This window comes from Chryseobacterium sp. G0162 (assembly GCF_003815715.1).
Classification (GTDB): Bacteria; Bacteroidota; Bacteroidia; order Flavobacteriales; family Weeksellaceae; genus Chryseobacterium.
This window is the reverse complement of sequence record NZ_CP033922.1, coordinates 1,947,672-2,063,014: the sequence shown is the minus strand read 5'-3', so window position 1 is coordinate 2,063,014 and position 115,343 is coordinate 1,947,672. Positions and strand designations below refer to the sequence as shown.

The following is a 115,343-nucleotide window of genomic DNA, read 5'->3' as shown; positions in this document are numbered from 1 at the left end:
GTTTGATTTAATAACATGCACTATATAATGAAGTATTTATATAAGGATTTACAGCTGATTAAGCCGGAGATTTTTCTTAATAAGAGTAAAGAGGAAATCGTCTCAATGTTAGGACATGGTTTTAACTATTGGCATTCAGAGATTTGGAGCTATGCTGTGCCTCAAAAGATGTTTGAAAGCCGCAGATGCCTTCTCCTTGTCTTTGAAGATGATGTTGTAAAGCAGTCATACATAAAAAGATATTATTTTTGGGACTGAATGAAATAAAGAATATCAGGTAGAACGTCCAGTTATAATTGTGATTTTTTCATCTTGCTAATTTCCATATTTTGATGATGAATCTTAATTCTGCCTGATTTTTTAATTTATCAATATGTAATTTTTAAATAATGGTATTTGATTTTAAAAACATTCATATAGGAGCGTGTATTAAGGAAAGATATGAGAGCTTGGGAATTTCAATGATTCGGGTTTGCAACTTTCTTAATATTACAGATGATGAAGTGTACGAAATGTTTATGCAAAAAAGTCTGGATACGGAAGTTCTGTTGAGATGGAGTAAGCTTTTAGAATATGATTTCTTTAGAATCTATACCCAGCATATCATCATATTTGCACCGCAAGCCAATATGGGATATAATACAGTTAGTCCCAAAAAGGGTTCTTCTCTTCCGCAGTTTCGGAAGAATGTATATACTAAAGAAGTAATAGATTTTGTTTTGGAGCTTATCAGTACCGGACAGAAAACAAAACAACAGGTAATAGAGGAATACAAGATTCCTAAAACTACACTTTATAAATGGGCTAGTAAGTATGATAAATCTTAAATAGGTTTTTCATTTTGATAGTTAGAAAATAAATGGTTGGCTCATGCACTGAAATATTAAATTAAAAACATTGAATATATGATAGAACAAGGTCCTGATTATATAAGAATTTATACCGATATCATTGCCATGAAGCATCCTCAAAAGCTTGAAATATGTGCGCCTATTTTACAAAAAAAAAGATTGACGGCATTGGATGTTCTTAAGCTTAATGAAATTGTCTTCGGATTAGAAGGAATTGAAACAGAAAAATTTAATCAAAGACATAAGTCTTATGATAAGTCTGCTATTATAAAAATTTTAAATTTTCAAAAAGACCATGGATATAATAATACTCAAATGGCGAATCAATTTAAAATGAGTAGAAATACTTTAGCAAAGTGGAAAAAAAGTTTTGAATGTAATCAATAATTTTACATTTAAAACGGTTTTTAGAGATTTTAATTTAATGGTGCTTAGGCACCATTTTTTTGATATTATGAGATGGTTTTATCATTAAATACAATTTAATGATATTTATCATATTTATTAAAATGATAATTTATTTAAGGTCTTATAGTGGTGGGTATTAATAAAATATTATAATAAATTTTGAAAAATTATCATGAAAATTTTATAAGTCTACTTGTTTTGTAGACTAAAAGTTTATAGATTTGCAACCATATTTCGATCGGCTTATAAAGAAAGATGGAGGGAACTGACCCTACGAAGTCTTGACAACCTGCGTTATGTAAGGTGTTACATTCAGCCTTTAAAGGAAAAATAAGCATTTGGTTTATCGTATTTATCGATGCCCTTTGCTGTTTTTTCAGTAAAGGGCAAAATTTTAATATATGGTAAATAAAATTGATTATGATTAATAAAAATCTATTTAATTCTAAAATTTGGATTCCACCCGTTGCTGTATTTTTCTTAGGAATTGTAAGTGTAAGCGGGCAAAATTCCAAACCGAAAAAGGATACTCTTAAAGAAAAGGAAATTGATGAAGTGGTTGTGGTGGCTTACGGAAAAGCAAAAAGAAATAGCTACACCGGTTCCGTAGCAACAATTTCCAGTGATAAAATCAATAACAGACCTGTGACCAACATTACCAAAGCATTGGAAGGACAGGTTCCCGGAATTCAGGTTACCGGTGCATCAGGACAGCCTGGAGCTACTTCTACGATCAGGATCAGAGGGGTAGGTTCGGTTAGTGCTTCCAGTGAGCCTTTATACGTTGTGGATGGGATTCCTTTTGACGGAAACATCAATGCGATCAGTCCTAATGATATAGAATCCATCAGTGTTTTAAAAGATGCTACGGCAAGTGCTTTGTATGGTTCAAGAGGAGCGAACGGAATTATTATCATTACCACAAAATCCGGTAAAAAAGGAGAAGCCAGGGTAAACCTTAACATCAGCCAGGGGTTTTCAGGCAGAGCGGTAAAAGATTATGAGCAGGTCACTACGGATCAATATTTCCAATTGTATTGGGAGGCAATGAGAAACGGATACCAATCCGGTCAGATTTCTGCACAACAGGCAGCACAGATGGCAACAGACAATATTGTATCTGGTACCGGATTATCAATTAATCCTTATGGAGCTAATTATCCAAAACCAGTGGGAACAGACGGGAAATTATTACCGGGGGCGAGAGCTTTATGGAATGATGACTGGAGAGATGTTCTTCAAAGAGTTGCTTCCAGAAATCAGGTTGATCTAGACATCAGCGGGGGAAATGAAAAAAGTAATTATTTCTTTTCATTAGGTTATCTAGATGATAAAGGAATGGCTATTGAATCTGGGTTTAAAAGATACAGTACGAGATTAAAAATAAATTCTGAAGTTAAAAAATGGTTGAATGTTGGAGCGAACTTAAGTTACACGAACAGTATTCAGCAGGCTCCAAGTTCTTCAGATTCTAAGGCGAGTAATATTATTCAGGCGGCAAGGGCAATTCCGTCTTTTTATCCTTATTATGAAAGAAATCCGGATGGATCTTATGTAGTGGATGCGGAAGGGAACAAGATTTATGATTTTGGAAGATACAGACCTACTGCGGCACTTCAGAATCAAAATTTAGCGGCAAGTTTACCATTGGATAAAAATGAAAATAAGATCGATAATTTTTCAGGGAAAGGATTTATGGAGTTTACATTTCTTCCGGAGCTGAAGTTTAGAACGAGTTTTTCTGTTGATCTTGTTAGCTTTAATGAGCATTTTTATACCAATCCGCTTCTTGGACAAGGAAAGGAGACCGGAGGATCTGTAAGAAAAGCGAATAGCAGAACACTTTCCTATACGACCAGTAATATTCTGACTTATGATAAGAGGTTTGGAAAACATCATATTAATGTATTGGGAGGTCATGAATTTTATAAATATGATTACCAAATTATTTCCGGTAGCAGACAGGGTTTCTCATTACCTAACTACTATGAGCCTGATGCAGCCTCTCTGTTAGTGGATTTTGGAGGGAATAGTGATAAATTAAGCTTGTTGAGTTTCCTTGGAAAGGTGGAGTATGATTTTGATAATAAATATTTCTTATCTGCATCTACAAGAGCTGATAGTTCTTCAAGATTTTCAAAAGATAACAGATGGGGGACATTCTGGTCTGTAGGAGGTTCATGGAAACTTTCAAATGAAGAATTTATTAAAAATCTAAATTTCTTCAATCAGTTGACATTACGTGCAAGTTATGGAGGACAGGGGAATGATAAATTATTAAGGCCCAATGGACAGAGCCTTTATTATGCTTATCAGGAATTATACAGGGACTCACCTCTAGCTGGTGAGCCTGGAAAAACGTTGGAGAAAGTAGGAACTCCTAATCTGAAATGGGAAACCAATCTTAATTTGAATGTAGGACTTGAGTTTGCCATTCTTAATAACAGAATTAAAGGAAACGTAGAATATTTTGAAAGAAAAAGTAAAGACCTCCTCTTTAATGTACCGGTTGCTCCGTCTTTAGGGATCACTGATTATCCGGCCAATATTGGAACAATAAAGAATACAGGTTTTGAATTTTCATTATTCACAACGCCTATTAAAAATACGGACTTCCAATGGAACGTGGATATTAATCTGAGCACCTTAAACAATACGGTAACTAAATTGCCTAAAGGTCCTCTTGTGGTAGGAACAACAAAACAATTGAATGAAGGGGGATCTGTATATGATTTCTTTATTCCGGAATGGGTAGGAGTAGACCCAAGTAATGGAAAACCATTGTGGAAAACCATTACAAAGGATGCTAATGGAAATCCGGTGGAAGGAACAACTTCAGAATATGCCAAGGCTACAAAAATGCTGCAAGGTTCTGCTCTGCCTAAGTTAACCGGAGGAGTCAGCACGAGCATTAATTATAAGAGTTTTGATTTTTCTGCATTACTGACATTCAAGATTGGAGGGAAGATTCTGGACACAGATTATACTTCAATCTTACACAGTGGAAACTTAGGTGGACGCGCATGGGGGACGGAAATGCTAAACAGATGGACTCCTGACAATCCTTATACAGATGTCCCGGCTTTAAGTACAAAAACGAATAACTGGACTTCGGTTTCTACAAGGTTTCTTTATTCAGGAACGTATGCAAGGCTTAAGAATGTAAGCTTAGGATATACATTACCATCGGATTATTTTGAAACAATTGGATTGAAGAAGTTCAGAATTTATGTTCAGGCAGAGAATCTTCTGACTTTCTATAAACATAAAGGAATGGATCCTGAACAGGCACTGGACGGGACCACATATTACAGATATCCGGCTATGAGAACGATTACTTTTGGTCTTCAGGCAACGTTTTAACCCTTAACATTTGAAACAATGAAACAATTAAAATATTTATCTTTTGCATTAATAGGATTATGGTCACTCACAAGTTGTGAAAGTGAGATGGATACTGCTCCTACGGATCAGGCGAATAGTGTAGAAGTTTTTAAAACAGCTGAAAGTGCAGAAACAGTAATTAACGGAACCTGGGCGAAATTCAATAATGACGGAACTACTTTTGCTAATATCGGGTATTCAACTGTATTAAGAGCAAGTGATGCTATGGGAAGCGATGTAGCTGTGTTAACCAATAAGTATGGCTTTTCATCGACCTATGATTTTACAGAAATGGTGAATAATACAGCGGCTCGTCCTTTATTTATCTGGACAATGTTATATTCCACCATCAATAATATGAATAATGTTATTGCCAAAATTGATGCAGCAGAGGGAAGCCAGGCAAAGAAAGATCAGGTAAAAGGTCAGGCAAAAGCATTGCGTGCGTTCTGTTATCTGAATATTGCCAGCTTTTATCAGTTCAGCTACCTAAAAGATAAATCGGCTTTAACGGCTCCAATCTATACAGAGCCTTCATCAACAAGTAGTGTTGCAAAGAAAAAATCCAGCCTGGAAGATATTTATACTTTGATTAAAAGTGATCTTACGGATGCTGATAACTTATTGAAGAATTATACAAGAAATAAAAAGGATAAGATCAACCGTAACGTTGTCAACGGGATTTTAGCAAGAGTTTATTTGAATACCGGAGAATGGACTAAAGCTGCTGCTGCTGCAAAAACAGCAAGAGAAGGTTTTGCATTGATGACTCCGGAAAAATATAAGGAAGGGTTCAATGATATTAATAATGGAGAATGGATCTGGGGGCATGCACAGACGCAAGAGATGTCGGATGCAAGTTATGCCTTCCATTATCTGGATGTGTCTTCATCAGGGAGTTATTATTACAGTTTCATGGCCGATCCTTATTTTAAAAAACTGTTTGATAGCAATGATATCAGATCTGAGTTATTTTCATGGGATGGACTTCCAGCAAGGGAAGGATTGTTGAGATATGCTAAATTCAAGTTTAAGTCAACACTTATTGCAGATATTGTTTATATGAGAGCGGCTGAAATGTACCTGATTGAAGCTGAGTCAGAAGCAAGAAATGGAAATCCAGCTCAGGCAGTAGCTGTTTTAAATCAATTAAGAGCAGCAAGAAATGCTAATGCTTATACAGGTTCATTAGCACAAAATGATGTGATAAATGAAGTTTTGATTGAAAGAAGAAAAGAATTATTTGGAGAAGGCTTCTCACTTTCAGATATTATCAGAACGCAGGGAACAGTGGAAAGAAAGCCATTTGTAGATGCAGGAGGAAAACCTATTAAAGTCCAGGTGACCACTTCTAACGGAATAATAAAAACAGTGGATGGTAAAGGGCATAGCGTATTTGATCTTCCGAATAAGACTCCGTTTGTTCCGAATAGTCCGTATTATTTATTCAGTATTCCGTTGAAGGAAATTGAAAATAATCCCAATTTATAATCTATAGTCCATATTAGATTTGATTTTTTAGCCACTGCTTTTGCGGTGGTTTTTTATATAAAATGGCTGTCTTAAAATAAGGCAGCCATTTATCATTGTATCAATAAAAAAGTTCTGTTTGTAATTAATTTTTATATACTTTGACAAAAGATAATACAAACATTATTTTCGCCAAAGAACCCTACTCTCCGAGGTCTCCAGCTTTGGAGAATGTTTATAAATTACTTTTATTTATTTACTCAAAGCCTTGAGACTTTGCGCAGCGGGGGAATCAGGAAGCTTTTTTATAAATTCTTTGATTTTAATGTCCTGTAGCCCATCATGTTGCATGTAATGTTCAATTTTTAATGTTTTACTATAATCTTTATGAGATATTTTATACCTTAATATATCAAAAGAAAATTTTGATAGCTCTATTCTTAATTTTTCCATTTCCAATGGATGAACCTCAGTGTCTTTTTCAAGCATCTCTGCAAAATCTAATAATTTTTTGCATATGTAATAAATTTCATCCTTAAGAAAGATAGGAGGAAATCCTAGTAAAAAATTTATTCGGGAAAGTATGATGTTTTTAAAACCATACTCTTTTATTCCGTAATAATATTCTAATTTATTAACATTTATATCAGCATTTAATATTAAAAAATTTACTACTTCTTTAGGGTTTACCTGATTTGAATAAAAATTTTTCAATTCTCTGATACTTGTCCATCCTGCTCTGTGTAATGATAAGTCTGCTTGATTTAAATAAGCAAATAAAAATACACAGAGGTTATATTCTAATTTTATTTTTTTCATATTTTCATTAAAAAGGCTACCACCAACGTTTAACATATTTTGGGTTCAAACTTCTTATATCCAATTGCATACGACCTTCTATCAGAATTCTGCCAGAATTTCCTGTACCACCAATATGAGGAGTAGGGGTTACCCCCGATTTAGGGACTGTAAATTCTATATATCCACCACCACGATTACCACCTGCTGCCTGTCCCAAGTGTACTTTCGATGGACTTATAAAAGGTTCCATTTCAACATCAACTCCATATGGTTTAGGTGATGAAACATTTATAGACTCCTGCTCTCCGAAGTCTCCCGACTTTGGAGAACGTTTGTAAAATTACTATTATTTATTGGTTCAAAGTCTGGAGACTTTGTGTAGCGGGCGCTTTGACGGAGATTGTTGATTTTTATATTTTCGTGATGAATACATTAAGAAGTATGGCATTTATTTTGAAAATAAATAACAATTGAGTGATAAATATGGTTTTTTAAAAAACGGTAAAGATTATTTTTTTTTAATTTTTGTCATATATTTAAAATCCTATAGATTACCTGTTTTATAAAAAATCTTTACCTTTGTAACAATGAACCTGTTAAGATGGATACTGGCAATTTATTTCATGGCGTTATCATTGATGCCATGTGAAGACTTGTCTCATCCATTAAATTCAGGAAACAAAAGTATTTCTTTAAGTATTTCTGAGACTCATTCTACAGACCAAGGAGATATTTGCTCACCATTGTGTGCTTGCAGCTGTTGCCAGATGACAGTTTCTGCATTTAAAATGGATCCTTTATTAGAACTCCCTGAGCAGATTCCTGCTTATTTTTCAAAGAAAATCTTATTTCACAAAAACGACTTCGCTTACCAGATATACGATCCTATCTGGCAGCCTCCTAAAATTTAATTTTATTGATTGTTAGAAAGTTATGCTTTCTAAGCCTACTTGAAACTTTGCAATACCATTGCAGAGGTTTTCATGATATTTTTGCTGCAGTATTCTATACTGTATGCCTATATTTTCAATAAAATTAAATAAAAATCGTGTTAGATAAAATCATAAAATTCAGTATCAAGAACAAGGCTGTCATTGGGATAATGACCTTGGTATGGGTTATTTGGGGAACATGGAGTGCTACCAAGTTACCCATTGATGCCGTACCGGATATTACCAATAATCAGGTTCAAATTATTACGGCTTGTCCTACATTGGCAGGACAGGAGGTGGAACAATTGGTAACGTTTCCCATTGAGCAGAGTATTGCTAATGTTCCGGATATTCAGGAAACAAGAAGTATTTCAAGATTTGGACTCTCTGTTATTACAGTAGTTTTCAAGGAAAATGTTGATGTTTACTTTGCCAGACAGCTCATCAATGAACAATTAAAAAATGCCGTTGAGGAAATTCCCAAAGGAGTAGGAACTCCTGAATTGGCTCCTGTAAGTACAGGGCTTGGGGAAATATATCAATATATTCTTCACCCTAAAAAAGGAAGCGAAAAGAAATACAATGCCAAGGAACTTAGAACCATGCAGGATTGGATTGTTCGAAGACAGCTTAACGGAACACCCGGAGTGGCTGAAATCAATAGCTTTGGAGGAGAATTAAAACAATACGAAGTAGCCATTGACCCCAACCGGCTGAAGGCGATGGGAACAAGTATTACCGAAATATTTACCGCGTTAGAAAAAAATAACCAAAATACCGGAGGGGCTTATATTGATAAAAAGCCTAATGCTTACTTTATCAGAGGGATAGGGTTGGTGTCTTCTTTAGAGGATATTAAAAATATAGCCGTAAAAAATGAAACAGGTAGTGTTCCTATCTTTGTGAAAGACGTGGCAGATGTTCGTCTAGGAAGTGCTGTTCGATACGGAGCTTTGACGTATAACGGAAAAGTAGATGCTGTAGGAGGAGTAGTGATGATGCTGAAAGGTGCCAACAGTAACGAGGTGGTAGAGAATGTTAAAGCAAAGATTCCTACCATTCAGAAATCTCTTCCAGATGATGTGGTCATTGAACCATTTTTGGATAGGACAGATTTGGTAGACAGAGCTATCAGTACTGTTGAGAAAAATCTGATGGAAGGAGCCCTAATTGTAATTTTTGTTCTTGTAGTCTTCCTGGGGAACCTAAGAGCAGGACTTATTGTAGCCTCAGCCATTCCGCTTTCCTTGTTATTTGCATTGGGAATGATGAATGTCTTTGGGGTAAGTGCCAATCTGATGAGTTTAGGAGCAATAGACTTTGGACTTATTGTGGATGGAGCTGTTATTATCGTTGAAGCAACCTTGCATTTGCTTCACAATAAAAATAAAGGGATGCTGACCCAGGTTCAAATGGATCAGGAAGTGGGGACTGCAGCCTCTAAAATGATGAACAGTGCCATTTTCGGACAGATTATCATTCTGATTGTTTATGTTCCGATTCTTACACTGGCAGGAGTAGAAGGAAAAATGTTTACTCCAATGGCTAAAACGGTAGGTTTTGCAATCATTGGAGCTACGATATTATCCATTACCTATATTCCGATGATGAGTGCATTATTTTTATCTAAAAAAATCTCACATAAAGAGACGCTTTCAGATAAAATGATGAATGCAATACAGAAGGTTTATCAACCATTGTTACAAAAAGCAATTAGAGCTAAATACATTATTGTTTCAGCAACAGTAGCCGTTTTTGTGATTGCAGCATTTATCTTTAAAAATATGGGGGGAGAATTTATTCCACAGCTACAGGAAGGAGACTTTGCATTCCATTGTATCCTGCCACAAGGAAGTTCACTTAGCCAGAGTATAGAAACTTCAATGCAGGCTTCAAGAATTATCAAACAATTTGATGAGGTGAAAATGGTAGTCGGAAAAACCGGATCTGCTGAAGTTCCTACGGACCCAATGCCGCCAGAAGCTACCGACATGATTGTTGTTTTAAAGCCACAAAGCGAATGGAAGACCAAAAAATCCTACAATGAGCTGGCAGATGAGATCAGTGAAAAACTGGAAACCATTCCCGGAGTGTTTTTTGAGAAAAACCAGCCTATTCAGATGCGTTTTAATGAATTGATGACAGGGATCAGACAGGATGTTGCGGTGAAAATATTTGGTGAAAACTTAGATTCGTTAGCAGTGTATGCTGATAAGGTTGGAAAGATTATTCAGACGGTGGATGGAGCTACTGCACCTCAGATTGAAAGAGTAAGTGGTCTGCCGCAGATCAATGTACAATATGACAGAACCAGAATTGCCAATTACGGATTGAATATAGAAGATGTCAACAATGCAGTAAGTACTGCCTTTGCTGGGAAAGCGGCCGGACAGGTTTTTGAAAATGAAAGACGTTTTGATTTGGTAGTCCGCCTTGACAGTCTTCACAGAACCGATATTTCGGATGTGAATAACCTGATGATAACCTCAGCTACTGGAGCTCAGATTCCGTTGTCGCAGGTTGCAAATGTAAATTATAAACTTGGCCCGGCACAGATTAGCCGTGAGCAGGGAAAACGTAGAATTGTAATAGGTTTTAACGTTAAAGGACGAGATGTGGAAAGTGTGGTAAAAGATATTCAGACCAAACTGGATAAAGTGAAATTACCATCCGGATATTACTTTACCTATGGCGGACAGTTTGAAAACCTTCAGGAGGCCAGTAAGCGTCTGATGATTGCAGTTCCTGTATCATTACTGCTTATTTTTATGTTGTTGTATTTTACATTTAAATCATTCAAGCAAGCTGCTTTGATCTTTACAGCTATTCCAATGAGTGCGATTGGAGGTGTTTTTGCACTTTTAGTAAGAGATATGCCATTCAGTATCAGTGCCGGAATTGGATTCATTGCATTGTTTGGAGTTGCAGTACTTAATGGAATTGTACTGATCGGAACCTTTAATCAACTTGAAAAAGATGGTGAAACCGATATTTTAAAGCGCGTTTTTGAAGGAACGAAAACAAGGCTAAGACCTGTTCTGATGACTGCAACAGTAGCTTCACTTGGATTTTTACCGATGGCTATTTCAACAGGAGCAGGAGCAGAAGTACAAAAACCATTGGCAACCGTAGTTATTGGTGGTTTGGTAACGGCTACCTTCCTTACTTTATTTGTTCTGCCAATGCTGTACATTATTTTTAACACAAAGGTCTTGAAGAGAAAGAATAAGAATATGCAATCATTTACCATCATTCTAGTATTGGGACTAATGATGCTGGGGCAGACGTTTAAAGCGCAGTCCAGACCAATCTCTGCGGAAGAAGCAGTCCAGATGGCGATCAACAATAATTTAACCTTACAATCAAAGGATTTAAGCATTAAATCAGCAGAAGCTTTGCGCCCAACGGCTAAAGAACTTCCCAAATTAAGCTTTGATGCGCAGCTAGGGCAGTACAACAGTCCGAAGTTTGACCAGTCTTTTGCCATTTCACAGAGTATCCCTTTTCCAACGTTATTTAAAGCCAGAAAAGAGCTCATCAATGAAAATATTAAGAGCAGACAGATTGATAAAGAAGTTACCATCAACGAACTGATTAAAGATGTTCGTACTTATTATTATCAGATTGAGTATTTTCAGTACAATAAAGAAAAACTGACCAATCTTGCCGGTTTTTATGATGAATTTATCAGAATTGCAACCGTAAGATTCAAAGCAGGGGATATCAAGAAGATCGAAATCAATACGGCAGAAACCCAAAAAGGAGAAATCGATTTGTTATTAAGACAGAATGAAGTGTACCTAAATAATGCATATAAAAATTTAAAAACCCTTCTGAATACTTCTGAAAATTTGGAAGTTCCGTTCAATACCAACTATGAACCTCTGAAAGCTGAAAATGTTTTGGATAGTAGCGTAGTTGCGAATAATCCTACAGTAAAAGCTTTCTATCAGGAAATGGAAATTGCGGAGAAGAATAAAAAGGTTGAGAAAGCAACAGGGCTGCCTGATTTTAGTTTGGGATATACCAACCAGTCACTGATAGGTTTTCATACCATCAATGGACAGGAGAATTTTTATGATTCAGGAAAACGTTTTCAGTCGGCAACGGTAGGAGTGGCAATTCCACTGACATTTGGAGCTACAAAAGCAAGAATGCAGGCACTGGAATATGATAAGCAGGTAGCGGAAACCAATGCAAGAATGCAAAAGAAGCAGCTTACTGCCCGGTTGGAAAATGCTTTTAATCAATACCAGCAAGATATACAGCAATATGATTACTATACCAATCAGGCGCTGCCCAATGCTGAAAAAATTGTAAAAGCAGCTCAGTTAGGATATAAAACGGGAGAAATTTCCTATGTAGAATACCTTTTTGCCTTGCAAACAGCAACCAATATTCAGTTAAAATATCTGGAATCCATTCAGCAGGTAAATCAGGCTGTAGTGACTATTAACTCAATCATTAATAAATAATATGAAGTCGATTGCATACGACCTTAGCATAAATAAAAATTCAAATATGAAACTCAAATATAATATCATAGCCTTTGTACTCATCTCTCTGTTGGCGGTAAGCTGCGGAAAAAAAGAAGCTGCAGAAGAAAAAGCTCCTGAAAAAACAGAACAGAAAGCACCTGCGCATGAAGAAGAACCGCAAACCATTGCTTCTTTAACGGAGGAGCAAATGAAATCTGTGGGTGTTGTTTTAGGATCAGTAGAAATGAAAGAACTCACCTCTACGATTAAGGCCAATGGTCTCCTGAGTGTACCCAACAGTAATAAAGCAACCATCACTTCCCTGTATGGAGGTATTATTAAAACAATAAACATTCAGGTAGGAAGCATTGTGAAAAAAGGACAGGTGATTGCAACAATCGCCAATCCTGAGTATATTCAACTGCAGGAAGATTATTTAACCACCAATAGCAGAATTACTTATGCTGAGCAGGAGTTCAGAAGACAAAGAGAGCTTTTTGATAATGATGCCGGAGCTAAGAAAAATCTTCAAAATGCCGATGCAGAACTGAAAACCCTAAGAACCAAAAGAGCGTCCCTTTTGAAACAACTTCAAATGATGGGAATCAATCCGGGAAATGTAAACAATGGTAACATGAGGTCCGGTTTGGTAATTACCGCCCCAATCAGTGGTACAATTAGTGGGATAACGGCACAGATAGGAAGCTATGTAGATATTTCATCTCCTGTGGCTACAGTAATTGATAACGGTTCTATTCACCTGGATCTTCAGGTGTTTGAGAAAGATCTTCCAAAGATGAGAGTAGGACAGATTGTGCATTTCAAACTGACCAATAATCCCGAAACAGAATACGATGCAAAAATTTATAGCATTGGCTCTTCTTTTGAAAATGAGAGCAAAACCATTTCAATGCACTGCGAAGTGATCGGAAATAAAGCCGGATTGATCGATGGAATGAATATTACCGGGATTGTAAGCCTTGATAAGAGCACAACACCTGCTGTTCCTACCGAAGCCATCGTAGAGGCAGACGGGAAATTCTATGTCTTTATTCAGACTGATAAAAAAATGGAGGAAGAACATGACGAAAAAGGAAAACCACATTCTAAAACTTTAAACTTTGAAAAAATAGAAGTAGTGAAAGGAACTTCGGATATGGGATATACTGCTATTACTCCAGTTGGGAATATTCCGGATAACGCTAAAATAGTAGTGAAATCTGCCTTTTTTGTGAATGCCAAATTAGTGAATTCAGGAGAGCACGAACATTAATAATAAAATAGAATTAAAAAAATGGCCTTAAAAGAAGAACTTGAAAAACAAGGGAACTGGTTATTTAAATACCGGAGTTTCCTTCCGATAGGAATTTTATTTGTAGGATTAATTGTTTTTATTCAAACCAATTTGCAGGAGAAAACATCGGACTGTATCATCTATTATGAATTTCTGTTCCTACTCGTGAGCCTTGTAGGTTTAGCAATCAGAATATATACTGTGGGGTATACTCCCAAAAATACCTCAGGAAGAAATACTGCTGAAGGGCAGGTTGCCGATACCCTTAATACTACCGGAATCTACAGTATGGTAAGAAACCCTCTGTATTTAGGTAATTTTTTTATGTGGCTGGGACCTGCACTTATGACAGAAAATATTTGGTTTATCATATCCTTTATCCTTTTCTATTGGATCTATTACGAAAGAATCATTTATGCCGAAGAGCAGTTTCTTGAAAGAAAATTTGGAAATAATTATAGAGCCTGGGCAGATAAAGTACCGGTTTTTATTCCTAAATTAGGGAGGTTTACTAGCAATAGGTTATCATTCAGTATCAAAAAGGTAATTAAGAAAGAAAAAAATGGACTTTTTGCTGTTTTTTTAATTTTTATGGTCTTTGACTTAATTGGCGAGTGGATTAAAGAGCACGATCATTATAATATGATTTTTATGATTGGCTGTATTGTCACCATGCTCATCTATATCGTCCTTAAAATAATTAAAACAAGAACATTCTATCTGGAAAATACAAGGTAAAATCAATTAAAAAATTGAATTATGTTATTAAACAAAAAAATATCAGTCTGGTATTTCATTCGTGAAATAAAATCACAAATTCTGTTCATCGGAATATTTGCGATAGCGATCGGACTTCTGGATATGTTGCCGTGGTTTCGGAAGATTTCACTTCCTCTGAATATTCCTGCTCTTTTGGGGACGGCGGTGTCTTTACTGTTGGCTTTCAGAACCTCTCAGTCTTATGAAAGATGGTGGGAAGCCAGAACGGTATGGGGAGCCATTGTGAATGATTCCAGAACATTTGTTAGACAGATTATTCAGTTTTTGCCGGCGGAAGATCATAAAACGGTCAGAGATTTTGCAGAAAGGCAGATCATCTGGACGTATGCGTTAGGAGAATCATTGAGAAAACAGCCTTTTTCAGATAAAGTTCAGAATTATTTGAAAGAAAACCAGATCAATGCTGTTAATATTCCCAATGCCCTTCTGGATGGTCATTCCAGACAGCTTAAGGAAATAGGAAATTCAAAATTGACGGATTTCCAACAGATGCAGTTGAATGATATGGTGACAAGACTTTGCGACAGCATGGGAAAATGTGAAAGATTAAAGAATACCGTTTTTCCAAGATCATATAGTGTTTTAGTTCATACTTTGATCTATGTATTTGCGATAATCCTTCCATTTGGGTTAGATGACTCACAGCTGATTGTAGAAATTCTTGTTACTTTCCTGGTTCCGATTGTATTTATTACCATAGAAAAAACGTCTATTATGATGCAGGACCCATTTGAAAACAGACCGGTGGACACCCCAATGACTTCTCTGGCACAAACCATAGAAATCAATATCAGACAAATGATTGGTGAACAAAACGTTCCTTTGAAAAAAGAAAATACATCCTATTATGAAATGTAATTAAGTCATTAGCTATGGAAAATACCAAAACACAAATACAAACTCCCTCCGCAGCAAGCAGACATAAAAAAAATCTGTTGATTGTACTATGTCTTAGCGGAACTTATCTTATTGCTGAGGTCATAGGCGGAATTGTTACCAATAGTCTTGCATTACTAGCGGATGCCGCCCACATGCTCACCGATGTTGTAGGACTATTGCTTGCATTTATTGCCATAAAAATTGGCGAAAAAAAAGCAGATCCCTCCAGAACTTATGGATATTACCGTACCGAAATATTAGCTGCGGTTATTAATGCTGTTGTTTTGCTGGGAATTTCAATATATGTATTATTTGAGGCCTATAGAAGGTTTCAGAATCCACCGGAAGTACAAAGTAAATCCATGCTGATTGTAGCAGGAATAGGATTATTGGTAAATATTGTCGGAATGATGATCCTTAGAAAAGATTCAGAAGGAAGTCTGAACATGAAAGGAGCGTATTTTGAAGTACTCTCGGATATGCTCACTTCTGTTGGAGTAATGATTGCAGGAATTATTATGCTGACAACAGGATGGTATTATGCGGATCCATTGATTTCTGCAGCCATCGGATTATTGATATTTCCAAGAACATGGAGGCTGTTGAAAGAAGCTATCAATGTACTGTTGGAAGGAACACCAACGGACGTAGATATTCATGAATTACGAAAATCATTGGAACAGGTTCAGGGAGTGAAGAATGTTCACGATCTGCATGTATGGTCGCTCACTTCAAGTGTGAATGCAATGAGTGCTCACGTTGTTAAAGATAAGGGAGTCTCTCCGAACCAATTATTAAAAACATTGACGGATACCACTGTTGAAAATTTTAAAATAAGCCATACGACTTTTCAGATCGAGGAGGAAGGGTACGAAGAAAATGAAGTACATCTGTAATATTTTAAAAGATTAAAAATGAAAAAAGATATAGAAAACAAACTCATTGATAAAAATACCAAGCCAACCAGTATGAGGATTTTGGTATATGATTTTTTAAGCTCGCAGGACGCTGCCCTGTCTTTGTCTGAAATAGAAAATCACTTTGAGAATGCAGACCGAATTACCATCTACAGAACATTAAAAACCTTTGAAGAAAAAGGAATTGTTCACAGCATCCAGGAAAATACGACTACAAAATACAAATTGTGTGATGATGATTGTGATGAAAAAACACATAAAGACTGGCATCTCCATTTCTATTGTAAAATATGTAAGCAGACAACCTGTAAAGAAGATATTTCCTTTCCGGAAAACATACAAACCAATTTCCGGATTGATGAAATAAGGCTCTTTGCCAAAGGAATCTGTGAAAATTGTCTTGAAAGTTTGCAATAGCATTGCATCAGTCTCACCCCTAAATTTGTATAAAAATATCAGTTATGGAAAAATGCTGTAGTACAACCCCGGAAAAAAAAGATCCAAAAGGACATACTCATAATCATTCAGAAGGAGATGGACATAATCATGACCACGACGGACATGGTCACTCCCATGACACCGGAGATCAGAGCATCTTTCAGATGTTTCTTCCGGCGATTATATCTTTTGTAATTTTATTATTAGGAATCGCTTTTGACAACTATATAAAACCTGCCTGGTTTACAGGATGGGTGCGCTTAGTATGGTTCCTGGCAGCTTATCTCCCTGTAGGATTTCCAGTATTAAAAGATGCTTTTAAAAGTATTATTAAAGGAGATGTGTTTTCAGAATTCTTTCTGATGAGTATCGCTACTATTGGTGCTTTCGCCATTGGAGAATATCCTGAAGGTGTTGCGGTAATGCTTTTTTACGCAGTAGGAGAGGTTTTCCAGTCGATGGCGGTAACCCGAGCCAAAGGAAATATCAAGGCTTTATTGGATCAACGACCAGATGAGGTTACGATCATGGAAAATAATCAGCCTAAAACCATTAAAGCTAAAGAAACAAAAATTGGTGATGTTATTCAACTGAAACCAGGTGAAAAGCTTGCACTCGACGGAGAACTGCTTTCTGATTCAGCATCATTCAATACAGCTGCTTTAACAGGTGAAAGTAAGCCGGATACCAAAAATAAAGGTGAAGTAGTATTGGCAGGAATGATTAACATGAACAGTATTGCTCTTGTAAAGGTAACTACTGCTTATGAAGATAGTAAATTAAGTAAAATATTAGAGTTGGTTCAGAATGCAACCGCTCAAAAAGCACCTACAGAATTATTCATCAGAAAATTTGCAAAAGTTTATACCCCAATTGTTGTAATTCTGGCCATAGGAATCACTTTCTTACCTTATTTCTTTGTTGGTGATTATCAATTTAGAGATTGGTTGTACAGAGCGTTGATCTTCCTTGTAATTTCATGTCCTTGTGCCCTGGTAATTTCTATTCCATTAGGTTATTTTGGTGGAATCGGAGCAGCCAGCCGAAATGGGATTCTGCTTAAAGGAAGTAATTTCCTGGATGCTATCGCAGAAATTCAGAATGTGGTGATGGATAAAACCGGAACCATGACAGAAGGTGTTTTCAAAGTTCAGGAAGTAAGTATGAATGCTGCATTCAATAAAGACGAAATCATGCAGCTGGTTAACCTGTTGGAAAGTAAAAGTACACACCCTGTAGCCACAGCCATTCACAATTATGTAGGAGATATCAATTATTCCATTCCCATGGAAAATGTAGAAGAAATTGCCGGGCATGGATTAAAAGCGACCGTCAATGGGAAAGAACTTCTGGTAGGGAATTTTAAATTAATGGATAAGTTCAATATCAGCTATGATATTAACCATGCTAATATTGTATACACACTTATTGCGGTAGCGTATGATAAAAAGTTTGCAGGTTATATTACCATTGCAGACAGCATTAAAGCAGATGCTAAAGAAACCGTGGATAATCTTCATAAAATGGGAGTAAAAGCCACCATGTTGAGTGGTGATAAAGGGACTGTTGTGAAATATGTAGCCGATCAGCTGGGAATTGATAATGCATTCGGAGATCTTCTTCCAGAGGATAAAGTGAATAAAGTGAAAGAGATTAAAGCCAAAAATCAGACTGTAGCCTTCGTAGGAGATGGAGTGAATGATGCTCCGGTAGTGGCTTTAAGCGATGTAGGAATTGCGATGGGAGGTTTAGGAAGTGATGCTACTATTGAAACGGCAGATGTTGTTATTCAGGATGATAAGCCAAGTAAAATTCCGATGGCCATCAATATCGGTAAACAAACGAAAAAGATCGTTTGGCAGAATATTATCCTTGCCTTTGCTGTGAAAGCGGTAGTTCTTGTGCTTGGTGCAGGAGGTTTAGCAACAATGTGGGAAGCTGTATTTGCTGATGTAGGAGTTGCTTTACTGGCTATTTTAAATGCAGTAAGAATTCAGAGAATGAAGTTTTAAAGACCAAAAAACATACAACTATATTATATTAATGAAGGCTCTGCTGACTACAGCAGGGTCTTTTTTTATGAATATTAATAAAATGTTTGTTGGAATACGCAAACGCAAAGGTTTCTACCTAAATATACATATTTAAGGCGCAAGAAAATCAAAGATTTTCAGTAAGAGGAACTTCCTAATTTGCCACTAATGCAAGAATAAAATGATTTTGTTTTCAAAAAGTCTTTTCTATGTATCTATGAGTTTTAATTTTTTTTAACCACATGGATGCATAGGCTTTGTGCGTAAGTAAGATTATTTATGTATCCTTGGCATCAAAATATGCAGTTTTCAATTTTATCGCAGATAAAATCCTAGCGCCTTAAAACACAATCTTTTAAAAACTCTTCGCGTCCTTGCGTACTCCAACAAAAATAGCAACAAAGAAAAAGCCCTGTCGAAAAAAACAACAGAGCTTAACAAGATTAAACTTTTATAAAGAACTAAATTTTTTGTTTTGATAAGGCAAAGAAATTGAAATCCTCTTTCCCTATACTGAACTGATGCTCGCCAATTCTGGAATAGCCGTTTTTATCATAAAAATGTAATGCTCTCTCGTTAGAATCCAGAACGGATAACCAGATATATTGCTGTTCAGACCTTTCAAAAGAATCCATCAGTTCATCCATCAATGCCTTTCCTGCTTTTTTATCCAAAAACTCTTTCAGTACATAAATTTTCTGTAACTGAGAAACAGCGGTAGAATCAATAAACGCTGTTGGAGAATTAACTTTTAGTTTGGCATATCCAATCGGAAGTTCGTTCCAGAACGCAACCCAGAATTTATTATTAGGATTCTGAATACTATTCCTGATTTTAGCTACACTGAAGGTTCGTTCAAAATAATCAAATAGATCCTTTGGATCACGGAAATAGTCCGAAAATGTTTCTGTGAAGGTTATTCTTCCCAGTAGTGCAATATGTTGTGCATCTTCTATGGTAGCAGTTCTGATTTGGATCATGAGATAGATTCTGAAGCCTAATAACCAAAGGTCGTTATAATATCACAATGAGAACAGATACAGTTTTATGGATTTATTAGGTAACAGTTTTTTAAACGCGTAGATCCATAGACTTATGCAAGTAAATAATTTGTGTATTGGTGGCGATTAAATAGACAGGATTCAATTTTATTGCAGATATAATTCGCATAATCTTTAAAAACTCTTTGGAAAGACTCATTAATGACATTCATCATAAATGAGAGATAAAACAGTTTTGAAGTAGTATATTTGTAACTACAGAACAGAAGAATTGAGATTATTTATTTCCATATTTATCATTTTTACGGTTGCAGTACGTCCTGTTCTGCCTTTGGTAAACTATGCCGTGAATTATGATTATATTGTGAAAAACCTTTGTGAAAACAGAGGAGTCCCTCAGTCTACCTGTAAAGGAAAGTGTTATGTGGAGAAAGAACTGGCAAAAACAGAAAAGCAGTCCAATACTTCACAAACGGTAAAGATTGCAGGATTGGATGTTTTTATCTCTAATGAAATCCTTTCTTTCCCGAATAAAAAAGATCCTGAACCGTTAGGTAAAGCTCCGGCTTCAGATTACTTTGATTCCTATTCTACAGAATATTTTTCAAGGATATTCCACCCTCCTTTAGTTTAATATTTATATTGAACTAATATTTTAGTTTAAAGCTAAAATGGTTGTAAACAATTCATTATAGATTTACCTGAAAGCCCTTTTTAATTGGTTTTATGCGATTTCAACGAATCGTATGGTTGTTTTAATGTATTGTTTAGTTCCGTAATTTTACTCAATAGTATTAATTTTAATTAATCATTAAAATGAAATTTCCAATTATTTTGACGGCTTTGCTGTCAATAGTCCTGTTGTCGTGTACAAAAGAACCTCAGGTCAAACATAAAATGAATATGAGCACTTCAGGGGAAAATATAAAGAATGTCCAGGTAGTGAATGAAGAAGATCCTATTTGTCACATGAAAACGGCAGGCTCTTTAAAAGATACTGCAGTATATAAAGCTAAGGTATATGGCTTTTGTAGTTCGTATTGTAAAGATGAATTCAAAAAAAATCCTGAAAGCTATGCCAAAAAATAATAAGACTAAGGTTATTATTCCGATTGCCATTTTTGCTTTACTTTTCTTAGGGATAGGAGTGGGAATGAGTTACTTTAAAAAGAATCTTTATACGGTGATGAAGGTTCCTGATTTTGAACTGACAGATCAGAATGGTAAAAAAATAACCAATAAAGATATGCTGGGAAAGGTGTATCTGGTAGAGTTTTTCTTCAGTAAATGTCCTACGATATGCCCGGTGATGAATACGAATATGAAGGCCGTTCAAAACCAGATCAATAATCCTGACTTCGGTATTATTTCTATCAGTATCGATCCGGAAAATGATACTCCTGAAGCTTTGAAAGAACATGCTCAAAGGATTGGGGCTACATCTCCTAACTGGCATTTTTTGACTGGTGAAAGAACATATATCGGTAAATTAGCAGATCAGTTCAATATCTATGTCGGAGACAAAGAAGATGATGCGGAAAGTCTTAATCATAGTGGAATGATTGCCCTGGTAGATGAAAAAGGGAACATTCGTTGCAGGTATAATAAAGAAAATATGCCGATTCTTTATTATTCAGGATTGAATTATGAGGATCCGGAAGGAAAAAATCCGAAGCTAAATGGAAAATATCATCCGGATAGAGAAATCCTGATTGAGGATATTAAGAAGTTATTAAATTAGAGGGAAGAAAGGTAGCTGGAAGTATTGATCGTTAAGCAATTCTTTAATTGTTTTTAAAATTTCAAGTACTTCTATCTTCCGGCCTCAAGCTTCCATTCTAAAGTAAAATATTGTTTAACCATATAACAAAACATTATGAAGATTATGAAAATTGCTGCTTTAGGAGCAGTATTAGCAGCTCAGTTTACACTGGCTCAGTTTAAGCAAACTCCTTTACCGTATGCTTATAATGCATTAGAAGGATCAATAGATGCGCAGACAATGGAAATTCATTATTCAAAGCATGGTGCTGCATATGCTGCCAACTTGAATAAAGCCATTGCCGGAACTCCACAGGAAAAAGAATCTTTACTTAAGATTCTTTCTGAAACTTCCAAGCTAAGTCCTGCGGTAAGAAATAATGCGGGAGGACATTATAACCACGAGCTTTTCTGGACTATCCTTACTCCGGAGAAAAATACTCAACCTTCTGCAAAATTAGCAAAGGCTATTAACGAAACTTTCGGAAGTCTGGATGCTTTCAAAGAAAAGATGAGTAAAGCTGGTGCAGACCGTTTTGGATCAGGATGGGCATGGCTTGCCGTGGATAAAAACGGAAAACTTTTCGTTTCCTCTACCCCTAATCAGGACAATCCATTGATGGATATTGTAGAAGAAAAAGGAACTCCTATTCTGGGAATAGATGTATGGGAACACGCTTATTACCTGAAATATCAAAACAAGAGAGCAGATTATCTTTCTGCAATCTGGAATGTGCTGAACTGGAAAGAAGTCAGCAAAAGATATGATGAAGCTTTAAGCAAAAAATAATTAATGAAAATAATTTACAGCATACTCTTTATTGGCTATATGGTGTTCAGACCTCTGATCCCTTTGGTTGAGTATGCTGTAAATTATAATTATATTGTCAACACGCTTTGTGTCAATAAAAGCAAACCGGAAGTTCACTGTAACGGAAAATGCTACTTAAGCAAAGAGCTGGCAAAAACCAATGCTGATACGGAATCTACTCCTTTCAACAAAGCAAAGAATTCAGGACAGAAAATTCTTGATATGTACACGCTGCCTGAGATTGTAGAAGTTGCTATCACCGGAAAAATTATTGTTTCCAATTTCAATTTTCTCTACGAAACAGATTATTCTTTTCTGTTTCTGAAACACATTTTCAAACCACCTATTTTTTAGGATTCAACTATTCACTTATAGAAATTAACCACAGAAGTCACCAAAGTTTATTTAGCAGATTGTAAATAGGCTTGGAATCTTATGCTTATACAGTTCATAAAACTTGAAAATATTTGATTTTCATAAAGCCAAAGTGTATTTCTCAACAATTCATTTATACCTCTTAAATAACTTAAGTGTTATATAATCTTTGTGTCTTTTGTGGTAAAAGAGGATGTTTTAACATTCAAAGTATTTCTATTGTATTATCAACTAAAAAAATCAACAATGAAAATGTATCAACTTTTTGTAATGAGTGCACTGTTGATGGTTGTTTCCTGCACCCTCGACAAAACAGATTACGAAAATGAAACCAATACAGCTGTTCCGGAACTCTATGAATTTAAAGAAGCAACAGCTGTAAATAAAGATCATTATAAAATAAGTATTGAAACTTTAAACGGAACATTTTATAAAGGATATAATGAAATCAGAGTAAAGGTCATCAATACTCAGACGAATGAAAATATCAATGCTTCGGAAGTTACTTTTTTACCCATCATGACGAAAGGTGATGGAAGCAAAACTTCATGTCCCTATCAATACATGCTGAACTATAAGCCAGATGGTAAGTACTATTTGGGGTATTCCGTATTTACGGATAAAAGCAATGCCCTGGCAAATTGGAAGCTTTATTTGAGTTTCACGGTCAACCAGAAGACATATGCCATCAATAAAGATATCGCGGTGAATGAACAGGGGAATAAGAATCTTAATATGACCTCTTTTACGGGAAATGACGGTGAACAATATTGTATTGCACTTATTGCACCTCAAAAACCGAAAGTTGCAGAAAACAGCTTGATAGCAGGAATCTATAAATACAATAAGCCTGCTGTATCTACAGGGAATTTTCCCGATCCTATACAGTTTTCCTATTCGGAAGTGAAGGACTATACTCTGCAATTGGATCCAAGAATGCCGGAACCTTCCATGGGAAATCATTCATCTCCCAATAATCGGGATTTAATACAAGGGAATGACGGATTGTATCACGGTATTGTCAATTATACCATGACAGGAAACTGGACCTTAAATTTTATCATGCTGAACCAAAATGGCAAAATCATCAAAGGAACTAAGGTTTCTACTGATTTTACACCAGGTGTTCCGGGCGGTAAAAGTGAACTTTTTATTGATACTTTATTCTAATTTCATGAAGCAGTTTGGAATTATATTAATCTTTTTGGGAGTTATTATCAATGCCCAAAACAGAAAAGTACGAAAAGATAGTATTGCTCATTTAGCTGAGGTAAAAGTAAAAAGCAATAAAAAGAAGATTGAAACGGATATAAAAATGGCCGTTTCAGTAGATGAATTTCTAGCATCTTCTGACAAAATAAGCTTTATAAAACGCGGAGCATATGCTTGGGAGCCCTTACTCAATAATATGAGTACGGAAAGATCTGTCATTACTCTTGATGGGATGCGCATTTTTGGGGCATGCACCGATAAAATGGACCCGGTTACTTCCTATTTGGAAAGCAATACGCTTTCAGCGATAGATATAAAATCAGGTCAGGAAGGGAGTTCTCATGGGGCAACAGTAGCCGGAAGTATTGACCTGAAAAGAAAAAGTACACCTTTTGGTCTTGAAAAGAAGTGGAGTGGAGCTTATCAGACAGGCTTTGAGTTCAACAATAAACAGGTTTTCAATCTTGGAAATATATCTTATTCCGGGAAAAAGCTTGTGGTGGATGGAAATATTTCCTTTCGGAAAGCAGGTAATTATTATGACGGGAATGATGCTGAAGTGAATCACTCTCAATATAATAAGTTCAATACCGGAATTGGAATCGCTTACAAGACAAGTCCCTTATCTTCAGTGAGAGTGGATGCCATTTTCGATATGGCAAAAAATGTTGGATTCCCTGCATTAACAATGGATTTATGGCTTTCCAGAGCGATGATTACATCAGCTTCCTATAAGCAATTGTTTAAAGAAGGGTTGATTAAATCCTGGGATACAAAAATCTATTTCAATACCATAGAGCATTATATGGATGATACAAAACGTCCTGAAAATTTTGTTCACATGGATATGCCGGGATGGAGTACTACGTATGGATTGGTTTCTTCGGTGAATCTTAAAAAAGAACGGTATACCTCAGACATAGAGCTTAATGCATACAATAATGTATCCATTGCAGAAATGCGCATGTATCCGCAGGATCGTAAGAACAGAACAATGTTTGCCTATAGCTGGCCTTGGGTTACCACCCGTTTTGCCAGTTTCTCGATGAATAATAAATGGGATATATCTGATAAAAGCCTTTTGAGTTTCGGCGGATCCTTAGGACTGAACTATAATGAGTCCAAATATGCAGAATTCAACTGGATTTTTCATCCGGGAGCATCTCAACAAAAAACAAGAGTTCTTCCTAGCTTACATGCAGGGTATCAATTTACAGAGAATCACTTTAGCTTTTCTGTAGGTACAGGCTATGGGCATAGAGCACCTTCCGTTTCAGAAGGATATGGTTATTATATCTACAATAGCTTTGATCGCTATGATTACATTGGAAATCCTGATCTGAAAAATGAAATTTCTTATGAAACCAATGCCAGTGCAGGTTTTAAAAATGAAAAATTGAGTATTGAAGCTAAGGTAAATTACTTCTATATTCAGAATTACATCATTGGGAAAATTTTAAGTCTGGGAAGCCCTATGAATTATCAATCGGTAGGAGTGAAGGCCTATACTTCCCTGGATCATGCAACACTTTTTAATATGTCTCTGAATGCAAGCTATAGCATTATCCCTGATCTACATTGGAAAGGAACACTGACGTATGCAAGAGGAAGAGATGATAAAGGAAAAAACTTACCTTTCATCCGCCCTTTGAGCTATCTGACCTCTTTACATTATACCCATCGTAATTTTGGAATTCAGACTTCTGTACATGGAGATTGTATCCAGCTTAATTACAGCCCGGAATATGGAGAAGATCAAACACCAGCTTACGCTGTCTGGAATTTTTCCATGGATTATACTTTCAAAATTAAAAAACTTAAAACGGTTTTTCAGGTAGGAGCCGAAAACCTGCTGAACAAATATTACAGCACCTATGCAGATTGGGGAAATATCCCAAGAATGGGGCGTAACATCTTCACATCTTTAAAATTCAATTTTTAAGGATCATAAAAACTTTAATTAAAACAACAACTTAAAATTTTTAAAATGCAAAGCTTAAAACAATATCTACTATTATCAGCTTTTTCATTAGGAGTCATTTCATGTCAGAATAGTGATGATAACCCTGTTGCCAATAATGTAACACTTGAATTCAATAATACCTTTAAAAACAGAACCATTGTTCTTGGTGATGCTACTTCCGTAACAGCTACTACCAATACTTCAGCAGAAGGACAGGTTCACCATTTTTCAGAATTGAAGTATGTGATAAGCAATATTCGTCTGGTAAAAGCAGATGGCAATGAAATTCCTTATAAAGTTAACGATCTGGATCAGGGAGCTACGGTAATTGACCAGTCAAAACCGGAAACCCTTCGTTATTTACTGAGTAATATACCCGCGGGAGAATATAAAAGGATCAAATTCGGATTAGGAGTAAAAAGAGAATTGAATGTACTGGATCAGGTGAAATTTCCAAAGTTCTATGCAACAGCAGGAGCCAATGATACCCAAATGATGTGGGAATGGGGAGCAGGGTATCGGTTCACCAAAATTGAAGGCTTTTATGGAACAGATAATAAACAGATGTCTATTCATACCGGAAGCACTATAAAAGGGTCAGAAGGCAATTTTACCCAGGGAGTAGATGCTTACAGAGAAGTTACTTTAAATCTTCCCAACAATGCCATTGTGGACAACAAAGCTCCTAAAATTACTATTCAAGCTGATTTTGATAAGCTGTTGACAGGAAAAATTAATACGATTGTATTAGTTACAGGAACAGGATCAGGATCAGATGGTAATGCAACCCCGAATATTCATACCGCTAATCAAATGATAAAATTTGTTGATAACCTGGGAGGAAACGGTTCGAGTGATATTTCTGGAATGTTTTCAGTGAGTGGTGTTGAAAACTAGGCTGTTCTCTGTAGTAATGAAAAAATTATTAAGCATTTTAGCCATTATCATTCTGTTAATCTCTTGTAATAATGATTATTATGAGCCTATTGCTTATGATAATCCACAAATTCCATTCAATATTCCGCCTGGATTCCCAGAACTAAATGGTTCGGCCAATTCTAATAAGCCTACCCAATATGGAGTAGAGCTGGGTGAAAAATTATTTCATGAGAAAAGGTTCAGTGCAGATAATACAATTTCCTGTTCGAGTTGTCATATTCAGGGGAATGCCTTTGCAGACAATAATGCCCAGGGAGTAGGGATTAAGAATAGAGTAGGACTACGAAATGTTCCTGCCATTCAGAATATGCTGTTTATGAAATTTTACAATTGGGATGGTAATATTCTTGAATTGGAAAAGCAGCCGCTGGTTCCTATTATAACCCATGAAGAGATGGGGTCTTCTATTCTGGAAGTGATAGGAAAGATAAAAGATGATCTGGCATATAAAGATTTATTCCGAAAAACATTTGGAGACGAAACTATTACTGCAGAAAGAATTTATAAAAGTATAGCACAGTATGAATATACCTTAATTTCTGCCAATAGTAAGTATGATAAGGTAAAAAGGAAAGAAGATAATTTTACAGCAAATGAAGCGCAAGGGTACCAAACTTTTCAGGAGAAATGTGCAAGTTGCCATAGTACAGAGCTTTTTACTGATCAGAGCTTTAGAAATATCGGGTTTCCTGTAAATCCGGATACCAATGAAGCTGGACGTGGAAGAGTGACTGGTATTCCGACAGATTATATGAGTTTCCGGGTCCCTTCTTTACGAAATGTAGAGTATACTGCGCCTTATGGAAGTTTTGGACAGTTCCCGACTTTAAGAGCAGTGCTTGATTATTTTGATAAAGGAGTTTTGGGTGCTGATAATCTTGACCCTGCCTTTAAAAATAATGGAAACAGAATTCCTCTCACAGAACAGGAGAAAATCAATCTTATCTTATTTATGAAAACATTGAGCGATCGTGAATTTGTGAACAATACCCATTAAGTAGAATAGAGAGATTCAACATGGATTAATTGTTTAAATTGATTATAAATCCCGTTAAAACCTAACGGGATTTTTCATGTTTATGCATTGATAATCATTTTATTCTGCATGCCATCGTATCTGGAGAGAATTTTATATCTTTGCCGGAATTTGGTGAGCCATAATAAGCTCTTAAAAGGGAATCCTGTGAAAATCCGGAACAGACCCGCTGCTGTAAGCTCCACACCAAAGTTTTTGAAAAATAGATCCACTGTTTTTAGGAATGGGAAGGATTTCAAAAACGGAGTAAGTCAGAAGACCTGCCAGAAATAATAAACGTTTGACGCTTTCGTGGAATAAAGCTTAGGACAACAATGATTCTGTGCAGTGACAGCTGTGCTTTGTCGTTGCTTTTCTTATATCCATTAGCGTCATCATGATCCATGAATGAGCTAATGATAGCAAAACTAACTACATTTCAATTCCATAAAATTGTTTTCACGGCATTCGTGTTAACCTCACAATTCCTGTTTTCTCAGACTCATAAAAAAGACAGTATTAAAGGAGAAGCTATAAAGACTGTCAATATTTACAAAAAGAATTTTAAAGAAATCCTTCCTGCTCAGGTCTTACAAGGCGAAGAGCTTGAACGGCTCAACAGTCATTCTGTTGCTGATGCACTGAGATATTTTGCCGGAGTTCAGATTAAAGATTATGGCGGAATGGGTGGTTTGAAGACGGTCAATATCCGAAGTATGGGAAGTCAGCATGTAGGTGTTTTCTATGATGGAATCCAGCTTGGCAATGCTCAAAACGGATTGGTAGACTTAGGAAGGTATTCTTTGGATGATCTTGAAGAAATCTCATTGTACAACGGTCAGAAAAGTGAAATTTTCCAACCTGCCAAAGATTTCGGGTCATCGGGATCCATTTATTTACAACCCAAAACACCAACATTCACCGGCGGTAAGAAAACCAATCTTCTGATCAGAGCAAAAAGTGCTTCTATTGATTTATTTAACCCTTCCTTCCGTTTAGAACAAAAAATTTCAAAAAGAATTTCAGCAAGCGTCAGTGCAGAATTTCTCCAAAGTGATGGCCTTTACAAATTTTACTATGGTAGGAAATTCCCAAACGGTACTACAGCAGCTGATACCATTTCCAAAAGATATGATTCTGATATTAAGGCAAAGCGCTTTGAAACCGCTATTAATGGAACTTTAAATAACGGAAGCTGGAATATCCGTGGATACGGTTATATTTCAAACCGTGGTATTCCGGCACCTATTGTAAAGAAGCGTTTTAAAGCAAGAGGTGCAAGAATGCTTGATGAAAACTATTTTGTACAGGCCAATTTCAGAAAAAAGCTGTTTCCTAAGCTTGAAACTCAGCTGAAGGCGAAGTTTGCTTATGATTATACTTATTTTAATGATACAGTATTATCTCAGGCAGTTTATCCCGCAAAAAATACTTATATCCAACGAGAGGTTTATCTTTCATCTTCCAATATTTATACAATCAATTCAAATTGGGATGTGAGTTTAAGTGGGGACTTTCAGTATAATAATCTTGATGCTGATTTACGTGACTTTTCTTATCCTACGCGTTATACAACTCTTGTTGCATTGGCTACAACCTATCAGTGGAACAGATTTAAATTCTTAGGAAGCCTTTTAGGGACATTTACCTTTGAGGAGGTAAGAATGAACAAGCGACCTGATGACAGAAGAGAATTTACACCAGCCTTCTTTATGAGCTACCAGCCGACTTCAATACCGGAACTTACGCTTAGGGCATTCTATAAAAATATCTTCAGATTACCAACCTTTAATGATCTGTATTATACCAGCGTAGGAAATACTTATCTGCAACCCGAGTTTACCCATCAGTATGATGTAGGGTTTACGTATCAGAAAAGATACGATCATTCTTTATTTAAAGGACTTTATATAAAAGTTGATGGTTATTATAACAAGGTAACAGATAAAATTGTTGCTGTCCCTACTACCAATATGTTTAGATGGATGATGCTGAACCTTGGAAAGGTCGAAATCATCGGAACAGACGTGAACATTCAGACCGAATTAATGTTTGGAGATGTAAAAGTTAAACCATTATTAGCATATACCTACCAGAGAGCGAAAGATAAAACGATTAGTGAAGGGAAGACAGAAACCTATTATGGACAACAAATCCCTTATACACCCAGGCATAGTGGATCTTTTACCTTAATGGCCGACTATAAAGACTGGAGCTTCAACTACAGTACAATTTATGTAGGAGAAAGGTATGATGGACAGCTGGATAATATTCAGTACAATTTTATTCAGCCCTGGTATACCCACGATCTTTCTGTTCAGAGAAAATTGAGACTGGCAGGGCATCCTTTTAAAATCAACCTTGAAATGAACAATGTTTTTAACCAATATTATGATGTGGTAAAAAACTATCCTATGCCGGGAAGAAATTTCAGACTCACTTTAAACTTCACCTTATGAGAAAGCTAAATATTTATTTCTTGTTTTTTGCATTGGTAACGCTTGTTTCCTGTCGTACCGATGAGATTCTTATTCCTATGGAAGTTGTGGAAGGGCTTAACCCTGTTGAAAACACGGGAATAAAAGGATTCTATGTATTGAATGAAGGAAATATGGGAAGCAATAAATGCACCCTTGATTTTTTTGATTATACTAAAGGCACCTATTATCGGAATATTTATTCCGAGATCAATCCGAATGTTTTAAAAGAACTGGGAGACGTAGGAAATGATATTAAAATCTATGGAAGTAAGCTATATATTGTGGTCAATGTTTCCAATACCATCGAAGTTCTTGATGCTAAGACTGCCAAGCATATCAAATCAATTTATTTACAGAATTGCAGATACATGACCTTCAAGGATGGAAAAGCGTATGCCAGCAGCTATGCCGGTCCTGTAGATATCAATCCGCTGGCTCCCAAAGGTAAAGTTGCAGAAATAGATACTGTATCCCTTTCCATCCAGCGTACAGCAACAGTAGGATACCAGCCCGAAGAAATGGAAATTGTGGGAAATCAATTATTTGTTGCCAATTCCGGAGGATACATGGTTCCGAATTATGATAGAACTGTTTCTGTAATTGATCTGAACACTTTTACAGAAAAGAAAAAAATTGATGTTGCCATTAACCTTCACCGTCTTAAAAAAGACAATTACGGAGATCTGTATGTGAGTTCAAGAGGAGATTATTATAATGTTCCTTCCAATTTATACCTGGTAGATGCAGCAACCGGAGTGATAAAGAAAGACTTTCATATTGCCGTTAGTGAAATGACCATCGTGAATGATAAGTTGTATTACTACGGAAATGAATTCAATTATAATACCCATGCTTATGTAAAAACATTTGGAATCATAGACGTAAAGACTGAGCAGGTTATTTCCAATAGGATTATTGATAAAGAATACGAATCCATCATTAAAACACCTTACGGAATCGCAGTCAATCCAATTACAGAAGATATTTATATGACAGATGCCCGAAACTACGTATCAATGGGATTTGTATACTGTTTTGATAAAAACGGACATTTTAAATGGAAAACCGAAGGTGGAAATATCCCTGCCCATTTTGCCTTTTTATATAATTAAATGAAACTGATCAACATGAATAAAAAAACTATTAATTATTTAACAGCTGGGTTTTTATCCCTTCTATTTGCAGGAATGATTGCGTCCTGTCAGCATGATGATGAGGTTGCAGCACCGGTTCCTACTGATCCGGAAGTAATACCTCCCACATTTAAAGGATTAGATACTGCTTATACCATTGAACGTTTCAGGGTATTGAGTATTCCTACCAATATTTCAGGAAACATTACCTGGAGCATTAATGACTCTATCATCTCCCAGAATTCCGAACTGGAATTTATCAGCACAAAGACCGCTACTTATCCTTTAACATTAAAAGTAGGAAGCGATAAAGTTTTTCATTCTAAAATCAGAGTCACTAAAGAAGCTGGAACATTAAGTAAATACATTTCCAAAGTTTTTGACTTCCGTCCGGCAGTAGGACAGTTTATGAATGAAATTCCAGAATATGATTTGGGCAATACAGCAGCAGATATGATTAAAAAAGCCAATGACTATCTGGTAGGTTCTAATTCTTCCATGATAAGCCTTGGAGGTTTCGGAGGACAGGTAGTGTTTGGTTTCGATCATACCATTCCTAATATGGAGGGAAGAGATTTTAAAATATTAGGCAATGCATTTTTTGGAAACTCTGCTAATGATCCTCGATCCGGAAGTTGTGAACCAGGAATTATTATGGTAGCCTATGATAAAAATAAAAATGGAAAACCTGATGATGATGAGTGGTACGAAATTGCAGGCAGTGAGTACTTTAAAAATACGACGACCAAAAATTATAATATTACTTACTTCAAACCTAATGAAAATAAAGCTCCCGTTCCGGGAAATGACGGCTGGCAGACAGATATAGAATATATCAAATGGCAGGATAATCTTGGGAACACAGGATTTAAAACAAAAAATGCATTCCATTCACAGAGTTACTATCCTTTATGGCTTTCAGATGCTTCTTACAGTTTTACAGGGACCAGGCTTAAAGATAATTTTTATGACCAGAGTGGAGTAGGAAACTATTGGGTAGGAAAATCTTATGAATTTGGATATGCGGATAATGCCCCCAATAATGATGAGGCTTCCAATATCGATATTTCATGGGCGGTTGACAAAAACGGAAAATATGTGAAGCTTCCGGGAATAGATTTCGTAAAAGTATACACCGGAATCAATCAGGAAGCTGGATGGCTGGGAGAGGTTTCTACAGAAGTGGCAGGAGCCTACGATTTACATCTAAAAAAATAACGAACGTAAAATATATTTAAATCAATAAAAATGAAAAAGTTCTACCTTTTTACCATACTTTTTCTGTTTGCATTTTTCACGAATGCCCAGATAAAAGTACAGGGAGTTCCAAGGAATGATATTCCGGGGAATACTCCGTTAACTACCACTAATATTACAACCAACATCACTTTTTCTGATATTCAGTATTGGGTGGGAACAGGTTCTAACCAGGCTGCATTCGTAGTACAATGGAATGATAGTAAAAATCCGGATGCTTTAGTATGGGGATTCAGATGGGATGGAAATGCAACAGGTGAAGATATGCTTAAAGCAATTGCAAAGGCAGACAAAAGATTTTTTACATTGCTGTATCAGGGGACTCAGTTTGGATCAGCAATAGGAGGACTGGGGTTTGATTTGAACGGACAGGATTCTAATGCCCTTATTAAAAGTGGTAATACTACCTATCCTCTGTATCCTGTGGATGGTATTGTAAATACAACAGCTTATGATTTTGATGATTATGTAGCAAAAGATGTTAACGATCATTGGAAATCAGGATGGTATAGTGGTTTTTGGTCTTATTGGGTGAAAAATCCAACTGATGCTGACTTCGGATTTTCCGGTGTTGGAGCTTCTTCCCGTGCTTTACAAAATGGATCATGGGATGTTTGGAATTACAGCCCGGATTTTCAAACACCTCCAATGTCATCTACTCTTACACCGGTTTCTCCTTATGTAAGTTCCACCAATTTTACCAATGGGTTCTTTATGGTGAATGAAGAATGGTTTGGACATACAAACGGTTCTGTAAACTTTATAGATAATAACGGACAAATCAATTACCGTGTTTACAGCAATGCGAACAATAACCATGCTTTCGGAGCAACTACGCAATTTGGAACAATCTATGGAGATAAATTCTATTTTGTATCTAAACAGGCAGCAGATGGAGGAGATACTCAGTATACTCCTGGTGGTAGATTGGTAATTGCCAATGCACAGACGATGCAGAAAATTGCAACATTTAATACGATTGGGGGTGGAGATGGAAGATCATTCTTAGGAGTAAATGAGAACAAAGGATATATTGGAGCATCCAATGGTATTTTCTTATTTGATATTGCAAACCTACAGGTAGGCAATATAATTGCGACGACTGGTGGTGGAAGCCAGTATGCCGGGCAGATCGGAAATATGATCCGTACTTCAAAATATGTTTTTGCAGTAAAGCAGAGTGTAGGAATTTTAGTAATTGATCCAATTACAGATACTGTTGTAAATACTATTGCCGGAGCTTTTATTTCTGTTGCTCAGGCAAAAGACGGAAGTATCTGGGCGATTCAGAATCAGAAACTGGCAAATATTAACCCTGCAACTCTTACCGTACAGTACTATGATATCCCAACTACAAAATATTCTGACTCATGGGGCGCCTGGAATGCAGGAAGTTTTACTGCAAGTAATACTGAAAACACATTATATTGGATCAAAGCCGGCTCTGGATTTAATCCAGGAAACCAGATTGTAAAATTTGATGTTACTACCAAGGTATTTAATGAAAGCTTTATTACATTACCAGGGCAAACAGGAGCTTACAAACAAATTCCTTATGGTGCGGCGCTTCGTGTAAACCCTACTACCGGTAATCTTATCCTGAATACTACAGAAAGTGGGTTTGGCGCACATTATCAGAAGAACTGGATTCATACATTTGATAACAATGGTAATCTGATTGACACTAAAACATTGGCTGATTATTACTGGTTCCCTTCATTAGCTGTATTCCCGGATAATACAGCACCAGTTGTAAACAATACATTTCCGTCGCAGGTTACTGCAACAGGTACTACAACTATAGATTTGAAAACAATGGTTTCGGATGAAGATAGTTTTGGATCATCTATTATAAAAACAATCAAATCAAATACTAATCCATCAGTAGTTGCTGCGGAAATTAATACCAATGAAGAATTAGTGCTTACTCCAATAGGTTCAGGAACTGCAGATATTACTATTAGTTTCAATTCTAATGGTAAGGTCGTTGAAAAAATACTTAAAGTTAACAGTACTACTTCTACATTAGCAACCGCTGAAGTGAAAAAACTTGAATTTGGTATTTATCCAAACCCTGTTACGGATATCCTTTATATCAAAACACAGGAAAAAGTGGTAAACGTTTCTATTTATGATGCTTCAGGTAAGCTTATCAATGCTCAGTTCAATAATGGGCAAGTAAATGTAAGCATGTTACCAAAAGGAATGTATATTCTAAAAGTTACCACGGATAAAGCTGTATATCAGCAAAAGCTAATTAAAAATTAATTTTAGCATAGCTAATTTTTGTTTCACTCTGACCCGGCCATAAATTGGCCGGTTTTTTTGATAAAACACGATTTGTTTTATTCAAGGTGATTAATAAACGCTGAAAAATGTATAGTCTTACTTTAAAGTTCATTACTACAATAAAAAGAAATGATTTTTTTTGAAAGAGAATTAAATGTAAATATGTAGTACCTGTGTGGTGTGTATGTGGGGTATTTGACTAGTACGAATAGGTGATTGTAGTATCTATGACATGTTCGCATTTTTGGAATGTGAAGGCTGGAAAATATATTTTTGCCCCAAAATTCAAACACAAATGAGAAGAAATTTTTTTTTACTATCGATGATGTTCATCGTGAATGTCTTGTTTTCGCAAGTGGGGATTGGAACGGCAAACCCAAGAGGAGCTTTGGATATTAACAAAGAAACTACCAATACTATGGGATTGGTTCTTCCTACCAATGCAGACCCGCTGAACCTTATTAACCCAATGGGAGGGAATATAGCAATAGGAACTATTATGTATGATTCCACCCAAAGTTGTGTAAGAGTATTCAAGCCTACCGGATGGTCCAATTGTCTATGTGACCAATGCAACCCAGCACCCAGTTTTGCTGTTGATTGTTCTAACGGGGCTCTTAACGGAACCTTCACAGCAGGTACAGCTGCCAATGGTACAAAGGTAATTAATTACGCTAATGCTACAGGTCAATCCTATGCTGCAATTGCAGTAGCGTCTACAGGAGTTTCAGGTCTTACTGCTTCTGCTTCGGGAGGAACACTGACTAATGGGAGTGGAAGCATTTCCCTTTCTATTTCTGGTACACCATCTTCCTCAGGAACGGCTTCTTTTACAATAAATTTGGCAGGCCAATCTTGTAGTTTCTCAGTCAATGTGAGTGCAGGGGTTATTCCTATAAGGAAAGTCCTATCTCTTGGTGGAGGAGCGTATACTCCAAGCCCCGGAAATGTTACAGCTCCAACTACTATTTTAGTATCACCTGGTAACTTTGGGCCTACAGGAACTGTACCATCACAAGGGTTTGATATTGTAAACGTAGGAACTGCACAAGGAAATCTTGCCAACAATATTGCAACACACAATCCATATATGATTATATTTTCTTGGGATTATACTTCTACTTCGGCAGATGCTATTGCTCTTAAGAATTATCTTGATAAAGGAGGTAGGGCAATGATTTTCTTGCAGCAGGCACAACCCAATGAGCTTCTAACTAAAATATTTGGGGCTACCACTACTTTTAATGCAGCTGTAGGGACAAACTTTGTTAAGCCCATAGTGAATATGAATCACCCTATTCTTAATGGCCCATTTGGGGATGCGAGAGGAAAACTCGTAGGAGATGACAACGATGACTCTAGCTCTTATACCAATGCTAATATTAACAGTTCTAATGTAGATATTTTATCTACAAACAATGGCCAGGTAGTTGGTTTTGTTCATAAAACATACAAGCTGTTCTTCTGGGGTGATGGTGGATTTCCTCTTGGCTTAGCCGATAATACTTCTACAGTATCATATCCGGCTGGGGTAGATGCGTCCGGTAAACCCATCCCCAAAAATAATTTTGGTACTGGAACTTCTGCTTCGTCTATAGTTTATAACAGTATTTTGTATGCCAATGCAGTGGCCTGGATGATGCAGTAAATAGAAAATCAAAGACTTCTATTCTTGTTCATATGGGGTTTTTATTCATCAAAATTTAATTGATAATTTTAAGAATAGGTATAAAATAAAACGGCAGGCTTGGAAAAGCCTGCCGTTTTTTGGCAATGTTTAATTGTTTATTTAAGTAAAACCTTACTTGAATGCGTTTTCCCATCCTTAGTCTGAAGTTTTATAATATAAAGTCCCTCAGGTTGGTTGGTTTCAAATGTATTTGAATTTAATTTAGTACGGAATACCTCTTTTCCGGAAGTGTTGATAAGAGTAACCTCGGAACCATCTACTTTTAAATTTTTATCCAAAGTTACCTGTCCGTTTTCACCATGAGCCATAAAGCTGATGAAAGGATCTCTATACTGGTATCCATAATATACCCTAAGCTCTCCTCCTAAACTCAGTAATCCTCCATTTACATTGATCTTGATACGATCATAAGGCTTGTTCATCGTAAGTTCAATTTCCCCTTTGCTTGGATCTGTTCCCCCAAGTATTAAAATGTCATTGTTTAGGTTTTGATAATCATTGTTGGAAACATCTCCATTGAATGTCTCAATAGATACCCCTCCCAATACCTGTGCACTTAGAGGAGTTCCGTTAGAACCAATACCAATAACCAATTTATTCGTATAAGTACTGTTAGGGAAAATCAATGTTTGTTCGGTGCGTGCCAGCAAACCGATGGATACCTGTAGAACAGAATAATCATTTTCATTAGGACCAATGGCATTCAGAGGGTTTAGGACTCCACAGCCTATACATACTCCATATACCTGATTGTTTTGAGCATTTGCATAATATTTTACAATTTGAGCAAATGACAGGTTGCTTGCCAGAAACAATAAAGAAGCAAAAACGACAGTCTTAATACTGCGTGGACTCAATAATAAATTAGTTTTCATATATTAAAAATTTTGATTTTTTAGTTTTGTGTAAATTTATAAATAAAATGATTATGTTAATTATTTTATTTCATTTTTTTGTGATGTAGTTATAAATCACTTTTTATAATCTATTTTTTTTAATTATAAAATAATAACATTTAATTTTCTTGATCCATAAAAAAACGACAGCCCTTTTAAAGACTGCCGTTTGTGGTTCATCATTTATTTAATAATGATTTTCTTAGAATATGTTTTTCCTTCTTGAGTTTGAAGAGTCATAATGTAAACTCCTCCGGGCTGATTAGAGTCAAATGTATTGCCTTTAAGCTTTGAGCGGTAAACTTCTTTTCCTGAAGTATTGGTTAATGCAACTTCAGAACCTTCTACAGTAACATTACCACTTAAGGTAACCTGCCCGCTTTGGCTATGGGCCATTAGTTGTATTAATGGATCCTGGTAAGCATAGTAAATTCTAAAGCCTCCACCAAGACTGAGTACCCCTCCCGTTAAACCAATTCTGATTCCGTCATAAGGTTTTGCCGGTTTAAATTCTATCGTACCTCTGTTAGGCGTAGCTCCCAGTTTTAGAAGGCTTATGTCAATGGTTCTGCGGTCTTCATTAGAAGTTCCCCCATTCATAGTTTCAAGGGTTACACCGCTTAATAGCTGTACGGATAAAGGAATATTATCTGTTCCGATTCCTACAACAAGTCTTGTGTCGGCTCTAAGATCCGGGAAGATTAATGTTTGCTGGATTCCTCCTAGCAATGCAGTTCCTAATATCATTGTGGAATAATCATCTTCATTGCCTCCTACAGCATTCATTGGATTATCTACACGGCATCCTAAGCATGCTACACCAAATACACCAGAACTTTGTGCGTGAGCATAAATTCTATTCTGAGCAAATGAAAATTGAGCTGAGAATAAACATAACACCATTAAGGCACCTTGAAAAGAGAATTTATTTCTCAAAAGTAAATTAAATTTCATATTATTAATTTTTAGATGAATAGTTTTAGTCAAATTTAAGGATTAAAAGAAGAAGCAAAAAATAATATTTCCTTTTTTGGTGATATTTTTAATAAAATTTAATATAGCTCAGTATAATTAAGCTTGAGAGCTGTATCTTATAAGGAGGGTATTAAAGATTTTGAGATAATAAATAGATCCTAATAGAGAGGAGGAGGGGAGAGTTGTATTGAAACAAAAAAGAAGGACTTTCGAAAAAGTCCTTCTTTGGTAGCCCGTAGGGGAATCGAACCCCTCTTACCAGAATGAAAATCTGAGGTCCTAACCGATAGACGAACGGGCCCTCTATCTTCCACTACCGAAATAGTGTGTTAGTTTTTGTTTTTATAAGTATCAACTCTTAATTTGTAGCCCGTAGGGGAATCGAACCCCTCTTACCAGAATGAAAATCTGAGGTCCTAACCGATAGACGAACGGGCCGGTTAGATTGTTTAAGTAATAGCTTTCTACTTTGTTTTAAAAACCACTGTAAAAACTCAGTGGTTTTTAAAAATTAAGTAGCCCGTAGGGGAATCGAACCCCTCTTACCAGAATGAAAATCTGAGGTCCTAACCGATAGACGAACGGGCCGCTATACTTTTACGCTAATTTATTAACGTGCTTTGTTAATTTGCTTTTTAAGTTAGCTGCTTTGTTTTTGTGGATAATATTTTTCTTAGCTAATTTATCCAATAAAGCGATAACTTTTGGCAGTTGCTCTGTTGCAGTAGCTTTGTTTTCCTCATTTCTTAAGGCTTTCAATGCTGTTCTAGCAGTCTTGTGATAATATCTATTACGAAGTCTTCTAGTTTCGTTCTGTCTGATTCTCTTTAATGCTGATTTATGATTTGCCATATCGTTCAAATGTGAGTGCAAAACTATAAACTTTTTTTTAAACTACCAAATTAAATTTGAAAAATTTTAATTTTCTTCTGAAAGGTACTTTCTAAGCTTATCTATTGCCTGTTCTATTTTTAAATTTTCTTGTTCTTTTTCTATTTTTTTGATCGTATTCCCTAGCATGATCAGTGCGTTATTCCATTCTCCAGTGGTATTGGTGAAAGTGAGTGCATCTATTGTTACTTCAAAAGCAACCCTTTCTCCAGTCCTGTAAAGTCTGAAACTGATTTTATCATCTCTGCCTGTAATCCCGTCTTCATTGATTTGTAAATCGTAACTTTTTGGGTTAGAGTGGATTTTCTTAAAAAGCAACTTTGCTTCTTGTATTTTTAAATCCGGCATGATATAAAATTTGATAGTCTGTAGAAAACTACAGACAGGGGGTTATCAATAATAATTTTCATCAGTGTCACCATATTTGTCTGACAATTATGGTTAAATTTATTAAAAAATTTTTGCAAATATAAGGCTTTTGTGAGATATAATGTAAATATCATGCTTTTTTAAAAGAAAATCACTGATATTTTTATCTGGATAATAATAAAGTTCAGTGTACCAGCATCCTATAAAACCATTTTTTATTTCTGTTGTAAAATGAATGGATAAATTCCAACAGGAATTGAAAAAAATATATTGTATTTATAGTGAATTTACCAACAGAAGAATATTTTCTTTAATCTGCGAAGTAGGATTAAAAATAAAATCAATCGGTTCGTTTTTACTGAGAAATTTGGAAATGTTAAACGCTGAGAATGGAATTAATATCTAACCGGTTAAAATAAAAAAGGAGAAATGATACGTATCATTTCTCCTTTTTTGTAGCCTATAGGGGAATCGAACCCCTGTTGCAAGAATGAAAATCTTGAGTCCTGACCACTAGACGAATAGGCCAAATTTTGAGGTTGCAAAAGTAGAAAAACCTTTTTTAACTTCAAAATTATTTTTTAGTTATTTATAAACTTTTTGAATCACGGTATTTTTAATTCCTTTGGCCTCAACCTCTTTCTGTAATTTTACAGCATCCTCCAAAGTATAAACCTTTCCATAAGTATAATAGAAAACACCACTGTCTTTCTCTCTTTCCACATCTTTAAGGTTCTGAAGGATATATGAATTTCCGTTCAGTTTCTCACCTGTGTACACTTCCAGCGTGTAATATCCCATACTTATTCTCTGATTAGGCATGAATCCTACTGCAAAAGCATTTCTGAATCCGGCATCTTTAGCTGTTTTAAGATTAATGTCCTTCACTGAAGCCATATTGGTTACCGCATAATAGTATTTGTATTGTCCGTTTTCTTTGAGCGTAAGAGTATAGTTCAGTCCTTTCAATGCAGGGTCATTCTCGTTGTATTTAGTAGGAGAACTCATCAATAATATTCTGAAATCATTTTTCAACGGAACTTCTGCCGGTTTTTCAGGTTCTTGCTTTTTCGTAGTAAAAGATCCGCCGGTTTTCCTGTCAATCGCTTTTTTATAATCAATGATGGCGTTATAGATACTTTCTGCAATTTCCTCCTGACCCTTTTCTGAAGCAATATAATGGCTTTCTTCAGGATGGTTGATGAAACCTGTTTCAATCAGAACAGAAGGCATGGCATTCATACGGAGAACGTGAAGGTTCTTCTGAAAAACTCCTCTTGAAGATCTTTTATCTTTATTCACAAAGTTATCTTCTACCAATCCGCCTAAAAGGAGACTGGACTCAAGATATTTACTTTGTTGCAGTTTTAATGCAATTAAAGATTCCGGAGAATCAGGATTATAAGATCCGAAGGTCTGCTTATCTTTTTCATCCAGAAAGATTACATCATTCTCTCTTTTAGCAACCTCCAGGTTTTCATTGTTCTGGTTAGGTCCCTGTACATAAGTCTCTGTACCATAAGCGGTAGGTCTTGCAGAAGAATTACAGTGGATGGATACAAATAAATCTGCCTTACTTCTGTTAGCAAGATTGGTTCTGTCAGATAGAGAAGGGTATTCATCAATCTTTCTGGTATAGATTACTTTGAAATCCCTGTTTTTTTCAAGCATGGCCCCCACTTTTAAGGTGATAGCAAGAGTAATGTCTTTTTCTGCAATTCTTCCAATGTCTGAATAGGTCCTATTGGCTCCATGATCACTTCCTCCGTGTCCCGCATCTAGAACTAGTGTAAACTTCTTTTGAGAGAAAACAAAGTTGCTGATTAAGAGAAGGAGAAATGATAAAATTATTTTAAAATTTTGTTTGTGCATCTTACAGTTATAAAAATTATATTAATTTTGGGCCTTAATTATATAGAATAAAATTGGCCAAAACCGTCCTCAAAAATATATTACAAATTTTAATTATCCTAATTTTTAACAATTTTTTAGCACAGAAAACCCCTGAAAAATTGCCTAAAAATGTGGTTAATGATACTATTTCCAAAAAGGATACCATTGTTGCGAAAAAAGAAGCTTTAGATGATGTACTTCACACAAAAGCAGATGATCAGCGAAGAGATATTCCTAAAAAAATGACATTCCTTAATAAGAATGCCCAGGTAAAATATCAGGATATGCAGATTGATGCAGATTATATTTCCATTGATGATAATAAAAACCTGATTTATGCCAGAGGAAAACTGGATTCTTTAGGAAAGATCATAGAGCCCGTAGTTACTACACAAGCCGGAAAGAAATACGAAACCAACGAGTTTAGCTATAATACAAAGACTAAACAGGCTATCGCTTTCAATGCTAGAACAGAGGAAAGTGAAGGCGTAATTATAGCTCAGAAAACAAAAAAATATAACGATTCGGTATTTGCCATGAGAAGAGCAGATTATACTACCGATGAATATTTTGTAAAGAAAAAAGATACGGCGGCAGATTATTTCATGAGAGCTTCGAATATCAAGCTGATAAAATCAAAAAATAAATCTCAGATTGTTACGGGACCTATTCAAATGTATATAGAACAGGTTCCTACACCATTGATTATGCCTTTTGCCATTTTGCCATTTTCGGATAAAAGAGCAGCCGGTATTTTGATCCCAAGTTTTGGAGAAAGGGAAGATGTAGGATTTTTCCTGAACGGAATTGGATATTATCAGCCGATTGGTGAACATTTTGATCTTAAAGTGCTTGCTGATATCTATACCAAAGGAAGCTGGAACTTGCGTCCACAAATGAATTATCAGAAAAAATACCGCTATTCGGGGTCTTTCAATGCAGACATAGGAACTGTCATAAGAGGGATCAAAGGGTTGGATGATTATACTAAAAACAGTACGTACAGGATCAGCTGGTCGCATTCTCAGGATTCCAAGGCTAATCCTTTCCTTACCTTCAGTGCGCAAGTGGATATGGTAAGTACAAAGTTCTATAATAATCCGCTAAACAACAATTATATATTCAATCAAAATGTATTGAATACCAGCCAGAATTCAACGGTAACTCTTACCAAAAGATTTCTGAAGCTTCCGGTAACCATTACAGGAACGGCATCTTATTCACAGAATTTTGCTACAGGATTTTCAGATCTTCGTCTTCCGCAGATGAACGTAGCGGTCAATCAATTTTATCTGTTTAAATCAAAATCCGGAGTAAGACAGGGGCTTATTGAAAATATTACGGTAAATACAGGTTTTAACCTGACAAATTTTGTCAACACTCAGGAAAATGAGTTGTTCAAAAAAGAAATGTGGGATAAAATGCAGACAGGGCTTAAGAATAATATTGCATTAGCCACCAATACTACTTTGGCTAAATATTTTACATTCAGTTTAAGTGCTAATATTGATAATGCTTTAACCACAAAAACTTTAAACAGATATTATGATCCTATAAAGAATGTGACCGTAGATGAAATCAATAAAAATTTTGCGGGATATTCTTCATTCTCTACTACTGCCAGTCTTCAGACAACATTGTATGGGATGATGAAGTTTAAAAAAGGATCTATTGTAGAAGCAGTGAGACACATGGTAATTCCGAGTATTGGCTTTACTTACTCTCCGGATTTTTCAAGTCCTGGTTTTGGATATTACAAGAACTATTACAATGCAACCGGAGCACTTACGCCTTATTCCATCTTTGAAAAAGGAATTATTGGAAGCCCGTCAAATAGTCTGGTGGGTGCATTAGGTTTCAGTATAGGAAATAATATTGAAATGAAGGTGAAATCTAAGAGTGATTCTACCGGGGTAAAGAAAGTGAAGATTTTTGAATCTTTAAACCTTACAGGAAGCTATAACTTTGCCGCAAAAGATCACCCTTGGTCTATTTTCAGTATCAATGGGCAGTCTTCTTTCTTTAATAATAAACTTACCGTTAATACCAGTCTTTCTCTTGATCCTTATAAAATTGAATTCATTCCGGGACAGGATCAGGGGATCAGAACAGAAAAGTTTGGAGCTTTCGGGGTACAAGGATTCAATGTTCAGGTATCTTATCCTTTAAGCAGTGAAATCTTTGGAGAAAAGACAGATTATGCGAAAAAATATGCTTCAAAAGGTGAAGTCCGAAATGAAAACTATTATTTTGATGATGACAATTACTCGCGTTTTGATCAAAGCTGGACATTGAACGTTAATGCAAACTATGCCTATTCAAGAGGAACCAGCAGAATTGGTAGTAAAATTGCTTCTGTAGGTCTTGATGGAAGTATTAAGCTTACTCCTTATTGGAATGTTACCGGAAGTACACACTATGACTTGGTGACTAAAGAATTGGCCTATACAAGAATTGGTTTTTCAAGAGATCAGCGAAGTTTTACCATTAATTTTAACTGGGTGCCATTCGGACAGTATAAAGTGTATGACTTCTTTATCGGGATCAAGGCCAATATCTTAAGCGATGCATTGAAGTATAAAGACAGAAGTTTTACACAGCCAAATTCACCTTTCTAACATCAGATTGGCATTTGCCAATATAAATTTTATATTTGCAACCAAATAAATCTAACGAAATGATCATGAAATTGCTTAACTTATCGTTGGCAATGAAAGATGATTTTATAAAAAAATAAATATCCGTATATGAAACAAATAATCAACACAGTTAATGCGCCTGCAGCTATCGGCCCATATTCGCAAGCAAATATGGCAAACGGAGTGTTATACATCTCCGGTCAGATCCCTGTAGATCCTGCAACTGGTAAATTGGTAGAAGGAATTGAAAAGGAAACTCATCAGGTTATGAAAAATCTTGAGGCGATCCTTACTGAAGCTGGGATGACTTTTAAAAATGTTGTAAAAGCAACAATCTTCCTTAAGAGCATGGATGATTTTGCAGTAATGAATGATATTTATGCTTCTTACTTAGATGCAGAAAGCTATCCGGCACGTGAAACAGTACAGGTTTCTTGTTTGCCTAAAAATGTGGATATTGAAATTTCTATGATCGCACATCAGGATTAATGAACTTTATAAGAAATACATTTGCGGTATTGATCGGTCTTGGCATAGCAGGGCTTATTATTACTCTTGGTATAAGGGTTTTCCCGCAATGGGTTACTTTCGAAGCTTTTGCTCCGTTTGAGCATTGGCAGAGATTTCTTTTCAGTATGAAAGACGATAAAGCCTTTTTTGGCTTTCTTTTGTTTATTTCCGGACTGGGAACTACCATTGGTGGAGTAGCAACGGCAATCATCGTTAAATACGCTAAAGTAGCTTATGCTATTCTAATCGGTTTTATCATGCTTTTCATAGCGATGCTGGATGTAATTATATTTCCTTATCATCCTACCTTTTATAAGATCTCCATCTTTCTTACCTTTTTCCCGTTTTCATGGATTGGGGGTAAGATTGTAGAAGTGATTTACGAGAGGAACAAGAAGAAAAGAATCGCTGAGAAAATGAATAAATCCAAATAAATAAAAAACGCTGCAAAATCTTTGCAGCGTTTTTCTTTTGATATGAAAATAACTATTGTTCAGTTATTGATTAAGGCATTTTAAATCCTTTCGTGTACATTCTTCCATAGTCATCTACAAATTTCACCTGTACATTCCCCTGGTATTTATTCAGTATGCTTTCGATGTCTTTTTGTGAATTCACCGGCTTACCATTGATCTCGATGATAATGTAATTGTCTACGATTCCGATCTTAGCCATTTCCCCACCTTCAGATACATTTTTAGTAACTACACCGCTATTCAGCCCATATTCAGTTTTGAATCTTTCAGTAAGAGGATCAAACTCAGCACCGATTTTTTCAGTTACGCTAAGATCCGCTTTCGTTCTGGTAGAAGTACCTCCTTTCTGGTCTCTTAAAGTTACATTTGTTGTCGCTTCTTTACCATTTCTAGAATAGGTTACCTGAACTTTATCACCAGGACGCTTACTTCCGATTGACATCGATAGATCAGCAAAGTCGGAGATGTCATAACTGTCTATTTTGGTAATGATATCACCTTTTTTCAGACCTGCATCTTCTGCACCGCTATTATCACCAAACCCTGTTACATATACTCCAGAACCAGACTTAATGTTTGTTTTGAATTGTTTATTATAAGCAGCAACTTGTTGGTCATTTGAAAGATCTAATGATGAAACTCCTAAGAACCCTCTTTGTACGATACCGAATTTCTTGATATCCTCAACAATTTTTCTTGCTAAGTTAGCTGGAACGGCAAATCCGTATCCCTGATAATATCCTGTTGTAGACTGAATCGCAGAGTTAATTCCAATAAGTTCACCATTGGTATTTACCAAGGCACCTCCAGAATTTCCCGGGTTGATGGCAGCATCCGTCTGAATAAAACTTTCAATCGGGTTACTTGCTTTCCCTTGGCTTCCTAAAATACCGATTCCTCTTCCTTTAGCAGAAACAATACCTGCTGTTACAGTGGAATTTAACCCCAGCGGATTTCCTACTGCAAGTACCCATTGCCCAACGTCAATATTGTCTGAGTTAGCAAAGTTTAGGTAAGGAAGGCCTTTTTCTTCAATCTTTAATAAAGAGATATCCGTGTTAGGGTCAGTTCCCACTAAAGTAGCTATATATGATTTTTTGTTGCTCAGTACAACTTCCAGTTTATTAGCACCTGCTACAACGTGGTTGTTTGAGATGATATAACCGTCAGGAGAAATAATTACTCCGGAACCCATCCCTGAAGGCATGTTGTCCGGAACCTGCTGTTGCTTTTGCCTTTGTTGGCCTCTTCCTCCGAATGGATCACCAAAGAAATAATCGAACAGATCCTGTTCCGTAGCTCTGCTTGCTGTTCTGCTTTGATAATTTTTAATAGTAACTACAGCCGGAACAGTTGTTTTCGCTGCTTTTACAAAGTCATCGCCTACAGCACCCGTATTCATTCCTGCGAATGATGTGTTAGGTGCGGATGTAGTGAAAAATGATTGATCTCCGTTATTGGAACCGTGTCCGAAATATTGTATAGCTCCAACGGTAGTAGCTCCGGAAATAACTCCAACTACTGCAAATGGTAATAGTTTTTTTAAAGTACTCTTCATTGTATATCTTTCTTGTTTATTAATTAATTTCCTTTTTTGTTTTTGAGTAAACAAATTTAATGTTAAATAAGTAAGCAATTAGTATGCTATGTTTCAATTTTAACTAAAATTTAACGGCTATTATATCATTTTATGCATTATGTCATAATTGTTAAGGCCAGAGTTAACAAAAATTAAAAAAATATTAAACAAAATGTGACAGAATGTTGCATAAAATACCAATGTAAAAAGTTACTTTCATTACTCATTATCATCATTCATGATAGGTAGCTGTCAATTATCATTGAGTCTAGGAAAAGTAGTTAATTTGAAAATGCCTATCTTTGCAAAAATATTTTTCTCACTTAAAACGTTTATAGCATGCAACTGTATAACACCTTAAGCGCAGAAGAAAGAGCTAGACTTATTGATGAAGCTGGTAAGGAACGTCTTACTTTATCTTTCTATGCGTACGCTAAAATTGAAGATCCCAAAAAATTTCGTGACGACTTATTCATAGCCTGGAATGCCCTTGATGCGCTTGGCCGTATTTATGTTGCCCATGAAGGAATTAATGCTCAGATGAGTATTCCTGCAGAACAATTTGAGGCTTTCCGCAATACATTAGAAGTGTACGACTTTATGAAAGGAATCCGTTTGAATGTAGCGGTAGAACAAGACAATCATTCCTTTTTAAAACTGACCATTAAAGTAAGACATAAAATTGTTGCTGATGGTCTGAATGATGAAACTTTTGATGTAACCAATAAAGGAGTTCATTTAAAGGCCCAGGAATTTAATAATATGCTTGATGATCCAAACACCATTGTAGTGGATTTTAGAAATCACTATGAAAGTGAAGTAGGACATTTTGAAGGAGCTATTACTCCTGATGTGGAAAACTTCAGAGAAAGTTTGCCGATCATCAATGAACAACTACAGGATTTTAAAGAAGATAAAAATCTGTTGATGTATTGTACCGGTGGTATCCGTTGTGAAAAAGCGAGTGCCTACTTCAAACATCAGGGGTTTAAAAATGTGTTCCAGCTGGAAGGAGGAATCATTGAATATACGCGCCAGATCAAAGAAGAGGGAATAGAAAGTAAATTCATTGGTAAAAATTTTGTATTCGACCACCGTTTAGGGGAAAGAATTACCGATGACATTATTTCTCAGTGTCACCAATGTGGAAAACCTTGTGACAATCATACCAATTGTGCCAATGATGCCTGTCACCTGTTATTTATCCAGTGTGATGAATGTAAAGACGCAATGGAAAACTGCTGTTCAACAGAATGTCTGGATACCATCCATTTGCCTTGGGAAGAACAATTGAAGCTAAGAAAAGGATTGCAGGTTGGAAATAAAGTATTCAGAAAAGGAAAATCTGATGCCCTGAAGTTTAAAAATTCAGGAGATCTGCCTAAAGCACCTTTAGCGAAGGCGGAAACCAAGAATATCCGCCAGAAAATATCTGTTAAAAAAGTTTTGGTTGGAAAAGCAGAACATTATTTCTCAAAATCAAAAATCGGGCAGTTTTTAATTGAAAACAAAGAACTTTCAGTAGGAGATAGAGTGTTGGTTTCCGGACCTACAACAGGTGAACAGGAACTCACAATTACTCAGATTTATGCTAATGGAGGTCCTTGCGAAACAGCAAAACAGGGAGATCAGATCACTTTTGAAATTCCGTTTAGAGTTCGTTTATCAGACAAACTGTATAAAATTCTTGAACCTTCTGAAAACGCATAAAGTATAAAGAAGCTGTTCAGTAAAAATAATGTAACTGGTATGTTGAAAGCTGAGCTTAGAAAACAATATATGCAAAAAAGAAAAGCCTTGTCTCGTGATGAGGCTTTCTTGTTATCTGAAAACATTTTTCAGAATTTCATTACTTACTTTAAACCTCAGTCTGGGGAAAAGGTCCATATTTTTGTTCCGATTGAGAAGTTTAATGAGATTGATACTCAAATCTTCATTGATTATTTTTTAGCGCAAAATATCCGTGTTTATGTACCTAAAATTGTAGACGATCAACTGATTGCTATTGAAATTTTCAAGGATACTGTATTTGAAACAAACCATTGGGGAATTTCAGAACCAATTTCCAATGAGGATTCCGGAGAGAAAGATTTTCACTATGTGATTACTCCGCTTTTATATTGCGACCGGAAAGGGAATAGGATAGGATATGGAAAAGGTTTCTATGACAGACTTTTCCAAAATATCTCTGCTGAGACCAAAAAAATCGGAGTCAATTACTTTGACCCCGATGAATGTATCGATGATGTCTGGGAAAATGATATTCCTCTTGACTATTTGGTTACGGCTACAGAGGTACTGTCTTTTTTAAGCGGTTTGGAATAAAAATCTAAAAAGTAAAATTTAAACTCTTTTTTCAGCTTTGAAGTTGATAATAAGATATACTGTGCATTCTTTTCAAAACTTCCTAAAGATTTATTCTTGTCATCAAAATATTCCACATTGAATTTGGCGTAATCCAGCGTGTCTTTTTTATAAAATTCTTTATAAACATTGAGTGAGTTTACTTTTGCTGCTTTTACTTTCATGCTATCCAGCTCCTTAAACATTCTTTTGAAAGTCAGAGAATCAGGTTTGTGGAAATAGCTTTCCATTTGGGAATAAATAAAACTGTCTACTTCGGTATTTCTATTGCCACTGACATACAGGGTAGATAGATCAAGAAGCTCCTGAACCTTCTGCTTTGTTATAGAATTGATAGCCTGCATGCTATCCATTTGTACAGCCGGATAGCTTTTTGTGTTGTTACTGTTTCGTAGTTTATCCAGGTCACTGGCTTCTGTTTTTTTATTACAGGCAACAAATAAAGTCAGAAGTATAATGAGGAGTAAAAAATTATTAATTCTTTTCATCTGTAGTCGCAATTTTGAATTTAATGGATACGATCTTACCGTTGTCTTTTTTCATTTCTATTACATTCAGGTTTTTTAGAGATGTAGTAGGGGTTGTAACGAGGGTGATATACTTTTGTTTGTCTAATCTTTCGATACCATAGGTGTTATTATCATATACCTGATAGATCACAGCATTATTACTGATAAGGTTTTCCAGCTGGTTTCTTTTCTGTTTAATAAGGGCTACCTGTTCTTCAGAATTTCCTGTAATATCTTTTCTTGAGAAATAATAAGCTGCCATTTTGTAATCATCCGGTTTAAGCTCAATTTTTTCTTCTTCGGGAGCATTTTCAAGATTTCTGTTTACATCAAGCGGCTCATAAAAAGCAGCGCTGATCTTCATTTTCAGAATTTTATCTTTGGTTGAATAAGAAAAACATTCTCCAGGTTTTATTTTATACATCAAAGGAGATTCATTTTCCTTGATAACCATTATATCTAAGGTGTTGATAACAGAAACTCCTCTGTCTTTATCAATAAAGCAATACGTATATGTTTTTGAAAAAAGAACATCTTTGAATCCTAGTAAACCGGTTATTGCAATTAAAACGGAAGTAATAAGAGCCCAGGCATTCTTTTTTAAGAAATTTTTCTTGACAGGAGCTGTTAAAATTTCAACTTCGTTTTGATGCGAGTCTTTTTTGTTAACTTGTTGGTTTTCAGTATTTGTTTTTTGTAAATCAGTATTTTCATGAGGCTGTAACTCAGTTTTTTTAGGTTGAATTTCAGTTTTTGGAAGGTCTGGGACTGTAGAAACTGTTTCTTCCAGTTCATTGATCTCATCTTCCTCAAGATTTTCGTTTTCCTGAAGTAATTCCCCGGCAAAAAGATGCTGTTTTTTGAATTCATACCATGAGTCGTAACCTGCATAAATACTCAATAAATTAAGCATGTCTATCCTTGGTAATTTAGTGACTGGTGAATTTTTGAAATAGGTATAAAATGACTTTTCACTGATGTTACCTTTGGCTTTTTTGCGCAGGTCTTCCTGAAAATATATGATATCTATACCCTTCCACTTGGATATGTCATCCTGTGAAGGGGTGTATTCTTTTAAATATTGACCTTGGACATCCTTTTTTAGCTGTTCAAAGTGTAATAGATCTAAATCTGTCAATTTTTTTAAAAATGATTAAATTGTTGATTATCAGTTATCTTTTTTTGTAAAACTATTTTACAAAGGTATTACAATTATTTTTCATAAACAAACTTTCTAACTGCTATACCTTTGTCTTGTTCAAATAACAGAACAGAAGAAAATTTTATAAAACAATATTAACAAAATTAAATTTAATTTATTATGAAAAAGTCATTATTCGTAGCTGCTATCGCTGCAATCTCTCTAGTTGCTTGTAAAAAAACTGACGCTACAGCTACTGAAGGTACTACTGATTCTGCTGCTGCTACTGTTGCTGATTCTGCTGCTACTGTAACTGATTCTGCTGCTAAAGTTGTTGATTCTGCTGCAACTACTGCTGTAGAAGCTACTAAAGATGCTGCTGCTGCTACTACTGCTGCTGGAGCTGAAGTTGCTAAAGATGCTGCTAAAGGTGCTGCTGACGCTGCTAAAGGTGCTGCTGATGCTGCTAAAGGAGCTGCTGATGCTGCTAAAGATGCTGCTAAGAAATAATTTTAGCTTAAGCTTAAAAATAAAAGAACCGTTTCCCAGTGAAACGGTTTTTTTATGCTTATATAGGGTCTCTTCCCTTAGCCTGTCATCCTGAACTGAAGATGAAGCAATCTCATTATAGGATAATATAACAATATTGATCTGTTTGACAATCGCCAAACTTTACCCCAATCGTATCTTATCCTTTCTTTTGTTTTAAAGATTCATAGCAAGTTATGGCTACAGCATTGCTCAGATTCAAAGAATCAATACTGCCAGCCATCGGAATCAATGTATTCTTTCCTTTTCCGATCCAGAAATCACTTAACCCCGAGTGCTCAGTCCCGAATAATACGGCAGAACGCTGTGTGAAATCTCTTTTATAAAGATCTTCAGCCGTTTCGTCCATTAATGTTGTGTAAATATTGAAACTGTTTTTCTGAAGAAATTCTAGTGTTTCTTCGTTTTCAGCCTGATAAACTTCCATTCCGAAAAGACAGCCCACACTAGATCTGATCACATTTGGATTATAAAAATCGGTTTTTCCATCAGCAACAATAAGGGCATCAATACCGAAAGCTTCACAACTTCTCAGGATAGCTCCTAAATTACCCGGTTTTTCTACCCCTTCAACGATGATAATAGTAGAATTATCCTTCGGAACATAAGAGGAAAGTGGGGTTTCCTTTGAGTTGTATATCCCAATGATTCCTTCTGAACTTCCTCTGTACGCTATTTTTTCATACACTTTATCACTTACATAATGAATTTTCCCCTCAGGAGGCGTTCCTTTGAATATATTTTCACTTATAAAGAATTCCACAGGCTCAAAATCGTATTGTATCGCTCTTTCATTTTCCTGTTGCCCTTCTACTACAAAAACTTTTGATTTTTTTCGAAATCTGTTATCACTAAGAAGTTTAGTGATATTTTTTATTTTATCGTTTTGAAAACTTTCTATCAACATTCCGCAAAATTATGCAAAATTTATGATTGAACTTCTTTAGATTTTATAAAAAGGTTTTTCCATGTCACCTGAAATGGTTGGTGGCTTCTTCTTTTGTGAACAATTGTAAGTACTACAACCAGTACAATAGAAATAATTTTATAAAGGTTGCCATATACATTTCCGGAAACATTTTCTGATACATTAAAGAGTTCCCAATACAGATTCATGAAAAAATGAAGGAATATGACCACCCAAAGATTGAATGTATGTTCAAAATAAACCCATGAAAAGAAAACAGAACCAAGAAATGTAATGGCAAAAATTTCCATTAGTTCTACTGTATCACGGCTCTGATATAAGTGTACCTGTGCAAACAATAACGATCCCAGGAGTATGGAAGATAAAAATCCCAGTTTTGTAAATCTGAATAAAATTCCAATAAGAAATGCCCTGAAAATAATTTCCTCGAAGAATGCTGAAGATATTGTATTAATAAATAGGGACTGGTAATCTAAGGTCTTGATAACGTCAAAATGCAGGCTGTATCCTATAAGCATGGGCAGTGTTCCCATAAAAGAGAAGATAAAACCCTTGCTAATAGATTGGTCCAAAGAAAATACATAGGGAATATTTTTTTCAGGAAATAAGATCTTTGCCGTGATCATTAATGGAATTAATGTGATTGTATAGGCAATAACATGGGCTATAGCTTTATTATGAAACAGATCTTTCGAATAAGACTGAATCGATTTAAAACAAATAAGATCCAAAAAATAGTAGGCTGTGAAGCCCAGAATAAAGATTAAAATAAAGCGGATGTTTTTACTCATATTGAATATTTTTAAGCAAAAATGAAGCTTTTCGGAAAGTGAATCAATGTAAAGTGATGAATGACAAGAAATAGTGACCAATGACAAACTTAGCCTTTCTATCGTTGCAATTGTGGGATAATTTGTGGAATGAAACTTCTGGAAACCGGAATTTCGAAATCTATTTCTGAGATGATAAGTTTATATCCCTGTGCATTTCCTCTAAGGCTTTCTACTTTATCTAAATTAACAATATATGAACGATGACATTTTTGGATTGTGTTTGTTTCACTTTGTTTTAAAAGTCCTGATAAACTTATTCTGAGCAACACTTTTTTTACCGAACCATTTTCAGAAAAATATAAAGTACAATAATTTTCCATAGACTGTGCACAAATAAGATCATGTTCAGAAAGTGTTAGCGTTATATTATTTGTTGAAATAGTAAGAAGTTTGCTAGGAATATGCTCTGTTTTATGGGATAGATGCTGTGAAATATTCTTGGCTGTATTTTCATGGATTGTTTTTAAATAAATATACCTTGACAGAATATAAATAGCAGAAATGGGTATTCCTATTGCCATGGAATAGAGGAACATATAAACATAGTTTTCAAAACTTAGCGATACATGGCTTATGAATAGTGAATTATAAAAATAAGAAAGGACAGAACCCAGTAAGAGGACTGCAAAAATTTTTAATAGCTCTGATACAATATTCCAATGATTGAACCGGAAGGTACAAAGGCTTGAAATGAAAAATACAGTTCCAAAAATGATAGTATAAGGAAAAAGAAGAAGGTATTTGTAAGGATGATGAAAGTTTTCTGTTCCAAATGGCTGAAAAATGATCAGAAAAAGATATACTGTGACCCCGGCTCCTATAGAAGATAGAAGAATTTCTGTGAAGGATTCAGACTTCGGATATGGATATGATTTTAATGAAGTTAGGGATTTCATCTTACAGTACTTGAGTATTTTATATCATCCTGGTAAAGTTATATAAAATTAGTATTTGATTATTATGAATCAACAGAAGATAATTTGCTGTCAGTAGGCAAAAGCTGAGTTATGTATTCACTTGGAGTGATGCCCTCGAATTGTTTAAATACTCTGTTGAAGGTTGCTTGACTTGTAAAACCGGCACCTGTATAAATGTACATCAGGGTAACCTTGGTTAAATCCGATTTTTCAATGAGGTTTTTTACGTAATTGATTCTTAATGAATTAAGGTATTGGTTGAAGTTCTTATAACCCTTATAATCAATAGCTCTTGACAGGTAGTTTATATTTGTTTTTAATTCTGAGCATAATCCGGATAGTTTAATAGAAGGATTGGTAAAGTAATTATTGTATCGCATGTACTTATCCAATTCCAAGAATAAATTTTCCAGTTTGTGATGATCTATTGTTACATCACTTTTATGCTTAGAGGATAATTCTATAATATAATGGGGTTCTTTTGAAAGTTTTTTCGCTTTGTGTATATGTTTTTCCTTCATCTTGCTTTTAATCCTGTATCCAAAAGCCTTAAATTCTAAATGGCTTATTTTGATTTTGTAATAGATAAATAAACAGATGAGAGAAAAGTTAGCCAACACCGTTGCTGCATTAGTGGGACGGAGATATTTTTTGTCGTATTCATAAAAATGATGGTCAAAGTATTTAGCAAACAGCATAATGAGCAGCATCAATATTATTGTGTAAAACATGTAATAGATAACCATCTTTCTTTTTAAAAAAACATAGGCACACACTGGCATCGGGATTAACCAGATAAATCCTACAAGGGAATCATCAATAAAGTTTAAGATGATGACAGAAATATATAGAGAACTGAAATGAAGATAAGCATTAACAATCCTGGATATATTAAAATTTCTCCTGATAAGTATATATGAATAAACATAAAATACTAATGCACCTGCAAAGTAATAAAGAGGAAAAGTATTTTTTAACCAGAACAGATAGATATAAATAGAAACAATATGGAAGACAGCTAGAATGACTAAATAAGTTTCAATAAGCTGCTTTTTTAAAGAATGTATTCTGTTATTGTAATATTGAGTAATTCTCATTGCAGCAGGCCTTCAGCTTTTATTCATGATTTAGAAGCGGCAAATATAGTCTCTAAATTTTTTTATACAAAGCAAACATTCAAATTAAATTTTTATTACAGACTGTTTTGATAATCTTCAAAAAAAACATAATTAATCATATTCATAAAATGATTGGGTTAAAAAATTAATATTCAGGAATGTATACATGTTTCAATCATTTTTTCAATATGATTTTACTATCGCTTTTATGATTTTGTATAAGATTTAATTTTGCAAAAACATAATGATAGAGAAGGTTTCAGAATAATAACTCGTATAACTCGACTGATTTTAGGGAAGAGAATATTACATTATTATCTGAACTCAATAAAAACTAAATGATGAAAAAAGAATTAAAAACTAATAGCCTTTTATTATACAAACAACCTTTAAAAAAGAATTTATGAAGAAATTTTTCTATGTTTTAATGATTAACCTGCTATGTGGGATTTCACTATCCAAAGCACAAACAGTAACTGTGAGTAATAGCGGAGCGGGGCAATCATCTGTTTATACTTTTGAGTATACAACATCTGTGGCTATTGGTAAAGGAACTCTAACGCCTAATGTTTTTTATCTTTTATTGCCTACAGAATTTCCAGCAATTTCTCCTGCTGTAACAGGCGCAAACAACTTAGATCCTTATGTTAGTTTTAAAGTAAATGGAGTAGCTTATCCATGTTCTACTTCATTTGGAGTAGGAGGAAGCTGGAATTCTGGTGTACAGCTATCTGTAGGAGGGTCAACAACCGGTGTTGCTATTCCGGCTGGTGCAAAGATTAAGATTGTAATATCAGGGATGATTAAAAATCCAACAAAGGCTGGAGCGTATACAATAGAATGGAGAACTGCAGCTGGAAGTGGACAGAGTACACAGGATTTCAGTAGCACGATTAATGTTTCAGGAGGTACATTAGCAACACAGGAAGTGAAAATCAAACAAACCGAACTTTCTGTATATCCTAATCCTGCGGTTGATGTTATACAGGTTTCAGGAGTAGGTAAACTTCAAAAATACACTGTGTATAATGCAGTAGGAAGCCACATTGCTGAAGGAAATATTTCCGATAATGGAAAAATTAATATTCATCATTTTGTTTCAGGTGTCTATTTTCTGAAACTTGAAAACGGAAAATCCGTTCAGTTTATCAGGAAATAAAATAGATGAGACAGTCTGAAATAAAGGCTGTCTCATTTTGTTTTTCAGTATTCTGAATTTATTTATCTACTGATTATGCCTAAAAAATTAAGTAGGGTTTTGAACTTTCTCAGGTGCTTTCATCAGAATAATATTTCCAATCAGTAATGAAAAACAGCTTGCTACCCAAAGAAAATATCCCGGACCATATCCGGTTATGGGGAATTTATGCCCAGCCTCATTCACTGTAATTTCTCCTACAGATAAATAGCAAAATGTAAGACCAAAGGCGATCAGGCTGAGTACAGCAGATATTTTTATTTGTTTTAATAATAGAAAAAAAGCTCCGATAAAAAGTAGAGGATTAGCCAGCCATGCTATTCCGCCGCCATCCATTTCTGCCCAACCTAGCAGTGCACAGGCCAGCCCACTCATGTCATGTCCTTTTGCGTAAACTGCTGTAAAAGGAAGTGAGGTGAGATAAAGAATAAGACATATTAATAAGATAAGATTTGTTTTTTTCATAGTATTCTGGTTTTTATTCTATCAGATTACTGTTGTCAATAAGACTTTGAGGCAGGTCCTTTTTATTTTTAATTCCCAATGATTTCAGTTTTTGAGTCTGGATCACAAGGTTGTCGTTTCCTGTGTAAAGCTGTTTGTAAGCATCATTGTAAACATTTTTGGCAAGATCAAGATTTCGTCCTACTTTTTCAAGGTTATCCACAAATCCTACGAATTTATCATATAACCGGGCTCCTCTTTCAGCAATTTCAAGAGCATTTTTGTTTTGATATTCACGTTTCCAAAGATCTGCAATTAGCTTTAAAGAGGTAATCAGATTGCTTGGATTTAATAGCAAGATTCTTCTATCATAGGCGTAATTCCAAAGGTTTTGGTCTGCTTGCATAGCTGCAATATATGCCGGTTCACTAGGTATAAACATCATGACAAAATCCAAAGATTTTCCGTAATCATCATACGCTTTCTGACTAAGCTGCATAATATGATTTTTGATGGAACCCAAATGTTGATTAAGTTTCATCATATAGACATCCTGATCGTTTTCATCCACTAATTCCGTAAATGCAGTTAGAGAAACTTTAGAATCAATGATGACGTTTCTTTCATCCGGGTATTTTACAACGGCATCCGGTCGCATTTTTTTACCGGAAAATTCTGAGAACAAAGCTTTGTTGTCTTCATCACGAAGTTCATGTTCCAGAAAATATTCTCTTCCTTTTACCAATCCGGACTTTTCAAGGATGCTTTCAAGAATCATCTCACCCCAATTTCCCTGGGTTTTACTTTCACCCTTCAGCGCTCTGGTTAATTTTTTGGCATCTTCGGAGATTTGTTGGTTCAGTTCGGCAAGTTCTTTTACTTTTTCAGCCAAAGAGAAACGTTCTTTATTTTCCTTTTCATAAGCTTCATTCACTCTGTTTTTTAAATCTGTAATCTTTTCCTGGAAGGGTTCAAGGATGTTTTTTAGATTATTCTGATTTAAAGTGGTGAATTTCTCTGTTTTTTCTTCCAATATCTTATTGGCTAGATTTTCAAATTGCAGTTTGGATTCTTCCTGTATTTTAGTGATCTCTTCTTTTTGAGTATTCAGCGATTTCTGAAGACTATCATTTTGCGCAGAAAGTTCAGAATTTTTAGCAAAGAAATCCTGTTTCTCAACAATAAGATTTTCAATCTGGAAATCCTGTTTCAACATTAGTTGCTTCTGATCCTGAAACTGACTGTTTAATGAAGAATGCTGAGCAGAGAGCTTAGCAAATTCATTTTTCAGATCGTTCAGAAGATCCTGCTGCTGGATATTGAGATCCTTTTCTTTATTGAGATGCTGGTTAAGTTCCTGGATCTTTGTGTTCGAGTTTTCAAGATCTGATTTGTTTTTAATATGCAAGAAATTGAGTTCATCATAAGAGCTTCTTGAAACCGTTGAAGATTTCAAGGCAAAATATAAAATAATGGCTCCCAGGACTCCGCCCACAATACATCCAATAATTAAATAGGTCATCTCCATTCTTCAAAATTAGGAAAAAAGGCTGGAAGTTAATACTGAATAATAAATTTCGGAAGGCGTTTTACATTACCATAAGCATTCTTTTAATCTCTGAAAAAATCTTTGCTTCCTTCCTCTGGCTTCCTTTCTTCAATCATAATCCCTATATTTATGGGAAATTTCAGAGACATTATGAATATCTTATTGGTAGAGGACGATCAGAGAATTAGCAGCTTCCTGTTGAAAGGACTTTCTGAAGCCGGCTATACGATGACGCTTGCAGATTCTGGTGAAAAGGCCAGGGAAATTCTTCATACCTATGATTTTGATATTATATTAATGGATATTATGCTTCCGGGATTGGATGGAATGCAGCTTACACAGATCATAAGGTTTAAAGGAAATTATACTCCGATTTTAGTGTTAAGTGCATTAAATAGTCCGGATGATAAAATTAAGATGTTGGATCTGGGAGCGGATGATTACTTATCCAAACCATTTCATTTCGAAGAATTGATCTCCAGAATTAAAGCGTTGACAAGAAGGAATAAATTAAGCTATCAGAAAGAAGACCAGTATCTGTCTTGTGGCAATATTAGAATTGATACGGATCTTCATAAAGTCACCCAAAATAATACGGAAATCGAATTTTCTCCTACAGAATACAAGCTTTTTACTTTTCTTATGGAGAATAAAAACAAGGTGTTGAGCAGAACTCAGATTTTGCATAACGTCTGGGGCATCGATTTTGACAGTGCAACCAATGTGGTAGATGTTTACATTTCCTACGTTCGTAACAAAATTGACGAATCGGAACAGAAAATTATTCATACTGTAAAAGGAACAGGATATTTAATTAAAGATTAGTATGACGCTCAGGAACAGGTTTACCCTTATTTCCAGCCTTTCGTTCGGCATTGTTTCTATCATCATATCTGCGGTGATATTTTTTGCCTATTATGATAGTACGAAGATTTTTTATTTTGAAAAACTTCGGAATACTGCCCTGATTTCTGCTATTTATTATCTTGAAAAAGACGAATTACCCAAAGACAGGCACGCCCAGATTAAACAGGAATATAAACATCTTATTCAGAATAATCAGGTAGCCGTTTATAACCAGAATAATGAAGTAACATTTGGGCAAAACCTGAATGATAAAAATATTAAAGCGTCTCACTTACAAGCGGCCAGAAATAATAAGGGAACTCAGTTTATGTCTGATAATCAGTTCTACTATGGGATTTTCTATCCTGATAATCAGGGTGATTTTGTAGTTTTTGTAAAGTCTCCCAATGATTCATTTCAATCACAGATCTGGAGGCTTTCGATCATTATGCTTTCTGTGTTGATTATTGGGCTTTTGGCAATTTATTTTTTAAGCCGTTATCTTTCAAAGGTGGTATATAAGCCTATTTCTAATGTAGTAGAACGTATTAATAAGGTGGATTATAATAATATCTCTACTGCTATTACTTCCACCAATACCAATGATGAGATTGAAGATCTGATCAAGTCTTATAATAAATTGCTGGGACGAATTTCTGAAAATGTTCTGCTGCAACAAAATTTTATCAACTACGTTTCTCACGAATTTAAAACTCCTTTAGCAGCTATTTCCGGAAACCTGGAAGTATTTGCTCAAAAAGACCGTACTCCCGAAGAATATAAAAAAGTGGCGAAGGAATCTTTGGATAACGTGTATGAGATTGAAAATATTCTCAATAACCTTTTATTGATGTCCGGGATGACAAAACTTGAATCTTCCCACAAACAGGTAAGAATAGATGAGCTTATCTGGAAGATCTATGAAAAACTGGAGCCTAAGGCAAAAGAAAATCACTCCCATATTAAAATACAACTTCAGGTTCCAAAACCTGCTTTATTAGAATTTCCCGGGAATGAGACTCTCCTCTATTTGGCTTTATATAATATTGTAGAAAATGCAATCAAATATTCTTATGGGCATCCTGTAGAAATTATCTTATCGGAAAAGAATAATCAATTGAATATTGAAGTGAAGGATCAAGGAAAAGGGATTCCTGCAAATGACCTTCTAAAGATTACAGAAACGTTTTACAGAGGGAAGAATGTGGATTCAATTAAGGGGAGTGGTATTGGATTATCATTATCAAAAAGCATTTTTGATCACCATCATATTATTATGAAAATTGATTCTACAATAGATGTGGGTACAGATGTCCTGCTTGTATTTCCAGCTAATTTCTAAAATTGCAAAATTTTTTAGGTTTTGGCTAAAGCCAATCGAATCCTTATTTAGATGTAAACCTAATAAAGTCCGTTTCTCTTGATGTAAATTTCCTATAGATTCCACGAATTTTCACAGAGGGTTATGGATGCATTTTTAGGGGAATATAAATCGTGTTATTTGTGAATGCATTCATGTAATTCGTGTTTAAAAATCTCCTTAATCTATATGGTCTGTGAGTGTTTTAAAACGGATCTCTACCTGTTCTAATCAAACTCTAATGTTGGTCTAATTGAATTTTAATTTCATTCGAAATTAGCTCTAATATTAGGAGAATAGCTTTGTGGTCTTAAAATAAGAGACCTTGAAGAAGATTTTTTTTACACTATTTTATATTCATTGTTTCAGTTTCTTTTCAGCACAGATTTCAGATACCCTGAAGATCAGCAGAAATGAAGCTGAAACCATTTTTCTGACCAATAACCTAGATCTTATTGCTCAGAAATTAGAGATTTCTCAGGCTGAGGCCAGAGCTCTTCAGGCCAAATACTGGCCCAATCCTAAATTAAGTATCAGTGAAGTAAACCTTTGGAGAACCTATGATATTGAAGAACAGCCTGCCCTGATCGGAAACTGGGGGAAGAACACTCAGATTTCTGCTGAAATAGAGCAGGTGATCCAGACCGCAGGGAAAAGACGGAAAAATATCGAACTGCAAAAAATAGAAGTAGAAGGTGAAAAATATGAATTACAGGAAGTATTGCGTGAGCTCAAAAAGACTTTAAGGAACTCGATTACTGAAATTCAATACAATCAGGAACAGCAGAAGATTTATCAAGGGCAAATTGCTTCTATCGAAAAATTAACAAGATCCTATAACAATCAATTGACCTTGGGAAATATCAGTAAGGCTGAATATATCCGTTTGAAGGCTCAGGAAATTGAATTCAAGAAAAAGCTGGTTTCATTGAAGCAGGAAATAGAAGATCAACAGGCTGAACTAAAGGCTTTGCTGATGATTCCATCTCACTCGTATCTCGTTATTTCAGATTCATTTGCAATGCCGGAAAAACAGCTTTCAGAAATCGAACTGACACAATGGATGGAAAAAGCAAAAGAAAACCGTCCGGATATCCTGATCGCTAAAAATAAAGAGAAACATGCTGCCAAGAATCTTGAAATTCAAAATGCGATGAAAACTCCTGATGTAGCTGTTTCAATAGGCTATGACCGCGGAGGTAACATTATGAAAGATTTTATTGGATTAGGAGTTTCGGTTGACCTTCCCATCTTCGACAGAAATAAAGGAAATATTCAGGAAGCCAGGCTTGAAATTGAGAAAAGCAAAAATGAAACCCGTAAAAATCAGCTAAAATCTGAGAATGAAATTGTTTCCGTTTTCAGAAACTATATCCGTACCCAACAGGTCTCAGAGGAAATTGATGATACTTACGAGTCCACCCTGGATGGCTTATTGGTGAGCCATGAAAAGAACTTCAGACTAAGGAATATCAGTATGTTGGAGTATATGGATTTTCTGGATACTTATATCGGTAATAAAATGATCATTCTGGATACTAAAAAAGAACTTAATCAATACTTTGAAAACCTGCAATACGTTGTAGGACAGGATTTATAAATGACCATTCAGCATGGCCTTAAAATATATGAACATCTACTTATGAAAATGAACACTACTAAATATATCGCAGTAATTTATCTGTCCGCTATGGTAACACTTACGGGGTGTAAAGATCAGAAGCAGGGCAACGAAGTTGAAAAAGGATATTGTATCAGCAAAGAACTTAAAAAAGATATTAAACTGGCTAAGGCAGAAATGCTTCCTATTGAAGAAAGCATTACCCTTACCGGAGAAGTGGAGAGCAATTCTGATAAAACAGTTCCCTTTGTAAGCCTTGTGGACGGAGTAGTTACCGATACGTATTTTTCTCTTGGAGATTATGTGAAAAAAGGACAGATTCTGGCGACTGTAAAAAGTACGGCTGTTAATGAAATGCAGGATGACACTCAAACATTGCAGGCTCAGCTTGCTGTAGCTAAGAGAAAACTGTCTTCTGTAGAAGCAATGTATAAAGATGATATTGCCTCTCAGAAAGATCTTCAGGAAGCAAGAGCAGAGGTAACAATTTTGCAGTCCAATATTTCTAAAACCCAAAAGAATATGCAATTGTATTCTGCGGGAGGAAGCAATCTTCAGATCAAAGCTCCTGCGGATGGTTATGTTATCAACAAGAATATTTCTAAAGGGATGCCTGTAACTGCCGGTGGTGACCAGCTTTTTACCATTTCCAATCTGGATAAGGTCTGGGTCATGGCGAATGTGTATGCTACCAATATGAGACATGTTTATGTAGATCAGCCGGTAGTAGTGAAGACTTTAGCGTATCCGGATGATAGTTTTTCAGGAAAGATCAATAATATCTCTCAGGTTTTTAATGAAAATGAAAGAGTACTGAAAGCGAAGATCATTATGGATAATAACGGGATGAAACTAAGACCGGGAATGTCTGCAGATGTTGTATTGCCGATTAATTCCCAAAATAAAAGTGCTTTGGCTATTCCTGCGAAGGCTTTGATCTTCGATAATAATCAAAGCTATGTAGTAGTATATAAAAAAGACTGTGAGTTGGAAATAAGACCTGTTACGGAGATTGCCTCAAACAGTCAATATATCTATGTAGAAGGAAATCTGAAACAGGGAGAAAATGTAATCGCTTCCAATGGATTGTTAATTTATGAGAACCTGAAAAACCAATTAAATAATTCTAAGAAGTAATGCGAAAATTTGTACAGAATATAGTTTCCTTCTCTTTGAAAAACTCTTTGATTGTTCTTTTAGGAACTTTCATGTTGTTGCTTGGAGGAATCTATTCTTATATACACACTCCGATTGAAGCCTTCCCGGATGTTACCAATACCAGGGTAAGAGTAATCACCCAATGGCCGGGAAGAAGTGCTGAAGAAATAGAAAAGTTTGTCACATTGCCCATTTCCAAGGAAATGAATGCTATTCCGAATAAAACTTCGGTGAGATCTATTTCCCTGTTCGGATTATCAGTGGTAACAGTGATTTTTGATGACCATGTCAATGACTTTTATGCGCAGCAGTATGCATCTAATAAACTGGGGAATGTAAATCTTCCTGCCGGTGCAGAATATAGCATTGAGCCTCCATCCGGAGCAACTGGTGAAATTTACCGCTATATCATTAAAAGTAAATTGCCGATTAAAGAAGTCACGGCTATTCAGGATTGGGTGGTAGAAAGAGAATTACTGGCTGTTCCCGGAGTTGCTGATGTGGTAAGCTTTGGTGGCGAAGAAAAAACATATGAAATAAAAATTAATCCTACGGAATTACACAATTACGACCTTTCCCCCCTGGATGTGTATGAAGCAGTTTCGAAGAGTAATATTAATGTAGGAGGTGATGTTGTGGCCAAAGGAGATCAGGCTTATGTGGTAAGGGGGATCGGTCTTTTAGAGAAGAAGGATGACATTGAAAATATTCAGATTGAAGTAAAAGGTTCCACTCCTATTTTGGTAAAGCATGTTGCTGAAGTTAAAGTGTCGGCAAAACCGAGATTAGGGCAAGTAGGATACAATAAGGAAAATGATGTAGTGGAAGGCATTGTCATCATGCTTCGTGGAGAAAACCCAAGTGAGGTGATCGCAAGACTTAAAGACAGAATAGAACAGTTAAATGGTGGAGAATTACCTGGTGATGTTCAGATCGTACCAATCATTGACCGTACAGAATTAGTAAATACAACGGTTCATACGGTTTCCAAAAACCTGATTGAAGGAGTTATTCTGGTTTCCATTATTGTATTCATTTTCCTGTATAACTGGCGAACAACATTTATTGTAGCATCAGTAATTCCGCTGGCTTTTCTTTTTGCCATTATTATGCTGAAAATTCAAGGACTTCCAGCTAACCTTATTTCTATGGGAGCCCTGGACTTTGGACTATTACTGGAAGGAACGCTCGTCATCGTTGAACATGTATTTGTTGCCCTCGAGCTGAAGGCCAAGAAGATCGGATTAAAGAGATTTAATAAAATTTCCAAATTGGGAATTATTAAGAAAAGTGCAGGAAGTGTGGCAAGCTATATTTTCTTTGCCTTACTAATCCTGATTGTAGCCTTGATGCCCATCTTCTCTTTCCAGAAAGTGGAAGGGAAAATGTTTTCTCCTTTAGCATTTACATTGGGATATGCCTTATTAGGATCTTTGATTTTAAGTTTGACATACGTTCCGGCAATGTGTAAGCTTTTATTAACTAAAAATATTGAGGAAAAAGAAAACTTCATCTCAAGATTCTTTAGAGTAAACATTTACAGAATCTATGAATTCAGTATTCGTCATAAAAAGGGATTTGTTGTCGGTTTTATCGCTTTACTTGCCATTTGCGGGTGGAGATTTTCAAACTACGGTTCGGAATTCTTACCTAAACTGAATGAAGGAGCTATTTATGTACGTGCTACACTTCCCAATAGTGTCAACCTGGATGAATCTGTTCGTTTGACTAAAGAGATGAAGGAGATTTTGATGAAATATGATGAAGTGAAATTCGTAATGACTCAAACCGGCCGCCCTAATGACGGGACAGACCCTACAGGATTCTTTAATATCGAATTTAATATCCAGCTGAAACCGGAAAACGAATGGAAGAAAAAAATATCCAAGGATGAACTTCTTGAAGAGATGAGAGTTTCCCTTGAAAAATATCCGGGAATAAACTTTGGATTTAGCCAGCCGATTCAGGATAATGTGGAGGAATATGTAGCAGGGGTAAAAGCACCGCTGGTGATTAAAATATTCGGGAATGATTTGTTTCAACTTGAAAATTATGCCAATCAGGTAGCCAATTCTATCAGAACGGTTCCGGGAATTTCAGATGTGAATGTATTTAAAAATATTGGACTTCCTGAATTGAGGATACAGCTTCACGATTCAAAAATGGCAAAATACGGAGTGTCTACAGCAGATGCCCAGGCGGTAATTGAAATGACTATTGGCGGACAGGCGGCTACTAAGTTCTATGAAGAAGAAAGAATGTTTGATGTGATGCTCAGATTCGAAAAAGAATATCGTGATACGCCGGAAAAAATGGGGAATATTCTGATCCCGACACAGGATAATAAAAAAGTTCCATTGAAAGAAATAGCAACCATTGATTATCATACCGGACCTTCATTTATTTACAGAGAAGGGAACAGCAGATATATTGGTGTAGGATTTAATATTGAAGGACGAGATCTGGGAAGTACCATTAAAGAAGCTAAAGAAAAAGTAGAGAAAGAAGTCAAACTTCCGAAAAGTCATAAGATGACATGGGCCGGCGAGTTCGAAAGTAAAGAAAGAGCGGCGAAGCAATTAGCGATGGTAGTTCCTATTTCACTTGTACTTATTTTGATGTTGCTGTATTTCAACTTTGGGAATGTAAAAGATACATTGATCTCTTCTATTACATTAGCATTTGCATTCATTGGAGGGTTTCTATCCCTGTGGTTTACAGGAACCATCTTTGGAATCTCTGCAGGAATCGGATTCATCATCCTTTTTGGAGTAGCTACTATTGATGGGATTGTTCTGATTGGAGTGATGAAAGAAAATCTTCAGAACAGAATGTCACTCAGAGAATCCATTGCTGAAGGAGTTAAAAGCAGGATCCGTCCGGTGGTGATGATTGCGCTGATGGGATCTATGGGACTTCTTCCGGCAGCAATGTCCAATGGAATGGGCTCTGAAATTCAAAAACCTTTGGCTATTATGATTGTAGGTGGATTAATTATCTGTATGCTGCTCTCATTTACCATATTACCGATTGTGTTCTATTATGCCTATCATAAAAAGCATAAAGAGACCTTATAGTTTCTTTTTATTTGTTCATTATTTGGCCGGGATCCGTGAGGAAGATCCCGGCCTTTTTGTTTTAGCTTAAATTGTTTTTGTTGATTCCAGTATTTCAATATTCTTCACAATATCAGAACTTTCACATTTCTTCAGTTCTTTAAGTAAGGGAGGTGTAAGAATTTTTGGATTCAAAATTTGTGTAGCTACCTTTGCAGCTGCATAATCTACGATATTAATAACCTGTTCTCTTAAAAAATTAGGGGTATTGGATGCAATCACTGCTGTTGCCCATGAAGTATCTCTGGCTCTGGATATCGCAAAATCTAGTACAGCGTTATCTTTTCCGTTAGACAGCTTATCGATGAGGTTGACGGGATAACATATTTTGTTCAGGGAATCCTGAACTTTCTGATTAATAGAAGCAATAACAGTATTGATATTTTCAAAATCCTTTTTTAGTGGGTTAATCTTCCGGTAGGGCATAATAGTCGCTGCAGAAATCCCCAGATCCAGATTAATATGTGCATTCATCCCCAGAAAAATATGCTGTAAAATCAGAAGATCTTTATTTTTGGTGGCTTCAAAGGCAATATACCAGGCATTAGTACACTTTTTACCATTACTGTAGTTTTCCCATGCTTCAAGATAGCGTTGTGCAAAAGCAATATCCAGCGTTGTCATTCGGGGATTATCTTCAAATTTCTTTTGTTGAATTCCTTTTAAAACATGGGCCGTCATAATGCGATAAGTACAGGCGAAATATCCAGCCGGACTTTTGTTTTCTTTGCACCAGATGATGATTTCATCTAGTCTTTTCAAGACTTCTTCGATGGTTTTCATGGTAGGTTTTGTTTATTTAAAGATAATAAAAACCTGCAATCAGTGGTATATGGCTTTGGAGATTCGTAGAATAGCTTTATATTCATGAAAAAAGTGAGCAGTAAGCTCACTTTATTTCTCAGATTATGGAGTGATTACAATCGGATCCGGAAAAGGTTCAAGAACCAGAGGTTTACACATCGCAGCCGGTTCACATCTTCCACCCATGCATACAAAATTAGTCATAGTGGTTGAGCCATCAGGGCATCTGATCATACCTTCACCAGGACATCCTCCGGGACATTCTGGTAGATGTAAATACCCGCCGAATACATCTTTCAGTTCTGTTCTTGAAAGTTTTGATACGTTCATTTTTTTCATGGAATTAATTTTTTTTGTTAATGCTAACTTTCTTACAATCAGTTTGTAAGTTTTTTCTTTTGATTAGACTAAAATAATGAAAATATTTCTTTTTTTAGTCATAGTGGTTTGAAACGTAAATATTTAAGGAAATAAATTGTATATTTATTTCCAATTAATGAGAAATAAAAAGAGGAATCCGAAAATCTTAAAGAGTAGGAAATTAAAACTAAACTAAATACCTATGAAAAATTTAAAAAACTTAAACAGACAAGAGTTGAAAACTGTTTTAGGAGGTGCTGCAGCTGTATGCCTGGTACCAGTGGATGGAGGAAGCTGCCCGGCAGGCTATACATTCTGTAGCAATCCTTATTGTTGCTATCCGCCGAGAAAACCATTTATTTGTATGGACTAACAATAAAAAATCCCTCAATTGAGGGATTTTGCTTTATTCTTTAAGGATTCTCTTTTGAAATTTCATCATGATGTTTCAGGTATAACGGTAAGGCTGCGGAGCCATACCAAGGGAAAATTTCATAACTGAAAATTCCAGCCTGAACTGCAGGGTCAGTTTTTACCCACTGCTCGGCTTCTTCTTTAGATTTTGTATTGAAAATAAACATTCCACGGTAGTTTTCTTTATTTTTTTCCAGGAAGGGACCTGCGACCACAATTTTTCCTTCATGAGCCAGTTTACCAATGTTTTCCATGTGTCCTTTCATTAAAGTTCCCATTTTGGTTTTATCTTCAATTTTTGCAGTACCGGTTGTCAGCATCACAATAGTATAAGGTTTCATGCCATATTGATCTGCTCCCAATGAAGTGGCCAATTCCTGATTGAACTTCGGTTTTTCATTTTTTTTGTCCTGAGCGAAAGATAACACAGAAAAGAGGAGGGAAGGGATAAGTAATGTTCTTGATATCATATTGCTTTGTTTTGATAAATATAATAAAACCCTGTAAATTGATGAGACTTCGATTTCAAATGATGATATGATACAAAAAAACCTCGATGGTTACGAGGTTATATCTAATAGATTTGATGAGGTTATATCAATCTTTTATTCTTAAAAATTCTTTGGCCAATTCAATCATTTTAGGATCACCGGTATATTTTCCGCGCTCATCAGAAAGTTTTACCGTTGGAATCCATTCCTTGTTGGGAGCTTGTACACCAATAAGTTTCATCACGATATTCATTGGCTTTAATCCTACATCATTCGTAAGGTTAGTTCCTATTCCGAAAGAAATACCTATTTTTCCTCTGCAGTAGCTTGTAATTTCTTCCACCTTTTCAAGATTTAAGGCATCAGAGAAAATGATATATTTAAACATTGGATTGATGCCGTTTTTCTGATAATGCGCAATGGTTTTATCTGCAAACTCCAACGCATCACCACTGTCATGACGTACTCCATCAAAAAGTTTTGCGAATTTTTTATCGAATTGCTGGAAGAAAACATCCGTAGTGTAAGTGTCGGAAAGGGCTACTCCCAAATCACCTCTGTAAACATCTACCCAATGTTCCAAAGCCAGTTCATTAGCCATTTTGAAACCATATTCAGCAGCATGGAACATAAACCACTCGTGAGCATGGGTTCCGATTGGCTTCACTCCATATTTCATCGCAAAATGGACATTGGAACTTCCGATGAAAGTAGAATCTTTTTTCTGTGTTAAGGCTTCCATGACTAAATTCTGTACTTTATAGGAATGTCTTCTACGGGTCCCGAACTCAGCAAATGTTACTCCCAGTCTGCCTAAAGAATCTGCTTTCTCAAGGGTTTTGCTCATTACCACTTCATTAGAATCTCTCTCCATGTGGTTCATTTCATAGTGCAGCTCACTGATGATTGCCAATAGAGGAACTTCCCAAAGAATTGTTCTGTACCAAAGACCTTCAACAATTACGGAAAGATCTCCACCTTCCTGGTGAATTTTCACTTCAGACGGATCAAAATGATAGCCTTCAAGGAAATCGAGATAGGGAAGATCAATATAAGGACATGTTCTGGCCATGAATTTCTTTTCATCCTTGGTAAGTTTAAGTTCAGCCATTTTATTAACAGCTTCCTTTAATGCTACATCAAAACCTTCCGGAAAATGATGTTTCCCTCTGTTGATGAATTCATATTTAACAATAGAGCTAGGAAAAAGTTTTACCACAGCATTTTGCATGGTTATTTTATAGAAATCGTTATCCAGTATAGAATTTAGTCTTACGTCGTTCATAATATGTGTAATTTTAACGCAAATATAAAAATTAAAAATAAAATCGCCTAAATGTAAGGCGATTTTTTTGAAATATTTTGATGAACCTATCGGTTTATTTCCCCAAATAAGAATTGTACATCCAAACTTCTTTCTCCTGTTCGGTAATGTAGTCACTCATCTGAGAGTTGGTACCTTCATCACCAGCCTTATCTGTAATATCTAAAAGCTCTCTCTGTAGGTCAATAACAACTTTGAATGAGCTTAGAATTTGCTCAACACTTTTGTTCCCGTCAGTTACTTCTTTGCTTTCTTTGATGGTGGCTACTTTTAAATAATCAGAGTAGTTGTGGGCAGGAATAGCCCCTAATGTTAGAATTCTTTCTGCAATTTCATCAATTTTTAAAACTAAGCTATTGTAAAGTTCTTCAAACTTCGGGTGAAGGGTAAAGAACTGGTCCCCTTTAATATTCCAGTGAGAACCTCTGGTGTTCTGATAAAAAATAGAATAGTTGGCTAAAAGTGCATTTAATTTTTCTGCTATTTTCTTGCAGTCGGCTTCTTTAAGCCCTATAATACTAGCGTTTTTCATAAGTTTATCTTTTTATATATCTCAAAGTTACGAAATATCGTGCCGAATAGCCCGGGATATCAATAGATGATAACTATAAGAAAATTTTTTAAAATAGTTTGGAAGTATTAATATTGCAAATGATGAAGGCTATGCGTGGGGATAGGAAGGTGATAGCTGAAATCATAGGCTGAATTTATCAGCTGAATAATTAATGTTTATATTTAATTTTAAAATGGGAATAGTCCGAAATATAGTTGTACGAAGCTTCTTGCTGTCTTTTATCTTTTTTTTCTCAGTTTGTTTATTATATTATATCAATTCTATTCTGAAAACTGACGGACACTACGTCTATCTTTTGGATGATGCATACATTCATCTTGCAATGGCAAAGAATTTTGCATTCTATGAAGTATGGGGGATGACAAGATATCAGTTTTCTTCTACTTCCTCTTCTCCGTTATTTACGTATATTCTTAGTGTACTGATTAAGGTTTTTGGAAACAATGATCAGATTCCGCTGTATTTCAATGTTTTTTTTAGTATTGGAATTCTTTATGTTCTTTCCGAATATTATGCTGAAATTTTTAAAGAAGTTAAAAAAACTGTTTTAGCCATACTTTTTACTGCATTCTTTATTGTACTTCCTTTGAATATTCTTTCAGGAATGGAACATGTTTTTCAGGTGTTCTTGTTTGCGGTTAATATCTTTTGTCTTTCCCGTATTGGTCATAATAAACTTATCCTATTTGGCTTTTATTTCAGTTTGCTGTTGATGGGATTAGTTCGCTTCGAAAGTATGTTTTATTTTGTAATTCTGGCTTTTATGTTTGCCGTTGTCAGAAAATGGAAAGAAGCATTGTTTGTTGTATTGTTGGGCTTCATTCCTATTATAGCATTTTGTGCTTTCAATTATCAGCAGGACGGGTACTTTTTTCCTAACTCAGTATTGGTAAAAGGAACAAAATTAAGTCTTGATGCCAATATATTTGAGCAGGTTAAGGTCATTTTACTGGATAATCTTTTGCTGAATATCAGCTTTTATAAAATAGGAATTTTTCCTCTTTTGTTATGCATGGTGTTTATTTACAGGGACTTTAGAAATAAAGCGCTAAAAGAAGTAGTGCGGGATAATTTTTTATTAATTGTATTTTCACTGTTGATGATCTGTCATTCTATGTTTGCTGATTTAAAAGGGCATTTACGTTATGAAGCTTATATTCTTACAGGCTTTAGTATGATATTAATCCCAAAATGTAAAGGACTGTTCTTTAATTGGAAGGATTATATTGTAACAGAAAAATGGATAAGTCTGTTAGTGGCAGCTAATGTTTTTTTGATGATCTATAAATGTTGGGTTGCTCATCCTATTATGAGCAATGGAGGTAAGAATATTTATGAACAACAGGTACAGTCTGCAAAATTTTTACACCAGTTTTATAATACTTCTAAAGTAGTAGCTAATGATATTGGAGCAGTTTGTTATTATACGGATATTCATTTGCTGGATATTGCAGGTCTTGGATCTGTAGAAACCATTCATTTTAATGAAAATAAAAAATCGTTTGACCAAAAGTTTGGAAACTTTCTTAGCAACTATTGTCTGGATAATAAATATGACATTGCGGTTGTATATGAAGGCTGGCTGCAGGGGTATGTTCCTTCTTATTGGAGAAAAGCAGCCACACTAAAGATTGAAGATAAAGTAACAGTTGCCAGACTGGAAGTTTCCATATATTCTATAGATGTGAAGAATCTTGAACAGTTGAAACAAAATATCAAAAAATTCAATTGGAATAAAAATGTTACGGTTACAATAATAGAATAGATATCAATTACAGCCTCCCATTCCGATATGTTTTTATTTCTCTTATTGTTGATTTTCGTGTTAAATTCTTAAGGAATAGATAACAATTTGTTAATGAATCCGGAGATTGTGTTTTCTAGCTTTGCACTCGAAATATAAATTTAAAGTAAAAAGCAATGAAGAAGTTTTTCCTGTATTCTATGGTATCATTATTCATGTTCTCATGCAGTAATAATGATGCAGAGGCGCAGATCATCACAGATCCTAAAGTTGAAAGTAAATATCAAACTAAAAACGTTGTACTTTTAGTAGTGGATGGTCCTCGTATTTCTGAAACCTGGGAAGCTCCTAATAAAGAAAACATACCTAACAGGGTAAGTTTATTAAACCAGGGTGTTTTTATCAGCAATTTTAAAAACAATGGAACTACAAACACAAACCCGGGGCATAGTGCCATGTGTTCAGGAGTATATGAGAATATTAAAAATAATGGAACCGAATTGCCAGGGTTTCCATCCGTAATGCAGCAGTGGCTGAAGTTCACAGGAGCAGATAAAACAAAAGCATGGGTCATTGCTTCTAAAGATAAACTTGAAGTTTTAAACGATTGTAAACTAGCAGACTGGAAAGGAAAGTTCCAGCCAAGTGTTGACTGTGGAGTAAGCGGAAACGGATCTGGATATCGTGATGATCTTGTCACCATGACGAAAACCAAAGAAGTGATGGCAAAATATAGTCCGAATGTTATGGTTATCAATCTTAAAGATGTAGATTCTTATGGCCATGCTAATAATTGGAATGAATACATCAAAGCCATTAAAACTACTGACGCTTCCATTAAAGAAATCTGGGATTATATCCAGTCACTTCCTGCTTATAAAGATAAAACAACACTGATCGTTTCTAATGACCACGGAAGACATATAGATGCCAACGGAGGTTTTGCAGAACATGGAGACGACTGTGCAGGATGTAGACATATTGAGTTCTTTGCCATGGGCCCTGATTTTAAAAAGAATGCAACTATCAGCACCGGAAACTATGAGCAGATTGACATTGCCAGTACAATGGCTGAACTTTTAGGAGTTCCTAAACAATATATGAAAGGAAAAATAATAAAGGATGCCTTTAAATAAAATTTTGATTTTTTGATACGAACCTCCATTACTTAAAATGTCACAATAACATAAAAGTAATGGAGGTTTTCGGTAGTTTTGAAAACAAATGAAGAAAATTGATGACGAAATAAAATATCATAACTGCTTGTCAATTAAAAAAATATTACTATTTTTGCAGCCTAAAATAAAAAGCAATTAAATGCCTACTATTCAACAATTAGTAAGAAAAGGAAGAGCCACGCTTGCCAAGAAGAGCAAATCGGCTGCCCTTGATTCTTGTCCACAAAGACGTGGTGTATGTACGAGAGTATATACAACTACACCTAAGAAACCTAACTCTGCACTTAGAAAAGTAGCAAGGGTAAGACTTTCTAACGGTAAAGAAGTTAACGCCTATATCCCGGGCGAAGGACATAATCTTCAAGAGCACTCGATAGTATTGGTTAGAGGCGGAAGGGTGAAAGACCTACCGGGAGTACGTTACCACATCGTAAGAGGTGCATTAGACACCGCTGGTGTAAATGGAAGAACTCAGAGAAGATCTAAGTACGGAGCTAAGAGACCTAAACCAGGACAAGCAGCTGCTGCTCCTGCAAAAGGAAAGAAAAAATAATCATTAAATAAGGTACAGAAGCAATGAGAAAGACAAAAGCGAAAAAAAGACCGTTGTTACCAGATCCGAAATTTAATGATCAATTGGTAACGAGATTCGTAAACAACTTAATGCTAGACGGTAAGAAGTCTATCGCATTCAAAATTTTCTATGATGCATTAGATATCGTAGAAACTAAAAAAGGAGAAACTGAGAAAACAGCCCTTGAAATCTGGAAAGATGCATTAACAAACGTTATGCCTCACGTAGAAGTACGTTCTAGAAGAGTAGGTGGAGCTAACTTCCAGATTCCTATGCCAATCAGAGCTGATAGAAAAATTTCTATGGCAATGAAATGGTTAATTAGCTACTCTAAAAAGAGAAATGATAAGTCTATGGCTTTGAAATTAGCTAATGAAGTTGTAGCTGCTTCAAGAGAAGAAGGTGCAGCTTTCAAAAAGAAATCTGATACTCACAAAATGGCGGAAGCTAACAAAGCTTTCTCACACTTTAAATTCTAATCTGAAATGGGTAGAGATCTTAAATTTACAAGAAATATTGGTATTGCTGCTCACATTGACGCAGGTAAAACTACCACTACTGAAAGGATTTTATTCTATACAGGAGTAAACCACAAAATTGGAGAGGTTCACGATGGTGCTTCTACAATGGACTGGATGGAGCAGGAAGCAGAAAGAGGTATTACTATTACTTCTGCTGCAACTACTTGTTCTTGGAACTTTCCAACAGACCAAGGAAAGCCTGTTGCAGATACTAAGCCTTACCACTTCAACATCATTGATACACCGGGACACGTTGACTTCACTGTAGAGGTAAACAGATCTTTAAGAGTATTAGATGGATTGGTATTCTTATTCTCAGCAGTAGATGGAGTAGAGCCTCAGTCTGAAACAAACTGGAGACTTGCTGACAACTACAAAGTTGCTAGAATGGGATTCGTAAACAAAATGGACAGACAAGGTGCTGACTTCCTTAACGTGGTAAACCAGGTTAAAGATATGTTAGGATCTAATGCAGTTCCAATCGTTTTACCAATCGGTGCTGAAGAAGATTTCAAAGGAGTTGTAGACTTAATTAAAAACAGAGCGATCATCTGGGATGAAGCTGGACAAGGTGCTACTTTCGAGGTAGTTCCAATTCCTGAAGACATGAAAGATGAAGTTCTTGAATATAGAGAGAAATTAGTAGAAGCTGTTTCTGAATATGACGAAACTTTGATGGAGAAATTCTTTGAAGATCCGGATTCAATTACAGAAGAAGAAATCAATGCTGCATTGAGAGCTGCTACTATCGATTTATCTATTATCCCAATGACTTGTGGTTCTTCATTCAAGAATAAAGGAGTACAGTTTATGTTGGATGCAGTATGTAAATACTTGCCTTCTCCATTGGATAAAGATGATATCAAAGGTACTGACCCAAGAACAGACGCTGAAATTACAAGAAAGCCATCTGTAGATGAGCCTTTCTCTGCTCTAGCATTTAAGATTGCTACTGACCCGTTCGTGGGAAGATTAGCATTCTTCAGAGCATACTCTGGAAGACTGGATGCTGGTTCTTATATCTTGAACACTCGTTCAGGAGATAAAGAAAGAATCTCTAGAATCTATCAGATGCACGCTAACAAGCAAAATCCAGTAGAATATATTGAAGCTGGTGATATTGGTGCTGCTGTAGGATTCAAGTCTATCAAAACTGGTGATACGATGTGTGACGAGAAAAACCCAATCGTTCTTGAATCGATGGTTTTCCCTGATCCGGTAATTGGTATCGCTGTTGAGCCTAAAACTAAAGCTGACCAGGATAAAATGGGTAACGCTCTAGCTAAATTGGCTGAAGAAGATCCAACGTTTACAGTTAGAACTGACGAGGCTTCTGGACAAACGATCATCTCTGGTATGGGTGAGCTTCACTTAGATATCATTGTAGACCGTATGAAGAGAGAATTCAAGGTTGAAGTAAACCAAGGACAACCTCAGGTAGAGTACAAAGAAAACTTAACAAAAGTTGCTCAACACAGAGAAGTTTACAAAAAACAATCTGGTGGTAAAGGTAAATTTGCTGACATTGTATTTGAACTAGGACCTGCAGACGAAGGTAAAGTTGGTTTAGAATTCATCAATGAGATCAAAGGTGGTAACGTTCCTAGAGAATTTGTTCCTGCCATTGAAAAAGGATTTAAAGCTGCAATGAAGAACGGTCCATTGGCTGGTTTCGAAGTTGAAGGTATTAAAGTTACTCTTAAAGATGGATCTTTCCACGCAGTGGATTCTGATGCTCTTTCATTTGAAATGGCTGCTAAATTAGGATTTAAAGAAGCGGGACGTGCTGCTAAGCCAGTAATTATGGAGCCTATTATGAAACTGGAAGTTGTAACTCCGGAAGAATATATGGGTAACATCATTGGTGACCTTAACAAAAGAAGAGGTACAATCAGTGGTCAGGAAGAAAAGAACGGTGCTGTTGTAATCAAAGGTTCAGTTCCACTTTCTGAAATGTTTGGATATGTTACTACTCTAAGAACACTTTCATCAGGAAGAGCTACTTCTTCTATGGAATTAGAGAAGTACCAAGCTACTCCACAAAACGTTGCTGAAGAAATCATAGCTAAAGCAAAAGGTTAATTTTTAAATTAAAGAAATGTCACAAAGAATCAGAATAAAACTAAAATCTTACGATTACAACTTGGTAGACAAGTCTGCTGAGAAAATCGTAAAAACGGTAAAGGCTACTGGTGCTGTTGTAAACGGTCCTATTCCATTACCAACGAACAAGAGAATCTTCACAGTGTTGAGATCTCCGCACGTAAACAAGAAAGCAAGAGAGCAGTTCCAATTATCAGCTCACAAGAGACTAATGGATATCTACTCTTCTTCTTCTAAAACTGTTGATGCTCTAATGAAATTAGAACTTCCTTCAGGTGTAGACGTTGAAATTAAAGTGTGATAACTGCATACTTTGCAATGATTATACAATCCGTTCCTTTTTAGGGACGGATTTTTGTTTTCATTTCCAAAATGATGACCATCTATTTAGTTGAATCCAAATATTATTGATATTTTTGGCTCAAATCTATACCATGAAAAGACTGATATTCTTATTATTCCCTTTACTGCTGAGTGCGCAGACGCATCGTTTTGTATATCTACTACAATATAAAAAAGATTCATTAGCACAGGATTTTACCAAAGCCAATATGATTCTGGATATCAATCCTGATGATGTTAAATTTTATCCATACTCTTACGCTCAGAATGATTCTTTGAATATTGTCCGTGGCCAAAAAAGATCGAGATGGGATGATGATCTTCCTGCTGTTATCAGGAAAAAGGGTTCTTTTGAAAATACTTCATTGATTCTGGTGAATGATTTATTTTCTTTAAAATCCACTGATAAAATGAACTGGAAGTTGTTAAGTGATACAAAAATTGACGGACAATATAATTTGCAGAAAGCAACCACTCGCTTTGGAGGCAGAGAATGGATTGCATGGTTTTGCAAAGACATCAACCTAAGCGAAGGACCTTATAAGTTCCGTGGTCTTCCGGGGCTTATCTTTGAAATAGAAGACAGCAACAGAAATTATATTTTTAAGCTGGCAAAAAGTATGAAGTTTCCCAAGACCTATGAAACTCCATTTCTTGAAAGCTTTGTCGGAAAAAAACCACTTCCTGTAACTGAAAAAATTATTGCAAAGAAACAATTAGAGCTTTACAACGATCCGTTACATGATGTCGCAGAATCGTTTAAATCCAATACCAATCCCGAGAATACTTTCTGGGTTTCAGGAGTACAGGTTAAAAGCATAGATCAATTGAAAGGGATGTCTGATGAACGTAGAAGAGTAATGCTTCGGGATAATAACCCAATCGAAATTGATAAAGCTATAAAGTACCCTTTGAACTAATATAAAAGAGCAATACATCATACTTTCCGTCCCTATTTTAGGGATGGATTTTTTTTTCATGATGGGTATAAATGAAATTGAGATTCACATATGCACACTTTTTTCTTTTTTAAAATTGATAATCATTAAATAGTATGGACGTGAGATTCTTAATAGCAATATGGATATGTTGGAAGGTTTTTAGTATAATATGAGTGAGATTGGTAATCTTATATTCAAGGGAGTCGGTTGGGTGAGATATGTCACCTTAGTTTATTTATTTAGAATCATTAAAAATAATAATTTTGCAAAAAAATTCTTGATGTTTAGAACAGTATCTTTTTCCTTGCTTGTTTTAGGATCAGCTTTCATGAGCGGTCAGAAAACGAAGGACACGTTAAAAAGTAATCATATTAATGAAGTAGTAATAACGGGTTCCGGGTATGCTCAGAAAATCAAAGACACACCAGCTACGATTTCTGTAATTTCTCAGGCAGACCTTAAAAAAAGAGCATATAGAGATATTACAGATGCTTTACAAGATGTTCCCGGAGTTTTTGTCACGGGAGGTGGTAGTACAAGTGATTTTTCAATAAGAGGTGCTGAATCTGGACAGACATTAGTTTTAATTGATGGGAAAAGAATCAATACAAGAGAGACAAGACCCAATTCTGATGGCCCAGGTATAGAACAAGGATGGATGCCACCATTGGAAACCATTGAAAGAATTGAAGTGGTAAAAGGACCAATGTCTTCACTATATGGTTCTGATGCGATGGGTGGAGTAATCAATATTATCACAAAAAAACTGAGTAACGGCTGGAGAGGATCTGTAGGAACCAGCTTAATACAGCAGGTACATAAAGAATCTGGAAATACATACCAGATTGATGGATATGCTGCCGGTTCTTTAGTAAAAAACCTTCTTCAAATGAAAGTGACCGGGAGCTATTCCGACAGAAATGAAGATAAGTTTGTTGGTGGATTTACAGAAAGAGTTATTAAAGCTTTTGGAACAGAATTCAGTCTTACTCCAAATACTAAAAATACCTTTAAACTAAGCTACGATTATAACCGTCAGGAAAGAAATCAGAATCCTGGATATTCTTTGGGACCAAAAGCAAAAAGCTCACGTAATAACTACGAGAGAAATGTATTGGCATTAAGCCATAAAGGCGACTATTCTAATTTTCATACAAATTCTTATATCCAGTATGACAATACGAATAACCCAAACAGGGATATGAGGTATGAGACTCTTGCCGCATACAGTCTTAATAATTTCAATATTAAAGATCATGTCATCAGCTTTGGGGCAGAATACAGATATGAAAGACTGAATGATTTAGGAAATAAAATGAAATCCGAAAATGGGGAAGTGGTAACCAAACTGACCCGTTGGAACTGGTCTGCTTTTGCGGAAGGAAACTGGAAGTTAGTGGATAAACTACACCTGGTTACAGGAGCACGTCTGGATAATGATGAGAACTATGGTTCTAACTTTACACCAAGAGGATATTTAGTATGGAGTGCAACAAACAACTTTACATTTAAAGGAGGTGCTTCATGGGGATATAAAGCTCCGGGGCTAAGAGCTGTAAACCCAGGATGGGGACAGGTGACCGGTGGTGGAACTCAGGATGGAGTAATTATCGGAAACAAAGACCTTAAACCGGAGAAAAGTTTCAATCAGGAATTGACGGTAATGTTTGAGGATAATAGAAAAGTGATTAACCTTAGCGTAACAGGATTTAATACAGACTTTAAAAACAAACTGGTTGAAGTTAGAAAATGTAACAACACCGAAGAATGTAAGCAATTTGAAGCCTTATACAATCATATCTATGACTTTATCTCAACAAGAGAAAACCTTGGTAAGGCAAACAGTATGGGACTTGAAGCTAACCTTGGAGTAAATATGACAAAGGATATTGTATTAAAAGCAAACTATACCTATACTGATACTAAGATTAAATCTGAAGAAATTCCAGCATTATACAATAAACCATATGCAAGAATACCAAAACATATGGCCAATGTAAACCTTTCATGGAAGGCTAACGATAGCTTTGAGTTCTGGTCAAGAGGAAACTACAGAAGTGAAAGCCAGCCGGGAGTTAGCAGAGGTAGAGCCCAGGAATACCCAATTCCATCTTACTTCTTATTAGATTTAGGAACGGTGTACAGATTGAACAAACACGTTCGTTTCACATTTGGAGTATATAATCTGTTAGATAAGGATATTCGTAATGATACTACTGATCCGGCTAGTAATTTTGGTTTCAGAATCGATGGAATCAGATATCAGTTCGGCGCTAATTATTTCTTCTAAAACATTGTAAAACCTTAAAATAAAATAGACATGAAAAGTACTTATATCAAAACTCTTGTAGTAGCATTGGCAACCTTAGTGGTAGCTTCATGTTCAGGTGACAAAAAGAAAGGCGTAGACTACAACCAGTTTAAAACACAAGTACAGCTTACTCCAGACCAGGAAAAAAGCTTTGATGAGATCACTGCAAAATACCAGCAGTTGCAGGAGCAGAATTTTCAGGCTGCAAAAGCTCAGGGTGCCAATATGGACCGTGTGGCATTGGGGATCAAAGGAGAAGAACTGAGAAATCAGCAGGCTATTGAAATGGCTAAAGTCTTGGATGGCCCACAAATGGAAAGATTCAACAAATTTGTTGACGAAAATGCCAGAAAAAGACCAAGATATGACAATGCTTTATTGGAAAGAATAAAAGCAGAAGCTCAGCTTTCAGAGGATGAATTCAAAGTGGTGAATGCGGCAAATGATGCTTTTGAAAAAGCGTTCAGTGATGCCCACGATGTATATCATGGAAACAATGATCTTGCCAAAGAATATTGGGAGAAATTTGATGGGCAGAGAAAAGCTGCTATTCAAAAAGCATTAACTCCGGAACATTATACAAAGTTTGAGGAAATTGTAAAAGAAGTCCAGTTTAAAGGACGAAAATAAACGATATTAATACCGGTTTAGAAAGGAGGATTTACTACGGATTCCTTTCACAAATTTGTATTGACTTTTTAATTTATTCATATCAAATTAATTTTGCAAACATTAAGATGGCTCAACCATCTTAATGTTTTTGCTATAATACCCAACATGAAAACATTGTTTAAAAGCCTTTACAGGAAAAGACGAAAGAATGAATCACTCATTAAATATATGATGTGGATCATTCATCTTTGGCTTGGGCTTTTATCATGTGCTATTGTTTTTGTGGTATGCCTTACCGGATGCCTTTATGCTTTCAAAAATCAGATCATAGAGTTTACAAACAGAGATAAGGTATATATCAGTAAAACTTCTGTTCAGGTTAAGAATCCGGATCTGATCCAGACCGAATTATTGAAGCAGAATAGAGAATTGACCTCATTGCTTATTCCTGATGATAAAGAACGCAGTTATGTCATTGGATATCGTGAAAATCAGGTAGACAAAAGTGCTTATTATAACCAATATACCGGAGAAATTCTTGGTCAGCCTGAAGTAGGGTCCAGTCGTTTTTTTGAAATCGTTCTGGATATTCACAGAAATCTGATGATGGGTAATACTGGCCGACAAATCCTGGGAGCTGGAGTGTTGATGTTTTGTGTATTATTGATTTCAGGGTTGATACTTTGGCTGCCTAAAAAGCTAAAGTTTCTGAAGCAGGGTTTAACTGTTATGTTCAGGGCGAAATTTCAGCGTGTGAATTATGACCTTCATAATACTCTTGGTTTTTATACCTTCCTGATATTATTCTTTATTGCTGTAACCGGATTGTATATAACCTATCCCTGGGTGAAGAATGGTCTTATTATAAGTTTAGGGGGTTCATCTATTGATAATATTTCAAAAGATAAAGAGAGTGGAGAGGATGCATTCGGTGGATTGTTGGAAGACATGCTCCAGAAGCAAGATGAAAAGAAAAACCTTAAAGACTCTGAATCAGCCTCCATTGATAAAATCTTACAACTGGCAGATCAGCATCTTCCTTATTCTGCAGTGACCAGTATAGAACTGCCCAATAAAGATAATCCGAGGTACGTTGTCATTAAAACCAATACGCAGAATTTTCTGGGTATGATGCTTCCGGATGAAGCCACGTTTGATAAAACCGGAAACTTTAAAACTAAAGAACTATTTTCAGCCAAGCCTTTGAATAAGCAATTTACTTCTTTAGCCAAACCCTTGCATACAGGAGAAATTATGGGTTTGCCAAGCATTATTCTTTATTTCATCGTTTCGTTTATTGGTTGTTCATTACCTGTTACAGGATTCCTGATCTGGTGGCATAGATTTAGAAAAATGAAGTAGATAAATAGAATATCTTTATTTTTCACTTGAGTTTACGTACCTGATTTTTAATATTTTCTTTACTTGTTCAGGTTAATTTTATACATTTATTATAAAATAATCTGAACTATGGGACATAAGAATAATAATTTTTTTGAAAAATTTTCAAACTGGGCTGTGAGATTTACAGGCAGTCAATATGCTTTTATTGGTGCTATGCTTATTGTTATAGTTTGGGCTATTTCAGGACCTTTTTTTGATTATTCCGAAACCTGGCAATTGGTTATCAATACAGGAACCACAATCATTACTTTTCTCATGGTTTTCCTCATCCAAAAAGCCCAGAATAAAGATTCAAAAGCTATCCAGATCAAGTTAAATGAAATTATTGCCGCTCATGAAAAAGCGAGTAACAGGATAGTAGATATTGAAGATCTTACAGAAGCGGAATTGGATCAGCTTCATCATTATTATGAGAACCTGGCACAATTTGCTAAAAAGGACACAGACATTCATACTTCCCATTCCATAGATGCTGCACAGAGAAATCAGGATTACAAATACGAATTCTTTAAAAGAAAACACGAAGAATGGCTGCAACGGCAGGAACAAAAAAAATAGTATAATTTTTTGAACACAATATTTTACCGTTTTGGATAGGAATATTTATTTAATTTAAATAATATATTGTTTTGTTATTTGATTTTAAATAAATATATATATTTGCTGAATAATATGTAAAATTAATTGGTTTGAAAAGAAAGTTATTTTGTTTACCAGTGTTACTTTTAACAACAGTGGTAAGTGCACAATGGAATAAGGCTGTGCCACAACAGAAAATTATTAAAAAAAGTGATCGCTCAATCTATTATAAACTTGATATAGATCAGATCAGAACACAGCTGTTACGAGCTCCTAAAATTGGAGAAGGTTCCCCGGTTACGATAAGTATTCCTAATCTGGAAGGTAAAACAGAAAGATTTACAGTGAATAGTTTTCCTGTAATGGATGAAACTTTAGCAAAACAATACCAACTTGGATCTTATGTGGGAGTCGGTATTGATGATCCTTCAAAGTACATTCGTTTTAGTGTAGCTCCCAATGATTTCCAGTCAATGGTTATAGGAAGTGATGGTAAGTATGAATTTATAGAGCCGGCAACCGCTGATAAATCCTATTATTCCATACATGGAAAGACCAGTAAGAACGGACATGCATTTACATGTAGTACTAAGGAAAGTAAAGAGTCCGTTGCCAATCTTCAGAAGATCATGAATTCCGGTGCTACAGCTAAAGCGAGTAATAAAACCTTTCATACCCTTAGACTGGCCATGTCTGTGACAGGAGAGTATACCAATTATTTTGGTGGAGTAGGCGGAGCTCTTACACAGATCAATGCTACTTTATCAAGAGTGAATGGTGTATTTGAAAGAGAGTTTAATATCCATGTTAATGCAATTAATGCACCTAACCTTATCTTTGCAGATGCTGCTACCGATCCTTACAGTACTTCCGACTTTATGTGTAAGTGGAATTATGAATTAATGAATACTTTACACGGCGGAGCATATGGTGTTACTGATGAAAGCTTCGATATCGGGCATCTGTTCGGTGCTACAGGTGGAGGTGGTAATGCAGGTTGTATAGGCTGTATAGGGAGTAATGATATCTCTACCACATCGTATACTGCTGCTAACGGAGGATGTGGATATGCCTATATAGGTCCGGACAATTACAAAGGAAGTGGGATTACTTCACCTGCTGATAATGTTCCTATGGGAGATAATTTTGATATAGACTATGTAGCTCATGAAATGGGGCATCAGCTTGGTGATTCTCATACTTACAGCTTCTTTGAAGACTATCTTAATCAGGAGATGGAACCGGGATCTGGCTCAACCATTATGGGATATGCTGGTATAACGGGTACTACTACCGATTTACAAAATCATTCTGATGTCTACTTCCATAGTGCAAGTATTGAACAGGTTCAGAATAATATGGTTGTGGTTACGGCAGATGTGGAAACTCCCATTACGAATAATCCTCCGGTAGTTGCTGCAATGAATACCACTTATACCATTCCAAAATCTACGGCATTTGTATTAACTGCATCGGCAACTGATCCTGATGGAGATGCTTTAACGTATTGCTGGGAACAGATGAATCCAAGTAAACTGGATAATGGAGTAACAAAATCAAATATAGGAAATACAAGTTCAGGGGCAAGTTTCAGATCTTGGCCGCCAGCATCAAGCCCTACAAGATATTTTCCAAAGCTTGAAACAGTACTGGGTGGAGCAGTAAAGAAAACTGCTGATTTTGAAGCGGCGAGTACAGTCGCAAGAACGACCAATTTCCGTGTAACGGTAAGAGATAATAAACCTGGCGGACAGGCACAGTCTGCATATGCAAATCAAACGGTTGTTGTAGGTTCTGCTGCTGCATTTACAGTGAACACAACCTCTCTTACTCCTAATGCCAACTCTACTATTGCGTGGACGGTATCCGGAACCACAGCTTCTCCATATAATGTAGCCAATGTTAAAATAGATTATACTGAAGATAATGGAGCAACATGGAATGACTTGGCAGCATCAGTTCCAAACAATGGTTCTGCAAGTGTATTTATTCCTGCATCTTTAGCTGGGAAAAGTGTTCATGTGAGAGTTTCAGCCATTGGAAATGTGTTTTATGCAGTGAAGAAAGCTACTGTAGCAGCTACACTAGCTGTATCTGAAGCTGGAAACAATGTGAAAACGGTTCACATCTATCCAAATCCTGTTGAAGATATGCTGAATGTAATGAATGTTTCTGCAAACGCTACTTATGAAATCTTTAATACTCCTGGACAATTGATCTCAAAAGGAACAATTGGCGATGGCAGAATTAATGTGAGTAGTTTGATAAAAGGAGTTTATTTCATTACAATTAATGGTAAGGATATAAACAGTACAACTAAGTTTGTCAAAAAATAATTTATAAAATAAAAAACCTCTGAGCGATCAGAGGTTTTTTTATGATTTATTTTATCTCATGAAATAGCTAAAGTAGCTACAGCTTCCCATCAGACTTTTTGTAGTTTCAGCATCGGAATATTGTGCCTTCAGCTGAGCAAAATAGGTTCTGTACTTTTGATTTTTCAGGTTGTCCATTTCCTTTTGACGAGCATCCTCTTTTTCAGACCATTTCGGGTCAGAATAATCGAAATCTTTCGGTGCTTTAGCTTCATACTGATAATATTTACCTTGCTCGGCACTTGCCATCTGAAACAGAATTCTTGCTTTATCTTCTTTATTGTTGGAGAGCTTAAGTGCTTTTTGATAATAGTTGATCGCTAAATCAAAATTATCAGGTTCAATATATGATGTATCAAGGAAGTTTTTATAATAATACTTGTAAGGATTACCTTTGTCATTATTCCAGAAGTAATATTTTCCTCCGTTACTGTTGTCAATATCCATGACGAACAAATGACGGTAATATCCTAAAATAGAGGTGTTGTATAACAGGTTTCCGATAAGCTGATTAGCTCTTGAAGCTGCTTCATTGTTACCATTTCCGATTTTCTTCAGCTGGATAAGAGCATTTGTCAATTCCAGTTTGTTCATATTGTCTTTGATGAAAGGGAAATCCGTATAGCCTTCAGATTTCATAGATTCAGCATCTGGACTCTGGTAACTTTCCCAAACATTATGCCCGAAAACAAGACCTGAAATATTATTAAAGCCGTTGTATTCAGAAGAAGCATATTGTTTTTGGGTAATGGTTTGCCCGTTTTTTTCAGTCCAGTCATAATTTTCCCTTGGAACTCCGCCAAACTTCTGAGCCTTTTCATAATATGATTTAGCCTTTTCAAAATCAGCAAGTCTCATTGCTCTGTCACCATAGATGGTATTGAAGAATGCATCAATATTACCTACGCTGTCCATATTTTTGGCGATGATCTGCTGCTCAAACTGGGTTTTATTGGGTTTCCTGTAAAAATCTTCAACACTTTTTACCAGGCTGGAGTTCGGATTGTACTGAAGGTCAGAAAGCTTGTTATTCATCAGGAATGATTTTCCATCCTCTCCCTGAAGGAAATAACGGTTAGCCATTACATCCTTTAAGAAATCTGCGGTGGAAGGAGCGCTTCCGTAATAATCGTAATCACTATTTACATTCGCTGTATCTTTTTTCACTTCTTTTTCCACAAAATATGCAGCATAATCTTTCATCATATGATCTTCAAAGGCAGCATCAACTTTTGGTTGGGAAACAATATCATTCAGAACCTTCATTCTTTTAATTTCTTCCAGGTATTCAGGGTTCGTTGTTTTGATGTCGTTCAGGATTTCAGTGCTTTCTTTATAATCTTTCTTTAAAAATTTAAGGTAAGCATCTGCAATCTGCCAATATTCATCTTTGGATTTTTCTTTCGCCTTTGAAGTAAATTTTTCAAGGTCATCAAGATAATCTTTGGTATTATCATCATATCCGCTATATCCGGTAGTATAAAAAGGAATTCTGTTTGGGTTGTTCAGCAATTCATCATCACTCTGGTCAGCTTTATTTCCATTGCCGGATGCATCAGATTTAGAACCTCCGAAAAGATTCTTGAAGAACCTTACGATTTTCTGCCAGAAAGATATTTTTTCTTCTTTTACCTCTTTTACTTCTGTTGTTGTCTTGTCATTGTTGGTATCTTTTGAAGTATGGTTTTCAGTATTTCCTCTGTAAACAGATATTCTGCCATACGCTTCAGAAGTGTAATAGTAGGTCGGAAGATAACTCCTTTCCAATTCATTGATACTTCTTACTGCCATTACTTTCAGGATTTCAGAATCCGGATTAATGTCAAACATCTTTTCCATGATAGGAATAGGGTTGTTGAAATCTTCATATCCTAAAAGGAAATAAGCCATATTCTTTTCCTCATTCGTATGGGCTCTTTTCATAATATTGCTGAAAGAAGCTGTATCCGAAAGCTTCATAGAAACAAAAGCAGATTCCTTACGGTTCTTACTGTTCATAAATACCTGGAAGAAATTCCAGTTGGCATCACTATTCATTTCCAATCCTCTTTGAGCTCCTGCCAATTGATCCAGTGCCATATAATATACTGTACCTTTTAGTTTAATAGGTTCAATATATGTTTTGAATGCCTGTAGTGCAGAGTCATAATCTCTGGTATAGTGATTCAGACGTATAAGCTGATATCCGTAACGTTGTTTGATCTCCGGATTTTTGGCAGAATTATATAAAGAGTTTAGCGCTGCGATCGTTTTATTATAATCAAGAGATGTGGCATTTTTTCTGTTTTCCTGCCTGTTATAATAAAAAGAGTTTTCACTTTCAACATAATTGATACTCATATAAGGCTCCAGATATTTAGCCTCAATTAAATAATCAATACCTTCCTTATATTTTGGATAAAATCCTGTTCCTAGTTTTTGCAAAAGAGGGTTTGTAGGAGTTCCGTTTTTAAGAGCATTCAGATCATTCATGCTTAATTTATAAACAAGATTCTGGGTCTCGGCATAGGTAAGCTGATTGTTGAAATACTTTTTCCATGTTTCAATGTTATCATCAGGAATCATAGAAGGATTGTATTCACCAAAGAATCTTGAAGAATAGGTATGAAGAAAAGGAAGATACGACTTATCCTTAATAATGCTCTGCGTAAAAAGATTGAAGTATTCATAATCCGGATCCGACCATGCACAGGCGTTGGAATTCGTATAGAAAAGAGATACAACCGCAAGTGAAAGAATATACTTTTTCATAGGGTTTGTGTGGTGTTTTTTTTAGTTTTTATAGCGTTATTTTGTAATCAAAGTGCTGGCAGAAAATAACATAAGTTACTGAATGTCTATTCTCTGTCCTAATCTATAGTAGATTTAAAATTTTCGATCTAGCACAAATTTACTATCTAATTGATAATAAATTATATTAAACTGCTGTATTTTTTTCTGAAGGAAAAGAATCACATCAGTTAATTGTTCCTCTGATATTTCTTCCACTTTTATTTTGAAACCTTTATTCAGGTAACTCCCAAAGTAGAAGCCATCTTTCAATACTTCAGCTTCATGGTCAGAGATCTTTTTAAAATTAGGGTTGTTGAGATCTTTTTTAGACAAAGCATTAATGAGTTTATGCTTGCCCAGATGATTCGTAATGATTCCCCATGAATAAATCGGTAGAGCCACTTCAACTTTCTTAATAGGATAGTCTTCCAGTTTCGAAAGATAGCTTTTCAGGATGCTGACATCCAGGATTGAATTTTTGTCCGATTTATCCAAAGGAGATGAAGTGGAGTAGCACATCAGATAGACCTTATCCACTGGGGGAATTCCTGTTTGCTTTTTATCTTTAACCTGATGAAGACGTAACGTACAGGTGATTTCCTTTCCGGAAACTCTTTTGAGCTCTTTTAAGAATTTAAAATAGTCTTCCCGTGTCCCGGCAGTCCAGTCACAGTCGATCTGAATTTCATTGTTGATTTTTAAATGATATTCCTCCGCTTTTTTCTGAACCAGATAATGGATACTCTCTGCAAGAAACCTGATTTCTTCCTGGGAAATTCCTATTAAGGTGGGGTTGGTGATAAAAACTGTTGGTACGATCTGCTTATCGGTCTGGAAACTCTGATCTTTTGTAATAACCGCAACAGGTTGGAATTTTCCACCTGCTTTATCAACATCAAAAAATCTTGTGTATACATAAGGAATAGTAGCCTGATCTAAAACTTTCTTCTCTTCCTGATCCAGTTTCAAATTCGTTTTCCAATAATAAAATGTGTAAGGATGGTTTTCTTTCTTATTGCATGAAACAATAAAAAGGAGTACCCATAAAATCTTTAGTATTTTCATACTGTGGTGTGCATAATTGATTCTCCAAAAGTAAAGATATTTATACAAACCATTTATCGCGAAATCCCGGGATTTTTTATTCCTGACAAATTCCATAATCTCAAACATCCCTTCCTTGCAAAGCAGACAATTAATATAACTACTCCCCTCCATCGGAGGGGGCAAATTTTTTTTAATTTTGAAGTGGCGGCTTTTCCTCACAACAAACAAAAAGCCATCCCACAAGGAGTGGTTTTCTATTATGCTTATTGATACAATTCACTTTCGCAATTACAAGTATCTTTATCAATACTATCCTTGGCAGAACAGCAGCCTTCAAGATTCTGAATATTCCCCTTTTCATCAGTAAGGTAGATCTTGTCTTTACCGAATTTCACAAAGAAGGTCTCTTTATACTTTTTGAACACCACTTTCATTACTTTATTGGGAGCATATTTACCCGCATTAATTTCTTCTTTGGTTTCTTTTCCGTTGGCCTGATTAACCTGAACATATCCAAAATACACATCACCTGTCTTTTTTACATCCAGATAATATTGAGGAGTGCCGGTACCACTGTATCCTTTCAGGATATCAAAACTTCTGTGTCCGGTAAAAGGCAGTTTTGTTTGTGCGAGAGTGAAAATGCTGATGCATAAGATCATTAAACTGAAAACTTTTTTCATAATATTTTTTTTTCAAATTTAAAAATATCTGCCCAATCTATGACACCGTAAAATCCCGGTGATTAAATAGGTTGCCAGAATTAATATTCTCCAACCTCTCTTTCAGCTAACTCTGTAATCCGTATAACCATTCCCCTTCGCTGGAGGGGTTTCAAATCAAAGATTTGACGGGGTGGTTTCTCCTTCCACCAAGCAAAAAACCACCCCAAAAGGAGTGGCTATTATATAATTTAGTTTAAAATTTGAATTAAAAAACGGTAGCTGCCAGTTGAATTCTTGCATATTTATTAGAAGGATTCCACATGGCCATCATAGAAACAGGTAAACTGTAATGTTCTGTGATCTTGAGAACCTTTCCAGCTTTTACACCTAAGTTTACAATATCAAAGTTGTTTTTTCCATTTCCATACAAAAAGGTGTTGCCATTCAATGAAAATCCTGCACCTACAAAAGCATCCAGATTCACTTTTTGACCACTGATGACAGGATAACTAGCCTGAACATAGGTAGAATATCTGTTCTTTTTATAACTTCCATCAGGTTCAAGGATTACTTCTCCTGCATTAGCCCCGCCATAAAGCATAATATCTGCTTCAATATTAATTGGGAATGATGGGCCGAAGGTATAATTGGTTCTTAAATCAATGATGTGAGCTGTTCTTCTTTGGGAATAACTGAAAATATCGTCAGCAGCATTAGCCGTATTGATATTCCTGGAATTATAAAGATCCCATAATCCAATATAAAAACGTCCGTTAGAATATTGAACGTAGTAATTGATCTCCTTATAATGAGTGTTATCTTTATCATCCGCCAGAGCAGAAGCGCCCCAAATACCTACTTTCCATTTCTTTTCCGCATCCAAAGCGTAAGAAAGATTTCCCATCACTACAGGCTTATCTGTAATGATCAAGCCTCTCCATAAATGATTGTTTTGAATGTTGGCGGTAAAATCCAGTCTGCCTACTTTGGTTTCTTTACCCTCATTGCTTTCCTGTGAAAATAGCCTTCCTGTAGCTAAAATAAGCAAGAAGATTCCTTTTAATATTTTCATGATTTGTATCTTTTGTTTTTATTTTAATACCATGAATAATAATGCCGCAATGACAGCTCCAGTAATTGGCCCTATTACAGGAATCCATGCGTAGCCCCAATCACTGCTTCCTTTTACCGGAAGAATAGCATGCATTATTCTCGGAGCAAGATCTCTTGCAGGGTTAATGGCGTATCCGGTAGTTCCTCCTAAAGAAAGTCCTATTACCCATACCAGGAAGGTTACAGGAATAGCTCCTATAGAACCTAATCCTACTTTTGCATTAGGATCAGCCTGTAAATTAATGCTTGGGTCCGAAAAGTGGAAAATGACAAATACCAATACAAAGGTTCCGATGATCTCACTGATAAGATTAGATGAAACTTTTCTGATCGCCGGTCCGGTGCTGAAACAAGCTAGTTTTGCTCCTTCATCCTCTGTAATAGCAAAATGGTCTTTATGGAACAGCCAAACCAAAAAGGCTCCCAACATTCCTCCAATCATCTGAGCCGCGATATAAGACGGAACCAGATCCCAGGCAAACTTTCCCGCAGCAGCCAAACCAATTGTAACAGCCGGATTCAGATGGGCACCACTTACAGGCCCTGCAACAGTTACCCCTACAAAAACGGCTAATGCCCAGGCAGTAGTAATAACAATCCATCCGGAATTATTCCCTTTGGTATCCTTCAAGACAACATTGGCTACAACACCGTTGCCTAACAAAATTAGAAGCATCGTCCCGATCACTTCTGCGATAAATGGAGTCATATGTGTATTTTTAAGGTCAGAAATTAATCTTCAATCCAGCTTTGAGCACGGGATACGGCTTTGTTCCAGGAATGAACCATAGCATCTACTTTTTCCTTTTCCAATTGAGGATGGAAATCTTTATCTACAATCCATTGAGCCTGTATCTCATCAATACTTTTCCAGTATCCTACAGCAAGACCTGCTAAATAAGCCGCACCTAATGCTGTTGTCTCTAATGTTTTTGGTCTTGTAATTTTAAATCCGAAAAGGTCAGATTGTATTTGCATCAATAGATTGCTTGCCGAAGCTCCGCCATCTACTCTCAGTTCAAGACTTGCTCTTCCGGAATCTGCTTCCATAGATTTTACAATGTCATAGACCTGGAATGCAATTCCCTCTAAAGTTGCTCTGGCAATATGCCCGTCAGTTGTACCACGGGTAATTCCTACAATAGTCCCACGTGCATACTGATCCCAATGAGGTGCTCCCAACCCTGTAAGGGCAGGAACAAAGTAAACACCACCATTATCTTCAACAGAAGAGGCCAAATCATTTACTTCATCAGAAGAATGGATGAGCTTAAGACCGTCTCTCAGCCATTGAATTGCTGCACCGCCTACAAATACACTTCCTTCTAATGCATAATTCACTTCTCCATTGATTTTCCAGGCAACCGTTGTTAAAAGATTATTTTTTGAAGAAACAGCTTCTTTTCCTGTGTTCATTAATAAGAAACAACCTGTTCCGTAAGTGTTTTTTACCATCCCCGGATTGATACACATTTGGCCAAATAAAGCCGCTTGCTGATCTCCTGCAATTCCCGCAATAGGAATTTTGGTAGAGAATAGAGTAGTAGCTGTCTCACCATATACTTCACTGCTTTGTTTTACCTCAGGAAGAATGGCTTTAGGAATGTTGAATAGCTCCAGCAGATCATTATCCCATTCCAATGTATGAATATTCAAAAGCATGGTTCTGCTGGCGTTAGAAACATCAGTGATGAACATTTTCCCACGGGTTAGTTTCCATACCAACCAGGTATCAACTGTTCCGAAGCATAATTTTCCGGCTTCTGCCTTTTCTCTTGCTCCGTCAACATTATCAAGGATCCATTTTAATTTAGTGGCAGAGAAATAGGCATCCAGTACAAGACCCGTTTTTTCCTTAATGGTTTCTGCATGACCTTGTTCTTTCAGTTCATCACAATATTTGGAAGTTCTTCGGTCTTGCCATACAATCGCATTGTAGATAGGTTCTCCGGTTTCTTTATCCCAAACTATTGTTGTTTCACGCTGGTTGGTGATTCCAATAGCAGCAACTTCCAGTCCGGAGATGCCTGCTTTGGCAATAATTTCTGCAGCAACGGAGATCTGTGATGACCAGATTTCGTTTGGATCATGCTCTACCCAGCCTGGAGTAGGGAAGATTTGTCTGAAATCTTTTTGTGATACATATTTGATTTCTCCGCTATGGTTGAATAGAATCGCTCTTGAGGAAGTTGTTCCCTGATCTAGAGCGAGAATTAACTTTTCATTCATATGGTGATTAATTAAGGTTGATAACTTTAGGTGAATAAGGAGTTAATAAATATCCTTTTGCCAATTCGATGAATTCATTTTCCTGTTGCTGGGCCCATGCTTCAGAATATCCTTTTTCTTCAGCAATAATTCTTGCCACATTATGTGCGCTGTCTATAGCTGCTCTTGCATCAAGGAATAACAAACGAGCTCTTCTTGCCAGTACATCTTCAATTGTTTCAGCCATTTCATTTCTTACAGCCCAAACTACTTCTGCCACCGTGAATGGATGGTCCGGGTGTATTTTTTGTGAAAAACGTGGATTACCTTCCTGTAAAGCTTTTATGGCAGGGATGTCAGATCCGTATACGTATAAATGATTCGTTCTGTCTACTTGTTCTGGTTTTACGTTTCCATGAATAGACATGTGTTCTGTTTTAGAACTCGTATTGCCTAGATTGTGTACCTGCATGGCTTTATCAATAGTATCTTCAGCCATTTTACGGTAAGTTGTCCACTTTCCGCCAATAATAGAAACCAATCCTGTGTCAGAAGCAATAACCTTATGGCTTCGGGAAACTTCTTTTGTACTCTTGCTTCCGTCTTTTGGAGCGGCAAGAGGACGAAGCCCGGCAAAAACAGATTTTACATCATCACGGGTCGGTTTTTTAGAAAGGTACTGTCTTGCTGTATTTAAAACAAAACTAATTTCCTCTTCCAAAGCACGAGGTTCAAAGCTTTCGTTTTCCAAAAGAGTATCTGTTGTTCCTACCAAAGCCCTGTCATGCCAAGGTACTACAAATAGCACCCTTCCGTCAGAAGTTTTAGGAATCATGATGGCATCATCACTTTTCAGGAATGATTTATCCAGAACCAGGTGAATTCCCTGACTTGGTACTACCAGTTTACCATGTTTTGGATTATTCATATTAAGGATGTCATTTGTGAAAACACCGGTAGCATTAATAACCACTTTTGCATGAATCTGGTATTGTTGTTTAGAAAACTGGTCTTCTGCAACTACACCTATTACTTTATCCTTATCATCTTTCAGAAGATTAACAACCTTTACATAGTTAATAGCACTTCCTCCTTTTTCAATAATGGTTTGGGTTAAGTTGATTGCAAGTCTTGCGTCATCAAACTGTCCATCCTGGTAAACAACACCGCTTGCTAAGTGATTTTGTTCAATAGTAGGAAGTTTTTCAATGGTTTTTGATTTGCTGATGTATTTCGTTTTACCCAAACTTAATTTTCCGGCAAGGAAATCATAAACGGATAAACCTATTTTATAATAGATTCCGCCCCACCAAGTATAATTAGGAATAATGAAAGACTGATTTTTTACAATGTGTGCCGCATTTTTGGCCAACAGGCCTCTTTCCTTTAATGCTTCTTTCACCAAGCCTACATCTCCTTGTGCTAAATATCTTACTCCACCATGTACCAGTTTGGTACTTCTGCTGGAAGTTGCTTTCGCAAAGTCATGAGATTCAAGTAATAAAGTTTTGAATCCTCTGCTTACTGCGTCTAATGCTGAACCTAAACCACTGGCTCCTCCTCCTATGACTATAAAGTCCCATTCTTTTACATGGGTTAATGTACTGAGTTCTTCGTTTCGTTTCATAAATGTTTCGTTTATGTTTCGTTTTCAAATATATAAATTAAAAATGAAAGCAAAAAGAAAATAAATGAAATTTTAAAATGTAGAATTGCCGTGATGTACAAAAACCTTTATCGCTGAAGATGAAACGATTGCATATGACCTTTGAAAACAATAAAAATCCACATGTAAAAAAAAAACGGTAATTTTGAGGAAACGAATAAAATGGAGAAGCTAATACCAAGGCATGATGAAATATTAAAGGAACTGGATGAAAAAGGACATGTTCTTGTTCAGGATTTATGCGAAAAGCTGAATGTTTCTTCGGTTACGATACGAAAGGATCTGAACTATCTCGAAAGTTTAGGACTTCTTTTTAGGAATCATGGAGGAGCAAGTAAACAGGTACGATATGCTTACGAGCAGAACGTAGGTGAAAAAGAAAATATTAATGTAGAAGCAAAGCAGACTATTGCAAAGGCTGCGCTGTCTTTAATTCAAGAGAATGACTGTATCATATTGGCATCAGGAACTACTATGCATTATCTTGCAAGGATGTTAATGAACTTCGGTCCGCTTACTGTTTTAACTTCTTCATTGAGGGTTGCAATTGAACTTTGTAATAATCCTAATATTAATGTAATTCAATTAGGTGGAGAAGTGAGAAAAAGCTCTACTTCGATTGTGGGATCTATTTCCGAAGGAATTCTTAAACAATTCTCATGTAATAAACTTTTCCTGGGGGTAGACGGAATTGATCTTGAATTTGGGATCAGTACCTCGAATGCTGCCGAAGCGCATCTTAATCAGGTGATGATTGAATGTGCAGACAAAACAGTAGTTCTTGCAGACTCTTCAAAATTGAATAAGAAAGGTTTTGGTAAAATTGCAGCATTGGATCAGGTGGATTATCTGATTACGGATGATGGAATTGCTCCCGAAGATCAGGTCAGGCTAGAGGAAATTGGAGTTAATGTGATGAAATAAACCCATGTAAATTCCTAAATATATATAATAGTATGTCAAAATATAAAGCCTGTGAGTGATCATGAGGCTTTTGTTTTTCTAGAAGATTGTTCTAATTGTATAGTTTGATTTCTGTGATAAGAAAGGATTGAATGTTTCTTGTTTCATGTAAAATAGAAGGATGATGTTTTTCTGCTGAAAATTGCGAAATGTTTCATTATCCTATAGTTATGGCATTTTTTTTGTTTCTAGCTGTTGGCTTTGAATTGTTAGAATAAACAATGAAAAGAAAAGGAGTGTTATTTGTGTTGAATTCATTTTTGTAAAGCTGTTCTTTTTTCTGAAAATGATCTAAATGATTAAAAATCAAAATATTTTACTCAAAATATTTGTCGGTTACAAAATTATTCATAAATTTGCACACTCATTTTAGGAGCGTAGTGTGCCTATATCAAAAGTAGAAATCACTTCAGACTTCCGAAAAATGGAAAAAAATAAAGGATAAATTTTATTATAATATAAACAATGTCAGGTATTATTGGTAAAAAAATCGGTATGACGTCTTTGTTTAACGAAGAAGGAAAAAACATTCCTTGTACAGTTATTCAAGCTGGTCCATGCTCGGTTTTACAGGTCAGAACCTTAGAAAAAGACGGTTATAAAGCTGTTCAATTAGGTTTCGATGACAAGAGTGAGAAGAACGTTGGTAAAGCGTTAGCTGGTCATTTTAAAAAGGCTGGTTCTGCTCCTAAAGCTAAATTAGTAGAATTCTACAGAGAATTCGTTGATGAAGTGAAAGTAGGAGAAGAAGTAAAAGTTGATTTATTCACTGAAGGTGAGTATGTTGACGTAACAGGAACTTCAAAAGGTAAAGGCTTCCAGGGTGTTGTTAAAAGACACGGATTTGGAGGTGTAATGCAGGCAACTCATGGTCAGCACAACAGACTTAGAGCTCCAGGTTCTATCGGTGCTGGTTCAGACCCTTCAAGAGTATTCAAAGGGATGAGAATGGCTGGAAGAATGGGAGGTGAGCAGGTAACTGTTCAAAACCTTCAAGTGTTAAAAGTTGATCAAGAACAAAATCTTTTAGTAGTAAAAGGTGCTGTTCCGGGAGCTAAAAATTCTTATGTAATTATCAGAAAATGGAACTAGTAGTATTAAATACATCAGGAAAAGAGACCGGAAGAAAAGTAACTCTAGACGAAACAGTATTCGGAATTGAGCCAAATCAGCACGCGGTTTACTTAGAAGTTAAACAGTACCTTGCTGCACAAAGACAAGGAACTCATAAAGCAAAAGAAAGAAGCGAAATTACTGCTTCTACTAAAAAGCTTAAGAAGCAAAAAGGATCAGGATCTGCTAGATATGGTGATATCAAATCTCCAACTTTCAGAGGTGGAGGTAGAGTATTCGGACCAAAACCAAGAGACTACAGATTCAAATTGAACAAAGCTCTTAAGAGATTAGCTAAGAAATCTGTTTTATCTCAGAAAATGAGAGACAACAGCATTAAAGTTTTAGAAGATTTGAGCTTTGGTGCTCCTAAGACTAAAGATTTTATCAATGTATTAAATGCATTGGAACTTAACGGTAAAAAATCTTTATTCGTTCTTCCTGAAGCTAACAAGAATGTGTATTTATCTTCAAGAAACTTACCTAAAACTAAAGTAATGAACTTCAACGAAATCAGTTCTTACGACTTAGTAAACGCTGGTGAGATCATTTTCTTAGAAGGTGCAGTTGAAAAATTCCAGGAAAATTTAAAGAAATAAGTCATGTCAGTTATTATTAAACCAGTTATTTCAGAAAAGGCTAACTACCTTACAGATTTAAGAGGTACTTATTCTTTCTTAGTTAACCCTAAGGCGAATAAAATCCAGATTAAAAAGGCTGTAGAAGCAGCTTATGGTGTAAAAGTAGCAGACGTTAATACAATGATTTATGCTCCGAAGGTTTCTTCAAAGTACACTAAAAAAGGTCTTCAAGTAGGAAAGACAAACAAATTGAAAAAAGCGGTAATTAAACTTGTTGAAGGTGATGTTATCGATATTTTTGCTGTAAATTAATTATTAATTATAAATAATAGTAATGTCTGTTAGAAAATTAAAACCTATCACCCCGGGACAGAGATTCAGAATTGTAAACAATTTTGAGGAAATTACTACCAACAAACCAGAGAAATCTCTAACAGTTGGTATTAAAAAGTCAGGTGGACGTAACCAAACAGGTAAAATGACCATGCGTTACACCGGAGGTGGACACAAAAAGAAATACAGAATTATTGACTTCAAAAGAAACAAAGCAAACGTTGAAGCAACTGTAAAATCTGTAGAATACGATCCAAACAGAACTGCATTTATCGCATTACTTGAGTATGCTGACGGAGAGAAGAGATATATCATCGCTCCAAACGGTATCAAAGTTGATCAGAAAGTAATTTCTGGTGAAAGCGTAGAACCAAATGTAGGGAACGCAATGAAGTTGAAAAACATTCCTTTAGGTACTGTAATTTCTTGTGTTGAAATGAAGCCTGGTCAAGGTGCAATTTTAGCAAGAAGTGCTGGTTCTTCAGCTCAATTAACTTCTAGAGATGGAAAATATGCAATCATCAAATTGCCTTCAGGAGAATCAAGAATGATCCTTACTGAATGTTATGCAATGATTGGATCAGTATCTAACTCTGACCACCAATTAACGGTATCAGGTAAGGCTGGTAGAAGCAGATGGTTAGGTAGAAGACCAAGAACAAGAGCGGTTGTAATGAACCCAGTAGATCACCCAATGGGAGGTGGTGAAGGACGTTCTTCAGGAGGTCACCCAAGATCTAGAAACGGTATGCCGTCTAAAGGTTACAAAACTAGAAAGAAAAACAAAGTGTCTAACCGTTACATCGTATCTAAAAGAAAATAATTATGGCAAGATCACTTAAGAAAGGACCGTTCATTCATCATACTTTAGATAAGAAGGTTCAGGCAAATATAGAGTCTGGTAAGAAGACAGTTATCAAAACTTGGTCTAGAGCATCGATGATCTCTCCGGACTTCGTAGGACAAACTATTGCTGTGCACAATGGGAAATCTTTTATCCCAGTTTACGTTACAGAAAACATGGTTGGTCACAAGTTAGGCGAATTTTCTCCAACAAGATCTTTCAGAGGTCATGGTGGTAACAAAAACAAAGGAAGCAGATAATCATGGGATCAAGAAAACAAGATAGTTCAATCGCAAGAAAAGAAGCTAACAAAGACGTTGTAAAAGCTTCATTAAATAATTGCCCGTCTTCTCCAAGAAAAATGAGATTAGTTGCTGATATCATTAGAGGAGAGCAGGTAGATAAAGCTCTTTATATCCTAAAATATTCTAAGAAGGATGCTTCTAACAAGTTAGAAAAATTACTTCTTTCTGCTATGGCAAACTGGCAGACTAAAAACGAAGGTGCGGATATTGAAGAAGCTAACCTTATCGTTAAAGAAATCTTCGTGGATAGTGCAAGACAATTGAAGAGACTAAGACCAGCTCCACAAGGTAGAGGGTATAGAATCAGAAAGAGATCTAACCACGTTACATTAATCTTAGGTAATAAAGAAAATTAATCAAGGTATGGGACAGAAGACAAATCCAATTGGTAATAGATTAGGTATCATCAGAGGATGGGATTCTAACTGGTTTGGTGGAAACGATTATGGAGACAGAATCGCTGAAGACTACAAAATCAGAAGATACCTTGAGGCTAGATTATCTAAAGGTGGTATTTCAAAAATCTATATTGAAAGAACACTTAAATTAGTAACAGTTACAATCACTACTGCTAGACCGGGATTAATCATCGGTAAAGGAGGTCAGGAAGTTGATAAATTGAAAGAAGAATTGAAGAAACTTACAGGTAAGGATATTCAAATCAACATCTTCGAAATCAAAAGACCTGAATTAGATGCTGTACTAGTTGCTGATAGTATTTCTAAGCAAATTGAAAACAGAATTTCTTACAGAAGAGCTGTTAAAATGGCAATGGCAAGTACTATGAGAATGGGTGCTGAAGGTATCAAAGTTCAGATCTCTGGTAGATTGAACGGAGCTGAAATGGCAAGATCAGAATCTTTCAAAGAAGGAAGAATTCCATTGTCAACTTTCAGAGCTGATATCGATTACCACTGGGCAGAAGCTCACACTACTTACGGTAGATTAGGAGTAAAAGTTTGGATCATGAAAGGTGAAGTTTACGGTAAAAGAGAACTTTCTCCACTAGTGGGACAACAGAAAAAAGGAGGTCAGTCAGACAGAGGAAACAGAGGAGGAGACAGAGACAACAGAAGACCTAGAAAAAACAACAACAATAACAATAATAATTAAAATTTTAGATTAGAAATTTTGAATTTTAAATTACCGTTACTTTTTTAAAATTAAAAAAAATCTAAAATCTAAAATCTAAAATCTAAAATTTAGAGATTATGTTACAACCAAAAAGAACCAAATTCCGTAGAGTTCACAAGATGAAGATGAAGGGGAATGCCCAAAGAGGTAGTCAACTTGCTTACGGAACTTTTGGGATCAAAGCAACTGAGGGTGCTTGGATCACTGCAAGACAAATTGAAGCTGCTCGTATTGCTGCGACAAGATATATGAAGAGAGAAGGTCAACTATGGATCAAAATCTTCCCAGATAAGCCAATTACTAAGAAACCAGCGGAAGTACGTATGGGTAAAGGTAAAGGTGCTGTTGAATACTGGGTAGCTGTAGTAAAACCAGGTAAAATTATGTTTGAAGTAGGTGGAGTTCCTTACGAAGTTGCGAAAGAAGCTCTTAGACTTGCTGCACAAAAATTACCAGTAGTTACTAAATTCATCGTTGCTAACGATTTTGTTAAACCTTTATAATCTTTGAGTACAATGAAAAATGCTGATATTAAAAATTTAAGCGCGGGTGATATTCAAGCTCAATTAACTGAAGCAAAAGCTCAATATTCTAAATTGAAATTGGCTCATGCAATCAGCCCAATTGAAAACCCGATTCAAATCAAAGATTTGAGAAGAACAATCGCTAGACTAAATACTGAGTTAACTAACAAACAATAATTTCATTTTACAATGGATAGAAATTTAAGAAAAGAAAGAATCGGAGTGGTTTCCAGCAATAAAATGGAAAAAACTATTGTTGTTAGCGAAACTACAAGAGTAAAGCACCCGATGTACGGTAAATTCGTTTTGAAAACGAAAAAATATACTGCACACGACGAGAACAACGAATGCACAGAAGGTGATACAGTTTTGATCCAAGAAACTAGACCTTTGAGCAAGAGCAAGAGATGGAGATTAGTAAGAATCATTGAAAAAGCTAAGTAATAATGTTACAAACAGAATCAAGATTAAAAGTTGCTGATAACACAGGTGCTAAAGAAGTACTAGTTATTAGAGTTCTGGGAGGAACCAGAAGAAGATATGCTTCAGTTGGTGATAAAATCGTTGTTACGATCAAAGATTCTACACCATCAGGAAACGCAAAAAAAGGTCAGGTATCTAAAGCTGTAGTAGTAAGAACTAAAAAAGCAGTAAGAAGAAAAGATGGTTCATACATCAAATTCGACGACAATGCTTGTGTATTACTAAACGCAGCGGGAGAAATGAGAGGAACACGTGTTTTCGGACCGGTTGCTCGTGAGTTGAGAGACAAAGAATATATGAAAATCATTTCATTAGCTCCTGAAGTACTTTAATTTTTAAAATTTTTTAAAGAAATGTCAAAGTTAAAAATAAAAAGAGGAGATAACGTAATCATTACTACTGGTAAGAAAGATATCAAAGGTAAGACTGGTGAAGTTATTGAAGTGATCAAAAAAGAAGGAAGAGACCCAAGAGTAATTGTTGCAGGACTTAACATCATCAAAAAGCACGTTAAGCCTTCAGCTTCAAACCCTCAAGGAGGAATCGTTGAAAGAGAAGCTTCTATCCACATCTCAAACGTAGCTTTAGTTGGTAAAGACGGGAAAGCTATCAAAATCGGTTACAAAATCGAAGGAGATAAGAAAGTAAGAATCAACAAAAAAACGGGTGAAACTTTATAATTTGAATTAACATGGAATTTATAGCAAGACCCAAAAAAATATACAAAGAGACAATTGTTCCTGCAATGATGGAAGAATTCGGGTACAAGTCAATTATGCAAGTACCTAGATTAGAGAAAATCGTTGTATCACAAGGTTTAGGTGACGCTACTGCTGATAAGAAAATTATCGATTATGCAGTAGAAGAATTGACAAACATCACAGGTCAGAAAGCAGTAGGTACGATCTCTAAGAAAGACGAAGCTGCATTCAAACTTAGAAAAGGAATGCCTGTAGGTGCAAAAGTAACTTTGAGAGCTCAGAGAATGTATGAGTTCTTAGACAGACTTACTTCTTCTGCTTTACCACGTATCAGAGATTTCTCTGGTATCAAAGCAGATGGTTTCGATGGTAGAGGTAACTACAACTTAGGTATTACTGAGCAAATTATCTTCCCTGAAATCGTAATTGACAAAGTGAAAAAAATCCAAGGGATGGACATCACTTTCGTTACAACTGCGAAAACAGATAAAGAAGCTAAAGCATTATTAACTCACTTCGGTTTACCATTTAAAAAGAACTAAGAAATGGCTAAAGAATCAATGAAAGCGCGTGAGCGCAAAAGAGAAGCACTAGTTGCTAAATACGCTGCTAAAAGACAAGCTCTTAAAGAAGCAGGTGATTACGAAGGACTTCAAAAATTGCCTAAAAATGCTTCTCCTGTAAGATTACACAACAGATGTAAACTAACAGGTAGACCAAGAGGATACATGAGAACGTTTGGTATTTCCAGAGTAACTTTCAGAGAAATGGCTAACAACGGTCTTATCCCAGGTGTAAGAAAAGCTAGCTGGTAATAATTACTAGATAAAAATCGGGACAATTAAGTTGTCAAGATACTAAAGAATAAATATCAGACCGAAGTTTTCTGACGTCTGATATTTTTCTCTTCAAGTCTTTTCAAAACTGATTGTTCTTTAACCAATAATTTATAAAAGAAAAATGGTAACAGATCCAATTTCAGATTTCCTAACAAGAGTAAGGAACGCACAAAGCGCAGGCCACAAAGTGGTGGAAATTCCTGCATCGAAAATCAAAAAGGAGATTACTAAGATCCTATTTGATCAAGGGTATATCTTAAACTTCAAGTTTGAAGATAACGCTGTTCAAGGAGTGATCAAAATCGCTTTAAAGTACGATAAGCAAACTAACAAACCTGCTATTAAGTCTATCCAAAGAGCTTCAAGACCAGGTTTAAGACAGTACAAAGGTTCTACTGAACTTCCAAGAGTACTAAACGGTTTGGGTATTTCTATCATCTCTACTTCTAAAGGAGTAATGACTGACAAGAAAGCTAGAGAAGAGAAAGTAGGCGGTGAAGTAATCTGCTATGTTTATTAATTTTTAATCAGAGGAAAATGTCAAGAATTGGTAAAGCAATTATAACAATTCCAGCAGGAGTTACAATCACTGAAAATAACGGTGTAGTAACTGTAAAAGGTCCTAAAGGAGAACTTTCTCAGGAGCTTACAGCAGGAATTACTGTAGAACAAAAAGATGGGGAACTGAACGTAAACAGACCATCTGATACTAAACAACACAAAGCGCTTCACGGTTTATACAGAGCGTTGATCAACAACATGATTGTTGGTGTAAATACAGGTTTCGAAAAGAAACTAGAACTAGTAGGGGTAGGATACAGAGCTTCTCACGCAGGTCAAAAACTTGAGTTAGCTTTAGGATTCTCTCACGGTATTGTACTAGAACTTCCAAGCGAAGTAAAAGTTGATACATTGACTGAAAAAGGTAAAAACCCAATTATTACTTTAACGTCTCACGATAACCAACTTCTAGGAATGGTTGCTGCAAAGATCAGATCTTTCAGAAAGCCTGAGCCATACAAAGGAAAAGGTGTAAGATTCGTAGGAGAAATTGTTAGACGTAAAGCTGGTAAATCTGCTTAATAAATTATAAGTATTATGGCATTAAGTAAATTAGAAAAAAGAATAAGAATCAAAAGAAGAGTAAGAGGGAAAATCTCTGGATCTTCTGAATTGCCAAGATTATCTGTATACAAAAGTAATAAGGAAATTTACGCTCAGTTAATCGACGATAAAAATGGTAAAACTTTAGCATCAGCTTCTTCTAGAGAGAAAGGTGTAGACGCTAAAGGTACTAAAACTGAAATTTCTGCTTCTGTTGGTAAAGCTATCGCTGCTAAAGCTATCGCTGCAGGAATCGAAAATATTGTATTTGACAGAAACGGTTTCGTATATCACGGTAGAGTAAAAGCTCTAGCTGATGGTGCGAGAGAAGGTGGACTTAAATTCTAATCATTAAATTTCGGAAAATATGTTAGGACTAGATAATATAGAAAGAGTAAAACCGGGAGGATTAGAATTAAAAGATCGTCTCGTAGCTGTTAACAGAGTAACAAAAGTAACAAAAGGGGGTAGAGCTTTCGGATTTTCTGCTATTGTTGTAGTAGGAAATGAAGAAGGTATTATCGGTTTCGGTTTAGGAAAATCTAAAGAAGTTGCTTCTGCAATTGCTAAAGCAGTTGAAGATGCTAAGAAAAATCTTGTGAAAGTTCCTGTAATGAACCACACTATTCCTCACCAAACTACTGCTAGATACGGTGGTGCAGATATCTTCTTAAGACCTGCTTCTCACGGTACAGGATTGATCGCAGGTGGTGCGGTAAGAGCGGTATTGGAATCAGCTGGTATTCACGATATCCTTTCAAAATCTAAAGGATCTTCTAACCCTCACAACGTGGTGAAAGCTACTTTCAAAGCGTTATTGGATATCAGAAGACCTGAAGAGATCGCTAGAATGAGAGGAGTTTCTCTAAGTAAAGTGTTTAACGGTTAATAATAAAACAATGGCAACAATTAAAGTAAAGCAAGTAAGAAGCGCTATTGGTAGAACAAAAACCCAAAAGAGAACGCTTGAAGCATTAGGATTAAAAAAACTTCACCAAGTTGTAGAACACGAAGCGACTCCTTCCATCTTAGGAATGATAGCTGCTGTAGGTCACTTACTAGAAGTTCAAAAATAATTTTATAAAAGAGAAATTAAAATGAATTTAAATAACATACAACCTGCTGCAGGATCTACTTTCAACTCAAAAAGAATTGGTAGAGGTCAAGGTACAGGAAAAGGAGGTACTTCAACAAAAGGACACAAAGGTCAGAAAGCTAGAGCTGGTTATTCTCAGAAGATCGGTTTCGAAGGTGGACAGATGCCTTTACAAAGAAGATTACCTAAATTCGGATTCAAAAACGTAAACAGAAAAGAGTTTAGAGGTGTGAACCTTGATACTATCCAAACTTTAATCGAGAACAAATCCATCACTGGAGAAATCACGAAAGAAGTTTTAGTAGCAAACGGTATCGTTTCTAAAAACGAATTAGTGAAAATTATGGGTAGAGGAGAATTGAAATCTGCGGTTTCAATCTCTGCTGATAAATTCACGAAATCTGCTGAAGAGCTTATTGCTAAGGCAGGTGGAAAAGCAATTACCTTATAATACTTACTAATGAAAGAATTTATACAAACACTTAAAAATATTTGGAGTCTTAAAGAATTGAGAGATAAAATTCTCTTCACTTTAGGGATTATCCTTGTGTATAGATTCGCATCTTATATCTCACTTCCCGCAATTAACCTTGCAGAGGTGGGAGATCTCTTAGAGCATTATAAAAATCAAGGCGGTAACAAGCAAGGAGCAGGTCTCCTTGGCTTGCTTTCGTCGTTTACGGGGGGAGCTTTCAGCCACGCTTCCGTAATGGCGTTAGGAATCATGCCTTATATTTCTGCTTCTATTATTGTTCAGTTGATGGGGATGGCTATTCCTTATCTTCAGAAGCTTCAGAAAGATGGAGAGTCAGGTAGAAATACATTGAACCAAATTACAAGATGGTTAACGATCGGGGTTTGTCTGGTACAGGCACCTTCTTACTTAACTTCTATTACTCAATTATTCTTACCGTATGCTCAGTTCCAATCTGCATATTTTGTAGAACCAAATTCGATTATGTTCTGGTTACCAAGTATTGTTATCTTGGTAGGTGGTTCAGTATTCGCAATGTGGTTAGGTGAAAAGATTACCGATAAGGGAATCGGAAATGGTATCTCTATCCTTATTATGGTGGGGATCCTTTCAAGATTACCTGAGGCATTCGTACAGGAGATGGCCGTGCAGAACGGAAAAGGAGGAATGGGATCTATCATGATCCTTATCGAAGTATTATTCTGGATGTTGGTAGTTCTTTTAGCAGTGATTTTATCAGTTGCTGTTAGAAAAATTCCTATTCAGTATGTAAGCAGAGCTCAAGCAAGAGGAGGTGTAAACAAGAATCTTATGCAGGGCGCAAGACAATGGATTCCATTGAAAGTAAATGCTGCTGGTGTAATGCCAATTATCTTTGCTCAGGCATTGATGTTCGTACCAGGATTATTAACAAAATTCGATGAGTCCAACACTTTTCTTGCAGGTTTCAAGAATGTTTTTAGCTGGCAGTACAATGTATTGTTTGCGCTATTAATTATTATCTTCTCGTTTTTCTATACTGCAATTACAATTCCGGTAAACCAAATGGCTGATGATTTAAAGAGAAATGGAGGTTTAGTACCGAAAGTAAGACCCGGAAAAGAGACAGCAGATTACTTAGATGATATTTTATCAAAAATTACCTTGCCAGGTGCAATTTTTTTATCTATCTTTGCAGTCCTTCCAGCAATTGTGCATGGAAGCTTTGTTCAGACAGATGCGTTTGCCCTATTTTTCGGGGGAACGTCACTATTGATTATGGTAGGTGTAATTTTAGATACAGTTCAACAGATTAATACATATCTGCTGAATCATCATTATGATGGCTTAATGCAGTCTAAACTGTCTAGAACGACTGGATATTAATTTATGGCAAAACAAAAACATATTGAACAAGACGGCGTTATAACGGAAGCACTTTCGAACGCTCAGTTCCGTGTAGAACTTGAAAATGGGCATATTCTTATTGCTCATATTTCTGGTAAAATGCGAATGCACTATATTAAACTTTTACCTGGTGATAAGGTAAAACTAGAAATGTCTCCCTATGATTTAACGAAAGGGAGGATCACATTTAGATATTAAAACATTTAGCCAAATGGAATACTCATTCCATTTGGCATTTGTAAAAAATAAATACTATCAAAATGAAAGTAAGAGCATCAATTAAAAAAAGAAGCGCTGATTGCAAAATCGTACGCAGAAAAGGTGTACTATTCGTAATCAACAAGAAGAACCCAAAATTTAAACAAAGACAAGGTTAACATTAAATTATGGCGAGAATTGCAGGTATTGATTTACCAAAAAACAAAAGAGGTGTTATCGGTTTAACTTACATCTATGGAGTAGGAAGAAATACTTCTTCTGAAATCCTTAAAGCTGCCGGTATCAGCGAAGACAAGAAAGTCAACGAATGGAATGACGATGAATTGGCTGCAATCAGAACATATATCTCTGAAAACGTAAAAGTAGAAGGAGAATTAAGATCTGAAGTGCAATTGAACATCAAGAGATTGATGGACATAGGATGCCAACGAGGAATACGTCACAGACTTGGATTACCTTTAAGAGGCCAGAGAACGAAAAACAACTCTAGAACACGTAAAGGGAAGAGAAAAACTGTTGCTAACAAGAAAAAAGCTAGTAAATAATCGTTAGGAATTATGGCAAAACAAACTAAAGTAGTTAAAAAAAGAAAAGTAAAAGTTGAAGCTATTGGTGAAGCTCATATTCAAGCTTCTTTCAATAACATCATCATTTCTTTAACAAATAAAAACGGAGAGGTTATCTCTTGGGCTTCTGCCGGTAAAATGGGATTCAGAGGTTCTAAAAAGAATACTCCATTTGCTGCTCAGATGGCAGCTGAAAATTGCTCTGCTGTAGCTCACGAAGCTGGTTTAAGAAGAGTAAAGGTGTTTGTGAAAGGTCCAGGTGCAGGTAGAGAATCTGCAATCAGATCTATCCACAATTCAGGAATTGAAGTTAGCGAAATCGTTGATGTGACTCCAATGCCACACAACGGATGTAGACCACCAAAAAGAAGAAGAGTTTAATTTTTAGAATTTACCCATTATGGCAAGATATATTGGACCTAAAACTAAGATTGCTAGAAAGTTTGGTGCTGCAATCTACGGAGATGATAAGAACTTCGAAAAAAGAAAGAACCAACCGCCAGGACAACACGGTCCTAACAAGAGAAGAGGTGCTAAAAAATCAGAATATGCAGTTCAGTTAGCTGAAAAACAAAAAGCTAAATATACTTACGGTATTTTAGAAAGACAGTTTGCTAACTTATTTGAAAAAGCACACAGAAGTAAAGGTGTAACAGGGGAAGTTCTATTACAACTTTGTGAATCAAGATTGGATAACGTAGTATACAGATTAGGTTTTGCTAAAACTAGATCTGGTGCAAGACAATTAGTTTCTCACAGACACATTACTGTGAACGGAGAGATTCTTAATATCCCTTCTTATTTGGTAAAAGCTGGTGATGTAATCGCTGTAAGAGAAAAGTCTAAGTCTCTTGAAGTTGTTACCAATGCATTGGCTTCTAAGTCAAACTATGAGTGGTTACAATTCAACGATGAGAAGAAAGAAGGTACCTTCATTTCTGCTCCTGAAAGAATCCAAATTCCGGAGGACATTAAGGAGAACCTTATCGTCGAACTTTACTCTAAATAATTTTTTAATCAAATTTTTGCTCAACCCAATAATATGGCAATTTTACAATTCATAAAACCCGATAAAGTAATTTTACTTAACTCTGATGAATTTAAAGGTCAATTTGAATTCAGACCTTTAGAACCAGGTTTCGGGCTTACAATCGGTAATGCTTTGAGAAGAGTGTTGCTTTCTTCTCTGGAAGGATACGCTATTTCATCTATCAAAATAGAAGGTGTAGAGCACGAATTTTCAACTATTCCAGGAGTAATCGAAGACGTTACCGAAATTATTCTTAACCTAAAGCAGGTTAGATTAAAAGCTTCAGCAGAAGGCCAGGCTAACGAGCAGGTTGTTGCTAAAGTTTCAGGTCAAACGATTATTACTGCTGGTGATTTAGGAAAATCGATCAACGGATTCGAGGTTTTAAACCCGGATTTAGTGATTTGTAACCTAAATACTGATGTAACTTTCGAAATTACTTTCAATATTGAAAAAGGTAGAGGATATGTTCCTTCAGAACAAAATAAGTCAAACAATGCACCTGTAGGTACTATTGCTATTGACTCTATTTTCACGCCGATCAAGAAAGTACAGTATAGCATTGAAAATTATCGTGTAGAGCAAAAAACAGACTACGAAAAACTTGTATTAGATATAGAAACTGATGGGTCTATTAGCCCTCAGAATGCTTTAACAGAAGCTTCTAAGATATTAATTTATCACTTCATGTTATTCTCTGATGAGAGAATCACGCTTGAAACTGAAGCTGTAAAAGCATCTATTCAATATGATGAAGAAACTCTTCACACAAGACAACTTCTTAAGTCTAAATTAGCAGATATGGATCTTTCTGTAAGAGCCCTTAACTGTCTAAAAGCAGCGGAAGTAGAAACTCTTGGAGAATTGGTTTCTTACAGTAAGTCTGATTTGATGAAATTCAGAAATTTTGGTAAAAAATCTTTGACAGAACTAGAAGAATTAGTGCATTCAAAAGGTCTTAACTTCGGTTTCGACGTTGCAAAATATAAGTTAGACGCTGATAAATAATTAATAATGAGACACGGTAAAAAATTCAATCACTTAGGAAGAACAGCTTCTCACAGAAGTGCTTTACTTTCTAATATGGCTTGTTCTCTAATTGAGCATAAAAGAATCAACACTACTGTAGCTAAAGCTAAAGCTTTAAGAGTATATGTTGAGCCTCTATTAACAAAAGCAAAAGAAGATACTACACACAACAGAAGAGTAGTATTCTCTTACCTTCAAAATAAATTTGCGGTTGCTGAATTATTCAGAACTGTAGCTCCTAAAATCGCTGAAAGAAACGGTGGTTATACAAGAATCATTAAGACAGGTTTCAGACCAGGTGATGCTGCTGATATGGCTCTTATCGAATTGGTAGATTTCAACGAGCTTTACAACCCTAATGCTGAAGAGAAAAAAGCTACAAGAAGAAGCAGAAGATCTACACCAGCTAAAGCAGCAGTTGTTGCTGATGCTCCAGTTGTAGAAGAAAAAGTAGAAGAAGCTAAAGCTGACACTACTGAAGAAAAAACTGAAGAATAATATTCATTCAGATATAAAATGAAAACCATCCGGATTCCGGATGGTTTTTTTTATGCCGTATAGACTATAGAGAGTTGACTCTAATTTTATGCTTAATAAGAAAGTCAATGTAAAAAGCCGTCCCATGGGACGGCTTATATTTTTATATTTTGGTTCTTTTTAATTCAATAATATTGCTGCCTTGCTCAAGGTGAAGACTATCACCTTTTACTCTTGCAGTCATATCATCTTTCTTATAAATGGTTTCATCACCTTTGGTATCTGTTTTAGGTAAAGTAAATGTTTTTTTGTTACTGGTAATGGCTACAGTACTTTCCTTCGGATCATTTTTGAAAACAACCTTTACCAGAGTACCATCTGTTGCTTTATAAACGAAATCTGTTTTTTCGTATTTTTTACCATTGACATCTACTATGGTTGAACTTTCATTTACAGAATCAATCTTTCCGTTATTATCTGTAACTACGGTTTCTGAGCTGTCTGTTTTAATAATACTCTTATTTCCGCTTTCACTTTTTTTGCAGCTGATTACACTTAATGTAAGCACAGCGCCTAGTGCTAAAAGACTTTTTTTCATGATTATATTATTTGAATTCAATATGATTTTTACCTTTTAATTTTACAAAAATCATGCCTTACAATATCATGATTTTTTGCTGTTTTTACAAGTAACTTGTATTTTTTATTCTTGGTTTTGACTCATGAAATCATTCTCAATATAATGCGGTTAGGGTGAATTAACATTTATTAAAAAAAAATGGTTTTGGATTGGAAAAATAATTAATTTTAATAAGATTAAAAACTAACCATAATGCTAAACTCAAACTTTAGGATTACACAAAAGTGTAATTGACTCCGTTTTATTTTCTGCTGATATTTGTTTCAAATAATAAAGACATGAGCATTTCCATTGCCATAGTAGAAGACGAGAAGAACTACAACAATGCGTTGAAGAAGGTAATCAATTACCAACAGGATATGAAAGTAGTGGCTCAGTTCTTTGATGGGAATGATGCCCTGAAAAACCTTCCTGATATTTCTCCCAATGTTGTCATGATGGATATCCAGCTACAGGATATGCTGGGAATTGAAATCATTGAAAAGCTTAAAAAAGACATGCCCGAAACCCAGTTCATTATGTGTACCAGTTTTGAAGATGATGAAAAGATCTTTAATTCTTTAAAAGCTGGAGCCATAGGATACCTTGTGAAAGGAGAAAGCATGGACAAAATACTTTCCTCAATTCGGGATGTCTATAATGGAGGTGCTCCCATGAGCTTCTCTATTGCCCGGAGAGTTCTTCAGCATTTTGAAAGGACACTTTCCGAAATTAAAGGCTTCGATGAATTGACTGGCAGGGAAAAAGAAATTCTTGAACTTCTTTCACAGGGACTTCTCTACAAAGAAATTGCCGATAAAAAATGCATCAGTATGGATACTGTGAAAAAGCATGTGGGAAATATTTACCGAAAACTCCACGTCAATAATAAAGTGGAGGCTATTAATAAATTTAACCATTTTAAAAACTAAGACATTATGAAAACCAAACTATCAGAACTTTTTTTTCATGAAAACATTGAAGAAATGCCAAAATCTTTTCTTGAAGCTTTTGCCGTAAGCCCTTTACCAGAAAGTGATTTTATTGAACTTACAGGAGAATTTAAACGCTTAAAAAACCAAAATGAAATTTCCTTTACGGACTCTTTAATAGTTGACGCAGCGCTTATTCAGATTATTTTAAGATCTTCAAAAAAGTATGTTAACTTCTGCTTTGTTGAAAAAAATAAAAATATTTCTTTAATGATCCATTTATCTGACAGTATTGTCTCTTTAGACTCTGACGATGAAGTCTATAGTCTGGAAGAAGTTCAGAATGGAGGACTCACGGTATATAATTTAATTCCATCAACGGATCTCGTTGACTTTCTTAAGGAAAAGAAAAATTATGAGGCGGGACTTGGAGATTATGTGGATAGAATAACCAATATGGTTAATACCCGCATTGTATCTTATGAGGTGGACGATATCGCTCTATTTAATTTTAATATTTCTAAATCTTATTCTGCTATGTGGAGATTTTTTAAATATGTTAAAATAAGTTTTATTCTGTTTAAAAGAATAAAAGGATCAATTCTCGATCCTGAATATAAAAAAAGACTAGGAAGACTTTCAATTGCTATGCAATATTGTTTTGAAACTCAAGATCCGGAAGGTAAACAGATGTCTTTTAGCAATCCTTCTGATATAACCAGTTTATGGCCTTAACCGTATTTTATTATATATATTGTTGTAGTTTATTAACGCTTACAATATTATTTTTCACTTTGGGAATAAGAAAGAAATTTTATTCCCAAAGTTTCTTTTTTATATATCTGTTAGTCACTTTATTAGTAGATGTTGTCATGGGCTTTGCAGAAAAAATAATAAAGGTAGATGAACCTAACGCTATACGATTTAATTTTTATATCATTTTTTCAATGTTCTATTTTCTCTATTTGTATTGGGATAAAAAGCGTTGGAATATTTTTTTAATTATTCTTTCGGCTCTGTGTTTATTCTTTATTTATGTGTTGAAAATAGATCTCCTGAACAATATTTTCGATTTGAAATTAGGCTTCATTATCTCTTTTTTTTATATCATTCTTTCATTGTCATGGCTTTTGAAAAAAAACTATTATTTTGATGGAGCAAAGATTATAGATAATCCGTTATACTGGATCAGTCTTTCGCAAATTGTTTGGGCCAGCTTTTTTATTTTAAGAACAGTTCCCATGTATTATTTTAATGATTCTAATAAAGGTATTTTAAGCTTTAGCAAGATCCTTTTTATTGCCGGAAATTATATCTGTATTATCTTATACACTTTTTCGTATTTTAAATGGAAAAAAAATAGCTATGCCGGACAAGATTAAACTTACCATACTTTTAATAAGTATAATCATTGTTTTTATAGTGATAAGTTTGGCTTTTATAACCTATCTTTTTAATAAAAAAAGACTGCTTTTTATACAGGAACAGAAACTTCAGGAAGCAGAACATCAAAATCAGCTTCTCCAGAAAGAATTGGAAAAGCAAAAATCCATAGAGCAGGAACGTGAACGTATTTCTCATGATATGCATGATGATCTCGGTGCAGGTATCTCCGCACTGAAGCTTCAGGCAGAATTTTTAAAACAGAAGGCTGATGATGAAGATCTACAGAATGATATCGCAGAACTTCTGAAAACTTCCGAGGAAATGAATATTTCCATGCGGGAAATGCTTTGGAGTCTGAACTCAGGAAATGATACACTAGGAAGCTTTGTTGATTATGCCATACTTTATACCGGGAACTTTTTAAAGAAAACAAAAATTATCCTTCATTCAGAATGCGAAGACATTATTTCTGATACTCCCATTTCTACAGAGTTGAGACGTAATCTTTTTTTATGCTTAAAAGAAGCGGTTAACAATGTCTATAAACATAGTCAGGCAAATACACTAAAACTTTCATTCTCTCAAAATCAAAATCATTTTTTAATGAAGATTCAGGATAACGGAACCGGTATTCTTGAAGAACAATCAGAAGGAAACGGACTTAGAAATATGAAAAGAAGGATGAGTGAAGCGGAAGGGGAGTGTAAAGTATGCTCTACAAGTTCCGGAACTAATCTGATCTTCAAAGTTACATTGTAATTACTAATAATTTTTATTTACCGCACCATTAGAAATGGTGCGGTTTTGTTTTATAATCACCCTTTTGTGTAATTGACAGGTATATTTTTTAGAGGGAACTTTGATATATAAAACCAATAGCCATGAAAACTTTAATTAATGACAGTATTGAAGATTTAGAAACTGCTTTGAAAAACAACAGTGATCTTCAGGAGAAGTTTAAAACCAATCCTGTAGAGGCCATTAGAAGTGTGGAAATAAGAAATCCCAAAGACACGGATTACTGGATTTACAGGATTATTGTGATTATGCTTGGCCTGGCCATTATAGCCATTATCGCAGGACTCATTCTTCTTTCCTTTTGGAGTGAAGGAGAACCAGACAGTCAGCTGGTAACCATCTTTGCTACCATTTCATCAGGAGCCATTGGAGCTTTAGCTGGCCTTTTATCTCCTTCACCTAGAAAATAAATTATTAAACTTTAAAAACTAAAATTATGAAAACTAAAAAAGATCAATTAACAAGAATTATAAATACCCAATCTCAATTACTCAATCTTAAAATTATGGAACTACAGATGGGTAGTGTTTTATCAGGCACACAGGAAAATGACAGCAGATATGTTGCTGCTAAAAATATAAGACTTCCGGATGATGGATCTCAGATTACTGTTTCAATTTACTTTGGTGGGGAGGGGCAGTTAGGATCCGCTACACTTAAGGTTTTGAGAACCAATCAGGAAAGTAAATTCATTAAAGAATCTATTGACAATATTTTAATAGGAACATGTAATGAGCTTATTGGACATGTTTTGAATATAGAATCTTTTATACAGGATGTAAGTAGAGAGAGCAATAAAACTATTTTGACTGTAAAGATTAGAAATGCAGGAAAAGTTATTTATGATGATACCCATGTTTCTGAAGTTAAAACTGAAGGCGGAGTTTCATTATATACACATCATATTACATTTTATTAAAAAATAGCCATGAAAACATTAAAATTGACTTATGTACTAGTCCTTCTTTTACTTTCATATTTTTGTTTCGGGCAGGAAGAAAAAGAGAAAGGAATAGACTTAGATATACTAAGAGCTCAGGCATCACCAGGAGCGAATCTGTTAGGAATTGCTAATTCTGATATTGAAAAACCTACAGATCTTAAAAGTATCATGGTTGCATTAAGAGAGGGAACCAGTAATTTTTCAAGTTTACCTACTTCATTTGCTATTGATCTGGCACCATTTAAATTGAATGGAAATTATCAGGATTTAAGAGCTAATACTGATTTTGCTACAACATTTAAGCAGACATTTGTAACTTCTTTAGCTTATAAAGGAATAGCAGCAGATGAAGATCTGAATTTAGAAGAAAAATCAAGGATAGGTTTCGGGATAAAGTTTTCTATTAAAAGGGGAAAATTCAATAGTGAAACGATGAGTGCATTAGATAAAATTCACGAAGTCCATCAATTGTTACAGGAACGAAGAATCTGGGCGAATAATACCAGTCCGGAATTAGCCGAGCTTGACCGTATCAACAGCTCCCTTTTACACAAGAAAAGGCTTTTGGAAGATGCTGAAAAAACAAATACTGTAGAATATAAAGAATTAGAAAAACAGATCGAAGAAATTAGAATTGATATTGAGAACTATCATAAAAAAGTAATTGATGACGAAGAAAAAATACAGGAAATAACAAAAATAGCAAAAGACATTAAACTGGAACGCTTTGGTCTTTTCTTAGATATGTCAATGGGAACCGTTCTTGATTTTAGAACTAATACATTCAATAACTCACAAATATCTAAAGTGGGAGCTTGGCTTACCGGTGGTTATAATTGGCAGAAGAATCCTTCAACATTTATTTTTATGG

The 115,343-nt window shown here is 35.7% G+C and carries 116 protein-coding genes, 4 tRNA genes and 2 riboswitches (1 of these 122 only partly in view); of the genes, 86 read left to right on the top strand and 34 right to left on the bottom strand.

Annotated elements, in window-relative coordinates; genetic code table 11:
- Positions 1-389: 389 nt before the first annotated feature.
- The 4 genes from EG344_RS09495 to EG344_RS09480 all read left to right on the top strand — a co-directional run bounded on the left by EG344_RS09495 (position 390) and on the right by EG344_RS09480 (position 6,134).
- Positions 390-827: a transposase gene (locus EG344_RS09495; RefSeq protein WP_123909226.1), complete on the top strand. Its 438-nt coding sequence runs from the start codon at positions 390-392 to the stop codon at positions 825-827.
- 78 nt (positions 828-905) lie between these two features.
- Positions 906-1,238, top strand: coding sequence for a helix-turn-helix domain-containing protein (locus tag EG344_RS09490; protein ID WP_123858764.1), 333 nt, complete (start codon positions 906-908; stop codon positions 1,236-1,238).
- Between the two features lie 261 nt (positions 1,239-1,499).
- A riboswitch (SAM riboswitch) is annotated at positions 1,500-1,596 on the top strand.
- 83 nt (positions 1,597-1,679) lie between these two features.
- Positions 1,680-4,622 carry a SusC/RagA family TonB-linked outer membrane protein gene (locus tag EG344_RS09485; RefSeq protein ID WP_123909225.1) on the top strand — a complete coding sequence of 981 codons (2,943 nt, stop codon included), beginning with the start codon at positions 1,680-1,682 and terminating at the stop codon, positions 4,620-4,622.
- An 18-nt stretch (positions 4,623-4,640) separates the two neighbouring features.
- The gene (locus EG344_RS09480; RefSeq protein WP_123909224.1) at positions 4,641-6,134 is read left to right on the top strand and encodes a RagB/SusD family nutrient uptake outer membrane protein; all 1,494 of its coding nucleotides are present in this window, start codon (positions 4,641-4,643) and stop codon (positions 6,132-6,134) included.
- 231 nt (positions 6,135-6,365) lie between these two features.
- On the opposite strand, the gene EG344_RS09475 is transcribed toward EG344_RS09480, so the two are convergent.
- Positions 6,366-6,932, bottom strand: coding sequence for a hypothetical protein (locus EG344_RS09475; protein WP_123909223.1), 567 nt, complete (start codon positions 6,930-6,932; stop codon positions 6,366-6,368).
- Positions 6,933-6,948: 16 nt separating this feature from the next.
- Positions 6,949-7,164 (bottom strand): hypothetical protein, encoded by a 216-nt coding sequence (locus EG344_RS09470; RefSeq protein WP_123909222.1) that lies wholly within the window; start codon positions 7,162-7,164, stop codon positions 6,949-6,951.
- Between the two features lie 337 nt (positions 7,165-7,501).
- Here EG344_RS09470 and EG344_RS09465 point away from each other — a divergent pair, with 337 nt between their 5' ends.
- The 8 genes from EG344_RS09465 (at position 7,502) to EG344_RS09430 (ending at position 18,644) form a co-directional block, all read left to right on the top strand.
- Complete coding sequence (locus tag EG344_RS09465) at positions 7,502-7,825, top strand: DUF6660 family protein (RefSeq protein WP_123909221.1); 324 nt, start codon at positions 7,502-7,504, stop codon at positions 7,823-7,825.
- Positions 7,826-7,962: 137 nt separating this feature from the next.
- On the top strand, positions 7,963-12,321 hold the full coding sequence (locus tag EG344_RS09460) for a CusA/CzcA family heavy metal efflux RND transporter (protein WP_123909220.1): 4,359 nt from the start codon (positions 7,963-7,965) through the stop codon (positions 12,319-12,321).
- A gap of 46 nt (positions 12,322-12,367) precedes the next feature.
- The gene (locus tag EG344_RS09455) at positions 12,368-13,597 is read left to right on the top strand and encodes an efflux RND transporter periplasmic adaptor subunit (protein WP_123909219.1); all 1,230 of its coding nucleotides are present in this window, start codon (positions 12,368-12,370) and stop codon (positions 13,595-13,597) included.
- Between the two features lie 21 nt (positions 13,598-13,618).
- Positions 13,619-14,356, top strand: a complete 738-nt coding sequence (locus EG344_RS09450) for a methyltransferase family protein (protein WP_123909218.1) — start codon at positions 13,619-13,621, stop codon at positions 14,354-14,356.
- Positions 14,357-14,377: 21 nt separating this feature from the next.
- Entirely contained in the window at positions 14,378-15,256 is an 879-nt protein-coding gene (locus tag EG344_RS09445) for a bestrophin family protein (RefSeq protein ID WP_123909217.1), read from the top strand.
- 14 nt (positions 15,257-15,270) lie between these two features.
- Positions 15,271-16,173, top strand: a complete 903-nt coding sequence (locus EG344_RS09440) for a cation diffusion facilitator family transporter (protein WP_123909216.1) — start codon at positions 15,271-15,273, stop codon at positions 16,171-16,173.
- A gap of 18 nt (positions 16,174-16,191) precedes the next feature.
- The gene (locus tag EG344_RS09435; RefSeq protein ID WP_123869652.1) at positions 16,192-16,611 is read left to right on the top strand and encodes a Fur family transcriptional regulator; all 420 of its coding nucleotides are present in this window, start codon (positions 16,192-16,194) and stop codon (positions 16,609-16,611) included.
- Positions 16,612-16,655: 44 nt separating this feature from the next.
- Positions 16,656-18,644 carry a heavy metal translocating P-type ATPase gene (locus EG344_RS09430; protein ID WP_123909215.1) on the top strand — a complete coding sequence of 663 codons (1,989 nt, stop codon included), beginning with the start codon at positions 16,656-16,658 and terminating at the stop codon, positions 18,642-18,644.
- A gap of 482 nt (positions 18,645-19,126) precedes the next feature.
- On the opposite strand, the gene EG344_RS09425 is transcribed toward EG344_RS09430, so the two are convergent.
- The gene (locus EG344_RS09425; protein ID WP_123909214.1) at positions 19,127-19,645 is read right to left on the bottom strand and encodes a GNAT family N-acetyltransferase; all 519 of its coding nucleotides are present in this window, start codon (positions 19,643-19,645) and stop codon (positions 19,127-19,129) included.
- A gap of 292 nt (positions 19,646-19,937) precedes the next feature.
- Between EG344_RS09425 and EG344_RS09420 the strand changes: the two genes are divergently transcribed.
- The 14 genes from EG344_RS09420 to EG344_RS09355 all read left to right on the top strand — a co-directional run bounded on the left by EG344_RS09420 (position 19,938) and on the right by EG344_RS09355 (position 36,549).
- Positions 19,938-20,300 (top strand): hypothetical protein, encoded by a 363-nt coding sequence (locus EG344_RS09420; RefSeq protein ID WP_123909213.1) that lies wholly within the window; start codon positions 19,938-19,940, stop codon positions 20,298-20,300.
- A gap of 182 nt (positions 20,301-20,482) precedes the next feature.
- Positions 20,483-20,755, top strand: a complete 273-nt coding sequence (locus EG344_RS09415) for a YHS domain-containing protein (RefSeq protein WP_123909212.1) — start codon at positions 20,483-20,485, stop codon at positions 20,753-20,755.
- Complete coding sequence (locus tag EG344_RS09410) at positions 20,742-21,407, top strand: SCO family protein (RefSeq protein WP_123909211.1); 666 nt, start codon at positions 20,742-20,744, stop codon at positions 21,405-21,407. The genes EG344_RS09415 and EG344_RS09410 overlap by 14 nt, the downstream gene beginning before the upstream one ends.
- 135 nt (positions 21,408-21,542) lie before the next feature.
- Positions 21,543-22,217, top strand: coding sequence for a superoxide dismutase (locus tag EG344_RS09405; RefSeq protein ID WP_123909210.1), 675 nt, complete (start codon positions 21,543-21,545; stop codon positions 22,215-22,217).
- 3 nt (positions 22,218-22,220) lie between these two features.
- Positions 22,221-22,592 carry a hypothetical protein gene (locus EG344_RS09400; RefSeq protein WP_123909209.1) on the top strand — a complete coding sequence of 124 codons (372 nt, stop codon included), beginning with the start codon at positions 22,221-22,223 and terminating at the stop codon, positions 22,590-22,592.
- Between the two features lie 267 nt (positions 22,593-22,859).
- Positions 22,860-23,783, top strand: a complete 924-nt coding sequence (locus EG344_RS09395) for a hypothetical protein (RefSeq protein ID WP_123909208.1) — start codon at positions 22,860-22,862, stop codon at positions 23,781-23,783.
- 4 nt (positions 23,784-23,787) lie between these two features.
- Positions 23,788-25,767 (top strand): TonB-dependent receptor plug domain-containing protein, encoded by a 1,980-nt coding sequence (locus tag EG344_RS09390; protein ID WP_123909207.1) that lies wholly within the window; start codon positions 23,788-23,790, stop codon positions 25,765-25,767.
- A gap of 45 nt (positions 25,768-25,812) precedes the next feature.
- Positions 25,813-26,685 (top strand): MbnP family protein, encoded by an 873-nt coding sequence (locus tag EG344_RS09385; protein ID WP_123909206.1) that lies wholly within the window; start codon positions 25,813-25,815, stop codon positions 26,683-26,685.
- A gap of 16 nt (positions 26,686-26,701) precedes the next feature.
- On the top strand, positions 26,702-27,724 hold the full coding sequence (locus tag EG344_RS09380; protein WP_123909205.1) for a cytochrome-c peroxidase: 1,023 nt from the start codon (positions 26,702-26,704) through the stop codon (positions 27,722-27,724).
- A gap of 134 nt (positions 27,725-27,858) precedes the next feature.
- Positions 27,859-28,046, top strand: a riboswitch (cobalamin riboswitch).
- 112 nt (positions 28,047-28,158) lie between these two features.
- The gene (locus EG344_RS09375; RefSeq protein WP_123909204.1) at positions 28,159-30,201 is read left to right on the top strand and encodes a TonB-dependent receptor plug domain-containing protein; all 2,043 of its coding nucleotides are present in this window, start codon (positions 28,159-28,161) and stop codon (positions 30,199-30,201) included.
- On the top strand, positions 30,198-31,334 hold the full coding sequence (locus tag EG344_RS09370) for a YncE family protein (protein WP_123909203.1): 1,137 nt from the start codon (positions 30,198-30,200) through the stop codon (positions 31,332-31,334). Before EG344_RS09375 ends, EG344_RS09370 begins: the two co-directional genes overlap by 4 nt.
- Before the next feature lie 15 nt (positions 31,335-31,349).
- On the top strand, positions 31,350-32,573 hold the full coding sequence (locus tag EG344_RS09365) for a cell surface protein (RefSeq protein WP_123909202.1): 1,224 nt from the start codon (positions 31,350-31,352) through the stop codon (positions 32,571-32,573).
- Between the two features lie 30 nt (positions 32,574-32,603).
- Positions 32,604-34,880, top strand: coding sequence for a DUF5074 domain-containing protein (locus tag EG344_RS09360; protein WP_123909201.1), 2,277 nt, complete (start codon positions 32,604-32,606; stop codon positions 34,878-34,880).
- Between the two features lie 316 nt (positions 34,881-35,196).
- On the top strand, positions 35,197-36,549 hold the full coding sequence (locus tag EG344_RS09355) for a hypothetical protein (RefSeq protein ID WP_123909200.1): 1,353 nt from the start codon (positions 35,197-35,199) through the stop codon (positions 36,547-36,549).
- A gap of 137 nt (positions 36,550-36,686) precedes the next feature.
- Here EG344_RS09355 and EG344_RS09350 read toward each other — a convergent pair whose 3' ends face one another.
- The 9 genes from EG344_RS09350 to EG344_RS09310 all read right to left on the bottom strand — a co-directional run bounded on the left by EG344_RS09350 (position 36,687) and on the right by EG344_RS09310 (position 41,594).
- On the bottom strand, positions 36,687-37,466 hold the full coding sequence (locus EG344_RS09350) for a T9SS type A sorting domain-containing protein (RefSeq protein ID WP_123909199.1): 780 nt from the start codon (positions 37,464-37,466) through the stop codon (positions 36,687-36,689).
- 204 nt (positions 37,467-37,670) lie between these two features.
- On the bottom strand, positions 37,671-38,441 hold the full coding sequence (locus EG344_RS09345; protein ID WP_123909198.1) for a T9SS type A sorting domain-containing protein: 771 nt from the start codon (positions 38,439-38,441) through the stop codon (positions 37,671-37,673).
- Positions 38,442-38,688: 247 nt separating this feature from the next.
- A tRNA-Glu gene (locus EG344_RS09340) sits at positions 38,689-38,763 on the bottom strand.
- Positions 38,764-38,828: 65 nt separating this feature from the next.
- Positions 38,829-38,900 (bottom strand) — tRNA-Glu (locus tag EG344_RS09335).
- 78 nt (positions 38,901-38,978) lie between these two features.
- Positions 38,979-39,050 (bottom strand) — tRNA-Glu (locus EG344_RS09330).
- Positions 39,051-39,059: 9 nt separating this feature from the next.
- On the bottom strand, positions 39,060-39,314 hold the full coding sequence (gene rpsT / locus EG344_RS09325) for a 30S ribosomal protein S20 (protein WP_123909197.1): 255 nt from the start codon (positions 39,312-39,314) through the stop codon (positions 39,060-39,062).
- Between the two features lie 66 nt (positions 39,315-39,380).
- Positions 39,381-39,701, bottom strand: a complete 321-nt coding sequence (locus tag EG344_RS09320) for a hypothetical protein (RefSeq protein WP_123909196.1) — start codon at positions 39,699-39,701, stop codon at positions 39,381-39,383.
- A gap of 477 nt (positions 39,702-40,178) precedes the next feature.
- A tRNA-Glu gene (locus EG344_RS09315) sits at positions 40,179-40,250 on the bottom strand.
- Between the two features lie 57 nt (positions 40,251-40,307).
- Positions 40,308-41,594 carry an N-acetylmuramoyl-L-alanine amidase gene (locus EG344_RS09310; protein ID WP_123909195.1) on the bottom strand — a complete coding sequence of 429 codons (1,287 nt, stop codon included), beginning with the start codon at positions 41,592-41,594 and terminating at the stop codon, positions 40,308-40,310.
- 53 nt (positions 41,595-41,647) lie between these two features.
- Here EG344_RS09310 and EG344_RS09305 point away from each other — a divergent pair, with 53 nt between their 5' ends.
- The 3 genes from EG344_RS09305 to EG344_RS09295 all read left to right on the top strand — a co-directional run bounded on the left by EG344_RS09305 (position 41,648) and on the right by EG344_RS09295 (position 45,198).
- Positions 41,648-44,233, top strand: coding sequence for a putative LPS assembly protein LptD (locus tag EG344_RS09305; protein ID WP_123909194.1), 2,586 nt, complete (start codon positions 41,648-41,650; stop codon positions 44,231-44,233).
- A 129-nt stretch (positions 44,234-44,362) separates the two neighbouring features.
- Positions 44,363-44,743, top strand: coding sequence for a RidA family protein (locus EG344_RS09300; RefSeq protein ID WP_045491236.1), 381 nt, complete (start codon positions 44,363-44,365; stop codon positions 44,741-44,743).
- Positions 44,743-45,198: a hypothetical protein gene (locus tag EG344_RS09295; RefSeq protein ID WP_123909193.1), complete on the top strand. Its 456-nt coding sequence runs from the start codon at positions 44,743-44,745 to the stop codon at positions 45,196-45,198. The genes EG344_RS09300 and EG344_RS09295 overlap by 1 nt, the downstream gene beginning before the upstream one ends.
- A gap of 70 nt (positions 45,199-45,268) precedes the next feature.
- Here the strand turns inward: EG344_RS09295 and EG344_RS09290 are convergent, their stop codons facing one another.
- Positions 45,269-46,798: a trypsin-like peptidase domain-containing protein gene (locus EG344_RS09290; protein WP_123909192.1), complete on the bottom strand. Its 1,530-nt coding sequence runs from the start codon at positions 46,796-46,798 to the stop codon at positions 45,269-45,271.
- Positions 46,799-47,158: 360 nt separating this feature from the next.
- Between EG344_RS09290 and EG344_RS09285 the strand changes: the two genes are divergently transcribed.
- Both EG344_RS09285 and EG344_RS09280 read left to right on the top strand, forming a co-directional pair.
- On the top strand, positions 47,159-48,529 hold the full coding sequence (locus EG344_RS09285; protein ID WP_123909191.1) for a rhodanese-related sulfurtransferase: 1,371 nt from the start codon (positions 47,159-47,161) through the stop codon (positions 48,527-48,529).
- 69 nt (positions 48,530-48,598) lie between these two features.
- Positions 48,599-49,144 (top strand): 5-formyltetrahydrofolate cyclo-ligase, encoded by a 546-nt coding sequence (locus EG344_RS09280; RefSeq protein WP_317126492.1) that lies wholly within the window; start codon positions 48,599-48,601, stop codon positions 49,142-49,144.
- On the opposite strand, the gene EG344_RS09275 is transcribed toward EG344_RS09280, so the two are convergent.
- Entirely contained in the window at positions 49,093-49,671 is a 579-nt protein-coding gene (locus tag EG344_RS09275; protein WP_123909189.1) for a hypothetical protein, read from the bottom strand. The genes EG344_RS09280 and EG344_RS09275 overlap by 52 nt on opposite strands.
- Positions 49,658-50,830 carry a hypothetical protein gene (locus EG344_RS09270; protein ID WP_123909188.1) on the bottom strand — a complete coding sequence of 391 codons (1,173 nt, stop codon included), beginning with the start codon at positions 50,828-50,830 and terminating at the stop codon, positions 49,658-49,660. The genes EG344_RS09275 and EG344_RS09270 overlap by 14 nt, the downstream gene beginning before the upstream one ends.
- Before the next feature lie 183 nt (positions 50,831-51,013).
- Here EG344_RS09270 and EG344_RS09265 point away from each other — a divergent pair, with 183 nt between their 5' ends.
- On the top strand, positions 51,014-51,343 hold the full coding sequence (locus tag EG344_RS09265; protein WP_065395887.1) for a hypothetical protein: 330 nt from the start codon (positions 51,014-51,016) through the stop codon (positions 51,341-51,343).
- Between the two features lie 178 nt (positions 51,344-51,521).
- On the opposite strand, the gene EG344_RS09260 is transcribed toward EG344_RS09265, so the two are convergent.
- The 4 genes from EG344_RS09260 to EG344_RS09245 form a co-directional block, all read right to left on the bottom strand.
- Entirely contained in the window at positions 51,522-52,289 is a 768-nt protein-coding gene (locus EG344_RS09260) for a TrmH family RNA methyltransferase (protein ID WP_123909187.1), read from the bottom strand.
- A 20-nt stretch (positions 52,290-52,309) separates the two neighbouring features.
- Complete coding sequence (locus tag EG344_RS09255) at positions 52,310-53,101, bottom strand: CPBP family intramembrane glutamic endopeptidase (protein ID WP_123909186.1); 792 nt, start codon at positions 53,099-53,101, stop codon at positions 52,310-52,312.
- Positions 53,102-53,199: 98 nt separating this feature from the next.
- Complete coding sequence (locus tag EG344_RS09250; protein ID WP_123909185.1) at positions 53,200-54,039, bottom strand: LytR/AlgR family response regulator transcription factor; 840 nt, start codon at positions 54,037-54,039, stop codon at positions 53,200-53,202.
- A 62-nt stretch (positions 54,040-54,101) separates the two neighbouring features.
- Positions 54,102-55,157 (bottom strand): helix-turn-helix transcriptional regulator, encoded by a 1,056-nt coding sequence (locus tag EG344_RS09245; protein WP_123909184.1) that lies wholly within the window; start codon positions 55,155-55,157, stop codon positions 54,102-54,104.
- Between the two features lie 424 nt (positions 55,158-55,581).
- Between EG344_RS09245 and EG344_RS09240 the strand changes: the two genes are divergently transcribed.
- Positions 55,582-56,337 (top strand): T9SS type A sorting domain-containing protein, encoded by a 756-nt coding sequence (locus tag EG344_RS09240; RefSeq protein ID WP_123909183.1) that lies wholly within the window; start codon positions 55,582-55,584, stop codon positions 56,335-56,337.
- Between the two features lie 87 nt (positions 56,338-56,424).
- Here the strand turns inward: EG344_RS09240 and EG344_RS09235 are convergent, their stop codons facing one another.
- Both EG344_RS09235 and rmuC read right to left on the bottom strand, forming a co-directional pair.
- Positions 56,425-56,841, bottom strand: coding sequence for a hypothetical protein (locus EG344_RS09235; protein ID WP_123909182.1), 417 nt, complete (start codon positions 56,839-56,841; stop codon positions 56,425-56,427).
- A gap of 13 nt (positions 56,842-56,854) precedes the next feature.
- On the bottom strand, positions 56,855-58,342 hold the full coding sequence (gene rmuC / locus EG344_RS09230) for a DNA recombination protein RmuC (RefSeq protein ID WP_123909181.1): 1,488 nt from the start codon (positions 58,340-58,342) through the stop codon (positions 56,855-56,857).
- Between the two features lie 177 nt (positions 58,343-58,519).
- On the opposite strand from rmuC, the gene EG344_RS09225 reads away from it, so the two are divergent.
- The 5 genes from EG344_RS09225 (at position 58,520) to EG344_RS09205 (ending at position 66,431) form a co-directional block, all read left to right on the top strand.
- Positions 58,520-59,194 carry a response regulator transcription factor gene (locus EG344_RS09225; protein ID WP_123911789.1) on the top strand — a complete coding sequence of 225 codons (675 nt, stop codon included), beginning with the start codon at positions 58,520-58,522 and terminating at the stop codon, positions 59,192-59,194.
- A 1-nt stretch (position 59,195) separates the two neighbouring features.
- Entirely contained in the window at positions 59,196-60,557 is a 1,362-nt protein-coding gene (locus tag EG344_RS09220; RefSeq protein WP_123909180.1) for a sensor histidine kinase, read from the top strand.
- A gap of 343 nt (positions 60,558-60,900) precedes the next feature.
- Positions 60,901-62,175, top strand: coding sequence for a TolC family protein (locus EG344_RS09215; protein ID WP_123909179.1), 1,275 nt, complete (start codon positions 60,901-60,903; stop codon positions 62,173-62,175).
- 48 nt (positions 62,176-62,223) lie between these two features.
- Entirely contained in the window at positions 62,224-63,333 is a 1,110-nt protein-coding gene (locus EG344_RS09210) for an efflux RND transporter periplasmic adaptor subunit (protein ID WP_228412894.1), read from the top strand.
- Positions 63,333-66,431 carry an efflux RND transporter permease subunit gene (locus EG344_RS09205; RefSeq protein ID WP_123909177.1) on the top strand — a complete coding sequence of 1,033 codons (3,099 nt, stop codon included), beginning with the start codon at positions 63,333-63,335 and terminating at the stop codon, positions 66,429-66,431. Before EG344_RS09210 ends, EG344_RS09205 begins: the two co-directional genes overlap by 1 nt.
- A 66-nt stretch (positions 66,432-66,497) precedes the next feature.
- On the opposite strand, the gene EG344_RS09200 is transcribed toward EG344_RS09205, so the two are convergent.
- Positions 66,498-67,253 carry a DUF5995 family protein gene (locus EG344_RS09200; RefSeq protein ID WP_123909176.1) on the bottom strand — a complete coding sequence of 252 codons (756 nt, stop codon included), beginning with the start codon at positions 67,251-67,253 and terminating at the stop codon, positions 66,498-66,500.
- 123 nt (positions 67,254-67,376) lie between these two features.
- On the bottom strand, positions 67,377-67,613 hold the full coding sequence (locus EG344_RS09195) for a hypothetical protein (protein WP_123909175.1): 237 nt from the start codon (positions 67,611-67,613) through the stop codon (positions 67,377-67,379).
- 223 nt (positions 67,614-67,836) lie between these two features.
- Here EG344_RS09195 and EG344_RS23885 point away from each other — a divergent pair, with 223 nt between their 5' ends.
- Entirely contained in the window at positions 67,837-68,007 is a 171-nt protein-coding gene (locus EG344_RS23885; RefSeq protein ID WP_164464414.1) for a bacteriocin-like protein, read from the top strand.
- Between the two features lie 40 nt (positions 68,008-68,047).
- Here EG344_RS23885 and EG344_RS09190 read toward each other — a convergent pair whose 3' ends face one another.
- The 3 genes from EG344_RS09190 to EG344_RS09180 all read right to left on the bottom strand — a co-directional run bounded on the left by EG344_RS09190 (position 68,048) and on the right by EG344_RS09180 (position 70,395).
- The gene (locus EG344_RS09190; protein WP_123909174.1) at positions 68,048-68,518 is read right to left on the bottom strand and encodes a YciI family protein; all 471 of its coding nucleotides are present in this window, start codon (positions 68,516-68,518) and stop codon (positions 68,048-68,050) included.
- 127 nt (positions 68,519-68,645) lie between these two features.
- Positions 68,646-69,824 (bottom strand): nicotinate phosphoribosyltransferase, encoded by a 1,179-nt coding sequence (gene pncB, locus EG344_RS09185; protein ID WP_123909173.1) that lies wholly within the window; start codon positions 69,822-69,824, stop codon positions 68,646-68,648.
- Between the two features lie 94 nt (positions 69,825-69,918).
- Positions 69,919-70,395 (bottom strand): Dps family protein, encoded by a 477-nt coding sequence (locus EG344_RS09180; RefSeq protein ID WP_123858813.1) that lies wholly within the window; start codon positions 70,393-70,395, stop codon positions 69,919-69,921.
- 364 nt (positions 70,396-70,759) lie between these two features.
- Between EG344_RS09180 and EG344_RS09175 the strand changes: the two genes are divergently transcribed.
- The 12 genes from EG344_RS09175 to EG344_RS09120 all read left to right on the top strand — a co-directional run bounded on the left by EG344_RS09175 (position 70,760) and on the right by EG344_RS09120 (position 85,082).
- Positions 70,760-72,202: a hypothetical protein gene (locus EG344_RS09175; protein WP_123909172.1), complete on the top strand. Its 1,443-nt coding sequence runs from the start codon at positions 70,760-70,762 to the stop codon at positions 72,200-72,202.
- 155 nt (positions 72,203-72,357) lie between these two features.
- The gene (locus EG344_RS09170; protein ID WP_123909171.1) at positions 72,358-73,317 is read left to right on the top strand and encodes an alkaline phosphatase family protein; all 960 of its coding nucleotides are present in this window, start codon (positions 72,358-72,360) and stop codon (positions 73,315-73,317) included.
- A 181-nt stretch (positions 73,318-73,498) separates the two neighbouring features.
- On the top strand, positions 73,499-73,912 hold the full coding sequence (gene rpsL, locus EG344_RS09165; RefSeq protein WP_002983146.1) for a 30S ribosomal protein S12: 414 nt from the start codon (positions 73,499-73,501) through the stop codon (positions 73,910-73,912).
- A gap of 23 nt (positions 73,913-73,935) precedes the next feature.
- Positions 73,936-74,412 carry a 30S ribosomal protein S7 gene (gene rpsG / locus EG344_RS09160; protein WP_034677991.1) on the top strand — a complete coding sequence of 159 codons (477 nt, stop codon included), beginning with the start codon at positions 73,936-73,938 and terminating at the stop codon, positions 74,410-74,412.
- A gap of 6 nt (positions 74,413-74,418) precedes the next feature.
- A complete protein-coding gene (gene fusA / locus EG344_RS09155) occupies positions 74,419-76,536 on the top strand; it encodes an elongation factor G (protein WP_123909170.1) in 2,118 nt (705 codons plus the stop codon).
- A 16-nt stretch (positions 76,537-76,552) separates the two neighbouring features.
- Complete coding sequence (gene rpsJ, locus EG344_RS09150) at positions 76,553-76,858, top strand: 30S ribosomal protein S10 (RefSeq protein WP_002661363.1); 306 nt, start codon at positions 76,553-76,555, stop codon at positions 76,856-76,858.
- 133 nt (positions 76,859-76,991) lie between these two features.
- On the top strand, positions 76,992-77,819 hold the full coding sequence (locus EG344_RS09145; protein ID WP_228412893.1) for a GLPGLI family protein: 828 nt from the start codon (positions 76,992-76,994) through the stop codon (positions 77,817-77,819).
- Between the two features lie 301 nt (positions 77,820-78,120).
- Positions 78,121-80,130 carry a TonB-dependent receptor domain-containing protein gene (locus EG344_RS09140; RefSeq protein ID WP_123909168.1) on the top strand — a complete coding sequence of 670 codons (2,010 nt, stop codon included), beginning with the start codon at positions 78,121-78,123 and terminating at the stop codon, positions 80,128-80,130.
- 30 nt (positions 80,131-80,160) lie between these two features.
- On the top strand, positions 80,161-80,781 hold the full coding sequence (locus EG344_RS09135; RefSeq protein ID WP_123909167.1) for a hypothetical protein: 621 nt from the start codon (positions 80,161-80,163) through the stop codon (positions 80,779-80,781).
- A 147-nt stretch (positions 80,782-80,928) separates the two neighbouring features.
- Positions 80,929-82,125: a PepSY-associated TM helix domain-containing protein gene (locus EG344_RS09130; RefSeq protein ID WP_123909166.1), complete on the top strand. Its 1,197-nt coding sequence runs from the start codon at positions 80,929-80,931 to the stop codon at positions 82,123-82,125.
- A 108-nt stretch (positions 82,126-82,233) separates the two neighbouring features.
- A complete protein-coding gene (locus EG344_RS09125) occupies positions 82,234-82,725 on the top strand; it encodes a low affinity iron permease family protein (RefSeq protein WP_123909165.1) in 492 nt (163 codons plus the stop codon).
- Between the two features lie 131 nt (positions 82,726-82,856).
- Positions 82,857-85,082 (top strand): zinc-dependent metalloprotease, encoded by a 2,226-nt coding sequence (locus tag EG344_RS09120; protein ID WP_123909164.1) that lies wholly within the window; start codon positions 82,857-82,859, stop codon positions 85,080-85,082.
- A 51-nt stretch (positions 85,083-85,133) separates the two neighbouring features.
- Here EG344_RS09120 and EG344_RS09115 read toward each other — a convergent pair whose 3' ends face one another.
- The 7 genes from EG344_RS09115 to EG344_RS09085 form a co-directional block, all read right to left on the bottom strand.
- Positions 85,134-87,872, bottom strand: coding sequence for a hypothetical protein (locus EG344_RS09115; RefSeq protein ID WP_123909163.1), 2,739 nt, complete (start codon positions 87,870-87,872; stop codon positions 85,134-85,136).
- Between the two features lie 114 nt (positions 87,873-87,986).
- Positions 87,987-88,958 (bottom strand): hypothetical protein, encoded by a 972-nt coding sequence (locus EG344_RS09110; protein ID WP_123909162.1) that lies wholly within the window; start codon positions 88,956-88,958, stop codon positions 87,987-87,989.
- A gap of 245 nt (positions 88,959-89,203) precedes the next feature.
- Complete coding sequence (locus tag EG344_RS09105) at positions 89,204-89,623, bottom strand: hypothetical protein (protein ID WP_123858818.1); 420 nt, start codon at positions 89,621-89,623, stop codon at positions 89,204-89,206.
- 247 nt (positions 89,624-89,870) lie between these two features.
- Positions 89,871-90,677 carry a hypothetical protein gene (locus EG344_RS09100; RefSeq protein WP_123909161.1) on the bottom strand — a complete coding sequence of 269 codons (807 nt, stop codon included), beginning with the start codon at positions 90,675-90,677 and terminating at the stop codon, positions 89,871-89,873.
- An 18-nt stretch (positions 90,678-90,695) separates the two neighbouring features.
- Positions 90,696-91,427: an MIP/aquaporin family protein gene (locus EG344_RS09095; protein WP_123909160.1), complete on the bottom strand. Its 732-nt coding sequence runs from the start codon at positions 91,425-91,427 to the stop codon at positions 90,696-90,698.
- A 23-nt stretch (positions 91,428-91,450) separates the two neighbouring features.
- Positions 91,451-92,947 (bottom strand): glycerol kinase GlpK, encoded by a 1,497-nt coding sequence (gene glpK, locus EG344_RS09090; protein ID WP_123909159.1) that lies wholly within the window; start codon positions 92,945-92,947, stop codon positions 91,451-91,453.
- A gap of 7 nt (positions 92,948-92,954) precedes the next feature.
- Entirely contained in the window at positions 92,955-94,553 is a 1,599-nt protein-coding gene (locus EG344_RS09085; RefSeq protein ID WP_123909158.1) for a glycerol-3-phosphate dehydrogenase/oxidase, read from the bottom strand.
- A gap of 201 nt (positions 94,554-94,754) precedes the next feature.
- On the opposite strand from EG344_RS09085, the gene EG344_RS09080 reads away from it, so the two are divergent.
- The 29 genes from EG344_RS09080 (at position 94,755) to rplQ (ending at position 109,815) form a co-directional block, all read left to right on the top strand.
- Entirely contained in the window at positions 94,755-95,516 is a 762-nt protein-coding gene (locus tag EG344_RS09080; RefSeq protein WP_123909157.1) for a DeoR/GlpR family DNA-binding transcription regulator, read from the top strand.
- A gap of 504 nt (positions 95,517-96,020) precedes the next feature.
- Positions 96,021-96,647, top strand: a complete 627-nt coding sequence (gene rplC, locus EG344_RS09075; protein ID WP_027371722.1) for a 50S ribosomal protein L3 — start codon at positions 96,021-96,023, stop codon at positions 96,645-96,647.
- Positions 96,638-97,267 (top strand): 50S ribosomal protein L4, encoded by a 630-nt coding sequence (rplD, locus tag EG344_RS09070; RefSeq protein ID WP_047096820.1) that lies wholly within the window; start codon positions 96,638-96,640, stop codon positions 97,265-97,267. The genes rplC and rplD overlap by 10 nt, the downstream gene beginning before the upstream one ends.
- A 3-nt stretch (positions 97,268-97,270) precedes the next feature.
- A complete protein-coding gene (rplW, locus tag EG344_RS09065) occupies positions 97,271-97,561 on the top strand; it encodes a 50S ribosomal protein L23 (RefSeq protein ID WP_123909156.1) in 291 nt (96 codons plus the stop codon).
- A gap of 22 nt (positions 97,562-97,583) precedes the next feature.
- Positions 97,584-98,405, top strand: a complete 822-nt coding sequence (rplB, locus tag EG344_RS09060; protein ID WP_123909155.1) for a 50S ribosomal protein L2 — start codon at positions 97,584-97,586, stop codon at positions 98,403-98,405.
- A 2-nt stretch (positions 98,406-98,407) separates the two neighbouring features.
- Positions 98,408-98,686 carry a 30S ribosomal protein S19 gene (gene rpsS / locus EG344_RS09055; protein ID WP_002983209.1) on the top strand — a complete coding sequence of 93 codons (279 nt, stop codon included), beginning with the start codon at positions 98,408-98,410 and terminating at the stop codon, positions 98,684-98,686.
- 2 nt (positions 98,687-98,688) lie between these two features.
- Positions 98,689-99,087 carry a 50S ribosomal protein L22 gene (rplV, locus tag EG344_RS09050; protein WP_047096818.1) on the top strand — a complete coding sequence of 133 codons (399 nt, stop codon included), beginning with the start codon at positions 98,689-98,691 and terminating at the stop codon, positions 99,085-99,087.
- A 7-nt stretch (positions 99,088-99,094) separates the two neighbouring features.
- A complete protein-coding gene (rpsC, locus tag EG344_RS09045; protein WP_034694675.1) occupies positions 99,095-99,844 on the top strand; it encodes a 30S ribosomal protein S3 in 750 nt (249 codons plus the stop codon).
- A gap of 98 nt (positions 99,845-99,942) precedes the next feature.
- Positions 99,943-100,368 carry a 50S ribosomal protein L16 gene (rplP, locus tag EG344_RS09040; protein ID WP_002983219.1) on the top strand — a complete coding sequence of 142 codons (426 nt, stop codon included), beginning with the start codon at positions 99,943-99,945 and terminating at the stop codon, positions 100,366-100,368.
- A gap of 12 nt (positions 100,369-100,380) precedes the next feature.
- Positions 100,381-100,566: a 50S ribosomal protein L29 gene (gene rpmC / locus EG344_RS09035; protein WP_027371716.1), complete on the top strand. Its 186-nt coding sequence runs from the start codon at positions 100,381-100,383 to the stop codon at positions 100,564-100,566.
- A gap of 12 nt (positions 100,567-100,578) precedes the next feature.
- Positions 100,579-100,833: a 30S ribosomal protein S17 gene (gene rpsQ, locus EG344_RS09030; RefSeq protein WP_027371715.1), complete on the top strand. Its 255-nt coding sequence runs from the start codon at positions 100,579-100,581 to the stop codon at positions 100,831-100,833.
- 2 nt (positions 100,834-100,835) lie between these two features.
- On the top strand, positions 100,836-101,204 hold the full coding sequence (gene rplN / locus EG344_RS09025; RefSeq protein WP_002983226.1) for a 50S ribosomal protein L14: 369 nt from the start codon (positions 100,836-100,838) through the stop codon (positions 101,202-101,204).
- Between the two features lie 21 nt (positions 101,205-101,225).
- Positions 101,226-101,552 carry a 50S ribosomal protein L24 gene (gene rplX, locus EG344_RS09020; protein ID WP_047096816.1) on the top strand — a complete coding sequence of 109 codons (327 nt, stop codon included), beginning with the start codon at positions 101,226-101,228 and terminating at the stop codon, positions 101,550-101,552.
- Between the two features lie 11 nt (positions 101,553-101,563).
- Entirely contained in the window at positions 101,564-102,115 is a 552-nt protein-coding gene (rplE, locus tag EG344_RS09015; protein ID WP_105702144.1) for a 50S ribosomal protein L5, read from the top strand.
- A gap of 3 nt (positions 102,116-102,118) precedes the next feature.
- On the top strand, positions 102,119-102,388 hold the full coding sequence (gene rpsN, locus EG344_RS09010) for a 30S ribosomal protein S14 (RefSeq protein WP_002983233.1): 270 nt from the start codon (positions 102,119-102,121) through the stop codon (positions 102,386-102,388).
- A 145-nt stretch (positions 102,389-102,533) separates the two neighbouring features.
- A complete protein-coding gene (rpsH, locus tag EG344_RS09005) occupies positions 102,534-102,932 on the top strand; it encodes a 30S ribosomal protein S8 (protein ID WP_047376575.1) in 399 nt (132 codons plus the stop codon).
- 17 nt (positions 102,933-102,949) lie between these two features.
- Positions 102,950-103,495 (top strand): 50S ribosomal protein L6, encoded by a 546-nt coding sequence (rplF, locus tag EG344_RS09000; RefSeq protein ID WP_123909154.1) that lies wholly within the window; start codon positions 102,950-102,952, stop codon positions 103,493-103,495.
- Between the two features lie 15 nt (positions 103,496-103,510).
- Entirely contained in the window at positions 103,511-103,864 is a 354-nt protein-coding gene (gene rplR / locus EG344_RS08995) for a 50S ribosomal protein L18 (RefSeq protein ID WP_123909153.1), read from the top strand.
- 19 nt (positions 103,865-103,883) lie between these two features.
- Positions 103,884-104,405, top strand: a complete 522-nt coding sequence (gene rpsE / locus EG344_RS08990) for a 30S ribosomal protein S5 (RefSeq protein ID WP_045491132.1) — start codon at positions 103,884-103,886, stop codon at positions 104,403-104,405.
- A 10-nt stretch (positions 104,406-104,415) separates the two neighbouring features.
- Positions 104,416-104,592, top strand: a complete 177-nt coding sequence (rpmD, locus tag EG344_RS08985) for a 50S ribosomal protein L30 (RefSeq protein ID WP_027371710.1) — start codon at positions 104,416-104,418, stop codon at positions 104,590-104,592.
- A gap of 21 nt (positions 104,593-104,613) precedes the next feature.
- Positions 104,614-105,063, top strand: a complete 450-nt coding sequence (rplO, locus tag EG344_RS08980; protein ID WP_089734597.1) for a 50S ribosomal protein L15 — start codon at positions 104,614-104,616, stop codon at positions 105,061-105,063.
- Between the two features lie 9 nt (positions 105,064-105,072).
- The gene (gene secY, locus EG344_RS08975) at positions 105,073-106,452 is read left to right on the top strand and encodes a preprotein translocase subunit SecY (RefSeq protein WP_045491124.1); all 1,380 of its coding nucleotides are present in this window, start codon (positions 105,073-105,075) and stop codon (positions 106,450-106,452) included.
- A 3-nt stretch (positions 106,453-106,455) separates the two neighbouring features.
- Positions 106,456-106,671, top strand: a complete 216-nt coding sequence (infA, locus tag EG344_RS08970) for a translation initiation factor IF-1 (RefSeq protein WP_034684855.1) — start codon at positions 106,456-106,458, stop codon at positions 106,669-106,671.
- A gap of 62 nt (positions 106,672-106,733) precedes the next feature.
- Positions 106,734-106,850, top strand: a complete 117-nt coding sequence (gene rpmJ, locus EG344_RS08965) for a 50S ribosomal protein L36 (protein WP_007839480.1) — start codon at positions 106,734-106,736, stop codon at positions 106,848-106,850.
- A gap of 9 nt (positions 106,851-106,859) precedes the next feature.
- Positions 106,860-107,237 carry a 30S ribosomal protein S13 gene (gene rpsM, locus EG344_RS08960; protein ID WP_034738759.1) on the top strand — a complete coding sequence of 126 codons (378 nt, stop codon included), beginning with the start codon at positions 106,860-106,862 and terminating at the stop codon, positions 107,235-107,237.
- 12 nt (positions 107,238-107,249) lie between these two features.
- A complete protein-coding gene (rpsK, locus tag EG344_RS08955; RefSeq protein ID WP_034694697.1) occupies positions 107,250-107,639 on the top strand; it encodes a 30S ribosomal protein S11 in 390 nt (129 codons plus the stop codon).
- A 19-nt stretch (positions 107,640-107,658) separates the two neighbouring features.
- On the top strand, positions 107,659-108,267 hold the full coding sequence (gene rpsD / locus EG344_RS08950) for a 30S ribosomal protein S4 (RefSeq protein ID WP_045491111.1): 609 nt from the start codon (positions 107,659-107,661) through the stop codon (positions 108,265-108,267).
- Positions 108,268-108,300: 33 nt separating this feature from the next.
- Positions 108,301-109,296, top strand: a complete 996-nt coding sequence (locus EG344_RS08945) for a DNA-directed RNA polymerase subunit alpha (protein WP_066695982.1) — start codon at positions 108,301-108,303, stop codon at positions 109,294-109,296.
- Between the two features lie 6 nt (positions 109,297-109,302).
- Positions 109,303-109,815, top strand: a complete 513-nt coding sequence (rplQ, locus tag EG344_RS08940) for a 50S ribosomal protein L17 (RefSeq protein ID WP_105702140.1) — start codon at positions 109,303-109,305, stop codon at positions 109,813-109,815.
- A 142-nt stretch (positions 109,816-109,957) separates the two neighbouring features.
- On the opposite strand, the gene EG344_RS08935 is transcribed toward rplQ, so the two are convergent.
- A complete protein-coding gene (locus EG344_RS08935) occupies positions 109,958-110,392 on the bottom strand; it encodes a hypothetical protein (protein WP_123909152.1) in 435 nt (144 codons plus the stop codon).
- Between the two features lie 320 nt (positions 110,393-110,712).
- On the opposite strand from EG344_RS08935, the gene EG344_RS08930 reads away from it, so the two are divergent.
- The 6 genes from EG344_RS08930 to EG344_RS08905 all read left to right on the top strand — a co-directional run.
- A complete protein-coding gene (locus tag EG344_RS08930) occupies positions 110,713-111,345 on the top strand; it encodes a response regulator transcription factor (protein ID WP_123909151.1) in 633 nt (210 codons plus the stop codon).
- Positions 111,346-111,351: 6 nt separating this feature from the next.
- A complete protein-coding gene (locus EG344_RS08925; protein WP_123909150.1) occupies positions 111,352-112,080 on the top strand; it encodes a hypothetical protein in 729 nt (242 codons plus the stop codon).
- A gap of 630 nt (positions 112,081-112,710) precedes the next feature.
- Positions 112,711-113,490, top strand: coding sequence for a sensor histidine kinase (locus EG344_RS08920; RefSeq protein WP_123909149.1), 780 nt, complete (start codon positions 112,711-112,713; stop codon positions 113,488-113,490).
- A gap of 122 nt (positions 113,491-113,612) precedes the next feature.
- On the top strand, positions 113,613-113,939 hold the full coding sequence (locus EG344_RS08915; RefSeq protein ID WP_123909148.1) for a hypothetical protein: 327 nt from the start codon (positions 113,613-113,615) through the stop codon (positions 113,937-113,939).
- 26 nt (positions 113,940-113,965) lie between these two features.
- A complete protein-coding gene (locus EG344_RS08910; RefSeq protein ID WP_123909147.1) occupies positions 113,966-114,448 on the top strand; it encodes a hypothetical protein in 483 nt (160 codons plus the stop codon).
- 9 nt (positions 114,449-114,457) lie between these two features.
- Positions 114,458-115,343, top strand: the 5' portion of a protein-coding gene (locus EG344_RS08905) for a hypothetical protein (RefSeq protein ID WP_123909146.1). Its footprint extends 329 nt past the window's final position; 886 of the gene's 1,215 nt are visible here — the first part of the coding sequence; the start codon lies at positions 114,458-114,460; its stop codon lies off the right edge, out of view.

Bases quoted from the DNA above. Each gene is read 5' to 3' on its own strand.
- EG344_RS09295 (WP_123909193.1), top strand. From the start codon at position 44,743: ATGAACTTTATAAGAAATACATTTGCGGTATTGATCGGTCTTGGCATA.
- rplR (WP_123909153.1), top strand. From the start codon at position 103,511: ATGGCATTAAGTAAATTAGAAAAAAGAATAAGAATCAAAAGAAGAGTA.
- EG344_RS08925 (WP_123909150.1), top strand. From the start codon at position 111,352: ATGAAAACCAAACTATCAGAACTTTTTTTTCATGAAAACATTGAAGAA.
- EG344_RS09180 (WP_123858813.1), bottom strand. From the start codon at position 70,395: ATGAAAAACGCTAGTATTATAGGGCTTAAAGAAGCCGACTGCAAGAAA.
- infA (WP_034684855.1), top strand. From the start codon at position 106,456: ATGGCAAAACAAAAACATATTGAACAAGACGGCGTTATAACGGAAGCA.
- EG344_RS09100 (WP_123909161.1), bottom strand. From the start codon at position 90,677: ATGAAAATATTAAAAGGAATCTTCTTGCTTATTTTAGCTACAGGAAGG.
- EG344_RS09175 (WP_123909172.1), top strand. From the start codon at position 70,760: ATGGCAAAGAATTTTGCATTCTATGAAGTATGGGGGATGACAAGATAT.
- pncB (WP_123909173.1), bottom strand. From the start codon at position 69,824: ATGAACGACGTAAGACTAAATTCTATACTGGATAACGATTTCTATAAA.
- EG344_RS09290 (WP_123909192.1), bottom strand. From the start codon at position 46,798: ATGAAGAGTACTTTAAAAAAACTATTACCATTTGCAGTAGTTGGAGTT.
- rpsQ (WP_027371715.1), top strand. From the start codon at position 100,579: ATGGATAGAAATTTAAGAAAAGAAAGAATCGGAGTGGTTTCCAGCAAT.
- EG344_RS09435 (WP_123869652.1), top strand. From the start codon at position 16,192: ATGAAAAAAGATATAGAAAACAAACTCATTGATAAAAATACCAAGCCA.
- EG344_RS09115 (WP_123909163.1), bottom strand. From the start codon at position 87,872: ATGAAAAAGTATATTCTTTCACTTGCGGTTGTATCTCTTTTCTATACG.
- EG344_RS09135 (WP_123909167.1), top strand. From the start codon at position 80,161: ATGAAAAGTACTTATATCAAAACTCTTGTAGTAGCATTGGCAACCTTA.
- rplE (WP_105702144.1), top strand. From the start codon at position 101,564: ATGGAATTTATAGCAAGACCCAAAAAAATATACAAAGAGACAATTGTT.
- EG344_RS09205 (WP_123909177.1), top strand. From the start codon at position 63,333: ATGCGAAAATTTGTACAGAATATAGTTTCCTTCTCTTTGAAAAACTCT.
- EG344_RS09125 (WP_123909165.1), top strand. From the start codon at position 82,234: ATGGGACATAAGAATAATAATTTTTTTGAAAAATTTTCAAACTGGGCT.
- rpsC (WP_034694675.1), top strand. From the start codon at position 99,095: ATGGGACAGAAGACAAATCCAATTGGTAATAGATTAGGTATCATCAGA.
- EG344_RS09245 (WP_123909184.1), bottom strand. From the start codon at position 55,157: ATGAGAATTACTCAATATTACAATAACAGAATACATTCTTTAAAAAAG.
- EG344_RS09110 (WP_123909162.1), bottom strand. From the start codon at position 88,958: ATGAAAATACTAAAGATTTTATGGGTACTCCTTTTTATTGTTTCATGC.
- EG344_RS08945 (WP_066695982.1), top strand. From the start codon at position 108,301: ATGGCAATTTTACAATTCATAAAACCCGATAAAGTAATTTTACTTAAC.
- rplD (WP_047096820.1), top strand. From the start codon at position 96,638: ATGGAACTAGTAGTATTAAATACATCAGGAAAAGAGACCGGAAGAAAA.
- rplF (WP_123909154.1), top strand. From the start codon at position 102,950: ATGTCAAGAATTGGTAAAGCAATTATAACAATTCCAGCAGGAGTTACA.
- EG344_RS09415 (WP_123909212.1), top strand. From the start codon at position 20,483: ATGAAATTTCCAATTATTTTGACGGCTTTGCTGTCAATAGTCCTGTTG.
- rmuC (WP_123909181.1), bottom strand. From the start codon at position 58,342: ATGACCTATTTAATTATTGGATGTATTGTGGGCGGAGTCCTGGGAGCC.
- EG344_RS09395 (WP_123909208.1), top strand. From the start codon at position 22,860: ATGAAAATGTATCAACTTTTTGTAATGAGTGCACTGTTGATGGTTGTT.
- fusA (WP_123909170.1), top strand. From the start codon at position 74,419: ATGGGTAGAGATCTTAAATTTACAAGAAATATTGGTATTGCTGCTCAC.
- EG344_RS09300 (WP_045491236.1), top strand. From the start codon at position 44,363: ATGAAACAAATAATCAACACAGTTAATGCGCCTGCAGCTATCGGCCCA.
- EG344_RS09455 (WP_123909219.1), top strand. From the start codon at position 12,368: ATGAAACTCAAATATAATATCATAGCCTTTGTACTCATCTCTCTGTTG.
- rplN (WP_002983226.1), top strand. From the start codon at position 100,836: ATGTTACAAACAGAATCAAGATTAAAAGTTGCTGATAACACAGGTGCT.
- EG344_RS09260 (WP_123909187.1), bottom strand. From the start codon at position 52,289: ATGTTGATAGAAAGTTTTCAAAACGATAAAATAAAAAATATCACTAAA.
- EG344_RS09255 (WP_123909186.1), bottom strand. From the start codon at position 53,101: ATGAGTAAAAACATCCGCTTTATTTTAATCTTTATTCTGGGCTTCACA.
- rplW (WP_123909156.1), top strand. From the start codon at position 97,271: ATGTCAGTTATTATTAAACCAGTTATTTCAGAAAAGGCTAACTACCTT.
- secY (WP_045491124.1), top strand. From the start codon at position 105,073: ATGAAAGAATTTATACAAACACTTAAAAATATTTGGAGTCTTAAAGAA.
- rpmD (WP_027371710.1), top strand. From the start codon at position 104,416: ATGGCAACAATTAAAGTAAAGCAAGTAAGAAGCGCTATTGGTAGAACA.
- rplB (WP_123909155.1), top strand. From the start codon at position 97,584: ATGTCTGTTAGAAAATTAAAACCTATCACCCCGGGACAGAGATTCAGA.
- EG344_RS09405 (WP_123909210.1), top strand. From the start codon at position 21,543: ATGAAGATTATGAAAATTGCTGCTTTAGGAGCAGTATTAGCAGCTCAG.
- EG344_RS09105 (WP_123858818.1), bottom strand. From the start codon at position 89,623: ATGAAAAAAGTTTTCAGTTTAATGATCTTATGCATCAGCATTTTCACT.
- EG344_RS09200 (WP_123909176.1), bottom strand. From the start codon at position 67,253: ATGAAAACCATCGAAGAAGTCTTGAAAAGACTAGATGAAATCATCATC.
- glpK (WP_123909159.1), bottom strand. From the start codon at position 92,947: ATGAATGAAAAGTTAATTCTCGCTCTAGATCAGGGAACAACTTCCTCA.
- EG344_RS09240 (WP_123909183.1), top strand. From the start codon at position 55,582: ATGAAGAAATTTTTCTATGTTTTAATGATTAACCTGCTATGTGGGATT.
- EG344_RS09285 (WP_123909191.1), top strand. From the start codon at position 47,159: ATGCAACTGTATAACACCTTAAGCGCAGAAGAAAGAGCTAGACTTATT.
- EG344_RS09465 (WP_123909221.1), top strand. From the start codon at position 7,502: ATGAACCTGTTAAGATGGATACTGGCAATTTATTTCATGGCGTTATCA.
- rpsN (WP_002983233.1), top strand. From the start codon at position 102,119: ATGGCTAAAGAATCAATGAAAGCGCGTGAGCGCAAAAGAGAAGCACTA.
- rpsJ (WP_002661363.1), top strand. From the start codon at position 76,553: ATGTCACAAAGAATCAGAATAAAACTAAAATCTTACGATTACAACTTG.
- EG344_RS09470 (WP_123909222.1), bottom strand. From the start codon at position 7,164: ATGGAACCTTTTATAAGTCCATCGAAAGTACACTTGGGACAGGCAGCA.
- EG344_RS09480 (WP_123909224.1), top strand. From the start codon at position 4,641: ATGAAACAATTAAAATATTTATCTTTTGCATTAATAGGATTATGGTCA.
- EG344_RS09085 (WP_123909158.1), bottom strand. From the start codon at position 94,553: ATGAAACGAAACGAAGAACTCAGTACATTAACCCATGTAAAAGAATGG.
- EG344_RS09310 (WP_123909195.1), bottom strand. From the start codon at position 41,594: ATGCACAAACAAAATTTTAAAATAATTTTATCATTTCTCCTTCTCTTA.
- rpsK (WP_034694697.1), top strand. From the start codon at position 107,250: ATGGCAAAACAAACTAAAGTAGTTAAAAAAAGAAAAGTAAAAGTTGAA.
- EG344_RS09265 (WP_065395887.1), top strand. From the start codon at position 51,014: ATGAAAAAGTCATTATTCGTAGCTGCTATCGCTGCAATCTCTCTAGTT.
- rpsD (WP_045491111.1), top strand. From the start codon at position 107,659: ATGGCAAGATATATTGGACCTAAAACTAAGATTGCTAGAAAGTTTGGT.
- EG344_RS09220 (WP_123909180.1), top strand. From the start codon at position 59,196: ATGACGCTCAGGAACAGGTTTACCCTTATTTCCAGCCTTTCGTTCGGC.
- EG344_RS09390 (WP_123909207.1), top strand. From the start codon at position 23,788: ATGAAGCAGTTTGGAATTATATTAATCTTTTTGGGAGTTATTATCAAT.
- EG344_RS08920 (WP_123909149.1), top strand. From the start codon at position 112,711: ATGCCGGACAAGATTAAACTTACCATACTTTTAATAAGTATAATCATT.
- EG344_RS09095 (WP_123909160.1), bottom strand. From the start codon at position 91,427: ATGACTCCATTTATCGCAGAAGTGATCGGGACGATGCTTCTAATTTTG.
- EG344_RS09485 (WP_123909225.1), top strand. From the start codon at position 1,680: ATGATTAATAAAAATCTATTTAATTCTAAAATTTGGATTCCACCCGTT.
- rpmC (WP_027371716.1), top strand. From the start codon at position 100,381: ATGAAAAATGCTGATATTAAAAATTTAAGCGCGGGTGATATTCAAGCT.
- EG344_RS09370 (WP_123909203.1), top strand. From the start codon at position 30,198: ATGAGAAAGCTAAATATTTATTTCTTGTTTTTTGCATTGGTAACGCTT.
- rplQ (WP_105702140.1), top strand. From the start codon at position 109,303: ATGAGACACGGTAAAAAATTCAATCACTTAGGAAGAACAGCTTCTCAC.
- EG344_RS08915 (WP_123909148.1), top strand. From the start codon at position 113,613: ATGAAAACTTTAATTAATGACAGTATTGAAGATTTAGAAACTGCTTTG.
- EG344_RS09375 (WP_123909204.1), top strand. From the start codon at position 28,159: ATGATAGCAAAACTAACTACATTTCAATTCCATAAAATTGTTTTCACG.
- EG344_RS09190 (WP_123909174.1), bottom strand. From the start codon at position 68,518: ATGATATCAAGAACATTACTTATCCCTTCCCTCCTCTTTTCTGTGTTA.
- EG344_RS09440 (WP_123909216.1), top strand. From the start codon at position 15,271: ATGGAAAATACCAAAACACAAATACAAACTCCCTCCGCAGCAAGCAGA.
- EG344_RS08935 (WP_123909152.1), bottom strand. From the start codon at position 110,392: ATGAAAAAAAGTCTTTTAGCACTAGGCGCTGTGCTTACATTAAGTGTA.
- EG344_RS09430 (WP_123909215.1), top strand. From the start codon at position 16,656: ATGGAAAAATGCTGTAGTACAACCCCGGAAAAAAAAGATCCAAAAGGA.
- rplX (WP_047096816.1), top strand. From the start codon at position 101,226: ATGTCAAAGTTAAAAATAAAAAGAGGAGATAACGTAATCATTACTACT.
- EG344_RS09490 (WP_123858764.1), top strand. From the start codon at position 906: ATGATAGAACAAGGTCCTGATTATATAAGAATTTATACCGATATCATT.
- EG344_RS09235 (WP_123909182.1), bottom strand. From the start codon at position 56,841: ATGAAAAAAACAAATCTTATCTTATTAATATGTCTTATTCTTTATCTC.
- EG344_RS09410 (WP_123909211.1), top strand. From the start codon at position 20,742: ATGCCAAAAAATAATAAGACTAAGGTTATTATTCCGATTGCCATTTTT.
- rplC (WP_027371722.1), top strand. From the start codon at position 96,021: ATGTCAGGTATTATTGGTAAAAAAATCGGTATGACGTCTTTGTTTAAC.
- EG344_RS09355 (WP_123909200.1), top strand. From the start codon at position 35,197: ATGAGAAGAAATTTTTTTTTACTATCGATGATGTTCATCGTGAATGTC.
- rpsH (WP_047376575.1), top strand. From the start codon at position 102,534: ATGGTAACAGATCCAATTTCAGATTTCCTAACAAGAGTAAGGAACGCA.
- EG344_RS09445 (WP_123909217.1), top strand. From the start codon at position 14,378: ATGTTATTAAACAAAAAAATATCAGTCTGGTATTTCATTCGTGAAATA.
- EG344_RS09280 (WP_317126492.1), top strand. From the start codon at position 48,599: ATGCAAAAAAGAAAAGCCTTGTCTCGTGATGAGGCTTTCTTGTTATCT.
- rpsM (WP_034738759.1), top strand. From the start codon at position 106,860: ATGGCGAGAATTGCAGGTATTGATTTACCAAAAAACAAAAGAGGTGTT.
- EG344_RS09140 (WP_123909168.1), top strand. From the start codon at position 78,121: ATGTTTAGAACAGTATCTTTTTCCTTGCTTGTTTTAGGATCAGCTTTC.
- EG344_RS09380 (WP_123909205.1), top strand. From the start codon at position 26,702: ATGAAAAAATTATTAAGCATTTTAGCCATTATCATTCTGTTAATCTCT.
- EG344_RS09495 (WP_123909226.1), top strand. From the start codon at position 390: ATGGTATTTGATTTTAAAAACATTCATATAGGAGCGTGTATTAAGGAA.
- EG344_RS09210 (WP_228412894.1), top strand. From the start codon at position 62,224: ATGAACACTACTAAATATATCGCAGTAATTTATCTGTCCGCTATGGTA.
- rplO (WP_089734597.1), top strand. From the start codon at position 104,614: ATGAATTTAAATAACATACAACCTGCTGCAGGATCTACTTTCAACTCA.
- rpsE (WP_045491132.1), top strand. From the start codon at position 103,884: ATGTTAGGACTAGATAATATAGAAAGAGTAAAACCGGGAGGATTAGAA.
- EG344_RS09080 (WP_123909157.1), top strand. From the start codon at position 94,755: ATGGAGAAGCTAATACCAAGGCATGATGAAATATTAAAGGAACTGGAT.
- EG344_RS09170 (WP_123909171.1), top strand. From the start codon at position 72,358: ATGAAGAAGTTTTTCCTGTATTCTATGGTATCATTATTCATGTTCTCA.
- EG344_RS09450 (WP_123909218.1), top strand. From the start codon at position 13,619: ATGGCCTTAAAAGAAGAACTTGAAAAACAAGGGAACTGGTTATTTAAA.
- EG344_RS09425 (WP_123909214.1), bottom strand. From the start codon at position 19,645: ATGATCCAAATCAGAACTGCTACCATAGAAGATGCACAACATATTGCA.
- rpsT (WP_123909197.1), bottom strand. From the start codon at position 39,314: ATGGCAAATCATAAATCAGCATTAAAGAGAATCAGACAGAACGAAACT.
- rpsG (WP_034677991.1), top strand. From the start codon at position 73,936: ATGAGAAAGACAAAAGCGAAAAAAAGACCGTTGTTACCAGATCCGAAA.
- EG344_RS23885 (WP_164464414.1), top strand. From the start codon at position 67,837: ATGAAAAATTTAAAAAACTTAAACAGACAAGAGTTGAAAACTGTTTTA.
- EG344_RS09350 (WP_123909199.1), bottom strand. From the start codon at position 37,466: ATGAAAACTAATTTATTATTGAGTCCACGCAGTATTAAGACTGTCGTT.
- rpsS (WP_002983209.1), top strand. From the start codon at position 98,408: ATGGCAAGATCACTTAAGAAAGGACCGTTCATTCATCATACTTTAGAT.
- EG344_RS09195 (WP_123909175.1), bottom strand. From the start codon at position 67,613: ATGAAAAAAATGAACGTATCAAAACTTTCAAGAACAGAACTGAAAGAT.
- EG344_RS09475 (WP_123909223.1), bottom strand. From the start codon at position 6,932: ATGAAAAAAATAAAATTAGAATATAACCTCTGTGTATTTTTATTTGCT.
- EG344_RS09345 (WP_123909198.1), bottom strand. From the start codon at position 38,441: ATGAAATTTAATTTACTTTTGAGAAATAAATTCTCTTTTCAAGGTGCC.
- rpmJ (WP_007839480.1), top strand. From the start codon at position 106,734: ATGAAAGTAAGAGCATCAATTAAAAAAAGAAGCGCTGATTGCAAAATC.
- EG344_RS09320 (WP_123909196.1), bottom strand. From the start codon at position 39,701: ATGCCGGATTTAAAAATACAAGAAGCAAAGTTGCTTTTTAAGAAAATC.
- rpsL (WP_002983146.1), top strand. From the start codon at position 73,499: ATGCCTACTATTCAACAATTAGTAAGAAAAGGAAGAGCCACGCTTGCC.
- EG344_RS09275 (WP_123909189.1), bottom strand. From the start codon at position 49,671: ATGAAAAGAATTAATAATTTTTTACTCCTCATTATACTTCTGACTTTA.
- EG344_RS09250 (WP_123909185.1), bottom strand. From the start codon at position 54,039: ATGAAATCCCTAACTTCATTAAAATCATATCCATATCCGAAGTCTGAA.
- EG344_RS08930 (WP_123909151.1), top strand. From the start codon at position 110,713: ATGAGCATTTCCATTGCCATAGTAGAAGACGAGAAGAACTACAACAAT.
- EG344_RS09365 (WP_123909202.1), top strand. From the start codon at position 31,350: ATGAATAAAAAAACTATTAATTATTTAACAGCTGGGTTTTTATCCCTT.
- rplP (WP_002983219.1), top strand. From the start codon at position 99,943: ATGTTACAACCAAAAAGAACCAAATTCCGTAGAGTTCACAAGATGAAG.
- rplV (WP_047096818.1), top strand. From the start codon at position 98,689: ATGGGATCAAGAAAACAAGATAGTTCAATCGCAAGAAAAGAAGCTAAC.
- EG344_RS09360 (WP_123909201.1), top strand. From the start codon at position 32,604: ATGAAAAAGTTCTACCTTTTTACCATACTTTTTCTGTTTGCATTTTTC.
- EG344_RS09225 (WP_123911789.1), top strand. From the start codon at position 58,520: ATGAATATCTTATTGGTAGAGGACGATCAGAGAATTAGCAGCTTCCTG.
- EG344_RS08910 (WP_123909147.1), top strand. From the start codon at position 113,966: ATGAAAACTAAAAAAGATCAATTAACAAGAATTATAAATACCCAATCT.
- EG344_RS09145 (WP_228412893.1), top strand. From the start codon at position 76,992: ATGAAAAGACTGATATTCTTATTATTCCCTTTACTGCTGAGTGCGCAG.
- EG344_RS09130 (WP_123909166.1), top strand. From the start codon at position 80,929: ATGAAAACATTGTTTAAAAGCCTTTACAGGAAAAGACGAAAGAATGAA.
- EG344_RS09400 (WP_123909209.1), top strand. From the start codon at position 22,221: ATGAAAATAATTTACAGCATACTCTTTATTGGCTATATGGTGTTCAGA.
- EG344_RS09385 (WP_123909206.1), top strand. From the start codon at position 25,813: ATGCAAAGCTTAAAACAATATCTACTATTATCAGCTTTTTCATTAGGA.